This window comes from Agrobacterium sp. ST15.16.024 (assembly GCF_027956545.1).
In the GTDB taxonomy this organism is placed as follows: domain Bacteria; phylum Pseudomonadota; class Alphaproteobacteria; order Rhizobiales; family Rhizobiaceae; genus Agrobacterium; species Agrobacterium cucumeris.
Window position 1 is genome coordinate 454,879 of the sequence record NZ_JAQKGO010000003.1, and the last position, 113,159, is coordinate 568,037.

The 113,159-nt window shown below is 60.0% G+C and carries 111 protein-coding genes and 1 tRNA gene (2 of these 112 only partly in view); 56 read left to right on the forward strand and 56 right to left on the reverse strand.

Features of this window, described 5'->3' with window-relative positions; translation table 11 throughout:
* From cysQ to PL640_RS14125, 4 genes are all read left to right on the forward strand, one after another.
* Nucleotides 1-30, forward strand: the 3' portion of a protein-coding gene (gene cysQ / locus PL640_RS14110) for a 3'(2'),5'-bisphosphate nucleotidase CysQ (RefSeq protein WP_271362339.1). Its footprint begins 759 nt before the window's first position; only the last 30 of its 789 coding nucleotides appear in the window; its start codon lies off the left edge, out of view; its stop codon occupies nucleotides 28-30.
* A gap of 334 nt (nucleotides 31-364) precedes the next feature.
* Nucleotides 365-1,405, forward strand: a complete 1,041-nt coding sequence (locus PL640_RS14115; RefSeq protein ID WP_271362340.1) for a DUF2793 domain-containing protein — start codon at nucleotides 365-367, stop codon at nucleotides 1,403-1,405.
* Between the two features lie 191 nt (nucleotides 1,406-1,596).
* Nucleotides 1,597-1,872: a CtrA inhibitor SciP gene (sciP, locus tag PL640_RS14120; protein ID WP_004430042.1), complete on the forward strand. Its 276-nt coding sequence runs from the start codon at nucleotides 1,597-1,599 to the stop codon at nucleotides 1,870-1,872.
* A 222-nt stretch (nucleotides 1,873-2,094) separates the two neighbouring features.
* On the forward strand, nucleotides 2,095-2,376 hold the full coding sequence (locus tag PL640_RS14125) for a GNAT family N-acetyltransferase (RefSeq protein WP_271362341.1): 282 nt from the start codon (nucleotides 2,095-2,097) through the stop codon (nucleotides 2,374-2,376).
* Nucleotides 2,377-2,497: 121 nt separating this feature from the next.
* Here PL640_RS14125 and PL640_RS14130 read toward each other — a convergent pair whose 3' ends face one another.
* Both PL640_RS14130 and PL640_RS14135 read right to left on the reverse strand, forming a co-directional pair.
* Complete coding sequence (locus PL640_RS14130; protein WP_142840532.1) at nucleotides 2,498-2,701, reverse strand: DUF1059 domain-containing protein; 204 nt, start codon at nucleotides 2,699-2,701, stop codon at nucleotides 2,498-2,500.
* A gap of 285 nt (nucleotides 2,702-2,986) precedes the next feature.
* Nucleotides 2,987-3,337, reverse strand: a complete 351-nt coding sequence (locus PL640_RS14135; RefSeq protein ID WP_003491821.1) for a flagellar export protein FliJ — start codon at nucleotides 3,335-3,337, stop codon at nucleotides 2,987-2,989.
* A 479-nt stretch (nucleotides 3,338-3,816) separates the two neighbouring features.
* Here PL640_RS14135 and ctrA point away from each other — a divergent pair, with 479 nt between their 5' ends.
* Both ctrA and PL640_RS14145 read left to right on the forward strand, forming a co-directional pair.
* The gene (ctrA, locus tag PL640_RS14140) at nucleotides 3,817-4,521 is read left to right on the forward strand and encodes a response regulator transcription factor CtrA (RefSeq protein WP_003491823.1); all 705 of its coding nucleotides are present in this window, start codon (nucleotides 3,817-3,819) and stop codon (nucleotides 4,519-4,521) included.
* Between the two features lie 139 nt (nucleotides 4,522-4,660).
* Complete coding sequence (locus tag PL640_RS14145; protein WP_271362342.1) at nucleotides 4,661-5,176, forward strand: GNAT family N-acetyltransferase; 516 nt, start codon at nucleotides 4,661-4,663, stop codon at nucleotides 5,174-5,176.
* Nucleotides 5,177-5,248: 72 nt separating this feature from the next.
* On the opposite strand, the gene PL640_RS14150 is transcribed toward PL640_RS14145, so the two are convergent.
* From PL640_RS14150 to chpT, 3 genes are all read right to left on the reverse strand, one after another.
* Nucleotides 5,249-6,295, reverse strand: coding sequence for an alpha/beta hydrolase family protein (locus tag PL640_RS14150; protein WP_271362343.1), 1,047 nt, complete (start codon nucleotides 6,293-6,295; stop codon nucleotides 5,249-5,251).
* A gap of 119 nt (nucleotides 6,296-6,414) precedes the next feature.
* Complete coding sequence (locus PL640_RS14155; protein WP_269703497.1) at nucleotides 6,415-6,942, reverse strand: GNAT family N-acetyltransferase; 528 nt, start codon at nucleotides 6,940-6,942, stop codon at nucleotides 6,415-6,417.
* An 84-nt stretch (nucleotides 6,943-7,026) separates the two neighbouring features.
* Nucleotides 7,027-7,674, reverse strand: a complete 648-nt coding sequence (chpT, locus tag PL640_RS14160; protein WP_142840536.1) for a histidine phosphotransferase ChpT — start codon at nucleotides 7,672-7,674, stop codon at nucleotides 7,027-7,029.
* A gap of 251 nt (nucleotides 7,675-7,925) precedes the next feature.
* On the opposite strand from chpT, the gene PL640_RS14165 reads away from it, so the two are divergent.
* Nucleotides 7,926-8,522 (forward strand): DUF1134 domain-containing protein, encoded by a 597-nt coding sequence (locus PL640_RS14165; protein WP_052818233.1) that lies wholly within the window; start codon nucleotides 7,926-7,928, stop codon nucleotides 8,520-8,522.
* A gap of 288 nt (nucleotides 8,523-8,810) precedes the next feature.
* Nucleotides 8,811-10,034 (forward strand): hypothetical protein, encoded by a 1,224-nt coding sequence (locus PL640_RS14170; RefSeq protein ID WP_271362344.1) that lies wholly within the window; start codon nucleotides 8,811-8,813, stop codon nucleotides 10,032-10,034.
* Nucleotides 10,035-10,294: 260 nt separating this feature from the next.
* Here the strand turns inward: PL640_RS14170 and PL640_RS14175 are convergent, their stop codons facing one another.
* Nucleotides 10,295-11,155: a TrmH family RNA methyltransferase gene (locus tag PL640_RS14175; RefSeq protein ID WP_271362345.1), complete on the reverse strand. Its 861-nt coding sequence runs from the start codon at nucleotides 11,153-11,155 to the stop codon at nucleotides 10,295-10,297.
* On the reverse strand, nucleotides 11,145-11,537 hold the full coding sequence (locus PL640_RS14180; RefSeq protein WP_046801500.1) for a hypothetical protein: 393 nt from the start codon (nucleotides 11,535-11,537) through the stop codon (nucleotides 11,145-11,147). The genes PL640_RS14175 and PL640_RS14180 overlap by 11 nt, the downstream gene beginning before the upstream one ends.
* A gap of 38 nt (nucleotides 11,538-11,575) precedes the next feature.
* On the opposite strand from PL640_RS14180, the gene PL640_RS14185 reads away from it, so the two are divergent.
* The 3 genes from PL640_RS14185 (at nucleotide 11,576) to rpoH (ending at nucleotide 14,782) form a co-directional block, all read left to right on the forward strand.
* A complete protein-coding gene (locus PL640_RS14185; RefSeq protein ID WP_271362346.1) occupies nucleotides 11,576-12,598 on the forward strand; it encodes an RluA family pseudouridine synthase in 1,023 nt (340 codons plus the stop codon).
* Nucleotides 12,599-12,886: 288 nt separating this feature from the next.
* Nucleotides 12,887-13,711, forward strand: a complete 825-nt coding sequence (locus tag PL640_RS14190) for a class I SAM-dependent methyltransferase (RefSeq protein ID WP_271362347.1) — start codon at nucleotides 12,887-12,889, stop codon at nucleotides 13,709-13,711.
* Nucleotides 13,712-13,879: 168 nt separating this feature from the next.
* Nucleotides 13,880-14,782, forward strand: a complete 903-nt coding sequence (gene rpoH / locus PL640_RS14195) for an RNA polymerase sigma factor RpoH (protein WP_142840541.1) — start codon at nucleotides 13,880-13,882, stop codon at nucleotides 14,780-14,782.
* A 437-nt stretch (nucleotides 14,783-15,219) separates the two neighbouring features.
* On the opposite strand, the gene PL640_RS14200 is transcribed toward rpoH, so the two are convergent.
* Both PL640_RS14200 and PL640_RS14205 read right to left on the reverse strand, forming a co-directional pair.
* On the reverse strand, nucleotides 15,220-17,490 hold the full coding sequence (locus PL640_RS14200) for a hypothetical protein (protein WP_271362348.1): 2,271 nt from the start codon (nucleotides 17,488-17,490) through the stop codon (nucleotides 15,220-15,222).
* Nucleotides 17,491-17,560: 70 nt separating this feature from the next.
* Nucleotides 17,561-18,859, reverse strand: coding sequence for an adenylosuccinate synthase (locus tag PL640_RS14205; protein ID WP_065114076.1), 1,299 nt, complete (start codon nucleotides 18,857-18,859; stop codon nucleotides 17,561-17,563).
* Nucleotides 18,860-19,099: 240 nt separating this feature from the next.
* Between PL640_RS14205 and PL640_RS14210 the strand changes: the two genes are divergently transcribed.
* Nucleotides 19,100-19,987 (forward strand): DMT family transporter, encoded by an 888-nt coding sequence (locus tag PL640_RS14210; RefSeq protein WP_193559510.1) that lies wholly within the window; start codon nucleotides 19,100-19,102, stop codon nucleotides 19,985-19,987.
* Nucleotides 19,988-20,038: 51 nt separating this feature from the next.
* Here the strand turns inward: PL640_RS14210 and PL640_RS14215 are convergent, their stop codons facing one another.
* The 4 genes from PL640_RS14215 to PL640_RS14230 form a co-directional block, all read right to left on the reverse strand.
* Nucleotides 20,039-20,572 carry a transglutaminase-like cysteine peptidase gene (locus PL640_RS14215; RefSeq protein ID WP_271362349.1) on the reverse strand — a complete coding sequence of 178 codons (534 nt, stop codon included), beginning with the start codon at nucleotides 20,570-20,572 and terminating at the stop codon, nucleotides 20,039-20,041.
* A gap of 256 nt (nucleotides 20,573-20,828) precedes the next feature.
* Nucleotides 20,829-21,848 carry a hypothetical protein gene (locus PL640_RS14220; RefSeq protein WP_271362350.1) on the reverse strand — a complete coding sequence of 340 codons (1,020 nt, stop codon included), beginning with the start codon at nucleotides 21,846-21,848 and terminating at the stop codon, nucleotides 20,829-20,831.
* Nucleotides 21,849-21,873: 25 nt separating this feature from the next.
* Nucleotides 21,874-23,652, reverse strand: coding sequence for a peptidoglycan-binding protein (locus PL640_RS14225; protein WP_271362351.1), 1,779 nt, complete (start codon nucleotides 23,650-23,652; stop codon nucleotides 21,874-21,876).
* A gap of 15 nt (nucleotides 23,653-23,667) precedes the next feature.
* Nucleotides 23,668-24,522 (reverse strand): hypothetical protein, encoded by an 855-nt coding sequence (locus PL640_RS14230; RefSeq protein WP_271362352.1) that lies wholly within the window; start codon nucleotides 24,520-24,522, stop codon nucleotides 23,668-23,670.
* A 607-nt stretch (nucleotides 24,523-25,129) separates the two neighbouring features.
* Here PL640_RS14230 and PL640_RS14235 point away from each other — a divergent pair.
* Nucleotides 25,130-25,714, forward strand: a complete 585-nt coding sequence (locus tag PL640_RS14235; RefSeq protein ID WP_046801507.1) for a transglycosylase SLT domain-containing protein — start codon at nucleotides 25,130-25,132, stop codon at nucleotides 25,712-25,714.
* Between the two features lie 244 nt (nucleotides 25,715-25,958).
* Here PL640_RS14235 and PL640_RS14240 read toward each other — a convergent pair whose 3' ends face one another.
* The 5 genes from PL640_RS14240 to PL640_RS14260 form a co-directional block, all read right to left on the reverse strand.
* Nucleotides 25,959-26,573 carry an alpha/beta hydrolase gene (locus PL640_RS14240; RefSeq protein ID WP_271362353.1) on the reverse strand — a complete coding sequence of 205 codons (615 nt, stop codon included), beginning with the start codon at nucleotides 26,571-26,573 and terminating at the stop codon, nucleotides 25,959-25,961.
* A 274-nt stretch (nucleotides 26,574-26,847) separates the two neighbouring features.
* Entirely contained in the window at nucleotides 26,848-27,792 is a 945-nt protein-coding gene (locus tag PL640_RS14245; RefSeq protein WP_142840546.1) for a VOC family protein, read from the reverse strand.
* A gap of 168 nt (nucleotides 27,793-27,960) precedes the next feature.
* Nucleotides 27,961-29,037: a siderophore-interacting protein gene (locus PL640_RS14250; protein WP_271362354.1), complete on the reverse strand. Its 1,077-nt coding sequence runs from the start codon at nucleotides 29,035-29,037 to the stop codon at nucleotides 27,961-27,963.
* 208 nt (nucleotides 29,038-29,245) lie between these two features.
* A complete protein-coding gene (ung, locus tag PL640_RS14255) occupies nucleotides 29,246-29,938 on the reverse strand; it encodes a uracil-DNA glycosylase (protein ID WP_142840548.1) in 693 nt (230 codons plus the stop codon).
* Between the two features lie 23 nt (nucleotides 29,939-29,961).
* A complete protein-coding gene (locus tag PL640_RS14260) occupies nucleotides 29,962-30,357 on the reverse strand; it encodes a VOC family protein (RefSeq protein WP_046801511.1) in 396 nt (131 codons plus the stop codon).
* 252 nt (nucleotides 30,358-30,609) lie between these two features.
* Between PL640_RS14260 and PL640_RS14265 the strand changes: the two genes are divergently transcribed.
* Nucleotides 30,610-30,966 carry a YbaN family protein gene (locus PL640_RS14265; protein WP_271362355.1) on the forward strand — a complete coding sequence of 119 codons (357 nt, stop codon included), beginning with the start codon at nucleotides 30,610-30,612 and terminating at the stop codon, nucleotides 30,964-30,966.
* 11 nt (nucleotides 30,967-30,977) lie between these two features.
* Here PL640_RS14265 and PL640_RS14270 read toward each other — a convergent pair whose 3' ends face one another.
* From PL640_RS14270 to PL640_RS14280, 3 genes are read right to left on the reverse strand one after another with little or no spacing between them, the layout of a single operon-like run.
* Nucleotides 30,978-31,760, reverse strand: coding sequence for a heme ABC transporter ATP-binding protein (locus tag PL640_RS14270; protein WP_271362356.1), 783 nt, complete (start codon nucleotides 31,758-31,760; stop codon nucleotides 30,978-30,980).
* On the reverse strand, nucleotides 31,757-32,845 hold the full coding sequence (locus PL640_RS14275) for a FecCD family ABC transporter permease (RefSeq protein ID WP_271362357.1): 1,089 nt from the start codon (nucleotides 32,843-32,845) through the stop codon (nucleotides 31,757-31,759). Before PL640_RS14275 ends, PL640_RS14270 begins: the two co-directional genes overlap by 4 nt.
* Entirely contained in the window at nucleotides 32,842-33,735 is an 894-nt protein-coding gene (locus PL640_RS14280; protein WP_271362358.1) for a heme/hemin ABC transporter substrate-binding protein, read from the reverse strand. The genes PL640_RS14275 and PL640_RS14280 overlap by 4 nt, the downstream gene beginning before the upstream one ends.
* A gap of 197 nt (nucleotides 33,736-33,932) precedes the next feature.
* Here PL640_RS14280 and PL640_RS14285 point away from each other — a divergent pair, with 197 nt between their 5' ends.
* The 6 genes from PL640_RS14285 (at nucleotide 33,933) to PL640_RS14310 (ending at nucleotide 37,577) form a co-directional block, all read left to right on the forward strand.
* On the forward strand, nucleotides 33,933-34,280 hold the full coding sequence (locus tag PL640_RS14285) for an antibiotic biosynthesis monooxygenase family protein (RefSeq protein WP_269703467.1): 348 nt from the start codon (nucleotides 33,933-33,935) through the stop codon (nucleotides 34,278-34,280).
* A gap of 8 nt (nucleotides 34,281-34,288) precedes the next feature.
* The gene (gene hutX, locus PL640_RS14290; protein WP_271362359.1) at nucleotides 34,289-34,810 is read left to right on the forward strand and encodes a heme utilization cystosolic carrier protein HutX; all 522 of its coding nucleotides are present in this window, start codon (nucleotides 34,289-34,291) and stop codon (nucleotides 34,808-34,810) included.
* Nucleotides 34,811-35,057: 247 nt separating this feature from the next.
* Nucleotides 35,058-35,834: a YbaY family lipoprotein gene (locus tag PL640_RS14295; RefSeq protein ID WP_142840556.1), complete on the forward strand. Its 777-nt coding sequence runs from the start codon at nucleotides 35,058-35,060 to the stop codon at nucleotides 35,832-35,834.
* Nucleotides 35,835-36,040: 206 nt separating this feature from the next.
* On the forward strand, nucleotides 36,041-36,925 hold the full coding sequence (gene purU / locus PL640_RS14300; RefSeq protein WP_174034207.1) for a formyltetrahydrofolate deformylase: 885 nt from the start codon (nucleotides 36,041-36,043) through the stop codon (nucleotides 36,923-36,925).
* A 45-nt stretch (nucleotides 36,926-36,970) separates the two neighbouring features.
* Nucleotides 36,971-37,267 (forward strand): type II toxin-antitoxin system RelE/ParE family toxin, encoded by a 297-nt coding sequence (locus PL640_RS14305; RefSeq protein ID WP_271362360.1) that lies wholly within the window; start codon nucleotides 36,971-36,973, stop codon nucleotides 37,265-37,267.
* A gap of 4 nt (nucleotides 37,268-37,271) precedes the next feature.
* Nucleotides 37,272-37,577, forward strand: a complete 306-nt coding sequence (locus PL640_RS14310) for an addiction module antidote protein (protein ID WP_271362361.1) — start codon at nucleotides 37,272-37,274, stop codon at nucleotides 37,575-37,577.
* A 12-nt stretch (nucleotides 37,578-37,589) separates the two neighbouring features.
* On the opposite strand, the gene PL640_RS14315 is transcribed toward PL640_RS14310, so the two are convergent.
* Complete coding sequence (locus PL640_RS14315) at nucleotides 37,590-38,984, reverse strand: sensor histidine kinase (RefSeq protein WP_271362362.1); 1,395 nt, start codon at nucleotides 38,982-38,984, stop codon at nucleotides 37,590-37,592.
* On the reverse strand, nucleotides 38,981-39,661 hold the full coding sequence (locus PL640_RS14320) for a response regulator (protein WP_010972345.1): 681 nt from the start codon (nucleotides 39,659-39,661) through the stop codon (nucleotides 38,981-38,983). The genes PL640_RS14315 and PL640_RS14320 overlap by 4 nt, the downstream gene beginning before the upstream one ends.
* A gap of 81 nt (nucleotides 39,662-39,742) precedes the next feature.
* Here PL640_RS14320 and PL640_RS14325 point away from each other — a divergent pair, with 81 nt between their 5' ends.
* The 10 genes from PL640_RS14325 (at nucleotide 39,743) to dps (ending at nucleotide 49,343) form a co-directional block, all read left to right on the forward strand.
* The gene (locus PL640_RS14325; protein WP_271362363.1) at nucleotides 39,743-40,810 is read left to right on the forward strand and encodes an ABC transporter substrate-binding protein; all 1,068 of its coding nucleotides are present in this window, start codon (nucleotides 39,743-39,745) and stop codon (nucleotides 40,808-40,810) included.
* Nucleotides 40,811-41,259: 449 nt separating this feature from the next.
* Complete coding sequence (locus PL640_RS14330) at nucleotides 41,260-42,204, forward strand: Bug family tripartite tricarboxylate transporter substrate binding protein (RefSeq protein ID WP_271362364.1); 945 nt, start codon at nucleotides 41,260-41,262, stop codon at nucleotides 42,202-42,204.
* A complete protein-coding gene (locus PL640_RS14335; RefSeq protein WP_142840562.1) occupies nucleotides 42,201-42,695 on the forward strand; it encodes a tripartite tricarboxylate transporter TctB family protein in 495 nt (164 codons plus the stop codon). The genes PL640_RS14330 and PL640_RS14335 overlap by 4 nt, the downstream gene beginning before the upstream one ends.
* 105 nt (nucleotides 42,696-42,800) lie before the next feature.
* Entirely contained in the window at nucleotides 42,801-44,318 is a 1,518-nt protein-coding gene (locus PL640_RS14340; RefSeq protein WP_020809148.1) for a tripartite tricarboxylate transporter permease, read from the forward strand.
* Between the two features lie 129 nt (nucleotides 44,319-44,447).
* The gene (locus PL640_RS14345; protein ID WP_271362365.1) at nucleotides 44,448-44,708 is read left to right on the forward strand and encodes a hypothetical protein; all 261 of its coding nucleotides are present in this window, start codon (nucleotides 44,448-44,450) and stop codon (nucleotides 44,706-44,708) included.
* Between the two features lie 330 nt (nucleotides 44,709-45,038).
* Complete coding sequence (locus PL640_RS14350) at nucleotides 45,039-45,974, forward strand: siderophore ABC transporter substrate-binding protein (RefSeq protein WP_269703449.1); 936 nt, start codon at nucleotides 45,039-45,041, stop codon at nucleotides 45,972-45,974.
* A 76-nt stretch (nucleotides 45,975-46,050) separates the two neighbouring features.
* Nucleotides 46,051-47,016 carry an ABC transporter permease gene (locus PL640_RS14355; RefSeq protein ID WP_271362366.1) on the forward strand — a complete coding sequence of 322 codons (966 nt, stop codon included), beginning with the start codon at nucleotides 46,051-46,053 and terminating at the stop codon, nucleotides 47,014-47,016.
* A complete protein-coding gene (locus PL640_RS14360; RefSeq protein ID WP_271362367.1) occupies nucleotides 47,009-47,977 on the forward strand; it encodes an iron chelate uptake ABC transporter family permease subunit in 969 nt (322 codons plus the stop codon). The genes PL640_RS14355 and PL640_RS14360 overlap by 8 nt, the downstream gene beginning before the upstream one ends.
* A complete protein-coding gene (locus PL640_RS14365) occupies nucleotides 47,974-48,732 on the forward strand; it encodes an iron ABC transporter ATP-binding protein (protein ID WP_271362368.1) in 759 nt (252 codons plus the stop codon). The genes PL640_RS14360 and PL640_RS14365 overlap by 4 nt, the downstream gene beginning before the upstream one ends.
* Nucleotides 48,733-48,854: 122 nt before the next feature.
* Complete coding sequence (gene dps, locus PL640_RS14370) at nucleotides 48,855-49,343, forward strand: DNA starvation/stationary phase protection protein Dps (RefSeq protein ID WP_271362369.1); 489 nt, start codon at nucleotides 48,855-48,857, stop codon at nucleotides 49,341-49,343.
* 78 nt (nucleotides 49,344-49,421) lie between these two features.
* Here dps and PL640_RS14375 read toward each other — a convergent pair whose 3' ends face one another.
* On the reverse strand, nucleotides 49,422-49,643 hold the full coding sequence (locus PL640_RS14375) for a hypothetical protein (protein WP_161991265.1): 222 nt from the start codon (nucleotides 49,641-49,643) through the stop codon (nucleotides 49,422-49,424).
* A 374-nt stretch (nucleotides 49,644-50,017) separates the two neighbouring features.
* On the opposite strand from PL640_RS14375, the gene PL640_RS14380 reads away from it, so the two are divergent.
* Nucleotides 50,018-50,092, forward strand: a tRNA-Gly gene (locus tag PL640_RS14380).
* A gap of 153 nt (nucleotides 50,093-50,245) precedes the next feature.
* On the opposite strand, the gene PL640_RS14385 is transcribed toward PL640_RS14380, so the two are convergent.
* Both PL640_RS14385 and PL640_RS14390 read right to left on the reverse strand, forming a co-directional pair.
* Nucleotides 50,246-51,079, reverse strand: coding sequence for an aldo/keto reductase (locus PL640_RS14385; RefSeq protein WP_271362370.1), 834 nt, complete (start codon nucleotides 51,077-51,079; stop codon nucleotides 50,246-50,248).
* 66 nt (nucleotides 51,080-51,145) lie between these two features.
* Nucleotides 51,146-52,327, reverse strand: a complete 1,182-nt coding sequence (locus PL640_RS14390; protein WP_046801533.1) for an MFS transporter — start codon at nucleotides 52,325-52,327, stop codon at nucleotides 51,146-51,148.
* Between the two features lie 159 nt (nucleotides 52,328-52,486).
* Here PL640_RS14390 and PL640_RS14395 point away from each other — a divergent pair, with 159 nt between their 5' ends.
* Entirely contained in the window at nucleotides 52,487-53,386 is a 900-nt protein-coding gene (locus PL640_RS14395; protein WP_271362371.1) for a LysR family transcriptional regulator, read from the forward strand.
* Between the two features lie 9 nt (nucleotides 53,387-53,395).
* Here PL640_RS14395 and PL640_RS14400 read toward each other — a convergent pair whose 3' ends face one another.
* Nucleotides 53,396-54,295, reverse strand: a complete 900-nt coding sequence (locus PL640_RS14400) for a LysR family transcriptional regulator (protein WP_046801534.1) — start codon at nucleotides 54,293-54,295, stop codon at nucleotides 53,396-53,398.
* A gap of 135 nt (nucleotides 54,296-54,430) precedes the next feature.
* On the opposite strand from PL640_RS14400, the gene PL640_RS14405 reads away from it, so the two are divergent.
* The 4 genes from PL640_RS14405 (at nucleotide 54,431) to PL640_RS14420 (ending at nucleotide 60,290) form a co-directional block, all read left to right on the forward strand.
* On the forward strand, nucleotides 54,431-55,228 hold the full coding sequence (locus PL640_RS14405) for an alpha/beta hydrolase fold domain-containing protein (protein ID WP_271362372.1): 798 nt from the start codon (nucleotides 54,431-54,433) through the stop codon (nucleotides 55,226-55,228).
* Nucleotides 55,229-55,281: 53 nt separating this feature from the next.
* The gene (locus PL640_RS14410) at nucleotides 55,282-56,469 is read left to right on the forward strand and encodes an efflux RND transporter periplasmic adaptor subunit (protein ID WP_269703437.1); all 1,188 of its coding nucleotides are present in this window, start codon (nucleotides 55,282-55,284) and stop codon (nucleotides 56,467-56,469) included.
* Nucleotides 56,470-56,599: 130 nt separating this feature from the next.
* Complete coding sequence (locus PL640_RS14415; RefSeq protein WP_127757677.1) at nucleotides 56,600-59,794, forward strand: efflux RND transporter permease subunit; 3,195 nt, start codon at nucleotides 56,600-56,602, stop codon at nucleotides 59,792-59,794.
* A 292-nt stretch (nucleotides 59,795-60,086) separates the two neighbouring features.
* Nucleotides 60,087-60,290, forward strand: a complete 204-nt coding sequence (locus tag PL640_RS14420; RefSeq protein ID WP_271362373.1) for a hypothetical protein — start codon at nucleotides 60,087-60,089, stop codon at nucleotides 60,288-60,290.
* A gap of 49 nt (nucleotides 60,291-60,339) precedes the next feature.
* Here PL640_RS14420 and PL640_RS14425 read toward each other — a convergent pair whose 3' ends face one another.
* Both PL640_RS14425 and PL640_RS14430 read right to left on the reverse strand, forming a co-directional pair.
* Nucleotides 60,340-61,185 (reverse strand): endonuclease/exonuclease/phosphatase family protein, encoded by an 846-nt coding sequence (locus PL640_RS14425; RefSeq protein ID WP_046801539.1) that lies wholly within the window; start codon nucleotides 61,183-61,185, stop codon nucleotides 60,340-60,342.
* A gap of 28 nt (nucleotides 61,186-61,213) precedes the next feature.
* A complete protein-coding gene (locus tag PL640_RS14430; RefSeq protein ID WP_269703431.1) occupies nucleotides 61,214-62,674 on the reverse strand; it encodes a phospholipase D-like domain-containing protein in 1,461 nt (486 codons plus the stop codon).
* Nucleotides 62,675-62,942: 268 nt separating this feature from the next.
* On the opposite strand from PL640_RS14430, the gene pdxY reads away from it, so the two are divergent.
* Together pdxY and PL640_RS14440 are read left to right on the forward strand one after the other, a co-directional pair.
* Nucleotides 62,943-63,818: a pyridoxal kinase PdxY gene (pdxY, locus tag PL640_RS14435; protein ID WP_142840577.1), complete on the forward strand. Its 876-nt coding sequence runs from the start codon at nucleotides 62,943-62,945 to the stop codon at nucleotides 63,816-63,818.
* 180 nt (nucleotides 63,819-63,998) lie between these two features.
* A complete protein-coding gene (locus PL640_RS14440; protein ID WP_035224474.1) occupies nucleotides 63,999-64,640 on the forward strand; it encodes a carbonic anhydrase in 642 nt (213 codons plus the stop codon).
* A 179-nt stretch (nucleotides 64,641-64,819) separates the two neighbouring features.
* Here PL640_RS14440 and PL640_RS14445 read toward each other — a convergent pair whose 3' ends face one another.
* Together PL640_RS14445 and PL640_RS14450 are read right to left on the reverse strand one after the other, a co-directional pair.
* Entirely contained in the window at nucleotides 64,820-65,635 is an 816-nt protein-coding gene (locus PL640_RS14445) for a lytic murein transglycosylase (protein WP_142840578.1), read from the reverse strand.
* A 214-nt stretch (nucleotides 65,636-65,849) separates the two neighbouring features.
* Nucleotides 65,850-66,884 carry an aspartate-semialdehyde dehydrogenase gene (locus PL640_RS14450; protein WP_142840579.1) on the reverse strand — a complete coding sequence of 345 codons (1,035 nt, stop codon included), beginning with the start codon at nucleotides 66,882-66,884 and terminating at the stop codon, nucleotides 65,850-65,852.
* Nucleotides 66,885-67,394: 510 nt separating this feature from the next.
* On the opposite strand from PL640_RS14450, the gene PL640_RS14455 reads away from it, so the two are divergent.
* The 3 genes from PL640_RS14455 to PL640_RS14465 all read left to right on the forward strand — a co-directional run bounded on the left by PL640_RS14455 (nucleotide 67,395) and on the right by PL640_RS14465 (nucleotide 72,504).
* Nucleotides 67,395-69,278 (forward strand): MFS transporter, encoded by a 1,884-nt coding sequence (locus PL640_RS14455; RefSeq protein WP_271362374.1) that lies wholly within the window; start codon nucleotides 67,395-67,397, stop codon nucleotides 69,276-69,278.
* Between the two features lie 197 nt (nucleotides 69,279-69,475).
* Nucleotides 69,476-71,050 (forward strand): Re/Si-specific NAD(P)(+) transhydrogenase subunit alpha, encoded by a 1,575-nt coding sequence (locus PL640_RS14460; protein WP_271362375.1) that lies wholly within the window; start codon nucleotides 69,476-69,478, stop codon nucleotides 71,048-71,050.
* Between the two features lie 20 nt (nucleotides 71,051-71,070).
* A complete protein-coding gene (locus PL640_RS14465; RefSeq protein ID WP_142840581.1) occupies nucleotides 71,071-72,504 on the forward strand; it encodes an NAD(P)(+) transhydrogenase (Re/Si-specific) subunit beta in 1,434 nt (477 codons plus the stop codon).
* A gap of 142 nt (nucleotides 72,505-72,646) precedes the next feature.
* On the opposite strand, the gene rutF is transcribed toward PL640_RS14465, so the two are convergent.
* The 7 genes from rutF to PL640_RS14500 form a co-directional block, all read right to left on the reverse strand.
* Complete coding sequence (rutF, locus tag PL640_RS14470; protein ID WP_271362376.1) at nucleotides 72,647-73,171, reverse strand: NADH-dependent FMN reductase RutF; 525 nt, start codon at nucleotides 73,169-73,171, stop codon at nucleotides 72,647-72,649.
* Between the two features lie 26 nt (nucleotides 73,172-73,197).
* Nucleotides 73,198-73,806 (reverse strand): malonic semialdehyde reductase, encoded by a 609-nt coding sequence (locus PL640_RS14475; protein ID WP_271362377.1) that lies wholly within the window; start codon nucleotides 73,804-73,806, stop codon nucleotides 73,198-73,200.
* Nucleotides 73,807-73,823: 17 nt separating this feature from the next.
* On the reverse strand, nucleotides 73,824-74,615 hold the full coding sequence (gene rutD / locus PL640_RS14480; protein WP_271362378.1) for a pyrimidine utilization protein D: 792 nt from the start codon (nucleotides 74,613-74,615) through the stop codon (nucleotides 73,824-73,826).
* Between the two features lie 14 nt (nucleotides 74,616-74,629).
* A complete protein-coding gene (rutC, locus tag PL640_RS14485; protein WP_003492069.1) occupies nucleotides 74,630-75,016 on the reverse strand; it encodes a pyrimidine utilization protein C in 387 nt (128 codons plus the stop codon).
* A 24-nt stretch (nucleotides 75,017-75,040) separates the two neighbouring features.
* Nucleotides 75,041-75,781, reverse strand: coding sequence for a pyrimidine utilization protein B (rutB, locus tag PL640_RS14490; protein WP_006312121.1), 741 nt, complete (start codon nucleotides 75,779-75,781; stop codon nucleotides 75,041-75,043).
* The gene (gene rutA / locus PL640_RS14495; RefSeq protein ID WP_046801552.1) at nucleotides 75,778-76,869 is read right to left on the reverse strand and encodes a pyrimidine utilization protein A; all 1,092 of its coding nucleotides are present in this window, start codon (nucleotides 76,867-76,869) and stop codon (nucleotides 75,778-75,780) included. The genes rutB and rutA overlap by 4 nt, the downstream gene beginning before the upstream one ends.
* Before the next feature lie 460 nt (nucleotides 76,870-77,329).
* Nucleotides 77,330-77,941: a biliverdin-producing heme oxygenase gene (locus tag PL640_RS14500; RefSeq protein ID WP_271362379.1), complete on the reverse strand. Its 612-nt coding sequence runs from the start codon at nucleotides 77,939-77,941 to the stop codon at nucleotides 77,330-77,332.
* Nucleotides 77,942-78,254: 313 nt separating this feature from the next.
* On the opposite strand from PL640_RS14500, the gene PL640_RS14505 reads away from it, so the two are divergent.
* The 9 genes from PL640_RS14505 (at nucleotide 78,255) to PL640_RS14545 (ending at nucleotide 87,257) form a co-directional block, all read left to right on the forward strand.
* Nucleotides 78,255-79,139: a dihydrodipicolinate synthase family protein gene (locus tag PL640_RS14505; protein ID WP_271362380.1), complete on the forward strand. Its 885-nt coding sequence runs from the start codon at nucleotides 78,255-78,257 to the stop codon at nucleotides 79,137-79,139.
* A gap of 21 nt (nucleotides 79,140-79,160) precedes the next feature.
* Nucleotides 79,161-79,817, forward strand: a complete 657-nt coding sequence (locus PL640_RS14510) for a GntR family transcriptional regulator (protein ID WP_110756346.1) — start codon at nucleotides 79,161-79,163, stop codon at nucleotides 79,815-79,817.
* A gap of 104 nt (nucleotides 79,818-79,921) precedes the next feature.
* Nucleotides 79,922-81,253 (forward strand): ABC transporter substrate-binding protein, encoded by a 1,332-nt coding sequence (locus tag PL640_RS14515; protein ID WP_065114123.1) that lies wholly within the window; start codon nucleotides 79,922-79,924, stop codon nucleotides 81,251-81,253.
* Entirely contained in the window at nucleotides 81,253-82,191 is a 939-nt protein-coding gene (locus PL640_RS14520) for a carbohydrate ABC transporter permease (RefSeq protein ID WP_065114124.1), read from the forward strand. Before PL640_RS14515 ends, PL640_RS14520 begins: the two co-directional genes overlap by 1 nt.
* A gap of 14 nt (nucleotides 82,192-82,205) precedes the next feature.
* Nucleotides 82,206-83,027 carry a carbohydrate ABC transporter permease gene (locus tag PL640_RS14525; protein WP_271362433.1) on the forward strand — a complete coding sequence of 274 codons (822 nt, stop codon included), beginning with the start codon at nucleotides 82,206-82,208 and terminating at the stop codon, nucleotides 83,025-83,027.
* Nucleotides 83,028-83,128: 101 nt separating this feature from the next.
* Nucleotides 83,129-84,187 (forward strand): ABC transporter ATP-binding protein, encoded by a 1,059-nt coding sequence (locus PL640_RS14530; RefSeq protein WP_065114126.1) that lies wholly within the window; start codon nucleotides 83,129-83,131, stop codon nucleotides 84,185-84,187.
* A gap of 20 nt (nucleotides 84,188-84,207) precedes the next feature.
* Nucleotides 84,208-85,167: a sugar kinase gene (locus PL640_RS14535; protein ID WP_271362381.1), complete on the forward strand. Its 960-nt coding sequence runs from the start codon at nucleotides 84,208-84,210 to the stop codon at nucleotides 85,165-85,167.
* A gap of 144 nt (nucleotides 85,168-85,311) precedes the next feature.
* Nucleotides 85,312-86,370: a P1 family peptidase gene (locus PL640_RS14540; protein ID WP_271362434.1), complete on the forward strand. Its 1,059-nt coding sequence runs from the start codon at nucleotides 85,312-85,314 to the stop codon at nucleotides 86,368-86,370.
* Between the two features lie 20 nt (nucleotides 86,371-86,390).
* Complete coding sequence (locus PL640_RS14545; protein WP_065114128.1) at nucleotides 86,391-87,257, forward strand: D-amino-acid transaminase; 867 nt, start codon at nucleotides 86,391-86,393, stop codon at nucleotides 87,255-87,257.
* A 65-nt stretch (nucleotides 87,258-87,322) separates the two neighbouring features.
* On the opposite strand, the gene PL640_RS14550 is transcribed toward PL640_RS14545, so the two are convergent.
* From PL640_RS14550 to PL640_RS14580, 7 genes are all read right to left on the reverse strand, one after another.
* On the reverse strand, nucleotides 87,323-88,219 hold the full coding sequence (locus PL640_RS14550) for a LysR substrate-binding domain-containing protein (RefSeq protein ID WP_271362382.1): 897 nt from the start codon (nucleotides 88,217-88,219) through the stop codon (nucleotides 87,323-87,325).
* A gap of 87 nt (nucleotides 88,220-88,306) precedes the next feature.
* Nucleotides 88,307-89,818 (reverse strand): serine hydrolase domain-containing protein, encoded by a 1,512-nt coding sequence (locus PL640_RS14555; RefSeq protein ID WP_271362383.1) that lies wholly within the window; start codon nucleotides 89,816-89,818, stop codon nucleotides 88,307-88,309.
* Nucleotides 89,819-90,036: 218 nt separating this feature from the next.
* The gene (locus PL640_RS14560) at nucleotides 90,037-90,777 is read right to left on the reverse strand and encodes an ABC transporter ATP-binding protein (protein WP_127757687.1); all 741 of its coding nucleotides are present in this window, start codon (nucleotides 90,775-90,777) and stop codon (nucleotides 90,037-90,039) included.
* Complete coding sequence (locus PL640_RS14565) at nucleotides 90,774-91,604, reverse strand: ABC transporter ATP-binding protein (protein ID WP_004433197.1); 831 nt, start codon at nucleotides 91,602-91,604, stop codon at nucleotides 90,774-90,776. Before PL640_RS14565 ends, PL640_RS14560 begins: the two co-directional genes overlap by 4 nt.
* Nucleotides 91,605-91,607: 3 nt before the next feature.
* Nucleotides 91,608-92,510 carry a nickel transporter permease gene (nikC, locus tag PL640_RS14570; protein WP_004433196.1) on the reverse strand — a complete coding sequence of 301 codons (903 nt, stop codon included), beginning with the start codon at nucleotides 92,508-92,510 and terminating at the stop codon, nucleotides 91,608-91,610.
* Nucleotides 92,507-93,520, reverse strand: coding sequence for an ABC transporter permease (locus PL640_RS14575; RefSeq protein WP_271362435.1), 1,014 nt, complete (start codon nucleotides 93,518-93,520; stop codon nucleotides 92,507-92,509). Before PL640_RS14575 ends, nikC begins: the two co-directional genes overlap by 4 nt.
* 2 nt (nucleotides 93,521-93,522) lie before the next feature.
* Nucleotides 93,523-95,118: an ABC transporter substrate-binding protein gene (locus PL640_RS14580; protein WP_262533898.1), complete on the reverse strand. Its 1,596-nt coding sequence runs from the start codon at nucleotides 95,116-95,118 to the stop codon at nucleotides 93,523-93,525.
* 235 nt (nucleotides 95,119-95,353) lie between these two features.
* Here PL640_RS14580 and PL640_RS14585 point away from each other — a divergent pair, with 235 nt between their 5' ends.
* Nucleotides 95,354-96,394, forward strand: a complete 1,041-nt coding sequence (locus PL640_RS14585; protein WP_271362384.1) for a dipeptidase — start codon at nucleotides 95,354-95,356, stop codon at nucleotides 96,392-96,394.
* Nucleotides 96,395-96,452: 58 nt separating this feature from the next.
* On the opposite strand, the gene PL640_RS14590 is transcribed toward PL640_RS14585, so the two are convergent.
* A complete protein-coding gene (locus PL640_RS14590; protein WP_142840594.1) occupies nucleotides 96,453-96,746 on the reverse strand; it encodes a hypothetical protein in 294 nt (97 codons plus the stop codon).
* A gap of 277 nt (nucleotides 96,747-97,023) precedes the next feature.
* Here PL640_RS14590 and mprF point away from each other — a divergent pair, with 277 nt between their 5' ends.
* The 3 genes from mprF (at nucleotide 97,024) to PL640_RS14605 (ending at nucleotide 102,605) form a co-directional block, all read left to right on the forward strand.
* A complete protein-coding gene (mprF, locus tag PL640_RS14595; protein WP_142840595.1) occupies nucleotides 97,024-99,624 on the forward strand; it encodes a bifunctional lysylphosphatidylglycerol flippase/synthetase MprF in 2,601 nt (866 codons plus the stop codon).
* Nucleotides 99,621-100,991, forward strand: coding sequence for a virulence factor (locus PL640_RS14600; RefSeq protein WP_271362385.1), 1,371 nt, complete (start codon nucleotides 99,621-99,623; stop codon nucleotides 100,989-100,991). The genes mprF and PL640_RS14600 overlap by 4 nt, the downstream gene beginning before the upstream one ends.
* A gap of 285 nt (nucleotides 100,992-101,276) precedes the next feature.
* Nucleotides 101,277-102,605 (forward strand): telomere resolvase, encoded by a 1,329-nt coding sequence (locus PL640_RS14605; protein ID WP_271362386.1) that lies wholly within the window; start codon nucleotides 101,277-101,279, stop codon nucleotides 102,603-102,605.
* Between the two features lie 45 nt (nucleotides 102,606-102,650).
* Here PL640_RS14605 and PL640_RS14610 read toward each other — a convergent pair whose 3' ends face one another.
* From PL640_RS14610 to graD, 7 genes are all read right to left on the reverse strand, one after another.
* Nucleotides 102,651-103,937: an MFS transporter gene (locus PL640_RS14610; RefSeq protein WP_269703377.1), complete on the reverse strand. Its 1,287-nt coding sequence runs from the start codon at nucleotides 103,935-103,937 to the stop codon at nucleotides 102,651-102,653.
* A gap of 221 nt (nucleotides 103,938-104,158) precedes the next feature.
* Nucleotides 104,159-104,494 carry a YciI family protein gene (locus PL640_RS14615; protein WP_271362387.1) on the reverse strand — a complete coding sequence of 112 codons (336 nt, stop codon included), beginning with the start codon at nucleotides 104,492-104,494 and terminating at the stop codon, nucleotides 104,159-104,161.
* A complete protein-coding gene (gene graB / locus PL640_RS14620) occupies nucleotides 104,491-105,381 on the reverse strand; it encodes a hydroxyquinol 1,2-dioxygenase (RefSeq protein WP_271362388.1) in 891 nt (296 codons plus the stop codon). Before graB ends, PL640_RS14615 begins: the two co-directional genes overlap by 4 nt.
* 12 nt (nucleotides 105,382-105,393) lie before the next feature.
* Nucleotides 105,394-106,449 (reverse strand): maleylacetate reductase, encoded by a 1,056-nt coding sequence (gene graC / locus PL640_RS14625; protein WP_271362389.1) that lies wholly within the window; start codon nucleotides 106,447-106,449, stop codon nucleotides 105,394-105,396.
* A 3-nt stretch (nucleotides 106,450-106,452) separates the two neighbouring features.
* Entirely contained in the window at nucleotides 106,453-107,436 is a 984-nt protein-coding gene (gene tsdA / locus PL640_RS14630) for a gamma-resorcylate decarboxylase (RefSeq protein WP_271362390.1), read from the reverse strand.
* 45 nt (nucleotides 107,437-107,481) lie between these two features.
* A complete protein-coding gene (graA, locus tag PL640_RS14635) occupies nucleotides 107,482-108,711 on the reverse strand; it encodes an FADH(2)-dependent resorcinol hydroxylase oxygenase component (protein ID WP_271362391.1) in 1,230 nt (409 codons plus the stop codon).
* A 52-nt stretch (nucleotides 108,712-108,763) separates the two neighbouring features.
* A complete protein-coding gene (gene graD / locus PL640_RS14640; RefSeq protein ID WP_142840603.1) occupies nucleotides 108,764-109,303 on the reverse strand; it encodes an FADH(2)-dependent resorcinol hydroxylase reductase component in 540 nt (179 codons plus the stop codon).
* Nucleotides 109,304-109,509: 206 nt separating this feature from the next.
* On the opposite strand from graD, the gene PL640_RS14645 reads away from it, so the two are divergent.
* Nucleotides 109,510-109,941, forward strand: coding sequence for a MarR family winged helix-turn-helix transcriptional regulator (locus tag PL640_RS14645; RefSeq protein WP_142840604.1), 432 nt, complete (start codon nucleotides 109,510-109,512; stop codon nucleotides 109,939-109,941).
* A gap of 99 nt (nucleotides 109,942-110,040) precedes the next feature.
* Nucleotides 110,041-110,430 carry a hypothetical protein gene (locus PL640_RS14650; RefSeq protein WP_142840605.1) on the forward strand — a complete coding sequence of 130 codons (390 nt, stop codon included), beginning with the start codon at nucleotides 110,041-110,043 and terminating at the stop codon, nucleotides 110,428-110,430.
* A gap of 130 nt (nucleotides 110,431-110,560) precedes the next feature.
* Here the strand turns inward: PL640_RS14650 and PL640_RS14655 are convergent, their stop codons facing one another.
* From PL640_RS14655 to PL640_RS14665, 3 genes are all read right to left on the reverse strand, one after another.
* Complete coding sequence (locus tag PL640_RS14655) at nucleotides 110,561-111,187, reverse strand: outer membrane protein (protein WP_271362392.1); 627 nt, start codon at nucleotides 111,185-111,187, stop codon at nucleotides 110,561-110,563.
* 265 nt (nucleotides 111,188-111,452) lie between these two features.
* Nucleotides 111,453-112,850 (reverse strand): sensor histidine kinase, encoded by a 1,398-nt coding sequence (locus PL640_RS14660; protein WP_271362393.1) that lies wholly within the window; start codon nucleotides 112,848-112,850, stop codon nucleotides 111,453-111,455.
* Nucleotides 112,851-112,885: 35 nt separating this feature from the next.
* A protein-coding gene (locus PL640_RS14665) for a response regulator transcription factor (protein ID WP_110756374.1) crosses the window boundary here: on the reverse strand, nucleotides 112,886-113,159 show its final stretch. 401 nt of this gene lie beyond the right edge of the window; the window shows 274 of its 675 coding nt (coding positions 402-675); the start codon falls outside the window, past its right edge; the stop codon is at nucleotides 112,886-112,888.

The window sequence follows — 113,159 nt, forward strand, 5'->3', positions numbered from 1 at the left end:
GGCGCGATGGCGGTGGAGATCGCGGGGTAGGGCGGCGAGGAGCAACGAGACTCCTCCTGGTGATTGGCAGGTGTGTTCGCTTTGGCGTATGCGGCTTACCCCCCTCTGCCCTGCCGGGCATCTCCCCCACAAGGAGTGAGATCAGCAAGAAGCGCTACTACCGCGTCATTCTCAAATGTGGAGATGGCCGAAACATCGCCGCGGGTCGATCTCCCTCCTTGTGGGGGAGATGCCCGGCAGGGCAGAGGGGGGTAAATTCCACCCACCAACGCCAACAAAAAATAATCTCATCCCCGCGCATCCCCACCCCGCCCAACCGGATCAAACTCTCTCGCAAACGACACCCGAGCGCGAAAGAGACACCATGACGGACCAGACGGCGAGACTTCACCTTCCCTATATCCTGCCCTCACAGGCACAGAAGCACGTCACCCACAACGAAGCCCTGCAAAGGCTGGATGCGGTTGTGCAGCTCACCATCAAGGCCACGGTCCCCACACCGCCCGAAAATGCGGAGGAAGGAGACTGTTTCCTCCTCTCCGCGGATGCCATAGGCGACTGGGTCGGCAAAGGCGGAAGGCTCGCCTTCCGGCAGGATGGCGCGTGGCTCTCGATCACACCGCAGCCTGGCTGGACGGCCTGGTTTGCCAGTGAGGACAAATACCGCATCCTGCGCGACGGCGTCTGGCGCGACATGCCGTTGCCCGCCGCCGGCCGGATGGAAAGGCTGGGCATCGGCACGGAGGCCGACACGGCCAACCGTCTGGCACTCGCCTCCCCCGCCAGCCTCTTCACCCATACGCCGGAAGACGGCAGCCATCGGCTGACGGTCAACAAGGCGGGAAAGGCCGATACCGCCTCGCTGCTGTTCCAGTCCGGCTGGAGCGGCCGGGCGGAGATGGGGCTTGCCGGTCATGACGGGTTTTCAATCAAGACCAGTGCGGACGGAACCTCCTGGCACACGGCACTCCTGTGCAGCGGCGACGGCCGGGTCTCCATGCCCAATCGTCCGCTCGTCGTCGCCGGCCTGCCGGCGGGCACAACCAAGCCCGCCAGCGGCTCTGCGGCGGGCTTCTCCCTGCTGTTCATCGCCGAGGGCGGCTTTGTGCTTGGCGATGCGGTCAATGGCGGCGGGCGTGAACTCGTCGTTCCAGCAAAAGGCATCTATCTCGCGGTATTGGCGCTTGCCGTCGCGTCTTCCTCCGGCCACCGGGTAACGCTGTTTGTGAACGGTGCGGCGACCAGCTTCAGCATCGCCGGCAACGCCTCCGTCACCGGCACCCAGCAGTCAGCCACATCCATCCTTCCGCTCAATGCCGGCGACCGATTGCGGCTGCAGCATGAGGGAACGGCGGAATTTGCCCAGGGCAGCGGGAAAACGTGCCTTTCGCTTGCGGCGCTTTGATCGAAACAACCGGCGAGTGAGAAAAATTGCGATTTTTAGAAAAATTTTTTCCCGGCAAAATAAGGCGACTCGAACAAATCAGGCGAAACCGTTCAAATTCTTAATAAATTGTCACGACCTGCTTAGGCAATTTTTAAAGGTACGGGGCTAAAGTTCCCGTCATATGGTCTTGAGTTTGTATAGAGTGTCCAATGACCGAAATGATACGCCCACGAGTTAAATATGTCATCGGCCCCGATGGCAGCCCTCTGACGATCGCGGATCTTCCGCCTGCCAATACCCGACGCTGGGTTATTCGCAGAAAGGCGGAGGTGGTTGCAGCGGTACGCGGAGGACTGTTGAGCCTCGAGGAAGCCTGCGAGCGTTATACGCTCACCGTTGAAGAATTCCTGTCCTGGCAGTCCTCGATCTCCGATCATGGCCTTGCCGGCCTGCGCACCACGCGCATCCAGCAATATCGCCACTGATATTGCGCTGGCGCGGCAACGCGCCCAGACCGAATTATCAAAATGCTCCGTCGGACTTTCGACGGAGCATTTGGTTTGATTTCGGATTTCCCCGCACAGCATGCCAGTCCCACGGTAAAATGATTGTCGCCGGTTTGTGTCCGCTGCGTTCGCTTTCCCGCTGTTTCAATTCAGGCGCAAGCCGTTACAGTGGCCAAAATGAACAGCAAGGAGGCGCACATCATGGATATCAAGACAACCGAAACCGGATCGCACGGCGAATATTCGGCAACCATCGATGGCCACAAGGCCGAGATGACCTATTCGCGCACCTCCCCCACCCTTATCATCATCGATCATACCGGCGTGCCCGATGCCCTGCGCGGCCAAGGCGTCGGCCAGGCGCTCGCAGCCCACGCGATTGACGAGGCCCGCAAGGGCGGCTGGAAAATCATTCCGCTCTGCCCGTTTTTCAAAGCCCAGACGCTGCGCCATAAAGAATGGGCGGATGTTATCCAGGGGTAAGCCTGCAGAATAATCACGAGCGTCGCCGTGCATTTCTTCTCCCCGGCGGGGAGAAGAAACACGCGGCATACGCCCGGTCTCTCGCAGCCGTTCCAAATATCGCGTCATTCATAAATGCGCGTCACGCCACCTTCAGCGGCGGCGTTCCCGCATGCATGCTGTGGCGGACTTCCTCGCGGAATTCAGGCGTATCCTTGGCCCCATGCACCGCCACGGCATGGTGCACCGCTGCCTCCATCAACTCCTCCGGAGAATCGGCGGAGATGGCGATCGTGCATTTGCTGTCACTGGGGAATTCGCGGCAATCAATATATTGGCGGGCCATTTTTCCCTCCCTGCCATAGCCGTCCGCGCCCGCTTGAGGCGCGCACGCAAAGCCTCCGGCTCACGGTCGGAACCCCCTTAAATTACGCCTTTCCCCATACCCGGACAATAAAAATCCGGCGACGCCGTCCCGCGGAAAGACACGGGGTACCCCGTCAAAACAAAAGGCCGCCCTCAAAGGGCGGCCTTTTAAAAAAATGCATGTCATCCCGTCATTGAAAGCCGCCTCCTGATCCACCGGCAGCCGTCAATGAGGACGATCATTCGTCCGATTATACGCCTGATGTCAGGCGCGGGCGCGGATTGCTCCGTCGCGGTTTTCGAGTGCAGCGGCCTTTTCATATTCGGCCTGCACTTCTTCCAGCGAAGCTTCGGCGGCTTCCTGCTGGGCCTTCAGTTCCCGGATCGAGACCTGAAGATTATCCGCCCGCTGGCGCGCGGCCTTGGCAAAGGTCGGATAGGCAAAATGTGTCGGATCGGTAATGCCCGACTTGCTCTCTTCCAGCGAGATTTGATGCACCAGTTCCTTTGCCATCCGCTCGAATTCGGACATCATCTGCTGCAGCTGGTTAAGCTGCCGGCGTTTTTCATTGACCTGAAATTCCTTCAGGCGAACCAGGCTGTCACGCGACTTCATACGCAATACTCCATGGATAGCGAGACCCGGATCAAAAAGGCACTATGCCACTCTGATCGGCCCGTTTAACCCGCCCGTCACTCCGCAAAGGTTAACTCCTGTGCCGGAATGATTCTTAAAAGTTACCCGACGTTAATAAAAAACCACCGTCGTTAACCTTTCGTTTACGGGCATCGTTAATGATAAACACGATCATTTAAGGGTCGGTAAATGCCAGGTCCAAAAAATGGGCCAGACGATGTGAGAGTCGATTGAATCACTTAGCGGGAAATCCTCACGTTAAGCTTCAATTTTGGCGATGGTGGATTCACGTGCAAAAACAGAGAAATGCCTTCTTTGCTTAATAAATTCGATACACCTTGCCAAAGGCAATTAGAATTTGTTAACCATTTGGTGGCAGCCTGCAAATCAGGCAACGTCTGGATCCGCATCGCGCGAGGCAATGTTTTACCGGTTCGCGGGCGGCAAAGGGGATAATTATGCGGGTTCTACTGATTGAAGACGACAGCGCGACAGCGCAGAGCATTGAACTGATGCTCAAGTCGGAAAGCTTTAACGTCTACACGACCGACCTCGGCGAGGAAGGCGTGGACCTTGGCAAGCTCTACGATTACGACATTATTCTTCTCGACCTCAACCTGCCTGACATGTCGGGTTATGAAGTGTTGAGAACCTTGCGCCTTTCCAAGGTCAAGACGCCGATCCTCATCCTCTCCGGCATGGCCGGCATCGAGGACAAGGTGCGCGGCCTCGGCTTCGGCGCCGACGATTACATGACAAAGCCGTTCCACAAGGACGAGCTTGTTGCCCGCATTCACGCCATCGTCCGCCGTTCCAAGGGCCATGCGCAGTCGGTCATTTCCACCGGCGAGCTGATCGTCAATCTCGATGCCAAGACGGTTGAAGTGGGTGGCCAGCGCGTTCACCTGACCGGCAAGGAATATCAGATGCTCGAGCTGCTTTCGCTGCGCAAGGGCACGACGCTGACCAAGGAAATGTTCCTGAACCACCTTTATGGCGGCATGGACGAGCCGGAACTCAAGATCATCGACGTCTTCATCTGCAAGCTGCGCAAAAAGCTGGCAAATGCCGCAGGCGGCGCAAACTACATCGAAACCGTCTGGGGCCGCGGCTATGTTCTGCGCGAGCCTGACGGCGCCACGGAATTCCTCGAAACCGCCTGATCTCCTATAAGAACAGGACAGTTTTAAAAGACCCGCTGGCGACAGCGGGTTTTTTGTTGTGCGTCAAAGCCGAAACATGCCCGCTTCATTCAGACGCAACAGAAAGCGCATATTGGCACTCCCAAAAAGGACCAATGCCATGAACCACCCTATCCCGACCCTTAAAACCCAACGCCTGACATTGCGCCCGCAGACCATGGCGGATTTTCCCGCTTATCTGGCCTTCATGGCGTCACCACGCTCCCTCGGCGTCGGCGGCCCCTACGACCTGCCGTCGACATGGGGCGTTTTTTGTCACGATCTGGCCAACTGGCACTTCTTCGGCCACGGCGCGCTGATGATCGAGCTTGATGAAACGGGGGAATGCATCGGCCAGGTCGGCATCAATCACGGCCCGCTATTTCCCGAAAAGGAACTGGGCTGGCTGCTTTATGACGGGCACGAGGGCAAAGGTTATGCCGCCGAAGCCGCCATAAAGCTGCGCGGCTGGGCCTTCGAAACCCTGAGGTTGCCGACACTGGTGAGCTACGTATCGCCGCAAAACAGCAAATCCGCAGCCGTCGCCAAACGAATCGGTGGTTCTCCCGACCCATCCGCGCCGCGCAGCGACCCGGAAGATCTCGTTTTTCGATATTACCCGCTCAACGCCGCTTGAAGGATCGGGACGCTGCGCAGAGCCGAAAGGTTTCCGCGAGGCATCCCCCCAACTATCGGGCGGACAGTCCTCCTAATGCAGTTTCTCTTTGAGAAAGCCGCCGATTGTCTCCGCGATTTGTGCGTGGATTTCAGCCCGGCCCCTGCCGCCGCCATCCCGGCAGACGAAACCTTCGCCCGGCGACATCTCTTCGACGATTTTTTCGCCATTGGGTTTGCACAGCTGCATGAAGCTGAAGTGGCTGGCATCCGGTATCTCCCGATAGACCGTCGTGGTTTCTGGCAGATGCCGGGCGATATAATCGGAATCGGCCCTGATCGCGGCGATCTCAGGCGTTTCCACACCGGCAGCCAGAACCAGAACCGGCACGTCCACTCCCTCAAGCGTTTCCGGCAGAAACCCGGCGGCCGGGCCGAGATCGAGCGCAACGGCGGCGCGGATGCGGATATCCCGCAAATCCATCGAAAGGCGCGGATCGGCCTTGCCACCGCCGACGATGCCGACCTTGGCCAGCAGCCGCGGCGCCTTGCATTGCGGTGGCGCTTTCCCCGCATTGCAGTCCTTCAAGGCGAGGTCGGCGCTATAGCGGCCTCCCACCAGCTCCATCGCGGTCCAGCCGCCAAGCGAATGGCCGATGACGGCGATTCGCGTCCTGTCGATCTCGCCGGCCAGCCGATCATCATCAAGAACTGCCGTCAGCGTTCTGCCGATATCGCGCGGTCGCTCCCATAGAGGGATGACCTCGGCTGCATTTTCTTCAGTAAATGATTCGCCCTGATGATCCGGCGCGGCCACGACATAACCGTCCTGCGCAAGTTCTCCGGCAAGCCAGTTCAGATTGCGCCAGCTTCCGCCAAATCCGTGCGAGAGCAGAACGAGAGGGCGGGAACCGCGCGGAATGGAAGCGCCCGGTTGAACCTGAAGGCCGTAAAAGGCAGCGTTTTCACCCACCATCTCTGTTTTTTCCGATGGAATGGCCGGATACCATAATGAGACAGTGAGCGCTCTTGCACCGGCATCATCAGGCAATTTGATCTGCCTGAAACCGATAGTGCTTTCCGCCATCGCGGCGGGAGCAAGGGAGAAGATGACAATTGTCGCCAGAAGGAAATTGCGCATGAGATGCTCCAGGAGTTGATATGCACCAACCCCTTGGCTCAAACCGCCGCCGCCCGAGACCTCAAACGGGTTTCAGGACGGACTGAAACACGATCAAGGCAGCGCCTTCACGCGATCGTCTAAACCTCAGTCACACGTTCGAAAAGCCGGATCGGGGATTTGCGGAACGTCGTTTCGCGGAATGGCCGAAAGCCGAATCGGGCAGCGATGGCCAGTGAAGGGCTGTTCAGCGGATCGATCATGCAGACGGTCCGTTGCGAAATTCCACTGCCGTCGAACCAGCCGGTCACGGCTTCCACGGCCTCGGTCGCGACACCCTTGCCGTTCAGTGCGGCATCGATCTTCCACATTGCCTCGGGAACCGTGTCGAAATCAGCGCCATGTCCGCGGCGCATATGGGCAAAGCCCACTTCGCCGACGATGCGTCCCGTGGCGCGCTCTTCCACCACAAAGGGACCAAACCCATAAACGGACCAATGGCCGATGAAGCGCAAAAGGCGGGCAAAGGCGAGTTCCGCATCCAGCGGCGCAATCGAGGTAAGCCCCTCGATCGGTGGAACATCCGCCTGCCAGAAAGCGCGATAAAGCGCTTCATCCCCGATGGCCTGTGGCCGAAGGATGAGACGGGCTGTTGTCAGACGAACCATGAACGTGCTCCCCAAAACGAAAAAAGGCCGGCGCGTCGGCAGACGCAGTTCCGGCCTTTTCGCAAAATCACGTCCGCAAAGCGGTCACTCGGCGATCGTCTTTGCGGTAAAGACGATGCGGTCTTCATGCACCTTGTATTCCACCGCCATATTGGCCTCTTCCGCCAGAAGCAGCGTGTAATAGGGCTGCACGGAATGGGCGTCGACCGCCTCTTCCAGCCGTCCTTCGTAAATCTCCACGAACTTGGCGGGAACGCGCATCATCCGACCCTTGACGGTGATTTCGAACTTGGCGTCGCCGTCGGGGCTTTCTAGCAGCACATCCACATTGCCGCCGCGCGGGATTGCGCCATAAGCGACAAGGAAGAGGTTGAGCAGAAGTTTGACACGATTTTTCGGAACGATGGCGCGCGGACCATTCCAGCTGACTTCAGCCTTCTTTTCAGCCGCAGCGAAATCCTGCGCTGCCTTTTCGGCCTCGCCGGTATCGATGGAAGCACCGGCGGAACCGGAGGCGCCGAAAGCGAGCCGGGCGAACTTCAGCCGCACGGATGCGTTAAGGGCGGACGTGCGGATGAGATCGAGCGCATCGTCATCCGTGCCGCCCTCGTCCAGCAATTCGAGGCCGTTATTGATGGCACCGACAGGAGAAATCACATCATGGCACACGCGACTGCACAGAAGAGCCGCCAGATCGGGACCGGACAGCGTGATATTGAGTTTGCTCGTCATAAAATTCTCTCCTGCGCAAGGGATGCGCGGACGGTGTGGAAATTGTTAAGCCATAATGACACCATATTTGGTAAACCGATTGTTAATAGGATGGTTTCAAAATGCCAAATGCCTTAACAGGCCACATTGGAGCCCCGTGTATCCGTTAGGACGCACGACAGATGCTGTAGAACTTTGACTCTACGCATCGGCCCTTGCGAAAATCGATTCGGTTTTTCGGGCTGATGCGTTAACGAAACAGACGGACGGACATGACGATGCGCCTTACGAAAACCCGCACCATTGCACGCCTCGGACTGGGAAAGATTTTCGCGCTCCTTGCGAGCCTCTTGATGTGGGTCGCACCGGCCTTTGCCCAGACCAGCGATCAATATTCCATCCAGGAAGTCGTGGATGCAGGCCACGGATTCTTCGGTGAAACCACCGGCGGCCTTGCCAAGGTGGTGGAGCGCGCCTTCCAGCAATACGGACTTCCGAACGGTTACATTCTTGGCCAGGAAGGCTCCGGCGCCTTCGTTGCCGGCCTCACCTATGGCGAGGGCACGCTTTATACCAAGAATGCCGGCCAGCACCCGGTTTTCTGGCAGGGCCCGTCGCTCGGGCTGGATTATGGCGGTCAGGGCACCCGCGCAATGATGCTGGTCTATAATCTTCCCTCCGTCGATGCACTTTACCGCCGTTATGGCGGCGTCAGCGGTTCCGCCTTCATCGTCGCCGGCGTCGGCATGACCTATCTGAAGAGCAGCGACGTGACGCTCGCCCCAATCCGCACCGGCATCGGTGCTCGCCTCGGCATCAATGTCGGTTACCTGAAGCTCACCCAGCAGCCGACCTGGAACCCCTTTTGATAAGACGGGTTGATAGGACGAGACGGTGCGGCGGATTTCTTCTCCCCGCCGGGGAGAAGGTGGCCCGAAGGGTCGGATGAGGGGGCAACGTCGCCGAATCCCTCCACCCTCACCCCCTCATCCCGCTGCCGCGGACTTCTCCCCCCTCGGGGAGAAGAAACAAGTGGCGCCGACACCGCCTGTGCAATTGCCGGGAGACCCCTCCCCACGGTTGCAATAATAGCGTAACGTGCTTTCGCGCTCCTCTTTCCGAATGCGCGCGTATCTGAGTTTCGGAGACTGTCCCGCGTGATCGAATATGCCATTCTTTTCGGATTGGGTTTTCTCACCGCAACCCTGCTGGCCCTGTTGATTGCACCCGCGATCCACCGCCGCATTGTCGCCTATACGGAAAACCGCCTGCGCGCGACGATGCCCATCAGCCCGCAGGAAGTCCGCGCCCAGAAGGATATGGCGCGTGCGCTTTACGCCGCCGAAAATGCCAAGGTCCGCCAGGAACTGGATACCGAGCGGGAGAAAAACACCTCGCTGCGCCTCGCCAACGAGGCCGCTTCCAGCGATGCCTATCGGCTGGGCGAACAGAACCGCAGCTTTTCGCTGAAAATCGAGGAGCTGACACTGGAGATCGGCGAATTGCGCGCCGCCCTTGATACCAGCGAGGAACGCGCCGGTGCGATTGCCGCAAGCCTCACGCAACAGGAACAGGCCGCCAACGAGCGCGCCGCCCAGATGTCTGATCTCACCGCCCGTCTCACCAATCTGACGCGCGAACTGGATGATTCGAAAATCACCGCCGCCACCCGCGATCTGGAGGCCGAGCAGGCAAAACAGAGCGCCACGCGCTTCCGCAAGGAAGGCGAGACCGCCACCCGCGAATTGCAGGATGTGGCGGCCCGCAACAAGGAAGCCATGACGGCGGTTGCGCGCGAAAGCCGCAAGGTCACCCGACTGGAAGACCAGGTCGCTACCGTGATGGCGAAAAATGCCGATCTCGATACGATGCTGACGCTGCGCAATCAGGAAGTCGCCCGCCTCAAGGAACAGCTTGCGGCAACCGGCGGCCGCAGCAACGACATGATCATTCGCCTGCCGAACCCCGCCGTGCCGGCCGAGACACCGGCGAGCCAGCTGCAACCGGCAACCCCTGCCCCAGCCGCCGCGCCCGTCGTTACGGAGGCGGCGGCACAGGCGGTGGCCACAGAGGAGGCCGCAATCCCCCCCGTGGCTGAGCCGACGATACCCTCGCCGGAAGGTCTGGAGCAGGAAATAGAAGATATCCGCAATCAGGGCACGGCGCTCACCGAACGCCTGCTGAATGTGCGCGGCACCGGCAATGACGAACCGATCCGCCGCGAAATCGCAAGGATCGCCGCTAGGATGATTGCGCTGACGGCGGCGCAGGAGGGTGAGAAATCGCCTATTCCGGGGTTGCTGGTCAAGGCTTCCGCTGCGTCTGCGCGGGAGAGCCTTGCGACGCGGGCGGGGGCGTTGATGGGGAAGCGGGAAGGGTAAAGCTGGTGAGTGCGGGATAGTCCGCCTCAGTGGGTGCGGCTACCCCCCTCTGTCCTGCCGGACATCTCCCCCACAAGGAGGGAGATCGATATGCGGCAAGGTCTCGACCATCTCAACGTTTGTGAATTCGGCTATCTCGATGCTTAAGAATGAAGCGGCGGTAGTGCGTCTTGCCGATCTCCCTCCTTGTGGGGGAGATGTCCGGCAGGACAGAGGGGGGTGAAGCGGCATACACCGAAGGGGCAGCTTCACCATATACCTCACACCCGCCCCATAACCCCCGCCATCTGATAAAGCGCCAGCCCCGAAGCCGTGCCCGCATTCAAGCTATCCAGCTGCGGCGACTGTGCAATCCGCGCGGTATGAAACCGCGACAGCACCGATTGCGGCAACCCCTCGCCCTCCGTGCCGATCACCAGCGCCATGCGCCCGGAGCGGGGAATGTCGCGGATTTCGGTCTCGCCGTTTGGCGAAAGGCTCCAGATCGCAAAACCGGCCTCGGACAGCCGCTCCAGCATCGCCACCGCGCCGCCGCCGCGATGATAGGGCACCGACAGCACCGAACCGACGGAGACCCTGAGCGCCTTGCGATAAAGCGGATCGCAGCACGTCTCGTCCAGCAGCACCGCATCGGCATAAAACGCCGCCGCGTTGCGGAACATCGCGCCGAGATTATCGTGATTGGAAATGCCACAGCCCACCAGCACCAGCGAGACGGCGGGAAGTGCGGCCGTCATGTCCTCCAGCCCATCACGCTCCACCCGGCGGCCGAGCGCCAGAATGCCGCGATGCAGGTGGAAACCGACGATACCGTCAAGCACCGGCGCTTCGGCCACATAGACGGGAACATCATCAGGGAAATCGGCAAGAATATCAGCAACGCCGGCAAGCCGGTTTTTGAGGATGAGAATGCTCTCCGCCGCAAAGGCGCCACCCGCTTTGTGGGCGGCGGCCAGCATGCGCAGCACCACCGTGCCTTCGGCGATGAAGCGCCCCTGACGTCCGGTCAGGTCGCGCTCGCGAATATCGCGAAAGGCGGCGATGCGTGGATCGGCCGGATCTTCGACCGGGATCAGCACCCGCCCATCCAGCAGCCCACCCTCGTTGCCCTCACTGGGCATCAACAGTCACATCGGCCAGAAAACGACCGGCCGCGACGTTGAAGACCAGCGCCTTGCGGGTGCCATTGGCAAGCCGGCCATAAAACAGCATGTCGCCGCCGGAATAGCTGACATTGTCGATCACAAAGCCCTGCGGCAGGCTGGCGGTGACGGCCAGCGGGCCGTTACCGGTGGGAACGGCAAGATTTGGCGCAGCACTCTGCGTCTGAACGGTTTTCGACGGCCCCATCGCCTTGTAGACAACCGCACCGAAGACGGCCATAAGGCTGATAAACATCACGGAGCCCGACACGATCTGCAAACGGATCATCTTGCGGCGAACTTTTTCCACGGCCGGATCAAGCGGCTTGTCTTCCTGTTCGTCTGGCTCGATCTGCGTCATCGGGTTCCCTGAAATGCTGATGGATCGGAAAAATAACAATGAACGACCCCTTTAAACAAGGCGGAGACGCAAGGAAAGTCCTGATTGCCGGGGAAGATGCCGAAGGTCGCCTCGATGTGTGGCTGGTGGGCGAAGTTGGCGGCGATCTGTCACGCAGCCGCCTGAAGGCGCTGATCGAACAGGGCGCGGTTCTTCTCAACGGAAAGCCCGTGACCGAGCCGAAAAAGAAGGTGCATCCGGGCGATCGCATCGAAATCGTCATGCCGGAGCCGGAAGACCCCGTGCCGCAGGGCGAGGATATTCCGCTCGACGTGGAATATGAGGACGAAGACCTTATCGTGCTCGTCAAGCCCGCCGGTCTCGTCGTGCATCCGGGCGCCGGAAACTGGACGGGGACGCTGGTCAACGCACTCATTCACCATTGCGGCGACAGCCTTTCCGGCATTGGTGGCGTCAAGCGCCCCGGCATCGTGCACCGGCTGGACAAGGAAACCTCCGGCGTCATGGTCGTGGCGAAAAACGATAATGCCCACCGTCATCTTGCCGCGCAATTTGCCGATCACGGCCGCACCGGGCCGCTGGAGCGGGCCTATAAGGCCGTCGTCTGGGGCCGCCCGCGCACCCTGCGCGGCACCATCGACGCTGCCCTTGGCCGCGGCGCCGACCGCACCAAACGTACCGTCAAACGTGAAGATACCGATGACGCCCGCGAAGCGATCACCCATTACGAGGTAATGGAACGCTTCCACGAACGGCCTGATGCCTCCTGCCTCGCCTCCATGGTGGAGTGCCGTCTGGAAACCGGGCGCACCCACCAGATCCGCGTGCACATGGCCCATATCGGTCATCCGCTGATCGGCGACCCCGAATATGGCGCGTCCTTCCGCACCAAGGCGAACCTTTTGGAAGAACCGGCCAGAAGCACCGTCAACCGCTTTCCGCGGCAGGCGCTGCATGCCTATCTGCTGACCTTCGAACACCCCCGCACCGGCGAGGTGATGGAGTTCGAAACCGACATGCCTGACGATATGCAAGAGCTGCTTGAAGCCCTGCGCAGCTGAAAACTGGTATGGCGCGGTCAAAAAAACCGCGCCATATATCTCGCCGGAAGTCCCGGATAATAAAAAAAGATTAGCGGATAGCGATATTCCGCAGTCGGTCCTTTTTGTAGACCGCCCCAATTTCGCTTCAATCGTCGCACCTCCTCGGCCCCCGCAAAGCTTGCAATCGTCCCCGGTAAACATCGTGGCCGCACGCCGGGCTTGCCGAATAACCGACGCCGCAGGCAACGCCGTCCGTTCGATGCGAAAGCCTCAACGGAACCGGCATGATGACGGGATCTATCGCGCATGAATATCGAAGACCGCCGGTTCATATTTCAGGATCTACGCAGCATAGAAGGTTATATCGACCCACCCGATGCGCTTGTCTTCAAGGCTTTGCTGCAGGCGCAGACGCGGGATGATCTCAAGGGCGGCATGGCGGAAATCGGTGTCTATTACGGCCGTTCCTATTTCCTGCTGCGCAAATTCGCCCAGACACAGGAAAAGGTGCTGGGCGTCGATCTGTTCGATCTTGATCCGCCCGAAGATGGCAGCCTCGATCAATATGAGCGGCTGATGGAAAATGGCCGCCGGCTGGGTTTTGCCATGGACGAGGACTTGATCATCAGGGGCGACAGCACCCGGCTGGCACCCACCGAGATCACCTCACGCATCGGCCCGGCGCGCTTCTTCAGCATCGATGGCGGCCACCACCTGCATCACGTGCTGGCGGACGCGAAACTGGCGATGGAGGTGATCGCCCCGCACGGCATCATCGTTTTCGACGATACCTTCAACCCGGCCTGGCCGGAAGTAACGGTGGGTGTCGCCGATTTTCTGCGCACCCATGGCCATAGCCTCGTCTGCTTCGGCATGACCAAATATAAAACCTATGTCTGCCGCCGGGAATTTCACGCGATTTATGCGGGCGCAATTGCCGCCGACCCCGATCTGCAGGCGCTTGGCCATGTGGAGACGCAGTTCCTCGGCTCCAAAGTCATGCGCCTGCACAATCCCATGCGGCGGCGGGTAATGTATGAGCTGATGGTACGCTCCGGCCTTGGCGGTTTTTCGGAACGAATCTACCGTTCGAAAGTTAAACAGGTCAGAGACAGTCCCGCCGGAACATAACGCATGTGTGAACACAGCGTTCGCTTGAAACACGGCGGGCGCATACATATCTGTCACATGGGTTCGTGCGGGGTCGGTAACGACCCGCAGCTTACGGCATGCCTCGGGCGGGTGATTTTGCCACGCCAGAGAGGGTGCCGTTCCAGACCATAGATAAGGGGGTGCTTTATGGCCCGCAATAGTTTGCCTACGATTACGGCCGGTGAAGCCGGTCTCAATAGATATCTCGACGACATCCGTAAATTTCCGATGCTGGAGCCGCAGGAAGAGTACATGCTTGGCAAGCGTTATGCCGAGCATGGCGACCGCGACGCCGCCCATAAGCTCGTCACCAGCCATCTGCGTCTCGTTGCCAAGATTGCCATGGGTTATCGCGGCTACGGCCTGCCGATCGGCGAAGTCGTGTCCGAAGGCAATGTCGGCCTGATGCAGGCGGTGAAGAAGTTCGATCCGGAACGCGGTTTCCGTCTGGCCACATATGCCATGTGGTGGATCAAGGCTTCGATCCAGGAATATATCCTGCGTTCGTGGTCGCTGGTGAAGATGGGCACGACCGCCAACCAGAAGCGCCTGTTCTTCAACCTGCGCCGGCTGAAGGGCCGTATCCAGGCGATTGACGATGGCGATCTGAAGCCGGAACACGTCAAGGAAATCGCCACCAAGCTGCAGGTGTCGGAAGAAGAAGTCATCTCGATGAACCGCCGCCTGCATGGCGACGCATCGCTGAATGCGCCGATCAAGGCCTCCGAAGGCGAGTCCGGCCAATGGCAGGACTGGCTGGTGGATGACCATGAAAGCCAGGAAGCCGTGCTGATCGAGCAGGACGAACTGGAAACCCGCCGCCGCATGCTGGCCAAGGCCATGGGCGTGCTGAACGATCGTGAGCGCCGCATCTTCGAGGCCCGCCGGCTTGCCGAAGACCCGGTAACGCTGGAGGAACTCTCCTCCGAGTTCGACATCAGCCGCGAACGCGTCCGCCAGATCGAGGTGCGCGCTTTCGAGAAGGTACAAGAAGCGGTGCAGAAGGAAGCGCTGGAAGCTGCGCGCGCATTGCGCGTGGTGGATGCTTAAAGCATATCCAGCAAAAGTGCGGAGCGGTTTTGCGTCCGTGCCATGGATCATCCTCGGCCCTCGGCCGGGGATTTTTTGTTGGTAATGACGACTGAAAATGGCCTGCCATCAGAGACCGGCGATTGCGCTGGAGAAAAACCGGCAGGAAAAATATCCATGCTTCGGGAGATGCCGCTTACCCCCCTCTGCCCTGCCGGGCATCTCCCCCACAAGGAGGGAGATCGGCAAGACGCGCTACCGCCGCTTCTTCCTCGACCGTTGAGTTGGTCGAGACCTCGCGGCATATCGATCTCCCCCCTTGTGGGGGAGATGCCCGGCAGGGCAGAGGGGGGTGAGCCACACCCACCAGCACCAACTAACCCACCCATCACCCGACAAACGCAAAGACCGCCGTAGCCATATAACGAAAAGGGCGACCCGAGCCGCCCTTTCAATCCTTATTGACCGCCGGCCGCAGGTGCCGCCGCCGCCCATTCGCTGAGCGCCTTGTCGAAGGCGGCGATGCCGTCATTGCCCTTTTGCAGGGTCAGCAGCGCGCGGCGACCGTTGCGATAGGAGACCGGAATATCGATCCAGTTGCGGCTTTTCAGCAGCTCCAGATTGGTCTTCATCGCATCCGGAAAGTCGTTGAGCGCGATCATGTGGAAATCGTCGGTGATCTTGGCCGGAACCGCGATCAGGGCATTGCCGCGATCCTGCTCGGTGCTCTTCATCGCGATACGCTGGACGCTGTCAATCGCTCCGCCTTCAAAGCCTGGCGAAACCGAGAAGACGATTTCGATCAGGTGGCTGGCCGGCAGCGACGGATCGGTGTTGCGCTTGAAGGTAATAAGCGCACTCAAGCCACGGCCGGGAACCGTAATCTGGCCCTGAACGGTCGGAGACGGCTTGCCTTCCGCGTCATTTTCCTGCTGCAGCGACCAGGAAACGCTGCCCTGAATGGCTGTCGGAACCGTCTGGCCCAGCACTTCCTCGTAAAGGAACATGCGATCGCCGGTGGCGGCAGCAGCAGGCTGCTGTGCCGGCGGCGTGCCAGCGGGGGTTCCCGCAGGCGCGCCCGCAGGATTGGCAGGAGCCTCACCCGCAGGCGGCGGCGCAACGTTCTGTTCGTAAACCGACTGGCCTTCTGCCGTAACCGGCTGGCCGTTTGCACCCGGCGCCGGTCCCTCGTCACGCTCGGTCCCGTCAGCCAGAAGCCGCTGGGTGAACTTCGTGCCGGTCACGGAACCATCGTCGCCATGCGTCGGCGTCTGGTGGTTTGCCGGCTGCTGCCCGGCGGCGGGCGGCTGCTGGGTTGCGGGCGGCGTCGATGTCTGCGCCTCACCTGTCGGAGTAGTGGCCGGAGGCGTCTGGGTCTGGCCACCATTCTGTGCCGATTGCACCAGCCCGCCGACCATGTCGTTCAGGGCATCGCGGTTCATCCACAGCGCATAACCGCCACCTGCCAGAAGCCCGGCACCAACAAGGGCAAGCACCAGCGACGCATAGTTGCGGCGCGGCTTCTTCTTGACCATGTAAGCGGGCGTCGCGGCACCTGCGCCCACGGCGGGCGTATCGTCCGCAGTTGCCCGGCTGGAAGACGACGCGCCGTCGTAACCGATCAGCTCGTCCAGATCGTCCCAGGGGGTGCGTTCCTTGTTGTCCTTGGCCGGTGCCTGATCACCGAAGGGATCATTGTCGGCGCGCGGCAGAGCCGGCGCGTCCTTGGCCGGAATGGCAATCTCGGTGTCCTGGAAGTAGGACGAGAAATCTTCAACAACGGCAGACTTTTTCGGGGTCGTATCGTCCGTCGGGCGCGGTTCGGAAAATTCATCCTGCTGGCCGAAGACCGGATCGTGATCAACCGCCGCATGGCCGAAGCGGTCATCCTCATCGCGCTTTTCCGGCTCGAAATTCACCGCCGGGTCCTGATAATGCTGCGCGGCATAACCGGCGACCAGCGGGCGCTCGTCCGTCTCGGCACGCACGTCGGCATAGTCGTCAGCGGGGCGCACATCGTCGGCCTGCGCCTCTTCCAGCTTGCGCCAGTCGTCCTCATCCACAGGCTTTGCCCAATGGGCGGGAACGGACGTGTCTTCTTCGCGCGGCGCGGTCTCGAATTCACGGTCGTGCTCGTCAGCCGAACGATAGGCCGGCTCTTCCTCCGCACGGGTGAAATAGGTTCCGTGCGTGTCATCGGCAACGGCGGGCGTTACCGGAGCGGGCGCTTCATAGAGCTCTTCCGGCTCGCGCTCTTCTTCGCGCTGTTCCTCATAAACCTGCTCATCCTGCTCGGCGGCGGCGGAAACCGGCGTCTCGTGGCGCGGCTCTTCCTCGACGGCGGGTTCTTCATAAGCCGGCTCAGGCTGTGCTACCTCGGTCGAGGCGGGTTCTTCCGCCTCGACAGGCTCGGCGGCATGGGCCGCGCGATCCTCGTCGATATCGTGCTGATGGTAAGGTGCTACGGCCTCTTCGGCAGTGGAAGAGAATGCATCATCCTCCTCCAGCGCCGGAAGCGCCTCGGCATATTCACTGTCCACCTCGGCAATGGCGGCGTCCAGCTTGGCGATCTGCCGGCGCAACAATTCTTCCGGCGGACGTGGCTTCATATTCTCGAGTTGGCGCACAACCGCACTGCGCGCCTTGTCGTAAACCTTCGCCCGGTTTTCGGGAGTATTGTTCGCCAAGCCATCCACGGCCTTGCGAATGACTGCTACAAAATCCGCCATAAGCACTTTCTCGTCGTGACCGGCGACGTACCGGCCCGATATGGTTTATGAATCTAGATCGCCGAGGACATTAATCCTCAAACGGATCAGTCACAAGTATGGTGTCGTCACGCTCCGGACTTGTCGACAGAAGTGCGACAGGCGCCCCGATCAATTCCTCGACCTGACGGACATATTTGATTGCCTGAGCAGGCAAATCCGCCCATTTTCGGGCACCGACGGTAGATTCCTTCCAGCCTTCCAGCGTGATGTAGATCGGCTCGACACGCGCTTGCGCGCCCTGGCTGGCCGGAAGATGGTCGATTTCCTGCCCGTCAAGCTTGTAGCCGACGCAGATTTTCAGCTCGTCGAGACCATCAAGCACGTCAAGCTTGGTGAGTGCGATGCCGGTAATGCCGTTGGTGGCGACCGACTGGCGCACCAGTGCGGCGTCAAACCAGCCGCAGCGGCGCTTGCGGCCGGTGACGGTGCCGAATTCATGACCCTTTTCGCCCAGGAACTGGCCGATCTCGTCATTCAGCTCGGTCGGGAACGGACCTTCGCCAACGCGGGTGGTGTAAGCCTTGGTGATGCCGAGAATGTAACCCAGCGAACCCGGACCCATGCCAGAACCGGCAGCGGCCTGGCCGGCAACCGTGTTGGAAGAGGTCACGTAAGGGTAGGTGCCGTGGTCGATATCGAGCAGCGAGCCCTGAGCGCCCTCAAACAGGATGCGCGCACCGGCGCGACGCTTCTTGTCGAGCAGCAGCCAGACGGTTTCGCTGAACGGCAGGATGCGCTCGGCAATCGAGCCCAGCTCCTCCATGATCGTCTCATGCGAGACTTCGGCCGCGCCGAAACCACGGCGAAGGGCATTATGATGCGTGAGGATACGGTCGACCTTGGCGGAAAGCGCCTCCATGTCGGCCAGATCCATGACGCGGATGGCGCGGCGGCCAACCTTGTCTTCGTAAGCCGGGCCGATGCCGCGACGGGTGGTGCCTATCTTGGTGCCGCTGTTGGAGGCGGCGTCTTCGCGCATGCCGTCCAGCTCGCGGTGCAGCGAAAGAATAAGCGTGGCATTGTCGGCGATACGCAGGTTTTCCGGCGTAACCTTGACGCCCTGCGCTTCCAGACGGCCGATTTCGGCGATCAGCGCATGCGGATCGACCACGACGCCATTACCGATGACGGCAAGCTTGCCGGGACGCACGACGCCGGACGGCAGAAGCGAAAGCTTGTAGCTGATGCCATCGATGACAAGCGTATGGCCGGCATTATGGCCGCCCTGATACCGCACGACGACATCTGCCCGCTCGGACAGCCAGTCGACAATCTTGCCTTTGCCTTCGTCGCCCCATTGCGAGCCGACCACCACAACATTCGTCATTTCTTGCTTTCCTGCTCATGGCGCTTGCGCGCCCGATAACCCGATGGGAAACCCAAACCCGCGAATGTATACTGTGTTGTTTTACGGAAAGCGACCCTGTTTCTTATGGAGAATTTTGCTTTTTCCGTGACAAGGCGTGGATTTCCCGCATTATCTCGCCCCGTGGGGGCCAGGCGCGGGCGCAAGACCGCCATTCACCCTCAGCCGTTTTCCCGCCCCGTGAAGAAGCGAAACATCAGCGTGCCCTCCAAAGCCTATATCGCCCTCATCATCGCCACGCTCTGCTGGGGCGGCAACACCGTTGCCGGCAAGCTGGCCGTCGGCCACATCAGCCCCATGGCCTTCACCTCCCTGCGCTGGGTCTTCGCCGTCGCCATCATCTTCGCCATTTCCGTGCCGCAGCTGATCAAGGACTGGCCGGTGGTGAAAAAGCGCCTGCCCTATTTCTTCGTGCTCGGCAGCGTCGGTTATACCGCCTTCAACGTGTTTCTCTACACGGCCCTGCAGCATACCTCTGCCATCAATGCCGCCGTCATTCAGGCCGGCATTCCCATGGTCATCTTCGTCCTGAACTTCATCCTGTTCCGCACCCGCGTGCTGTTCGGCCAGATCGTCGGCTTCTGTCTCACCATATCAGGCGTGGCGCTGCTAGCCTCGCATGGCGACCCGGTCTCGCTGCTGCAGCTGGAAATGAATGTCGGCGACGCCGTCATGCTGCTCGCCGTGCTGGTCTATGCCATCTACACCGTCATCCTGCGCTGGAAACCGGCCGTCGACTGGCGCACGCTGATGGCCATCCCCGCCTTCTTCGCCCTCATCACCTCGGTGCCGCTGGTCTTCTGGGAAATGTCGCGCGACAGTGTCATCTGGCCGGATCAGAAGGGCTGGGTGCTGGTGGTCTATGCCGCCATTTTTGCGTCGCTCATCGCGCAGATCCTGTACATCAAGGGCGTGGAGCAGATCGGCGCCAACCGCGCCGGCCTCTTCATCAACCTCGTGCCCGTCTTCGGAACATTGCTGTCTGTTGTCGTCCTCAGCGAAACCCTGCACACCTACCAGATCATGGCACTCGTCATGGCGCTGGCCGGCATTGCCGTCGCAGAACGAAAAAAATCGCCGGCTTCCTGAACCAATGGGGTCAGGAAAACCGGCGCAGTCTGGCAGGCATGAAAGATGGGCTTAAAGCGCGGTTTCGCGCTCGGCCGGAGAAAAGACGGCATTGCCGAGGACGATATCGCCCTTGTCGGTGGTGACGATCAGCACTTTTTCGAGCGATCCATCATTGTTCAGCGAGAAGGCAAGGCGCAGGGCGCTCGAAGACCAGCCGGCACCGGCCAGCGCCGTGCGCTTGATGGCGGCGCAATCACCGCAATCGCCAAGGCTTGACGAAGGGGTCGCCGGGACATCGGTTGCGAAGCCGGAAAAATAATCATCGAGCGCGCCCATGGTGGCGTTCACATCGCGGTTGATGCGCAACAGTTCCTCACGACGCTCGCCGTTGAGCGGCGCGGCAATCGTCGAAACACATTGGCCGGCGGAAAGAACACAGCCATCAAAACCGCCCGGCACCGAGATACCGATCTCGGTCACTGCGCTCTTTTCGACAGCGGCAAAACCACGGGCAAACCCGGCAGCACCTGCCGCATCGGCATGGGTGGACATGGAAGCAACGACAATTCCGCAGATGGCAGCAGCAATAATCTTCTTCAACATTTCATACCCCGTTTGGCGATCCGCCGGCTTGTGCCGGTCTCGATTTCTGTTTCCAGGAGCGCCTGTCTTCGCAGGATGTCCGCTCCTTGTCCGTGATCCCAAAATGGCACATCATTGTTTTCAGCGGCTTTAAGCCGATTGCTACAATTTTATCAGTTTTCATTTTTGCACGGCGACAGCGGTTTTTTCCGTTTGATCGTCCTTGAACGCGGAAAAAAGCGACGGGGCAAAAACCTGCCGCCTGCGATAGTCTGCCTCAGGTCTCCGCAACCCTTTGCGGGGGCGCACCTGAGCCTCGAATATTCATAACCTTGTTTAATATGTCGAACCAGAAGGGTGCGCCCAGCGACAGGGCCAGTGCCGTTATCAGCCATCCGACAAGCTTCGAAGCCATATCCAGCGAAGACGATGCGCGTGCTTCAGTCGCGCCCGCCGCTATATCTTGTCGCGATGCGGTCACGGCATCCTGCCCCCAGCCGATTGGCAATGGCCGCAATCCGTCCACCTGTTTGGAAATAAGTCGCATCTGGCAACTGATTTGTTCACCCGCTTCGTCTCCTCCGCCAGACGAATTGGAAGGTACGGCGCAGGCGTTCTGCAAAAGCCCCGAAGCACGCTCGCTCACCTGCCGGACGATCTCGTGGCCGCTATCGTTCCACACCGCTTTACCGACGGCGATGCTGTCGGCGTTCAGCCCCACGGCAACGACAAGACCGACCCCCAGGGAAATCAGGCGCAACTGCCGTTTATAATCACCACCCAGCCGGTCCATCGCCGTATCAAACCACACGGCGATATGATCACGCACCCTGGCGATATCCTGCTCACCCGTCGCGAGCGCCGCAGCCAGCACATCCTTGATGCCGGCGGGAAGGACGATACCGTCATCGACCTTTTCAACGAGGGCCTTCAATTCGGCCACGCCAGGAATTGGCGTCTTCGGATCAAGACTTGTCAGCAGCGCCATCGCGAAATTGCGGCTGTCGAGATAGGACGAATGGTTGCCCGGCGCGGGAACGCCAGACGGCTCGGCGCGACTGGCGTGCGACGAGGCCATCGTTCCGCGGATCAGACCATTTTGATAAAATCGCCCAATCAGCTCTCCACCCTCGGGCTGATCAAGCAGCTTTCTTACCGCTGCGCTCAAAGATTTAGCCCGGAGTTTCAACAGCGTCGCTACGATCTCGTTAAGCGTCGTGCAGATCAGGCTGAGCGAAAGATACATGAATGCAAGGCTGATAGAGACGTCCGCGACGCCGCCAAACGATATGCCCATGGCTGAAAAACCTGAAAAGGAAAGATCAAATAAGCCTTATGAAATCACGCGAAGGATAACTTCTGTTGTTCTGCCGGGCCTCATCGCCATCCACCCCACCTTCCCCGCCTGTATTACCTTCGATAGTGTCGAAACTGGTGGCCCCGACGGACAGGACGAAACCGACATGGGTCCAGTCCTTTGCATCTTTACGGATGACGAAAAGATAACCCGGGCGCAGTCTGGATGCACGAAGGAGCGGCGTGCCTACCTCGCTTTCGGCAATGAAGCGTCCACTCGCCTTCGCATCGGCAACAAGCGCGTCGACACCGACCTGGCGCTTCAGCGGCACTTTGATACCCATGTCCCGCGCGGCCTGTTCGAAGATGAGCGAGGCAAAACCCGCACACCAGAGCTGATCCGCCCCTTCCGCCCCGCGCATATACGCACGCACCCATGGACCGCAATTGTTGCCGCCAGCCTCCTTTGGCCGCTCGGCAATATGCTGTCGTGCAACCTTCAGCACGGTCTCCTCAAAAGACGCGCCGGGAACCATCTTCGCCACCGCGCGGTGAAGCGGAGCGGTCAAGACCACCCATAACTCCTCGTCCAGCACCTTAGCACCGGTCCGGCCCTGCGCCTTTGCGAAACGGTCCAGCATCGTCTCGGTAGAGGCGCCGAAATCACCGTCGATACTGGTGTAATAACCGTTCAGATGCAGCCATTCCTGCAGCCGTTTAACACCCGACGAGGACGAGCCAACCTTCAGCGCGCCAGGAAAGGCAAGTTCCTGCTCGATGGATTTGAACGCGGCTCCCGGCAAATCGTGAGACAGAAGAGATAAATTCTCCGTCGCCGCCAGGGGATTAGCCTTGAGCACATTTGTAGCGCCGAGCGACACAGCTCCCATCTCGATCAGCGTCTTCAATATGATGGCGGCACCGACCTGCTTGGAAGGCACCTCGGGATCGAAATAACGGTCGCGTGTGTATTTGCCTTTTTCGTAATGGTAACAACCGCTCCACAAGTAGGGCGTGGGAATTTTCCGCCGCTGATATTCGTTTTTGACACCATTATAGCGGTGCCACCGGTTCAAGACGTTGGGCAGGGACCAGTCGGTAATCTTGTCCAGCTCTTCATAGGTCATCGCATATCGTGCTGCCGTCTCCCAGTCATAGGGAGGCGACCCGAAAGGTGGCTGGTTTGCAGGCACCCGCACAGTGCGCCCGCTCAAGGGGTCGCCGTTCAGCAGATGACGATCGAATTTGAAGCTACATTCCATGCAATGGACAATCGCCACGAACCACCAGGGCACCGTGGTGCCTGAAACGACAGCGGCATAACGCTTCTGACTTTCCACCACTTTACGCGCTGCAAACTCCGCATCGTCGCGCCAATCAGCGCGGATTTCCATCGTATCCCAAAGCGTCTGATAGTCCTCGGACCAGCCCGCCGGCTTGCCAGCCGCGACCTTAGCCGGCTCGGCAGACGGTTGTTTCGCTGCTGCGGCATCCAGCTGGGCATCTGAAAACTCTGCCTTTTCCGGCGGCTCGAAGGGATCGTTGGTGGATGAGGGAAAGGGCCATTTCTCCGCAGCCGCAGCATGCTCGCGAATTTTCGCCTCAATCACCTGAAGCGCCACAACCGCCTCATTAAACTCATCGCGCGCCAATAGCGCCTTGGCCAGCTTCAATTCCTCACGCCGGGCCTTGGCAGCTTCCAGGGCAGCTGCATCGCCTTTCGCTTGCGCGATGTCCCGGGCAAGGGTCGCCTCATACAGCAGGTCCTCGATACGTTCCCGTATTGCCATACGCTCTTGCGTCATTCTCTTGCCCTCTCTTTATCGGGTGCGCTCGGCCCTGACTTTTTCCGCAAGAATTCGCAGCTCAAGAGCAGCAGCGGAGAGATCGTCGATCGACGTATCAAGCGCGCGGGGAGCCGCAGCCGCCTGCACAGCTTTTTTCAGTGTCGCAATCGATTGGTCGATCAAAAGCACCCAGCCGCCGACCTGCGCCCGCCGCCGATCCTTCGCCGCCGATCTCTCGACGGCAGGCCGCGAATCGAAGAGATATTCGTCACCTGCATCGAGCATTATGTAGATAGAGGGTGCAGCGTTCCGCAGGCCAACGAGCAAAACCTCTACGTCCTTCGAAGTGGAAACGACACGCTCACTAAATTGATGGCGTGCAGCAATCTTCAGCGATTGATTGATCCCTACAGCGGCAATTTCAAGCCCGGGCGCGAGCACCTTCGCAACCTGTGCCGCCTGGTTTCCGGCCCTTACCGCCACTTTCACCGAGGCATACGCGCTGTTGATATCGAGACCTAGACTGCGTAGGCGTCCTGTCAACCGATCGGCATTTTCACCGCCACCGAGAGCGACGAGCGCAGCATTATATTCCCTGACGGCAAGAAGAGAGCCGCGCAGCGAATGCGTTAGCGGCGGCTCCGTGCCCTCCACATAAAAAGCTGCGTCGTCCGCAACAAACCACTTATTTTTCTTGCTGGAATCGACGGCTTTCCACAAAGCCCGCTCGGCTTTGGCAATATCCACAAGAAGTGCATCCGCCTCGGCAAATTGCGCCTCATAAGCCTGCCTGTAGAGCTCGAATTCGCGCAGGCCCGTGGCCGTACAACCCGGGAGGAAAAACAATACAACGACAAAAAGATACAAAAAATTACTTGAAAGTCGCACTATAGCCCCCGCCAGCGACGTATAATTCCCAAAAATCACGCTACACTCTTGGAAACAATTGTAAAGAGAAAACGCGGAGCAATACATCTTAATATTGAAAAACAGCGACGTCTTTTTCTAACCATAACCAATCGCCGCCGCCCCGAATTCGGAAGCAGCGTTGAGAGGCGATAAATGGGCCGCATCGCTGCGGGGATATAAATGGTATGGAAGGCTTTGCAGGCGATGCGGCCCGGTTTCAACATATGATCCGCCCGCCAAACCGGTTCCTGTTTGGAGGACGAACATATGCCGGCCGCTTTAACCGTGACATCGGGAAACTCCCCGGTTTTGGCCGCCTGCCCCGCCCATCTTGCGCCGCGCGCACGCTCGATGATCGGGATGAGGCGATTATAGCCTGATCGGCCGAGACGGGGACGCGCGGGGATAAATGCATCCCAAAAAAGGCGCGCGGCAGAAGCGCAACGCACGTTTTCGCCCCATACCGGACACAGGAATTTTCAGCGGGTTAACAGGCCCCTGATCGGCAGCATTTGAATTAACCTTGTCTTAAAACCCGACGTTAATGGTTAGCAATTTAAGAATAGCGGAACGAAAGGGTTCCGTTATGCGTGGCGTATTTGCCGTAGTTTTTCTGATGCTCGTTCTGGCCGGCTGTGCCACCGCACCGTCGCAGGTCACCAATGCCTGTGCGATTTTCGAACAGCGGAACGGCATCTTCAATAACTGGCGACGTGATGCGAAAGCGGCCGAACGGGAGTTCGGCGTGCCCGTGCCTGTGATGATGGCGACGATCTATACCGAATCCGCCTTCCGTCCCTATGCACGCCCACCGCGCACCAAGCTCCTGGGCTTCATTCCCTGGACGCGCCAGTCCAGCGCTTATGGTTATGCCCAGGCACTGGATGGCACATGGAGTGTCTACCAGCGAGAAACCGGCCGCCGGGGCGCCAGCCGCACCGATTTCACCGATGCCATCCACTTCGTCGGCTGGTATCACGCCAAGAGCCGCCGCGAAAACGGCATTTCGCTGAACGACCCCTATAATCTCTATCTCGCCTATTATTCCGGCCATGCCGGTTATGCCAAGGGCAGCTGGCGCAACAATTCCGCCGTCCAGAAGGCCGCGCGCCGCTCCGCCAACATGGCGCTGCGTTATGAGGCGCAGCTGCAGCAATGCGGATATCGCTGAGGCGGGTAGGAAGAGGCTGGTCTAGAGGACTACTTGACGGAACAGTAAATCCCTCCTCCGTCATCCTCGGGCTTGACCCGAAGGTGACGTTGAGTTTGGGCGAATGCACCTCATCCGCACCCGTCACCCCGAACTAAATCCGGGATCCAGTGCGATCAAGTCCTTGATCACGAAAGACTCTTCCCACGGCGCAGACGCGCCGTGGCTCGATGCCGGCTCAAGGCCGGCATGACGGAAGACAGCATCACTCCCCGTAAACCGAGAGAAATTCCCGCACGGCATCGATCTCGCTGGAGCGAATTTCATGCCCGCCCGGATGCCATATCGTCTCCACGGTTCCACCCTGCGCCTGAAGGTTCTTTTCCAGCGCCTGCGTCAGCGGCACCGGGCAGATCGGATCCCGCTCTCCCGCCGTGATCAATACCCGGCGTGCGGGTTTTGCCGGGGAAATCTTCGGCTCGAACGGGATCAGCGGATGCATCAGCACCGCGGCATCGAAAAGCTCGGGCTGTTCGATCAGCACATTGGCGAGAATATTCGCGCCGTTTGAAAAGCCGAGACCGATGATTGGTCCGGACTGGTAATGTTCGCGGTTTGCCTTGACGAAATCCGCCAGCTTCTCGGTTGCCCGGGCAAGATCGGCCATGTCGTAAACGCCCTCGCCCGTGCGCCGGAAGAAACGCGCCGCGCCATGTTCGGAAACATCGCCGACGGGTGAGAGGACGGTGGCCTGCGGCAAAAGACGGGAGCCAAAGTCGAAGAACTGGTTCTCATCGCCACCCGTGCCATGCAGCACCAGGAAAAGCGGCGCACCGGCGGCACCGGCGCGGGATTTGTGGAAATAGGTGTCCTTGTTCATCGGATAATCCTTTCTGGAAGGAGAAGGTTCAGCGATACCCGTGGCTTTTTCAGTTTCCGGGCAGCGCGATCGCATGTGGAGCAAGAGGCTTGCCGCCGGCTTCTCCTCCCCGCCAGGGAGAAGGTCGCGGTAGCGGGTTGAGGGAGCGCGGCGGGAGATAAACCGCGGGGGGTTCCCCCTCATCCGACCCTTCGGGCCACCTTCTCCCCGAACGGGGAGAAGAAAGTCGCGGCAACGTCCTGCCAAACGCAATGGAGGGTTAAGTTAGAGCGGATTAAACCGCCTTCTCATCACCCAGCGGCTCCAGGTGCTTTTCCAGCACGGAGCGCAGATGCGCATGCTGGGTCGGCAGCTTCAGCGCCTCGCCAAGATGAGCGGTGTCCTCGTCACGGTCGAAACCGGGTTCGTTGGTCGCCACTTCGAACAACACACCGCCCGGCGTGCGGAAATAGATCGCCCAGAAATAATCCCGGTCGATGACGGGCGTCACCTGATAACCGGTATCCATCAGTGCCTTGCGTACCTCCAGCTGCTTTTCGCGGTTTTCGACCGCAAAGGCGATGTGGTGCACGGAGCCTGCACCCAGCCGGGCGCCGGAGATATTCGGCATGGTTTCGATGTCGATGACGTCGGCACCGTTGCCGCCGGGCATGCCAAGACGCAAAACGCCGTCCTGACGATCCACTTCCTGATATCCCATGAACTTCAAAAGCTCGGCGGTTGCGCCCTCGTCGCGAAGACGCAGGGATGCGCCCTGAAAACCATGGATCGCCTGATCTTCGCCAACGCCGTTGCCGGTCCATTGTGCGCGGGCATCGTCTCTGACCTCGACCAGCGCGAAACCGTCTCCGTCAGGTCCGGCAAAATGCAGGCGCTTGTTGCCGAAGGCCTCATCGGCCTTCAGGCCGTCAACACCGGCCTTTGAAAGGCGCTCCTGCCAGTAGCCAAGCGATCCCTCGGGAACGGAAAACAGCGTCGTGCCCACTTCACCGGTGCCGGGACGGCCCTGGGCGATATGCGGGAACGGAAAATAGGTCATGACGGAGCCGGGCGTGCCGAGCTCATCGCCATAATAGAGGTGATAGACGTCAGGTGCGTCGAAATTGACGGTCTTCTTCACCCGGCGCAGGCCGAGCGTATCGGTGAAAAAGCCGTTGTTCTGGCGCGCACTGGCCGCCATGGACGTGACGTGGTGCAGGCCCTTGATCTGGTTGAGCATGATAAACCCCTTTTCGCCTGGCGGGCCTCGCAATCGGGCCCGCTCTGTTCATGGCGTAAAGATGGGGTAATAGGCGCGTCAGGCATAGAGTGGACGACGGGAACGGATTGTTCCCGATTGGTGAACGATAAAATCTACTGTTCAGCCAAAGCTGCCATGCCGCAGACCTCAATGGTCGTCGGCAGCGCCCATGGTCCAGTAACCGACAGCGCGCAGCGACGCCTTGGGGAAGGCGATTTCATCGGTCAGGAAGGATTTCGCCACCCTTGCCTCGGATTTTTCGCAGGCAACGAAGACATGCAGGCCCTCATGGTCGGTACTCCAGGCATGCTCGCGCAGCGCCTTTTCGATGAGGCCGGAGGTGCCGGCAGGCTTGCCGCGACGATAAAGCCATGTCCATTCGACATCGGCGGCGCAGACGATCGCCTGCCGCTCGGCCTCGTCGTCAATTTCAGCGTAGACGCTGAGCTTCTTGCCAACAGGCATTTCGGCCGCCATGCGCAGCATCACCGGCAGCGCGGTCTCGTCACCGGCAAAGACGTAACGCTCCGCCTCCGGGCAGGTGCCGCTCGGGCCGATGATGCCGAGAACATCACCCGGCTTTGCTGTGGCGCCGAAGGTCGCGCCCGGCATGTCATCACCCTCATGCATGACGAAATCGATATCCACTTCGCCGCGACCGACATCGCCGGAACGGATGGTGTAAACGCGCCGCATCAACAGGTCGTCACCGGCCGGCCAGACGATGGCGCCGGTGGGAGCCAGATAGGGCCAGACCGGCGCACGGGCCTGATCCGGCACCAGCAGCAGCCGCACATGCATGCCGCCGGTGACCAGTCTCTCGATGCCGCTTTCGACGGAGACGACCAGCCGGCGCATATGCGGCGTGAGGTTATAGGCACGGGCAACCTTGCCGATGAAGAGATTGGGCAATTCACGCTGATGGGCCCCATGGCCGCTCCAGCGGAAATCCAGCCCCGTCTCGCCGGAAAACTCGACGATATGCTCGGCCACCATGGCCTTTACCGACATCAGTATATGTTCGGAAATGCAGTTGACCCGTGCGGCGAACCGGCCACCTTCGGCGCTGAAGCTGCCATGGCCATATTCGGTCTTGAAGCGCACCGTCGCGCCTTCGCGTTCCATCTCCATATGCTCGGAAAAATGATCCTCGAAAGCATCGACGATCGACAGCGGATCGGGCAGCGAGACGGAGGTTTCTGCAGACAGGAGAGACACGGGCATAATCCTTCACTTTGTAGTCTAGTATTCTTTAGACCGGAGGCTGCCGCGCTGTAAAGACATTTTGGTTTTGAATCCCGGCATGCCGGACCTGATCCGGCATCCAGCCAGCCCAAGTCTTTGGGCTGAAAGGACTCTTCTCGCCGCACAGACGCGCGTCGGCTGGATTCCGGCTCAAGGCCGGAATGACGGAAGTATATGCAGGGATGGCTTACACCGTTTCCGGCAATTGCCAGTCGATCGGCTGGCGGCCGTGGGAGGCGAGAAAGGCGTTGGCCTTGGAAAAATGGCCATTGCCGAAAAAGCCGTTATGGGCCGAAAGCGGCGAAGGATGCGGCGAGCGCAGCACCAGATGCTTGCGCTGATCCACGAAGGCCGCCTTTTTCTGGGCGTAGGACCCCCAGAGCAGGAAGACCACGTGATCGCATTCGTCATTGACGGCGCGGATGACAGCGTCGGTGAATTTCTCCCAGCCCTGCCCCTGATGTGAGGCGGCGCGGGATTCTTCCACCGTCAGCACGCTGTTGAGCAAAAGCACGCCCTGTTTTGCCCAGCTTTCCAGAAAACCGTGACCGACCGGGCGGATGCCGAGATCGGCCTGCAATTCCTTGTAGATATTGACGAGCGAAGGCGGAATGCGCACGCCGGGCTGCACTGAAAAACACAGACCGTGTGCCTGGCCAAGCCCGTGATAGGGGTCCTGTCCCAGAATGACGACCTTGACCTCATCCAGCGGCGTCAGATCCAGCGCCCGGAAATATTCGGCACCCTTGGGAAAGATGCGCTTGCCGGCTGTTTTTTCGGCAAGCAGGAAGTCTTTCAGCTTCAGCATGTAGGGGCTGGCGAATTCGCTGGAAAGAACGTGTTTCCAGCTGTCTTCGAGTTTGACGCCTGCCTCTGCCATGCCCGTCTCTCCCATGATGGTGCTTATTTGAACCGGTTGCCGCGCTGCAGCACTTCAATCTTGTAACCATCCGGATCGCAGATGAAAAAGTATTTCGCGAAAGGCTGGCCCTTATAATCAGCTTCGATGATCTTGCCGGGCGAAAGCCCGATCTCGGTGAAGCGCTGGTGTTCGGCATCCACATCGGCAACGCTGACGGCAAGGTGACCATAGCCATCACCCAGCGCATAGGGCACTTCGCGACCCCGGTTGACGGTCAGCTCCAGCTCGAAATCGCCCTCGGCATTGCTGAGATAGATCAGCGTAAAATTCTCGAACTCGGCGCGTTCCGCAACCTCAAGCCCAAAAGCCTGCGTGTAAAATTCCACCGAACGCTTTTCGTCCAGCACCCGGACCATCGAGTGGATCAGCTTGGCCATGGTGTTTTCCTTCTTCTTCCTGTTAACGGTCCGGTTATGCTCCGGACATCGCGGCCCAAGGGGATAAAGACAGTGCACCCCGCTTTCAACCCTAAAGGCGTCCTGCGACAGGAGGTAACAGTCCGATCACGGCAAATGTGATGGTAAAAACCGCCGGTTTTTAAGGTGCGGCGAGGGCCTGCGGCAACAAGGCTCGCGGTTTTCTCGCACCCGCTCTATCATGAGTAGATAAGTCATGATACCGGCATAGCCATGCGCCTTCTGTACCTCTGTCTTGGCTGGCTTATGGTCGCGACCGGCATTGTCGGCGCGTTTCTTCCCATTTTGCCCACCACGCCGTTTCTGCTTCTGGCGCTGTGGTGCTTCTCCCGCTCTTCGCCCAAGCTCGAGGCATGGCTTCTCAGCCATCCCAGATTCGGCCCATCGCTTCGGCGTTGGCGCGAACGTGGCGCAATCGCCCGCAAGGCCAAGATCGCAGCCTTGTCGGCCATGACGGTGAGTTACGCCGCCTTCTGGTTCCTGAGCGACCCGCCGCTCATGCGTGCCGCCATCGTTGCCGCCGTCATGCTCGGTTCGGCGTTGTTCATCGCCACGCGCCCGGAAAGCTGAGCGGGTTTCCCCTAGCGATGCCGCGACTGCGGCAACACATAAGGAATGTGCCGCGCCGGCAACCGGCCGACCACGCCGCCAATGCCATAGACCCGCGCAATCGTCTCGTCGCTGATGGTTTCCAGCGATGGTCCACTGGCCGTCACCCGTCCGCCATGCATGACGATAAGTTGATCGGCAAACTCCGCCGCAAGGTTGAGATCGTGCAGGATGGCAAGCACCAGACCGCCACCAGCCGCGAAATCCCGCGCGGTTTCCAGGACTGCGATCTGGTGGCCGATATCGAGACTTGCCGTCGGCTCGTCGAGAAACAGCGCCCGCACCTCGCCATTTTCCACCGGAAAGGGCACCTGCGCCAGGGCGCGGGCAAATTGCACCCGCTGCTGCTCGCCGCCCGACAGCATGTTGTAGGAGCGCTGCTCGAAGCCCCTCAAGCCCGCCTTGGCAAGCGCCCGGCGGGCCTGTTCTTCCGGCGCGCGTGATCCCTGCGCCACCGCTCCCATGCGCACGATTTCAAGTGCGGTAAAGGGAAAGGCAAGCTGGGTATTCTGCGGCAGCACGGCCCGCAGGCGGGCAAGCTGGACCGGCTTGAACAGCGGCAGGGCGATGTCGTTATAGGTCACCGAACCATATTCCGGATGCAGCTCACCGCACAGAACCTTCATCAGCGTGGATTTACCCGCACCGTTCGGGCCGATGATGACATTGACCTTGCCCGGTTTCAGATCGACGCTGACGTCTTCCAGCAGACGGCGACCGGAGCGGATGAGAGTGATGTTTTCGGCCCGGATCATGACGCATTCCGCATGGAAAAACCGCCGCGGCCCAGCAGCAGGAACAGGAAGACCGGCGCGCCGATCAGCGCGGTCACCACACCGATGGGCAGTTCCGCCGGAGCCGCCACCGTGCGGGCGAAGCTGTCCGCCAAGAGCAGAAGTGCGGCGCCGCCCAGCGCCGAGGCCGGCAGCAGGAAGCGATGTGACGGACCGATGGCGAGACGCAGAAGATGCGGCACGACGATGCCGACGAAACCGATGGAACCGGCCGCCGCCACACTTGCCCCGCAGGCGGCGGCAACGGCCAGGATGACGATCCGCTTCAGCCGCTGCACCGGAATGCCCATGTGGAAGGCGGCGGCATCGCCCAGAATCAGCGCATCCAGCCCACGTGCGACGAAGGGAATGATGGCCAGCACGACGATGATGAAGGGCAAGGTGGCAAGCACCTTGGCGGGGGTTGCCCCACCAAGTGAGCCGAGCGACCAGAAGGTGATGTCACGCAGCGCCCGGTCATCGGCGACGAAAATCATCAGGCCGGTCAGTGCGCCGCTGATTGCCGCAACCGCAATACCGGCCAGAATGAGCGTGGTGGTGGAGGTGGCGCCATCCTTTGTAGCGATCAGATAAAGCACCCAGGTGTTCAGGAGCCCGCCGAAAAACGCCATCAGGGGCAGGAAATGCGGGCCGAAAAACACCGCAACCGTGGCAAGCGCGCCTTCCCCGAGAGAAATCGCGGCAACCGCAAACAGCGCTGCCCCCGAGGTGACACCGACAATGCCGGGATCTGCCAGCGGATTGCGGAACAGCCCCTGCATCATCGCGCCGGAGACACCGAGCCCCGCGCCGATCAACATGCCGAGCGCCGTGCGTGGCAGGCGCACCGCTTCGAGAATGATTTTGTCACGGGCGTCGAGCTCAGCCGCGCCGCCGGTAAGATAGGTGAAGAGCTCAGAAATGCCGACGCCCGTCGGTCCACTGACAAGCGACACGCCACAGGCAAACAGCAGGATGCCGACAAGCACGGCAAGCGTGAGGACCCCCTGCCGGGATCTGTCGCCGGCAACCCTGCCCTCAGCGGAGCTCAAGGCAGCAAGGCTCACGGCTTTACCGCCTCCGGGTAAAGCTTCGCTGCCAGTTCACGACCGGCGGCCGGCGTGCGCGGGCCAAACCCGATGAGATAAAGCCCGTCCATGCTGATCAGCGCCTTTGAAGCCGCGGCCGGCGTGGACTGGAAGGCGGGCAGCGCAAAAATCTCGGCCGCCTTGGCGGCATGGTCGCCGCGCGCCATCGTCAGCACCACATCGGGTGCGGCGGCAATGACCGCCTCATCCGTCAGCGGCTTGTAACCATTGATGTCCTGAGCGGCATTGATACCGCCGGCCATTTCGATGATCGCCGCGGCTTCCGTATCCTTGCCCGCCGCCATGACGCGGCCGCCGGCGCTGGAGAGCACGAAAAGAACACGCTTCCTGCTCTTTTCCGGCACCGCCGAAACATCCTTGGCAAGCGCATCCAGTCCGGCCCTGGTCTCCGCCGCCAGCGCCTTCGCCTTGTCGGAAAGCCCCACGGCCGCGCCGATATCCTCGATCTTCTTCGGTATCGCATCGCCGCTTGGCGGCGTATCGACGGTGACGAAAGGCACTGCACTGGCCTTGAGAATAGCAACGACATCCGCCGGGCCGGAGCCGTCTTCGGAGAGGATAAGATCCGGTTTCTGCGACAGAATGCCTTCCGAAGACAGCGCCCGCATATAGCCGATGTCAGGCTTGGAGAGCGCGTCCGCCGGATAGCTGCTGGTGCTGTCGCGCGCCACGATGCGGTCCTGCGCACCCAGCGCATAGAGGATTTCCGTCACCGTACCGCCCACCGCGACGATGCGTTTCGCCTCCGGATTACCCTTGTCCGAAGCCATGGCAGCCGGCGCGGCAAAGGCGATTGCGGCGGGCACGAGTGCGGCGAAAACAAGCGGACGAAGGCGAAAATTCAACATGGCGTTATCCTGAAACACGACACAAACACGGGCGGGCGCGGCTTTGCCCGCACCATTTAACTTGAGTTATTTGCACATGTTTATGAGCCGCGCAATCAATAAGTGGAGTAAACTTGTTCGCTTTGTCGTGAGCCTCTTCCCAACGTCGCCGCGGCTGGATATCCTGACTGAAACAGGAAACTTAAAGGGAGAATTCCATGTTTATCGCAATGAACCGTTTTCGCGTCGTGCCGGGTTACGAGGAAACCTTCGAATCCATCTGGCGCGAGCGCAAATCGCACCTCAGCGAATTGCAGGGTTATATCGAATTCCACATGCTGAAAGGCCCCAAGGCCGACGACCACACGCTTTATGCCTCGCACACCGTGTGGGCCACCAAGGACGACTTCCTCGCCTGGACGAAGTCCGAACAGTTCCGTGCCGCCCACGCCAGGGCCGGTGATAATCGCGGCAAGGTGGAATATCTCTCCGGCCCGCATTTCGAAGGCTTCGACGTCATCATCCATGAAGACAAGAATGGCGAACGCCGTTCGATTGCTGCCTGAGGCAACCGATGAGCATTGCAGCCCAAAAGACCGATGACCGGCAGGCCCGCGCCGCCGCAGCCCTTGCCGAAAAGCCCGACGGCATCGTCGAAGCCATCGCCGCCAAGGCCGAGGTGACGCCGGCCGAAATTCTGGCGATCCTGCCGCAAGGCGCCGCCGTTTCCGCTGCAGCCGACCGCTTCGACGCGATCTGGAACGAGATGCGCGGCTGGGGCGAAGTCCTCATGATCGTGCAGACCGGCGATATCGTGCTGGAAGTGCCCGGCCACCTGCCGGAAGGCAGTGAAAGCCACGGCTGGTTCAACATCCACGGCGACAGCCCGATCGGCGGTCACATCAAGAAGGACAATTGCGCCGGCATAACCTTCGTCGACCGCGGTTTTCACGGCCGCCGCTCCTGTTCCGTCTGGTTCATGAATGCCGCCGGCGGCGCCATGTTCAAGATTTTCGTCCGCCGCGACGAAAACAAGGAACTGCGCGCCGAGCAACTGGCGAAGTTCGAAGCATTGCGGGACGGTTTCCGCGGCTGAGGTGAGCCGGAGGCTGCACTCCGAGGAATTGCTTTCCACGGCTGCGGCGACCTCTCCTAGCCCTCATTCCTGTGACAAGCACAGGAATGAGGGTGGAGATGCCTCGGCTCTCGCAACCGCACACGCCATCACCCACCCCAAACCTCTCCTCGAGCATTCAGGGGAACATCCATCGGTTCATCGCCCGTTCAGTGCCGTTTTCTATCATCCGTTGAAATTCGAACGGAAACCGCACGGAGCAAGCCCCATGAATGATCGCCAGCCTCTTCTTTCCCGCCGCAGTTTTGCCGGGCTTGTTGCGCTCGCCCCGCTTTTTGCGGCAGGCGGCGCGGCTGCCGCACCGGCAAGCCTGCGCGGCACCGTCTCCTATCGTGAGCGCATCGCCCTGCCGCCGGGCGCAACCGTGACCGTGCGCCTGATCGATGTCTCGCTGGCGGATGCGCCGTCGCAGACCATTGCCGAAACCACCATCCGCCCACGCGGCCAGGTGCCTGTGCCCTTCGTACTGCGTTATGACGACCGCGACATCAGGGGCCGCCGCTCCTATGCGCTGAGTGCCGAAATCCGTGACCGCGACCGGCTGCTCTTCACCACCACGCAGCGCTATTCGGTATTGACCGGCGGCCGAGATAATACCGACCTCGTGCTGGAGCGTGTGGGTGCCGGCCCGGGCAGGCCGGAACCGGAAGCCGGCATTGACGGGCGCTGGCTGGTGCAGGACATCAGAGGCGAGCGGGTTCGTGGCCGCCGCCAGGCGACGCTTGAAATTTCCCGCGATGGCCGCGTGTCAGCCAATGCCGGCTGCAACGGCATTGGCGGCGAAGTGAAAATCAGCCGCAACCGCGTCGATTTCGGCCGGATGATTTCCACCCAGATGGCCTGCGCTCCTGATATCATGCGCCAGGAACGGCAGTTCATCGATGCGCTGGAGGGTGCGCGCTCCTTCAGGCTGGAGCCGCGCCGCGGCACGCTGGAACTGATCGACGGCCGCGGCCGCACGGCCATGCGCCTGCGCCGCGCCTGAGGCCGTAACGGCCCCGCTGCAATGCCTGCCGCCGCCGTGCTGGCCGTGGAACATTCCATGTCGCTTCCGGCACGACGCGGGTGCCTTTCCCGTTTTATGACTTTGGCTGCGTTCGTCTTGGCGCTTTGCTCTGCCGCAAAGCTGCGCTATGGAACGCGCCAAACCGCGTCGGCTCAAGCCGGCGCGACGTCTTTGAGGGAAAGCGCATGACATCCTATGTTCTGACAGTGGCCTGCAAATCGACCCGCGGCATCGTCGCCGCGATTTCCGGTTATCTGGCGGAAAAAGGCTGCAACATCGTCGACAGTTCGCAGTTCGACGATCTGGAAACCGGCAAGTTCTTCATGCGCGTCTCCTTCATTTCGGAAGAAGGCGCGTCCCTGCAGGCCATCACCGAGGGCTTTCAGCCGGTCGCGGAGAAATTCGGCATGCAGGCGGACATCTATCCGGATGGCCAGCGCATGAAGACATTGCTGATGGTGTCGCGTTTCGGCCATTGCCTCAACGACCTGCTCTACCGCTGGAAGATCGGCGCGCTGCCGATCGATATCGTCGGCGTCGTTTCCAACCATTTCGATTATCAGAAAGTGGTGGTCAACCACGACATCCCCTTCCACCACATCAAGGTGACGAAGGAGAACAAGCCGAAGGCCGAAGCCCAGCTTATGGACCTGGTCGAGACCAGCGGCACGGAACTCGTCGTGCTGGCCCGTTACATGCAGGTTCTCTCCGATGACCTGTGCCGCAAGATGTCGGGCAAAATCATCAATATCCACCACTCCTTCCTCCCCTCCTTCAAGGGTGCCAACCCCTACAAGCAGGCCTATGAGCGCGGCGTGAAGCTGATCGGTGCGACAGCGCACTACGTCACCGCCGATCTCGACGAAGGCCCGATCATCGAACAGGACACGGTGCGCGTGACCCACGCGCAATCGGCCGAAGACTATGTCTCGCTTGGCCGCGACGTGGAAAGCCAGGTACTGGCCCGCGCTATCCACGCCCACATCCACCACCGCACCTTCATCAACGGTAACCGCACCGTGGTCTTCCCGCCAAGCCCGGGAAGTTATGCTTCGGAACGGATGGGGTGAGGTGTCCGTCATTGACGGAGTGACAACCATAGTTTACATTTGGCCATGCTCACGATCCGGGAAACAAGCGAGTTTGCCGATTGGCTGGCGGGTCTGCGTGATCTGCAGGCGCGTGCCCGCATCGCACGGCGCATTTACAGGCTGGCAGACGGCAATCCCAGAGACGTAAAGCCGGTCGGCGAAGGCGTCAGTGAGCTCAGGATCGATCTTGGACCCGGATATCGGGTCTATTTCATCCGGAACGGCGATGTCGTGATCATATTGCTGTGCGGTGGCGACAAGGCATCCCAGTCCCGCGACATTGCCAAAGCCAAGAAACTGGCCCGAGCGCTCAAGGAATGAGACCATGCCACTTGTGACACGCGATTACGATGCCGCACGCTATCTTGATAGTGACGAAGCACTTGCCGCTTACATAGCGGACGCCACTGAGAGCGGCGACGCACAGGAGCTTGCCCACGCTCTCGGCGTCGTGGCGCGGGCCAAGGGCATGACTGATCTTTCGAGACAGACCGGCCTTCCCCGTCAGACTTTGTACAAGGCGCTCAGCGGTGAAGGAAATCCGGAACTCGCAACGATTGCCAAGGTGGCCGATGCATTAGGCTACAGACTTTCCCTGGTAGCGAAACCATCCGCAGATACAGCCGCCTGACAAGCCCGCACCCTACGATGCCTTCTCCGCTCCACCAAACACCACTCGCGCCCTCAACCCGCGCCCGTCCGCGCCATCCTCCAGCATCAGCCGCCCGCCGAACAGGCCAGCGATCTCCTCGATGATCGCAAGGCCGAGGCCCGCGCCGGGGGCGGCGTTTTCTTCGCCACGGGCGAAGCGCTGCCGCACCATGGCCCGTTTTTCAGGCGGAATACCGGGGCCGTTATCTTCCACTTCCAGCCAGACGGCGCCCATCTCCTTGCCGACACGCACGGTGACTTCCGCCCCACGCCCGGCATAGTTGATGGCATTGGAAACGAGGTTGCCGATCAGCTCGCCGATCAAGAGCGGTTCGGCAAGAATGGTCGCTTCGCCCTCGCCTTCGAAACCGAGATCAATGCCGGCGTCGGCCGCGCGCGGCACGAAATCGGCAGTCACGTTCTGCGCAACGGCCACGAGGTCTATCGCGGAGAAATCGTGTTTTTCGCTGGAGCCAGCGGCGTCGATATTGGCCATGCGCAGAAGCTGGGCGAGGATATGTTCGGCATGCGCCACCGACGCGCCGCCCTTCCGCGCCGCCGCCTGCGCTTCCTCTAAACTTCCGGCACGGGCGGAAAGCGCTAGCTGGGTGCTGATGATGGCAAGCGGTGTGCGCAGCTGGTGGCTGGCATTGCCGGTGAAATGCCGGAGCGCATCGAGCGCCGATTGCAGCCGCACCATGAAGGAATTGACGGTCTCCACCAGATTTTCCACCTCCACCGGCACGGATTGACGGATGGGGTGCAGGTCGTTCGGGCTGCGCTCGGCAATGGCTTCGCTGAGCCGGTAAAGCGGCCTCAGCGAAATCGTCACCGCAATCCAGACGATGATCGCCGCCCCCACGATCATCAAAAGCAGCCGCAGCGCGGAACGCAGAATGATGGCCTGCGCCAGCTGGCTGCGGGCAATGGTGGTTTCGGCAACCGTCACGGAAAACGGCACGGAATTGATGCCGGTGGAAGCAAAACGCCTGATAGCGGCAACACGGATCGGCTCGTCGCGAAACACCGCATCGCGATAGGCGGGCGTATCGCCATTCGTGTTCTCCACCGTCGGCAGGTTCTGGTAACCGGTGAGGAATTGCCCGTTCGGCCCGTCGACACGGTAAAACACCCGGTCCTGCGCCGCAGATGTCAGCATTTCCAGCGCGACATAGGGAATATCCACTTCCAGCGAGCCGTCTTCGGCCACCACCACCCGCTCGGCAATGGCAAGCGCAGAACCGGAAAGCACCCGGTCGGAGACGACATTGGCGGTGTTGACCGCCTCGCGCCAGGTATCGGTCAGCGCAACACAGCCGATGATGGCGGTGGAAATGAGAAGCCAGCCTAGAAGTCGCCGCCTGAGCGAATAGGCGGCCTGTCTCATTCAGCCATCTCCGGCAGCTTTTCCAGATAATATCCGATGCCGCGCGCCGTCTTCACCGTCAGCCCGTGGGGAGCGAGCCGCTTGCGCAGGCGGCTGACATATTGCTCGATGGCATTGGCGGAAATATCGTCATCGAAGCCGGTCAGCGACTGCACGATCGCCTCCTTGGCAACCACCTTGCCTGCCCGCATGAACAGCACTTCCAGTAGCGCCACCTCGCGTGCCGGAATATCGAGCGGACGCCCATCGGCCGAAAAGGTGCGCGATGTGAGATCAAACAGCACCTTGCCGAAACTGAGCGCCGAGGAGCGCAGGCCGGCATTGCGGCGCAGCAGCACCCGCACCCTTGCCTCGAATTCGGTAATGTCGAAAGGCTTGATCATGTAATCATCGGCACCGAGATCGAGCCCCTTGACCTTTTCCTCCGGCGTGCCGCGCGCCGTCAGGATCAGCACCGCCGCCTTGTCCTGGCGCGAACGCATGGAGCGCAGCACTTCGATGCCGTCCATTTCCGGCAGGTTGAGATCGAGAATGACCAGATCGAAACTTTCAGCCGCAATCGCCGCATCGGCGGACGCACCGTCGGAAACCACGTCCACCGCATAACCACTGCCACGCAGCAGCGCCGAAAGACCTTCCGACAGCACCTGATTGTCCTCGACCAGCAAAATACGCAAATCTTCCTCCTGCAGCATTCCCGAGTTTAACCAAGCCCTTACCGCTTGTGAATGGCAAGCGCCTGCGGCATGATCTTTTCCATGCGTATCTGTCTTCTTCTTTGCCTCTGTCTCTGCATGGTCTCACCCGCGCTTGCGCAGGTTGCCGTTTTTCCGGCCCCATCAGGCAAGGCGGATGCGCAAACGCTGGTGGTTTATTCCTCTCTGGATGAACCTCTGGCAACGCCGATGATCGAGGGTTTCCAGAAGGCCAATCCTGATATCGCCGTCCATTACGAGGATATGCTGACCGGCGAAATCTATGACCGCATCGTCAAGGAAACCGATGCCGGCAAACAGACCGCTGATTTCGCTTTCTCTTCCGCCATGGATCTGCAGGTAAAACTGAGCAATGACGGTTACGCCCAGCGCTCGGATCTCGCCATGAGCGCCCGCTGGCCCACCTGGGCCAACTGGCGCAACACCGCCTATGCGCTGACCTTCGAGCCGGCGGTCTTCGTGTATCACAAGCCGAGCTTCACCACCGAAAAGCCACCCGCCACCCGCGCTGAATTCGTCAATTACCTCGAACACCACGCCAAGGAGGTACATGGCCGCATCGCCACCTACGATATTGAGCGCTCCGGTGTCGGCTTCCTGTTCATGTCGCGGGACCAGGAGCAGTTCGGCGACATCTGGAGCGTCATCAAGGCCATGGGGGCCGCAGGCGTGAAGGTCTATTCCACCTCCTCGGCCATTCTGGAGCGCGTTTCCGACGGCCGTTTCGTACTGGGCTACAATATTCTCGGCTCCTATGCGGCGGACTGGGCCTCACGCCATCCGGATGTCGGCATCGTCTTGCCCAAGGATTATACCGTGGTCATGTCGCGCATCGGGCTGGTGCCGGAAGCCGCCGCCAATCCCGAACTCGGCCGCCGTTATCTCGAATTCTTCATGTCCAAGGAAGGCCAGACGATCATGGCCCGGCAATTGCAGATCCCCGCTGTCAGCCCGGAAGTGGCGGGCGAAAACACCGCCAACACCATGCAGGCCATCCACGGCGCGCAATTGCGCCCCGTGCCCGTCAGCCCCGGCCTGATGGTCTATCTGGACCAGGTCAAGCGCAGCCGGCTGATCGAGCGCTGGAACGAGGCGTTGCGCTCGCAATAAAGGGTTGAGAATGCCGAGTGCTGGAGTTCTCCTCATCCCTGTGCTTGTCACAGGGATCCAGCCAGCCCAAGTCCTTGGGCTGAGAGGAGTCCTTACGTCACGCAGACGCGCGCCGGCTGGATTCCTGTGACAAGCACAGGAATGAGGGTGGAGTGAGCGTCCAAAGCACAAAGCAAAGTCGCAGCACACACCGTTGTAGACGCCCGACAGAAATTAATAGAGAGTAAATGCGCAAGGACTTGCGTAGCGTCAGTTAGATGACAGCTTTTTGTGATGCTCTGCAATCCTTCTTCATTCCGTGGAGGCGGAAGAAGATGCGGGAGGAAATCTTGAGGATTGCCAAGGCCCTGCGCTGAGTTCTCAGCGCCGGAACAGATGCGCCCTGAAGCCCCCCTTCCGCATAAACGAAAAACGACGCCCAAAAGGGCATCCTGAGGAGGGTTTTCTAAGTGAAACATTTTCTTATCGGCACATTTCTGGCGGGCGTGATCGCTCTTCCGGCGGTTGCAGCGGATTACACCATCATTGCCCCGGCCAACCCCGGCGGCGGCTGGGACCAGACCGCACGTTCGCTGCAGACCGTGCTGCAGGAAGAAGGCATTTCCAAGAGCGTTCAGGTGCAGAACGTACCGGGCGCCGGCGGCACCATCGGTCTTGCGCAGTTCGCCAGCCAGCAGAAAGGCAACCCGAACGCCCTCATCGTCGGTGGTTACGTGATGGTCGGCGCGATCCTCACCAACAAGTCGCCCGTCACCCTCAATGAAGTGACGCCAATCGCCCGCCTGACCGGCGAATATGAAGCCATCGTCGTTCCGGCATCTTCGCCGCTGAAGACCATCGGCGACCTCGTCGACCAGCTCAAGAAAGACCCGGGCAGCGTTTCCTGGGGCGGCGGCTCTGCCGGCGGCACCGACCATATCGCCGTTGGCCTGATCGCCAAGGCGGCTGGCGTTGATCCGACCAAGATCAACTACATCGCTTATTCCGGTGGCGGCGAAGCGCTTGCCTCGATCCTCGGCTCGCAGGTCACGGCCGGTATTTCGAGCTACGGCGAATTCGAAAGCCAGGTCAAGGCCGGCACGCTGCGCCTGCTCGCCGTTTCCAGCGAAGAGAAGCTGGAAGGCGTTGACGCACCGACGCTGAAGGAAAGCGGCCTTGATGTCGTCGTCCAGAACTGGCGCATGGTCGCCGCTGCTCCCGGCCTGACACCGGAACAGGAAAAGGCCGTTAGTGAAGACGTCGAAAAGCTGGCGAAATCCGCCAAGTGGCAGGAAACCCTGAAGACCAAGAGCTGGATGGACACCTACCTTTCCGGCGACGAGTTCAAGGCACAGCTTGCCAAGGACACTGCCGCTACCGAAACGATCCTCAAAGACATCGGACTGGTAAAATGAGCCAGGGTTCCAACCCTTCTGAGCATCAAAAGCGCCGCCCTGATTGGGCGGCGCTGGCGATCGCCGTCTTCCTCGTCCTCATTGCCTGCGTGATCTTCTGGGACAGCGCGCGTCTCGCCAGCGTCACCGGTTATTCGCCGGTCGGCCCGGCAACCGTGCCTTATGCCATCGGCTTCTGTCTTGTCGGCCTGGCGCTCTGGACAGCCGTTGAGGCCTGGCGCGGTGATTTTCCCGAACGCGACAGGCAGGAAATCGCTCCGGTCGTCTGGGTCATTGCCGGTCTCGCCGCGCAGATGCTGCTGCTGAATGTGGCGGGTTTCTCCATTGCCACGGGTCTGCTTTTCGCCTTCACGGCGCGCGCCTTCGGCAAACGCAAACTCTGGTATTCGATCCCCATCGGCATCGTTCTGAGCTTTGCGATCTGGTTCATTTTTGCGCGCCTGCTGCAGCTTTCGCTGCCCGCCGGACCTCTGGAACGGCTGTTCTTCTAACAGCCATTCCGACCAAATTCGAGATCACAGGAAACCGCAGGCGCGCGATGACGCACGCCAGCCGTTCCGCCCGCCCATCGGGTCCACTTTGGGGGACATCTGTCCATGAGTACGTTTGAATTCCTGCTGCACGGTCTTGAGGTTGCTGCCCAACCCATGAACCTGCTCTATGCGCTGATCGGCGTCACGCTCGGCACCGCCGTCGGCGTTCTGCCCGGTATCGGCCCGGCGCTGACGGTGGCGCTGCTTCTGCCCGTCACCTACAGGCTCGACCCCGCCGGTTCGCTCATCATGTTCGCCGGTATCTATTATGGCGGCATGTATGGCGGATCGACCACCTCGATCCTGCTCAACACGCCGGGCGAAAGCGCCTCGATCGTGACCGCGCTCGAAGGCAACAAGATGGCCCGCAAGGGCAGAGGCGGCCCGGCGCTCGCCACCGCCGCCATCGGCTCCTTCGTCGCCGGCCTTATCGCCACCATCGCGCTCGCCTTCATCGCGCCCTATATCGTCAAGCTGGCGCTGGTCTTCGGCCCGCGTGAATATTTCGCGCTGATGGTGCTCGCCTTCGTCACCGTTTCCTCCGCTTTCGGGGATTCGGCACTGCGCGGCCTCACCTCGCTGTTCATCGGCTTTGCACTTGCCATCGTCGGCATCGACCAGCTGACCGGCCAGACCCGCATGAGCTTCGGCATTCCCGATCTGCTCGACGGTGTGGAAGTGACGACGCTTGCGGTTGCCATGTTCGCCATCGGCGAAACGCTGTTCATCGTCGCCCAGGGCAGTACCGGCCCCGACAAGGTCGAAGCCGTCAAGGGCTCGGTCTGGATGAGCGCGCAGGACTGGGCACGCTCCTGGAAAGCCTGGCTGCGCGGCACGCTGATCGGCTTCCCCATCGGCGCCATGCCGGCAGGCGGTGCTGAAATCGGCACCTTCCTGTCCTACGCCACCGAAAAGAAGCTGACCAAATATCCGGAAGAATTCGGCCATGGCGCCATCGAAGGCGTCGCCGGTCCGGAAGCCGCCAACAATGCGTCCGCCGCCGGCACGCTGGTGCCACTGCTGACGCTTGGCCTGCCGACCACGGCAACCGCCGCCATCATGCTCGCCGGCTTCCAGCAATATGGCCTGCAGCCCGGCCCGCTGCTGTTCGCCACCAATCCGCAGCTCGTCTGGGGCCTGATTGCCAGCCTGTTCATCGCCAACCTGATGCTGCTCGTGCTCAACCTGCCGCTCGTCGGCCTGTGGGTGAAGCTGCTGACCATTCCGAAGCCCTGGCTCTACGCGGGTATTCTGCTGTTTGCGACACTCGGCACCATCGGCGCCAACCCGTCGGTCTTCGAACTCGGCATGCTGCTCGCCTTCGGTATCCTCGGCTATATCATGCGCATCTTCGGTTATCCGATTGCGCCTGCGGTCGTTGGTCTCATCCTCGGCCCACTTGCCGAACAGCAGCTGCGCCGTGCACTTGCCATCGGCCAGGGCGACCCGACGGTGCTGTTCACTTCGCCGATTGCTGTTGGCCTGTTCATCGTTGCGGCAGCCGCCTTCATCATCCCGCTGATCATGCGTATCCGCGGCCGTGGCGAGGTGCTGACGCAGCTTGCCGCCAACGAAGACTGAGAAACCACGAACCTCCCAAGGCAACTGGCCCCGTATCTTCGGATGCGGGGCCTTTTTTATTCACGCCAACGGGATATGTGGCACATGCGCAGCCGTGATAGGATCACTCTCCAAACCTGGGAGAAAAACATGCGCACGATCGCGATCATGATGGTTCTGGCCCTTGCCGGCTGCTCCACCGCCGCCCCCAATGTGGAACCCATTCCCGGCAGTATCACCTATGGCGGGCAACCCCGTACCAAACTCACCAAATCCCCCATCGGCAGCACGCTCAGCAATGAATTTGTCATGGAGGATGGGCGGTTTGCCGTTGAAACCTATCGCGTGCAGCCGGACCGGTCGCTGAAACTGGAGAGACGCGAAATTGTTGGTGACTGGCCGCCGGATTGACAGCGGCTGTCACGTTGGTCGTGATGGGTAAAAGGCACCGACGAAATTGACGCCGGCCTTTCCTTCCCCTCAACGTCATCCTCGGACTTGATCCGAGGATCCATCACCACCACCGCATTGGATCCTCGGATCAAGTCCGAGGATGACGGGGAAGAGGTTCGAGCAGATGTTTCATCTGCCCCCACATTTCCCGCTCACCGCAATTCAGAACCGTTCTAAAACATATTTTTGATTTCCGCCGACCTTGTCAATAAAGCTGATAACGAACATCAAGTTAACCCGACGGAAAGCTTTCCGCCGGACCGGAACCATATTGCAAGGGACATATTCGTGGCCATCAACTTCACCTTCCCCGTTCGGCTGCTGGCGGCAGCGGCCTTCAGCCTTGGCGCGATGACCGCGGGCGCGCAGGAAATGACGATCAAGCACGCGCAGGGCGAAACCGTGCTGAAAGCGGCACCGAAGAAGGTTCTGGTTCTGGATATTCCCTCGCTCGACAATCTCGATGCGCTGGGCGTCGAGCCGACAGGCGTCGTCGGCTCCAACCTGCCGGCCTATCTGCAGAAATATGCCGACGGCAAATATCTGAAGGTCGGCACGCTGTTCGAGCCCGATTACGAGGCGATCAATGCGGCTGAAGCCGATCTCGTCATCGTCGGCGGCCGTTCGCGGGCGAAATATCCTGACGTTTCGAAGATCACGCCCGCCATCGACATGTCGATCGATTCCAAGGAATTCATCAACAGCGTCAAAGGCAACATCACCAAGCTCGGCGATATCTTCGGCAAGCAGGAAGAAGCAAAGAAGCTCGACGCCGCCCTCGACGAAAAAGTCGCCAGGCTGAAAGAGATCGCCCCGAATTCCGGCACGGCGATGATCCTGCTGACCAATGCCGGCAAGGTCGGCGTGTATGGCCCGAGCTCGCGCACCGGCTGGCTGCACACAGAAATCGGCTTCAAGCCGGTCGCCGCCGACATTGATGACCGCTTCGACCGCGGCGATGTCGTCTCCTTCGAATATCTGGCCGAGGTCAATCCCGAGTGGCTGTTCGTGATCGACCGTGACGCCGGCATCGGCCGCGCCACGGACCCCGGCAAGGCCGCCGCGCAGGTGCTGGACAACGAACTGATCCACCAGACCAATGCCTGGAAGAAAAAGCAGATCGTCTATCTCGATCCGCAGGCGGCCTATATCGTCAGCAGCGGTTATACGGCGCTCAACACCCTGCTCGATCAGGTCTACAAGGCCGTCTCCGAGAAGAAGTAACCCCTGCCGAACATCATCAGGGCTCCCGATGGCTTGCGGCCGCCGGGAGCTTTCGCCTTTTCCGGAAACTGCCAACGTGAAGTCCCTTTCACTGATATCAGCCCTTCTTCTGGCCTTGACGCTCGCCATCGTCAGCCTGTTCGTCGGCGTGAGCGACGTTTCGCTCGCCACGCTCTTTTCGCCTGATACGAGCGCGGATGCGCTGCGCGTGCTGCTCGTCAGCCGCATTCCGCGCACGCTGGCGTTGATCTTGGCCGGCAGCTCGATGGCGATTGCCGGTCTCATCATGCAGATGCTGGTGCGCAACCGCTTCGTGGAACCTTCGACGGCCGGCACGACCGAATCCGCCGGTCTCGGCCTTCTCGTCGTCACCCTGTTTGCACCCGAAACGCCGATCTTCGGCAAGATGCTGGTGGCAGCCGTTTTCGCGCTCGCCGGCACGGCGCTTTTCCTGCGTATCCTGAGACAGGTGCCGCTGCGCGATGTGCTGCTGGTGCCGCTGATCGGCATCATGCTCGGCGGCGTCATTTCCGCCGTCACCACGTTCTTCGCCTATCGTTTCGACCTGCTGCAATCGCTCGGCGCATGGATGACCGGCGATTTTTCCGGCGTGCTGCGCGGCCGGTATGAATTGCTGTGGGTCGGTTTCCTCTTCGCCATTGCCGCCTATCTCGCCGCCGACCGCTTCACCGTGGCCGGCATGGGGCGCGACTTCACCACCAATCTCGGCCTCAACTACCGCCGGGTGATGGCGCTCGGCCTCACAATCGTTTCTCTGGTCAGCGCCGTCGTCGTCGTCACCGTCGGCATGATCCCGTTTCTCGGCCTGATCGTGCCAAATGTCGTCAGCCTGATGATCGGCGACAATATGCGCCGCTCCGTGCCCTGGGTGGCAACGCTTGGCGCGGTCTTCGTGCTTTCCTGCGACATCATCGGTCGGACCGTGCGCGCGCCATACGAGATACCGATCGGCACCGTGGTCGGCGTCATCGGCAGCGCGCTGTTCCTCTATCTCCTGCTGCGGAAACGCCACCATGCGTGAGAGACATCCCGACCGGCGTGCAAAAACCGTTCTGCTCGTGCTCGCGGCATTCGCACTCATCTCCATGGCCGCCTTCATGACACTCGGCGCAAAAGGGAGCTGGAGCTTCGTACTGCCGTTTCGCGGCATCAAGCTTCTGTCGCTCTTGCTGGTGGCCTATGCCATCGCCGTCTCCACGGTGCTGTTCCAGACCGTCACAAACAATCGCATCCTCACCCCTTCGGTGATGGGTTTCGATTCGCTTTACGTGCTGATGCAGACCGGGCTGATCTTCGTCTTCGGCTCGGCAACCGTTGTCATGATCGATCCGCAGCTGAAGTTCATCGTTGAAACCGCGCTGCTCGTCACCTTTTCCGCCCTGCTCTATCGCTGGCTTTTCGTTGGCGCGGAACGCAGCCTGCATCTTCTCGTACTGGTCGGCATCGTCTTCGGCGTCTTTTTCCGCAGCCTCTCGGGCTTCATGCAGCGCGTGCTCGACCCGAACGAATATACGGTGCTGCAGGACGTGCTCTTCGCCAGCTTCAACTCCATCGATCCCACGCTTCTGACGATCTCGGCGATCATCATCGGTGTCGTGACCATCATCGGGCTGCGCCTCCTGCACACGCTCGACGTCCTCTCGTTTGGCCGGGCAACGGCCATCAGCCTTGGCGTCGACTATAAACGCACGGTCACGATCATCCTCGTGCTGGTCTCCGTGCTCGTCGCCGTCTCAACCGCGCTCGTCGGCCCGGTCATGTTCTTCGGCCTGCTGGTCGCCGCCCTTGCCCATTATCTCACCGGCAACAGCAAACACGCCTATGTGCTGCCGGCGGCGATCCTCATCGCCATAATCTGCCTCGTTGGTGGCCAGGTGGTGCTGGAGCGGGTCTTCGCCTTCGATACGGCACTTTCCATCATCATCGAATTCCTGGGCGGCATCGTCTTTATCGGTCTTATTTTAAAGCGGGGTGCGCGATGATCATCGCCAGTCAGATCAGCAAATCCTATGGCGACACGCTCGTCGTCGACGGCGTCTCCGTCTCCATTCCGGCAGGCGGCGTCACCTCGATCATCGGCCCGAACGGGGCGGGAAAATCGACGCTGCTTTCCATCGTCGCGCGGCTGATGTCCATGGATGCAGGAACCGTGACGGTCGATGGTCTGGATGTGAGCAAGACCGCTTCCGACACGCTGGCAAAACGCCTTTCGATCCTGCGGCAAGACAACCACATCTCCTCGCGCCTGACGGTGCGCGATCTTGTCGGTTTCGGCCGTTACCCCTATTCCAAGGGCCGCCCGACCATCGAGGACAAGGTCCATATCGATCGGGCGCTGGAATATCTCAATCTCGAACCGCTGGCCGGCCGCTTTCTGGACGAGCTTTCCGGCGGCCAGCGCCAGCGCGCCTTCGTGGCCATGGTTCTGTGTCAGGACACGGATTATGTGCTGCTCGACGAGCCGCTCAACAATCTCGACATGAAACACGCCTCCAGCATGATGAAGATCATGCGCAAGGCAGCCGACGAATTGAAAAAGACCGTGGTTCTGGTGTTGCACGACATCAACTTCGCCTCCTGGTATTCCGACACCATCATCGCCATGCGCGAGGGCCGCATCTGCCATCAGGGACCGGCGGAAGAAATCATCCGCCCGGAGATTCTCAAGGACATCTACGACATGCCGATCCGCGTCGAGGACATAGACGGCCGGCGCATCTGCCTGTTTTACGAATGACATGATGATTGCGCAGGATTTTTGCCGCTGCGGTGCTTAACATGGAACAGGGCCACAGGCCCGGACGTTAATCGACAGACTTTTCCAAAGCGGCATTCCGTCCGCAACTTCAGGAGACATCGATGAAGACGCACAAGACGAAAAACGATCTGCCTTCCAACGCGAAATCGACCGTGATCGGCATTCTGAACGAATCGCTGGCCTCGGTGATCGACCTTGCGCTTATCACCAAGCAGGCACACTGGAACCTGAAAGGCCCGCAATTCATCGCCGTCCACGAACTTCTCGACACCTTCCGTACCCAGCTCGACAATCACGGCGACACGATTGCCGAACGCGTCGTGCAGCTTGGCGGCACGGCGCTCGGCAGCCTGCAAGCCGTCTCTTCAACGACGAAGCTCAAGGCCTATCCGACCGATATCTATAAAATTCACGACCATCTCGACGCTCTGATCGAGCGTTATGGCGAGGTGGCGAACATGATCCGCAAGGCGATCGACGATTCCGACGAGGCCGGCGATCCGACGACGGCCGACATCTTCACCGCCGCCTCGCGCGATCTCGACAAATCCCTGTGGTTCCTCGAAGCACACGTACAGGAAAAGAGCTGAGCCAAAGGCATTAGCAGCCGGCTCATCACAGCAAAGCGCCCGAGAGACTCGGGCGCTTTTTTCGTAAAGATGATGCCATCAATGGCGGCGCAGAACCGCAAGCCCTATGTCGCGCAACATCTCATGATCCAGAATGCCGCGCTGAGCGCTGCGGATCAAAATTGCTGCACATTCATTGGCAACATGGCTGCTGCGATCTTGAAGGCACTCGAAACAAACACCATCGAAAATATTCTGCAGATCGGTGATTTGTTCTGGCGACAATTGTGCGCCGACTCTTTCAAAAGCTGCGTACGACAAGGCTCATCCTCCCGATGATGATATGCCAAGTATCGTTTCTTTTTTTCGTGGGCATCAATTTTGTACACCCGAACGAATCACTTGTCGAATCAGATTTTAACCAAATGTAAACAGGTTATTTTCTGCACTACCGGTCGTCCGGGCGCCTTCTGCCGTGGCAATAAAGACCATCAGAAACAACGCTTTCGCCCGCCCCTGACTGCATATGGCGCTGCCTCCGGCGCGTCCCTTCGAATAAAGCAGCAGCCGGGAGGATTTCCACCGAAACCGCAAAAGAAACTATTGCATTCCAAAATCGATTGAGCGATATAGCACCCGTCGTCGAACTTTGGCGGTCCGCAGTCCAGCGAACTACCCCGGACCAGCGGTTTTGAGCGGGTGTAGCTCAGGGGTAGAGCACAACCTTGCCAAGGTTGGGGTCGAGGGTTCAAATCCCTTCGCCCGCTCCAGTTTTCCCGGATCGATAAGTAAAGATTTGTGCGGGTTGTTGTGCCGGTTGATCATTCTGGCAAGCCCGGATGCGTGACCAATTTCGGCATTCGTGGCGGTTTCCCGCACACGCATGAAACCGGGAGGAGTTGCCCCCTCCCGGCCGTCACATTTCAGGCAGCTTCATCCCACACGGGCGCCAGCCCATCCGGTGAGACGATACGGCCATCCGGTTTGGCGAGAGCGTGGATCGCCGCCATTTCATCTGCCGACAGCGTAAAATCAAAAATCGCGAGGTTTTCATCAACGCGGGCTTCACTGACGGTTTTGGAGAGAGCAACAATGCCCTTCTGCTGTACCAACCAGCGCAACACCACCTGCGCCACGGATTTACCCCGGCTTGCGGCAATCTCCTTCAGCACCGGATCGGCAAAAACCTTGCCGTCAGCCATGCCGTAATAACCGGTGACCGACATGCCCGCTTCTCTGGCAGCCGCCATCACCACGTCCTGATCGATATAGGGATGGTATTCGATCTGATTGGTGACGATCGGCGCATTGGAGAGCTTCACAGCTTCGGCCATCAGCGTCGTATTGAAGTTGGAAACGCCGATATGACGGACCTTGCCGGCCTGCCGGACCTCGTTCAGCGCGCCGATCTGCTCGGAGAGCGTCACCGCCTCGTTCGGCCAGTGCAGAAGCAGCAGATCGACATAATCGGTCTTCAGCTTTTTCAGGCTCTCGTCGACCGAGGCGAGGAAGGCATCGTGCCGGTAATTCTCGACCCAGACCTTGGTGGTGAGGAAGATATCACCCCGCACCACGCCAGAGCCGGCGATGGCCTCACCCACTTCGGCCTCGTTGCCGTAAATCTGGGCCGTGTCGATATGGCGAAAACCGGCTTTCAGCGCGTGCGGAACGATGCGCAGGACATCCGGGCCGGGAATGCGGAAGGTGCCGAAGCCGAGCGCCGGAATGGAAGCGCCATTGGCGGTAACGTCAAACATATATTTTCTCCTGTGATATTGCCCGGCCAGCCCAAGGGGAATGGCCGGGAATTGAGTGTAAAAAGCTCAAGCGGTTTTCAGCGTCAGTGCGGCGCGGCGATCAAGAGCGCTGCTCCAGAGGGTCAGCAGCAGGGCGACGGCGACGAGGATGGCGCCGACCCATGGGGTTGCGGCAAGGCCCATCGGCGATTCCACCACCAGACCACCGAGCCATGCGCCGATGGCGATGCCGAGATTGAAGGCGGCGATGTTGAGCGCCGAGGCAACATCGACCGCGCCGGGGCGGTGCTCCTTCGCCAGTTGCACCACGTAAAGCTGCAGGCCGGGAACATTGGCGAAGGACAGGAAACCGAGCGCGGCAAGTGTGATGAGCGTCAGCACCGGCGAGACAGCCGTGAAGGAAAAGACGAGCAACACGATGGACTGCGCCAGGAAGAGGCCGATCAGCGCCTTGACAGGGTTATGGTTGGCGATCTTTCCGCCTCCGATATTGCCGGCGGCAATGGCGATGCCGTAAAGCACGAGGATCAGGCTGACGCTCTTTTCCGAAAAACCGGTTACGTCCTGCAGGATCGGCGCAAGGAAGGTGAAGGCGACAAAGGTGCCGCCGTAACCGAGCGCGGTCATGGCAAAAACGATGAGCAGACGACCGGAACCGAGAACGCGGACCTGATCGAGCAGGCTGGCAGGCGGCGCCTTCTTGAGCGTGTTCGGCAGAAGGGCGGCAATGCCGAAGAAGGCGATGACGCCAAGCCCGGCAACGGCCCAGAAGGTCGCGCGCCAACCAAACACCTGACCAATATAGGTGCCGAGCGGAACGCCGGTGACGATGGCGACCGTCAGACCCATGAACATCATGGCAATCGCCGAACCACGACGGTTTTCCGGCACGAGATCCGCGGCAATCGTTGCGCCGACCGAGAAAAAGACGCCATGGGCAAAGGCGGCGATGACGCGGGCAACGAGCAACATCTCGTAGCTGGGAGAAAGCGCCGCAGCGCTGTTGCCGATGATGAACAGCGCCATCAGTCCAAGCAGCAACGGTTTCCTTTCAATCTTTCCGGTCAGCGCCGTCAGGATCGGCGCACCGAAGGTGACGCCCAGCGCGTAAACGCTGACGATGAGGCCGGCAAGCGGCAGGGTAATGTTGAGATCATTTGCCACCGTCGGCAGAAGGCCGACGATGACGAACTCCGTAGTGCCGATCGCATAGGCCGCGATCGTCAGGGCAAATATGGCCAATGGCATGACGAATACCTCTTCGCCCAGCGGGATCGCGGGCGTTCTGGACAGCGGTGCTGTCCGGTTGGATCAAATCTATGGACACAATATGAGCGAAGGGGACTTGCATGATAATCGGCAAGGTTGGATAAATACCTTTGAATTGATTTCACAGGTGGTACGGCGATGGACAATCGGGCCGGAGAAATGGAAGTCTTTGTGGCGGCGGCTGAACTCGGCAGTTTTTCCGCCGCCGGACGTCGGCTGAAACTGTCGCCCTCGGCGGTGAGCAAGCTCGTCACCCGCATCGAAGACCGCCTCGGCACCCGTCTTCTGGCCCGTTCCACCCGTGTGGTAACGCTGACACCGGAGGGGGAGGTTTACCTTTCACGGGCACGGCGCATTCTGGCCGACATAGCCGAGACGGAGCAGATCGTGGCGAGCGGCGGCAAGGTGATGCCGCGCGGCCTGCTGCGCGTCAACGCCACGCTGGGTTTCGGCGAACGTTATCTGCTGCCGCTCGCGCCTGAGTTCCTGTCGCTATATCCTGACATCGAGCTGGATATCTCGCTGACGGACGGCGTCATCAGCCTGATCGAGGAGCGCACTGATATCGCCATCCGCTCGGGCGCGATGGGCGATTCATCCCTGAAGGCGAGAAAGCTGAAAGAGGTGCGCCGGATCATCGTCGCCTCCCCCGCTTACATCGAAAAACACGGCATGCCGAAGAGACCGCAGGATCTTGCGCAGCACAATTGCTTCAGCTTCAATTTCAGCCGCAACCTCAATGAATGGCCGTTTCGTGATCCCGGCTCGGCGGAAGTCTATCGCCTTCCCGTCACCGGCAATGTCGCGGTCAACAGCGGCATGGCGATGCGAAGGCTATGCCTGACGGGGTTAGGGCTCGGAAGGGTCGGCGAGTTTCATATCGAACCGGATATCGAGGCGGGCCTGCTGGTGCCGGTGCTGGAAGATTATAATGCCGAAGAGATGGAAGTGATCCACGCGGTTTATGCCGGCCATGAGCACCTGGCCGCCCGCGTGCGCGCCTTCATCGATTTTGTCGCAGCAAGGGTCGGGCGGTGATTGACCGCCTCAGACCATGCCGTGCACCAGCTTGGCGAGCCAGTCGACAAAAACCCGCACCTTGTTGGTAACGTGCCGGGTCTGCGGATAAACAACATAGATCGGCATGGCTTCGCGCTGCCATTCCGAAAGGACCGGCACCAGTTCGCCGCGCGCCAGGTGATCTTTCACCATGAAGATCGGCAATTGCACGATGCCCATGCCCGCCAGCGCGGCATTGAGATAGGTGCGGCTGTCATTGACGGACACCACATAATTCGGGGTCAGCTCGACGCTGCGCACACCATTGTCGAAGGAGGCCGGCATGATCTGGCCGGTGGTGGCATTGAGATAACCCACCGAATAATGATCCTTCTCCAGATCCTCGGGTTCGCGCGGCATGCCGAAATTTTCGATGTAGGATGGCGAAGCGAATGTCTCGAACCTGAGTTCGCCCACTTTACGCGCAATCAGCGACTGATCGCGCAGCACGCCAACCCGGAGCGCACAGTCGACATTTTCGGCAATATAGTCGACCAGCCGGTCACCGACGCCGAGATCGAGACGGATTTGCGGATAACGCTGGTAAAATTCGCAAAGATGTGGGATAACCACGAGGTCCGCAAAGACACCCGCCATTTCCACACGCAACCGGCCGGATGGCTGCACCTGCGCGCTGGACATGCTACCGTCCAGTTCTTCGATTTCCGATAAAATCTGTGAGGCTCGCTCATAATAGAGAGCGCCATCAGTCGTCAGCATCACCCGCCGCGTGGTGCGGTTGAGAAGCGTGGTCTGCAGATGCGCCTCCAGCGCCTGCACCATATTGGTAACCGTCGTTTTGGGCATGTTCAGCGCGGTGGCGGCGCGGCTGAAATTGCCGGTCTCGACGACGCGCGTGAAGACCCGCATGGCGGAAAGCTGATCCATCGAAGCTATTATCCGTTTTTTTGGAATAGTGTTTTCATTTTGACGTACTTGATCGTTTTCTCTCGAACAATAATATGAATTTCAGATTTTGCAAATATGGTGAACTGCCGATGGCGGTACACGGGACCGGATCAAATGAAGGCGCACTGGGAAAACATCGAATGCTGTGGGGCCCCCGCATCCCAGCTTTCCGTGCGCCGATATGAGAGCGCCGGCCTGTGCAGCCATCCACCTGTGATCCTTTATCTGCGGGGTGGTTCGTTTCTGGAAAAGGGCGGCAATTGCCCGGAACTTCCGGTAGCGCGCGCCCTGGCAGAAAGCGGTGCCATCGTTGTCGAGGCTGATTATAGCAAGCCGTCCGGCAACGAGTTTCCGATGGTGATCGATTGCGCTTTCGAAGCGCTCGACCATCTGAGCAGGGACCGCAAACATTATGGCAGCGCGAAATCGCTGCTGTTCGTGGCCGGCGAAGAGGCAGGTGGCAATGTGGCGGCGGGACTTGCGCTAAAGGCCCGTGACCGTATGCCGGGCAAGCTCGCCGGGCAAATTCTTCTGTCGCCCATGATCGATCCGATGATGACGACGGAATCCTTTCGCGACGCGGACAGGATCGGCATGCGTGAGCGCTGGGCGGATGGCTGGAGCCATTATCTTGCCAAGGCCTGTGGGTTCTTCCACCCCTATGCCGCGCCCTGCCAGTGTACGCGGCTGAACCGGGTGGCGCCGGCGCTGATCTTTACCGCCGAGGACGACCCTCTGCGCGACGAAACGGTCGGTTATGCCGACAGGCTCATCGCCTCCGGAGTCAGCGTCCGACAGCATGTTTTCCCCTCCGGCGTCGGCTGGACGGGGCTTTATCAAGGAGAGGGCGGCGGATGGGTCTCATCCGTCTGTTCGGAGTTCAAGACCTTCGTTGACCAGTTGAGACACTGATACCGCATATTTTAAGACACTGACGGCTCCTGAACCGAGCCAAGGAGAACCCCATGACGCTGAACACAAAGCGCCGGGCCCTGACGGGCGCCGGCATCGGGCTAGCTATGTCCGTTGCAGCCGCAGCGCTGTTTTTCGACCTGCCCACCAGCCGCGATGCGACGGCAGCTTCCACGCCCGCCGAGACGCCGGCTATCCCGGTCACCGTCGCCAAGGTGGAGAGCCGCGACGTCATGCGCTGGGAAGAATTTTCCGGCCGTCTCGAAGCCGTTGACCGGGTGCAGATCCGCTCCCGTGTCGCCGGCCAGATCAAGGCCGTGCATTTCCGCGAAGGCGCGCTGGTGAAGGAAGGCGACCCCCTCTTTACCATCGATCCCGCCCCCTATCAGGCCGCCGTTGCCGGCGCTGAGGGCCAGGTCGCTTCCGCTGAAGCCAAGGTCAGCCTTGCGAAAACGGAACTCGACCGTGGCCGCCGGCTTTCCGACAATCGCACCATCTCCCAGAGCGATCTCGACCAGCGTCAAAGCTCGTTTGCGGATGCCGAAGCCCAGCTTCGCGCCGCCCGCGCCGCACTGACCACGGCGCAGCTCGATCTTGGTTACACCGAAATCCTCGCCCCGGTTTCCGGTCGTGTGGGCCGCATTGAAATCACCGCCGGCAACCTCGTCGCCGCCGGTTCCACATCGCCGGCGCTGACGACACTGGTATCGGTCAACCCGATCTATGCCAGCTTCAATGCCAGCGAAGGCGTGGTGGCCAAGGCCCTTGCCGAACTGCCGCAGACGGATGGCGCCCTGCCGGCTCTCGAACAGATCCCGGTGGAAATCGGCACGCTTTCGGATGAAGGCACGCCGATCAAGGGCACGCTGCACCTGATCGACAACCAGGTGGATTCGGCAAGCGGCACCATCGGTGTCCGCGCCGTCTTCGAAAATCCGGATGGCAGGCTCATTCCCGGTCAGTTCGTGCGGGTGCGCATGGGCGAACCGAAGCCGGAAAACCGCATCGTCATCAGCGACCGCGCCATCGGCACGGATCAGGACAAGCGCTTCGTCTTCATCGTCGATGCCGAAAACAAGGTAAGCTACCGCCAGATCAAGCCCGGTGCACCGGCTGATGGCCAGCGCATCATCGAAAGCGGCCTTGCCGCCGGTGATACGATCGTCGTCAACGGCCTGCAGCGCATTCGCCCCGGTGCCACCATCGCACCGCAGGCGGAAGACAAGGTTGCCTCGCAGTAACCCGCCTCTTTGATCAGTAAGCGTCCCGCCTCCCGCGAGACGCCCCTTCAGACAGAACCGGCCTTCACCGGCGGCAGGATTGCCGCCGGAACGGCCTTCGCATTCCCAAAGACCCGGAGAGGGACTGGATATGAATATTTCCAGATTTTTTGTCGACCGGCCGGTATTCGCCGGCGTGTTGTCGATCCTGATTGTGGTGGCAGGCCTTCTTGGCATGCGCGCCCTGCCGATTTCGGAATATCCCGAAGTCGTTCCGCCATCCGTCGTCGTGCGCGCCACCTATCCCGGTGCGAACCCGACCGTTATCGCCGAAACCGTCGCGACACCGCTGGAAGAACAGATCAACGGCGTCGAGGACATGCTCTACATGGGCAGCCAGGCAACCTCTGACGGCGTGCTGACGCTGACCGTCACCTTCAAGCTCGGCACCGATCCCGATAAGGCGCAGCAGCTGGTACAGAACCGTGTGTCGCAGGCCGAACCGCGCCTGCCGGCGGAAGTCCGCGCACTCGGCATCACGACAGTCAAGAGCTCACCCGACTTCATCATGGTGGTCAACCTCGTCTCGAAGACCGACGCCTATGACATCACCTATCTGCGTAACTACGCGACGCTGAACGTCAAGGATCGCCTTGCTCGCATCGAAGGCGTTGGCCAGGTGCAGGTCTTCGGCGCCGGTGACTATTCCATGCGCGTCTGGCTCGACCCGCAGAAGGTGGCCGAGCATGATCTGGCGGCCAGCGACGTCTCCGACGCCATCCGCCAGCAGAACGTGCAGGCCGCAGCCGGCGTCATCGGTGCTTCGCCAAGCCCTAATGGTGTCGACCTGCAGCTCAACGTCAATGCGCAGGGCCGTCTGACGACACCGGAGGAATTCGGCAACATCATCGTCAAGAGCGGCGCCAATGGTGAAATCACCCGCCTGCGTGACGTCGCCCGCATTGAACTGGGTGCGGCCGATTACACGCTGCGCTCGCTGCTCGACGGCGAACCCGCCGTGGCTGTCGCCGTGCTTCAGGCCCCCGGCTCCAACGCCATCGAAATCGCCGACAATGTCCGCGCCACAATGGACAATCTGCAGCTGGCAATGCCTGATGGTGTGAAATACGAGATCGTCTACGATACGACGAAATTCGTGCGCTCCTCCATCGAGAAGGTCGTTGACACACTCCTCGAGGCCGTTGGCCTCGTGGTGCTTGTCGTCATCCTGTTCCTGCAGACCTGGCGCGCTTCGATCATTCCACTGATCGCCGTTCCGGTCTCGATCATCGGCACCTTCGCCGTCATGTATGCCTTCGGCTTCTCCATCAATGCCTTGACCCTGTTCGGCCTTGTGCTGGCCATCGGCATCGTGGTGGATGACGCGATCGTGGTCGTCGAAAACGTCGAGCGAAACATTGAAAACGGGCTCTCGCCGCGTGACGCCACCTACAAGGCCATGCGGGAAGTGTCCGGCCCGATCATCGCCATCGCGCTGGTTCTGGTCGCCGTTTTCGTGCCGCTCGCCTTCATCTCCGGCCTGTCCGGGCAGTTCTACCGGCAGTTCGCGCTGACGATCGCCATCTCCACCGTCATTTCGGCGATCAACTCGCTGACGCTGTCGCCCGCCCTTGCGGCCCTGTTGCTCAAGGAACACGGCGCGCCGAAAGACTGGCTGACCCGCTTCATGGACAAAATCCTCGGCTGGTTCTTCCGCGGCTTCAACCGTGCCTTCGGCGCCGCATCGAACGGCTACGGCAAGACCGTCGGCGGGCTGGTGACGCGCAAGAGCCTTGTCATGATCGTCTATATGGCGCTGGTGGCCGCCACCTACGGCATGTTCACGACGGTGCCGAGCGGCTTCGTGCCGGCGCAGGACAAGCAGTACCTGATCGGTTTTGCCCAGCTCCCGGATGGCGCAACGCTTGACCGCACGGAAAACGTCATCAAGCGCATGAGCGACATCGCCCTGGAAACACCCGGCGTCAGCCACGCCATCGCCTTCCCCGGCCTGTCGATCAACGGCTTCACCATTGGCTCCAATTCCGGCATCGTCTTTGCGGTTCTCGACGACTTCGAAAAGCGCAAGACGCCGGAACTGTCAGGCAATGCCATCGCCATGCAGCTGAACCAGAAATATGCGGGCATTCAGGATGCCTTCATCGCCATGTTCCCGCCGCCGCCGGTCAACGGTCTCGGCCAGACGGGCGGCTTCAAGCTGCAGATCGAAGACCGCGCCGGCTACGGCTACCAGACGCTCGATGAAGCAACCAAAGCGGTGATCGGCAAGGCCTATCAGACGCCGGAGCTGGCGGGCATCTTCTCCAGCTACCAGATCAACGTGCCGCAGCTCTTCGCTGATCTCGACCGTGCCAAGGCCGAGCAGCTGGGTGTCTCCGTCAGCGACGTGTTCCAGACGCTGCAGATTTATCTCGGTTCGCTTTATGTCAACGACTTCAATGCCTTCGGACGGACATACAGCGTTCGGGTGCAGGCAGATTCGCAGTTCCGCGCCCATGCGGAAGATATCGGCCGCCTGAAGGTTCGCTCCGCAACCGGCCAGATGATCCCGCTTTCGACGCTGCTGAAGGTGGATGCGACGACGGGACCAGAGCGTACCAACCGTTATAACGGCTTCCTTGCGGCCGATATCAACGGCGGTCCGGCACCGGGCTTCTCGTCTGGACAGGCACAGGCGGCCATGGAGAAAATCCTCGCTGAAACCCTGCCCGCGGGCGTGGACTATGAGTGGACGGACCTGACCTACCAGCAGATCCTCGCCGGCAATTCCAGCATCGTGGTCTTCCCGCTGGCGCTGCTGCTCGTCTATCTCGTGCTCGCTGCGCAATATGAAAGCCTCACTTTGCCGATCGCGATCATCCTGATCGTCCCGCTCGGTGTACTTGCGGCCCTCACAGGCGTCTGGCTGACAGGAGGGGACAACAACATCTTTACGCAGATCGGCCTTGTCGTCCTTGTGGGTCTTTCGGCGAAGAACGCGATCCTGATCGTGGAATTCGCCCGGGAGCTGGAATTTGAAGGACGAACGCCGCTTCAGGCGGCCATCGAGGCAAGCCGGCTTCGCCTTCGCCCGATCCTGATGACCTCGCTCGCCTTCATCATGGGCGTGGTGCCGCTGGTCATCTCCACCGGTGCGGGAGCTGAAATGCGCGCCGCCATGGGTGTCGCGGTGTTCTCCGGCATGATCGGCGTGACGTTCTTCGGCATCTTCATGACACCGGTTTTCTATGTGCTGGTGCGCAAGCTGGCGGGCAACCGCCCGCTCATCCAGCACAAGCAGGAAGAACCGGCCAATTCGGACTACAAGCTCGAAAAGGCCGGCTGAAACCTAACCTCCCATCCACCGCCACCTTCGACGCAAGCCCGCCGCGCATCCTCCGGATGCGCGGCGTTTTTTATGGACGAAAATGTCTATGCGGCTCCCCTGAAATTGAATCAGTTTCAAATGCTTAACTGGAATAACCACCTATATTGCGCCGCAATAGAACTGCCAAAAAGCAATATAGCTTCACAGGGTAACGAACCACCAAAGAAACAATTCTATTTTATGCTTTGAATTTTATGGTAACTTTCAAGAACTGGGTGATTCGGACTAAATGATTTAGTTCAGGGGCGACATGATGGAGCAGGACTACGAAAACTGGGCAACAACCGTTGCCTATTCGATAGTGATGCACGAGGGTCTTGATCTCGCGCTTGCCGCGCAAAATCTCGACCGGTGCAAGACCAGAAACAATCGAGAGCGACTGATGGAAGCCATTCGCAGGTCATTGCTGGAGGCGCGCTCGCGCAACCACATGGCGGCGGCGCAACGGCTTTAACCCGACCCGGCCTGAGCCTCGGCCAGCGACGTGCCATGTCGTGGTGGGATCAGGCCTGAAGCAGGTCGGTCCGGACCGCGGCTTTCAGCGGCAGATGATCGGAAGCGACGCGCGCCAGCGCGCTGTCATGCGCCTCCACCTGCTCGACCAGACCTTCCCGATTGGCGATGATCCTGTCGAGCGCCAGCACCGGCAGGTTGGAGGGAAAACTCGGAACCGCCGGCGGCAATGCGCCGAAAGCGTCCCGGAATGTGTTGAGCGACGAGCCGTTGCCGAGGCGCCATTCGTTGAGGTCTCCCATGAGGACGGTCGCGCATTCGTTGCGCGCTTCCAGCAGCCCGATCAGCGCCTTCGCCTGCTGGGCGCGGGAATGCCGCAGCAGGCCGAAATGGGCGGCGATGACCCGCAGCGTGCCGCCGCTTTTCAGATCCAGCTCCACGACAAGCGCGCCGCGCGGCTCCAGCCCCGGCAGTTTCAGCGTGTGCACGTCCCTGACGGCACCTTCCCTGAACAGCACGACATTGCCATGCCAGCCATGCGCCTTCACTCCTGCCTGCACCGGTACGGGAATGAGGCCGCTTTCCCGCTCCAGCCGGGCAAGATCGAGCAGGCCGGTGCGCTCGCCAAAACGGCTGTCCGCCTCCTGGAGCGCAATGATATCAGCGCCGATTTCCTGAATGACGCGGCTGGTGCGATCAGGGTCGAACTTGCGGTCGCGGCCGACACATTTATGCACATTGTAGGAAGCGATGACGGGGAAGGAATGGTCTTTCGCCGCCTGCACCGCTTTCTGCCGCTGACGATGGTCGCGCAGCGACTGCATGACGAAGGCGGGCAAACTGCTATTTGCCGCCAGGGCCGTTTTTTCGCTGTTCAGCAAACCGTTTTTCTTCACGCGTCAATGTCTCCGCACATCCAAGGCTCTAAAGATAGGGCGAAGCGAGCCAAAGGACACGCTCCACGAAACGAACAACGAATGGGCGCGCATTCAGTTCGCTGAGCCGCACCGGCAGCGCGGTCGCTCGCGCATCCCGGATGCGCTCCCCGATCACCCCGGCAAACGCCTCATCCATAACTTCGAGATCGATCTCGAAGTTCAGTCGCAGCGAGCGTGGATCGAGATTGGAGGAGCCGATATAGGTCCAGCGCTCGTCGATCACCAGAAGCTTGGAATGATTGAAAGCCCCAGTCGCCCGCCAGATGCGGCAATAATTCTTCAGCATCTGGTCGAACTGCGCCGTCATCGCCCTGTCCACAAGCACCAGATTGTTGCTTTTGGGCACGATGATATCGACCACCACTCCCCGCCTTGCTGCGGTTATGAGTGCCGAAATAAGCTCCCGATCAGGGAGAAAATAGGGCGACATGATAAGAATGGAGGAACGGGCGACGGAAAACGCACCCATCAGCATCTTGTGACTGGTCTCGATGCTTTTATCCGGCCCCGAGGAGGAAACCCGGGCGACGATCTGCGAACCCGGCACACCGTCGGGAATGGCAATATCCCAGACCGGGGTGTCCAGACGCTCTTTCGTGGTGAAACGCCAGTCCTCCGCCGCAATGGAGAAAAAATCCGAAACCACCGGCCCGGTAATCTTGAAATGGGTATCGTGCGACTGCTTCTCGCCACCGAATTCCAGCGTGAAACCCTCACGGATATTCATGCCGCCGCTAAAGGCGATGCGCCCGTCCACCACCAGTATCTTGCGGTGGGTGCGCAGATTGGCATAGGGCAACCGCAGCCCCATGATGACATTGCCATTGAAGACATCGGCGATGATGCCCCTGTCCCGGAGCGTCGGCAGGATGCTGGGTACGGAATATCGCGCCCCCACCGCATCGATGAGCACCCTCACTTCCACGCCGCGCAGTTTTGCCTGCTCGAGCGCCGAAACGAAGCGGGCGCCGATCCTGTCATTGTCGAAAATATATGTTTCGAGAATGATCGACCGCTTCGCCTCCCCGATCGCCTCCAGCATGGCGGCATAGGCGACGTCACCCGTCACCAGCGGTTCGATGGTGTTGCCGGTCGTCAGCGCGTGGCGTGTCACCCGGTCACCCAGCGTCTTCATCGCTTCAAAACGACGGCCAAACCGCGTGGCAACCAGTTCTGCGTCCGCATCGAAACGCGCCACGCGATCCATGATCTCGTCCTGCATGAAGGACCGCTGCTGCGTGATGTTCGACCGGCGAATACGGTTGATGCCGGCAATGGCATAGATGACCGCGCCGACGATGGGCGACAGCACGATGACGCCAACCCAGCCCAGTGCGGAACGGACTTCCTCCTTCGTCATCGTGGCATGCACGGCCGCCACGGTTCCCATCAAAATGGAAAGGACGGCAAGGATATGAGGCCAATAGGCAATGACGAGATCGAGCATATTACAACTATAGGGCATCAGACCCAAAAGTGTAGCGCGCTTTTCGGAGGACCCGATACGCCAATAAAAAGCACCTCGCCCATCCAGCAATGACGGGAAGGCAACCCGGCAGCGCAGGAACGCCCGGCCCCGCCCTTCCTTTTGCGGGACAGACCCTTGCGGGATTAACGGTGGAAACCGGCCTTGCGATATGTCATGAGAGCGCATCTTGATCTCTAGGCAGGGGCACTTGCGCGCTTCTGCGACATTTGAAAGCAAGAAGGCCGTGATGCAGGAAAATACACAGGGCGCCGTCATCGTCATTTCCAGCCACGTCATGCGTGGATCAGTCGGCAATCGCGCCGCGGTCTTCGCGCTGGAAACCCTTGGTTATCCGGTATGGGCAGTGCCCACCATCGTCATGCCCTGGCATCCCGGCCATGGCCCGTCCACGCGGATGCGCTTTCAGGACGACGACTTCGACAAGGCCATGACCGACCTTGAGAACGCCAAATGGGTCGGCGAGGTCAAGGCTGTTCTGACCGGTTATTTTGGAAGCGCGTCACAGGTGCGCTCCGTCGCAAGGCTGATCCGCAATCTGAAGGAAAAGAACCCGGGGCTTATTTATGCCTGCGACCCGGTGATGGGCGATCTGGGCGGGCTTTACATTCCCCTTGAGACCGCCGAAGCCATCCGCGACCACCTCATCCCGCTTGCGACCGTCGCGACACCGAACCGATACGAACTGGCGTGGATGAGCGGCGCCGAGCTTGAAACCAACAATGCCATCATGGATGCGGCGCTCGCACTCGGCCCGCCGAAAATGCTGGTCACCTCGGCCGTGCCGATGATGGCGGGCGGTACCGGCAATCTTTACCTCAGCGGCCGGCACGCCCTTCTGGCCGAACACCGCGCCATCGAGAATGCGCCGAACGGGCTTGGCGACCTGATGTCGGCGCTGTTCCTCGCCCGCCTGCTGGAAGGCCTGGATGATGAAAAGGCGCTGCAACTGGCCACCGCCAGCGTGTTCGAAATCCTGGCGCGCACGAAAAAACGCGAGATGAACGAGCTGACGCTGGAGACCGATTCTTCAAGTCTTTCCACACCCATGGCCATGGTGCAGATGCGTCATCTCTTGCATCCTTCACGCAGCAAGCGCAAATAGCGGCTAGAGCATTTCCAGGAAAAGCGGCCCTCGGTTTTCCATCCGGAAATGCGGCAACAGGAAGTTGGAGCGGTTTCGGTTTCGCGGTTCGAAGAAAAGCGAAAATGCTCTAAAGGATTGGTCTTCAACGCGCCAGGTTCGCCCCGTGATCTTGGTCCAAGCATAACGGTACTGCGATAGATGAAAGATTTTCCGGAAACTCTTCTGAACGGCTACAAGAACTTCATGAGCGGCCGCTACGTCGATGAGCGCGAAAGATATCGCGTTCTGGCCGATACCGGACAGAAACCGCAGACCCTGTTCATTGCCTGTTGTGACTCCCGTTCAGCGCCGGAAACCATTTTCGATTGCGGACCGGGAGAGCTTTTCGTCGTCCGCAACGTCGCCAACATGGTGCCGCCTTTCGAGCCGGATGGACAATACCACGCCACCTCGGCGGCCATCGAATATGCCGTGCAGGTTCTGAAGGTGAAAGACATCGTCGTCATGGGCCACGGCCGCTGTGGCGGCATTCAGGCGGCCCTCGACCCCAATCTCGAGCCGCTGTCACCCGGTGACTTCATCGGCAAATGGATGAACATGGTCAAATCTGCGGCCGAACAGATCCAGAGCAATGACGTCATGACAGCCTCCGAGCGACAGACCGCGCTGGAACGCGTCTCCATCCGCAACTCCATCGCCAATCTGCGCGGTTTCCCCTTCGTCAAGGCGCAGGAGACCGCCGGCAAGGTGAAGCTGCACGGCGCGTGGTTCGATATCTCGACCGGCGAATTGTGGGTGATGGACGGCAAAACGGGCGACTTTCGCCGCCCGGATCTGTGATTTAGACGCGTAGTCGCCGCCAATAATATTCAACTTCGTCACCCCGGACTTGGTCCGGGGTCCAGTGCGATCAAGTCTTTGATCGCGTAAGGATCTTTCGCGGCGCAGACGCGCCGTGGCTGGATGCCGGATCTAGTCCGGCATGACGAAAGTGGGCCTTTAGTCCTTGGAAAGCGACCTTATTGGCCGTCGATCGCCTTGCCGATGAAGGCGATGGCCTGCTGATAGACGCTTGCGGCGTTCCAGCCCTGGATGGCGGCATAATTCGCCTGCCCCTGCTGGTAACCGGCACCACGCTGCCAGCCATGGCCGACGAGGAAGTTGGCCGTAGAGGCCAGCGCATCGGCGCGCGAACCGACGAGATCGACCCGTCCGTCGCGGTCGAAATCCACACCGTAGCGCACGACATTCAATGGCAGGAACTGCGTCTGGCCGATTTCACCATGGGCGGCACCCTTGGCGTTGACGTTAAGCGAGCCGCTGCCGACGAGCTTCAGCGCCGCATAAAGCTGCTCGGTGAAATAATCCGAACGGCGGCAGTCGAAGGAAAGCGTTGCAACGGCGGAAAGCGTGTGCTGGTTGCCCATGAAGCCGCCAAAGCCGGTTTCCATGCCCCAGATAGCCAGAAGCGGGCCGGCCGGAACGCCGTAAGCTCTCTCGATCGAAGCAAAGAGAGAGGCGTTGTTCTTCTTCATGGTCTTGCCGCGCGAAATGATCGTCTGACCGCCGCGCTTTTGCATGAACTGTTCGAAGGACAGCTTGAAGCTGTGCTGGCCGCGATCGGCGCGGATGGTCGCCTGATTGTAGGAGACGCCGGAGAAGGCACGGTCGAGCACCGAAGCGCTGACGCCGCGGCCCGCCGCTTCCTGCTTGAAGGCGCCGACCCAGGCATCGAAGCCTGCCGAAGTGTTGCCGCATTGCGCAGCCATAACCGGCGTCGCTGCCAAAACCGAGACCATGGCCACACCAGCCAGAATTGCCTTCATTGCCCGCATCAAAATCTGCCTTCGATATCCTTTGGGGAATTCATCCCGAGAACCAACACGTCGCCGTTGCAGGGGTTCGGGTGCCAAATTGTCTTTTGGCGGCTTAAATTGCCTTTCGGCAGCAAGGCCTGCAAATAAACTGGCCGTGATCGTCACCAATGGAAAACCCGTCTGCCCCACACAGAACAGACGGGTTATACTTAACGAACCTTAAAAAATCGTATCACGCAGCCGCCTTGCGGGGCTTGATGAGACCACGATTGACCAGGAGTTCGGCGATCTGGATGGCGTTAAGGGCAGCACCCTTGCGCAGATTGTCCGAGACGACCCAGATGTTGAGGCCGTTTTCAACCGTTGCATCTTCACGGATACGCGAAATATAGGTCGCATCTTCACCGGCGGATTCAACCGGCGTGATGTAGCCGCCATTTTCATGCTTGTCGATGACGAGGCAACCCGGCGCTTCGCGCAGGATGTCACGCGCCTGATCGGCGGTGATCTCGTTTTCGAACTCGATATTGACCGATTCCGAATGACCGATGAAGACAGGAACGCGCACGGCCGTGCAGGTTACCTTGATCTTCGGGTCGAGCATCTTCTTGGTTTCGGCCAGAACCTTCCACTCTTCCTTGGTGTAACCGTCTTCCATGAAGACATCGATATGCGGAATGACGTTGAAGGCGATGCGCTTGGTGAACTTCTTGGTTTCAACCGGATCGGCGACGAAGACGGCGCGGGTCTGCTGGAACAGTTCGTCCATGCCTTCCTTGCCGGCACCGGAAACCGACTGGTAGGTGGAAACGACGACGCGCTTGATCTTTGCGAAGTCATGCAGCGGCTTCAGCGCGACGACGAGCTGGGCCGTGGAGCAATTCGGGTTGGCGATGATGTTCTTGCGGGAAAAACCCTCGACCGCGTCGGCATTGACTTCCGGAACGATCAACGGAACGTCCTGATCGTAGCGCCATGCGGAAGAGTTGTCGATGACGACGCAGCCCTGCTGGCCGATCTTCGGCGACCACTTCTTGGACACATCGCCGCCAGCCGACATCAGGCAAATATCCGTGTCGGAAAAATCGTAATTCTCGAGGTTGGAAACCTTCAGCGTACGATCGCCATAGGAGACTTCCGTGCCCTGCGAACGGGCGGAAGCGAGCGGCACGATCTCATCGGCCGGAAAACCGCGTTCGGCGAGGATATTGAGCATTTCGCGACCGACGTTGCCGGTGGCGCCTGCAATTGCAACTTTGAAACCCATGATCAAGCTCTCTTTCTGTCTCTCCTCTTTTGGGTGAGGTGGGGAAACCGCATCGCATCGCGGCTTCCTCGATCCCCAGCCAAACCGGGGAGAGAGCGGCGGGCCAGAGACGTCAGACGGTTTTAATCGTCGTTTTGGCCGTAATTCGGATGGAATAAGAAAGACGCGGATCATCGCCGGCGGATTGTGCCGGTCCTTCCATGACAATCATGTCTGCAACATGCCTGCGCAAGGTGATGCTCCTTCTTCGCGAGAAGCTATTAGAAGGTTTCTTGTTTGTGTCAAGAAAAAAGGCATGTTTCGGTCCGTCCGCTCCCGGCAGGCAAAAACCGCTCTGCGACATTTTTGCACGTTATACATTAGACTAAAGTCATAATCCGAAAGCATCGCTCTTATTGGGGTTAATTTTCTGTCACTCTGATGTCATGCGCATTGCAACCGAAAGGGGAGCCCGGAGGAGAGAGACGGGCTCCGCACTGCGCCGATTGGGACATCTGTGGAGGACAGACAATGGCAAATGTTGCAGCCGTGAGCAGCCCCGCCCGTCCAATGACGGGCGAGGAGAAGAAGGTGATTTTCGCCTCTTCTCTCGGAACGGTTTTCGAATGGTACGATTTCTATCTATACGGCTCGCTCGCGATCTATATCGGCGCGAACTTCTTCAGCCAATATCCGGAAACGACGCGCAACATCTTCGCGCTTCTGGCCTTTGCCGCCGGCTTCCTCGTGCGCCCGTTCGGCGCGCTGGTGTTTGGACGTCTCGGCGATATCGTCGGCCGTAAATACACCTTCCTCATCACCATTCTCATCATGGGTGTTTCCACCTTCCTCGTCGGTGTCCTGCCCAGTGCATCACAGATCGGTATCGCCGCTCCGATCATCCTGATCATCCTGCGCATGCTGCAGGGTCTGGCGCTCGGCGGTGAATATGGCGGTGCCGCAACTTATGTGGCCGAACACGCGCCGAACGGCCGCAGAGGCTATTACACCTCGTGGATTCAGACGACGGCGACGCTCGGCCTGTTCCTGTCGCTGGTGGTCATTCTCGGCGTGCAGTTCGCACTCGGCAAGGAAGCCTTCGCCGCCTGGGGCTGGCGCATTCCCTTCCTCGTTTCGGTTCTGCTGCTCGGCGTATCGGTCTGGATTCGTCTGAAGATGAATGAATCCCCCGCCTTCAAGAAGATGAAGGAAGAGGGCAAGACCTCCAAGGCACCGCTCAGCGAAGCCTTCGGCCAGTGGAAAAACGCCAAGATCGCCCTGCTTGCCCTCGTCGGCGCCGTCATCGGTCAGGCCGTCGTCTGGTACACCGGCCAGTTCTACGCACTGTTCTTCCTGCAGAGCATTCTGAAGGTGGACGGTCAGTCAGCCAATATCATGGTTGCGGCCGCCCTCATTCTCGGCACGGGTTTCTTCGTGCTCTTTGGCTGGCTTTCCGACAAGATCGGCCGCAAGCCGATCATCATGGCCGGCCTCGTTCTTGCGATGCTGACCTACTTCCCGCTGTTCAAAGCGCTCACCTGGGCGGGCAATCCGGCACTTGCGCAAGCACAGTCCACCGTTCGCGCCACCGTGACCGCCGCCCCCGGCGACTGCAAATTCCAGTTCAACCCGACAGGCACGGCGAAATTCACCACATCCTGCGATATCGCCACCTCGTTCCTGACCCGCAACTCCGTGCCTTATGACGTGGTTGCCGGAACGGCCGGCCAGCCGGCGAGCGTCAAGCTCGGCGACGCCACCATCGCCAGTTACGACGCGATCGCAGCCGGTGCGGATGCGGCGGCCAAGGACAAGACCTTCCAGAAGCAGGTCAACATCGCACTGCATGACAGCGGTTATCCGCTGGTGCGCGGCGCAGCGCAGGTTCCGGACGCAAAACTGGACGCCTTCATCGCCGCAAACCCGGAACTCAGCCTCAATGCTGAAGCCGTTCGCGCCACCGACAAGAAGATGGTGGCAACCGACAAGCTGGTGGCGGACAAGCTGCTGACACCGGCCGAGACCGGTGGTGCGGCGGAAATGGCCGTCTACACCATTGCCGGCGGCGGCGCTTTCACCATGGTGGCCGATCCGGCAGCCGTGAACTGGGTCGTCATCATTGCGGTCCTTACCGTCCTCGTCATCTATGTGACGATGGTCTATGGCCCGATCGCGGCGCTTCTGGTCGAACTGTTCCCGACCCGCATCCGCTACTCCGGCATGTCGCTGCCCTATCACATCGGCAACGGCTGGTTCGGTGGTCTTCTGCCCGCCACCGCCTTTGCGATGAGCGCGGCGAAGGGCGACATCTATTACGGTCTCTGGTACCCGATCGTCTTTGCAGGCATCACGCTGGTCATCGGCCTGCTGTTCCTGCCGGAAACCAAGGATCGCGACATCCACACAATGGATTGATCACCATCCTGATCGACACTTTCGGAACCCGGTGCGCAGGCACCGGGTTTTTTTATTACGTAGCAAGCCGGCATATCGAAAGAGACTGTCGCAGCGGGCTGTCATTCCGTCGCAGGCAAGACAAAATCAATATGAAGACAAAGCCCCCCTGAATAGGTTATGACCCCCCTATATTATCAGGCACAGGGAGAGCCATTTTGAAGATCGGGACGCCCAGGGAATTATATGAAGGCGAGGCGCGCGTCGGTATGACGCCCGACAGCGCCCAGGCATTGCAGAAACTCGGATATGATTGCATCGTTGAGGCCGGTGCGGGCAAGGCGGCGGGATTTTCCGACGACGCCTATCGCGCAGCCGGGGTTACCGTCGTTGATGGCGCCGATGCGCTTTACGCCGGATCCGACATCATCGCCAAGGTTCGTCCGCCGGAAACGTCGGAGATTGATCGCCTGTCTTCGGACAAGACGCTGATCTCGTTCTTCTACCCCGCCCAGAACAAGGACCTTCTGGAGCAGGCCAAGGAAAAGGGCGCAAACGTCATCGCCATGGACATGGTGCCGCGCATTTCCCGCGCACAGAAGATGGACGCGCTGTCCTCCATGGCCAATATCGCCGGTTATCGCGCGGTCATCGAGGCCGGCAATAATTTCGGCCGCTTCTTCACCGGTCAGGTCACCGCCGCCGGCAAGGTTCCGCCCGCCAAGGTGCTGGTGATCGGTGCCGGCGTTGCCGGCCTTGCGGCGATCGGCACGGCCACCTCGCTCGGCGCCATCACCTATGCCTTCGACGTTCGCCCTGAGGTGGCCGAGCAGATCGAATCCATGGGCGCGCAATTCGTCTATCTCGATTTCACCGATCAGCAGCAGGATGGTGCCGCCACCGGCGGTTATGCCGCCCCCTCCTCGCCGGAATTCCGCGAGAAGCAGCTGGAGAAGTTCCGCGAGCTCGCACCGCAGATCGATATCGTCATCACCACGGCGCTCATTCCGGGTCGCGATGCCCCGAAGCTGTGGCTGGCCGACATGGTGGCGATGATGAAGCCCGGTTCTGTCATCATCGACCTTGCGGCCGAGCGCGGCGGCAATTGCGATCTGACGGTTCCCGACCAGCGCGTGGTGTCGGACAATGGCGTCATCGTCATTGGATACACGGATTTCCCGAGCCGCATGGCGGCGCAGGCCTCGACGCTCTACGCCACCAACATCCGTCACATGATGACCGATCTGACGCCCGGAAAAGACGGCAAGCCGGTTCACAACATGGAAGACGATGTCATCCGTGGCGCCACCGTCACCTATCAGGGCGAGATAACATTCCCACCGCCGCCGCCGAAAATCCAGGCGATTGCCGCACAGAAACCGAAGGAAAGAGCCAAAGAACTCTCGCCCGAGGAAAAGCACGCAAAAGAACGGGCCGAGTTCAAGGCACAGACGAAAAACCAGGTCGGGCTGCTCGTTATCGGCACGGCACTGCTGCTTCTCGTCGGTCTGTTTGCACCGGCAAGCTTCATGAGCCACTTCATCGTCTTCGTGCTCGCCTGCTTCATCGGTTTCCAGGTCATCTGGAATGTCAGCCACTCGCTGCACACGCCGCTGATGGCGGTGACGAATGCCATTTCCGGCATCGTCATTCTGGGCGCGCTGCTGCAGATCGGCTCCGGCAACTGGCTGGTGGTGATCCTTGCCTCGCTTTCCGTCCTGATCGCGACGATCAACATCGTCGGCGGTTTCCTCGTGACACGGCGCATGCTCGCCATGTTCCAGAAGTCGTAAGCCAAGCGGGGATCTTATAAATGACCATTGGTATCGTTTCCGCGGCCTATGTTGCCGCAGCCGTTCTTTTCATCCTTTCGCTTGGCGGCCTTTCCGGCCAGGAAAGCGCCAAACGCGCCGTCTGGTACGGCATAACGGGCATGGGCCTTGCCGCCGCCGCCACGGTCTTCGGACCTGATGTCGGCATAGGCTTCATCGTCCTGTTGATGATCGCGGGTGGCTCCGTCCTCGGTTATTACGTCGCAAACCGCGTACAGATGACCGAAATGCCGCAGCTTGTGGCAGCCCTTCACTCCTTCGTTGGCCTCGCCGCCGTCTTCATCGGCTTCAACGCCCATATCGAAGAAGCGCATGTCGCCTCGCTCGATGAGACGGCACGCTCGCTGCTGACAGGCTTCTCCGCCATCCTCGCCCACAAGACGCCTGTCGAACTGGCGATCATGAAGGTTGAGGTCTTCCTCGGCGTCTTCATCGGCGCGGTCACCTTCACCGGCTCCGTCGTCGCCTTCGGCAAGCTTGCCGGCAAGGTGGACGGCAAGGCGAAGAAACTGCCGGGCGGACATGTCCTTAATGCCGGCGCCGCGATCCTGTCGCTCGTGCTGCTCATCATGTATTGCAACGGCGCGGGCGCATGGTCGCTGGTGCTGATGACGCTGCTGGCCTTCTTCATCGGTTATCACCTGATCATGGGCATCGGCGGCGCCGACATGCCGGTCGTCGTCTCGATGCTGAACAGCTATTCCGGCTGGGCGGCGGCTGCCATCGGCTTCACGCTCGGCAACGATCTGCTGATCGTCACCGGCGCGCTGGTCGGCTCTTCGGGTGCGATCCTGTCCTACATCATGTGCAAGGCCATGAACCGCTCCTTCGTCTCGGTCATCCTCGGCGGTTTCGGCGGCACGACGGGTCCGGCGATGGAAATCGAGGGCGAGCAGGTTGCTATCGACGCCGAAGGTGTCGCAGCGGCATTGAACGATGCCGACAGCGTCATCATCGTGCCCGGTTACGGCATGGCGGTAGCGCAGGCGCAAAGCGCGGTTTCGGAACTGACCCGCAAGCTGCGCGCCGACGGCAAGACCGTGCGCTTCGCCATCCACCCCGTCGCGGGCCGTCTTCCCGGCCACATGAACGTGCTCTTGGCCGAAGCCAAGGTGCCCTACGACATCGTGCTGGAAATGGACGAAATCAACGACGATTTCCCCAATACCGACGTCGTCATCGTCATCGGCTCCAACGACATCGTCAACCCGGCGGCGCAGGACGACCCGAACTCGCCAATCGCCGGCATGCCGGTGCTGGAAGTGTGGAAGTCGAAGCTCGTCATCGTCTCCAAGCGCGGCCAGGGCACAGGCTACTCCGGCATCGAGAACCCGCTGTTCTACAAGGACAATACGCGGATGTTCTACGGTGATGCGAAGAAGTCGATCAACGATCTTCTGCCGCTGATCAAGTAACGAAAAGGGCGTTTCCGGGAAACCGGAAACGCCCTTCGAATTTCTGAGAAACGACGATACGTTTCGTCCGGGGTGACGGTGTGCGGATGCTATGGCCGCGCCAAACAGAACCGTTCCGCGGGATGTTGTCGACAGACCGCCTTCAAAGCATCCGATAACGCCGGTTGAAATACATCAGCGCCTCATCGCCCCCATTGATCTTCATATCCACGACATTGCAGATCAGAATATCATGCGTGCCGCCGTCATGGGTCTCGCGGATGCGGCAGTCGAAGGAGACGAGCGCGTCTTCCAGAACCGGCGCGCCGGTTTCAAGCACCCCCCAGCTGCCGGCAGCAAAACGCTCGTCGGCCGGCGTCTTGCCACCGAAAAGCGTGCTCAGCACCTCGTGATGCGCGGCGAGCGTGTTGACGCAGATGACACCGTTTGCCTTCACCACCTTATAGGCTGAGGCATTGCGGTTGAGGCAGACAAGAAGCGTGGGCGGATTGTCGGAAACGCTGCAGACGGCGGTTGCTGCAAAGCCGGCACGACCAGCTGCACCACTGGTCGTGACGATGTTGACCGCCGCACCGAGCCGCGCCATGGCGTTTCTATAATCGAGGCTGCGTTGCTCTGCAGTCTTCGTCTCCATTTCCGCTTCCTTTTCAAGAGACATCATCTGCATCTAACCCATCCTTCCTTAACAGGCCATCAAACCAGCACGCAGGCGTCTTCAAAGCCAAGCCGCGGCAGGCGGCCGAAGAGCTTCGACGGATCACCATGGCCGAGATTGATCAGGAAATTGGATTTCCACGTCGTGCCAGCAAAAAATGCCGCATCCACCTTGCCCTTGTCGAAACCGGACATGGCCCCGGTATCCAGCCCCAAAGCACGGGCCGCGAGAATGAGATAACCCGCCTGCAGCGTGCCATTGCGGAAGGCCGTCTCCTCGGCCATGGCCGCGCTGGAGGTGAACCAAGAACGGGCATCGGCATGGGGAAACAGCACCGGCAGCTTCTCGTAAAATTCGCTGTCGATTGCGGCGATGACCGTGACCGGGGCCGCCATGGTCTTTTCGAGATTGCCGGAAGATAGTGCGGGCCGGAGCTTTTCCTTGGCTTCCGGGCTGCGCACGAACACGAAACGGCCGGGTGAGCAATTGGCCGAGGTCGGCCCCATCTTCGTCAGATCGTAAAGCGCCTTCAGCGTCTCGTCACTGACCGGCTTGTCCGTCCAGCCATTATGGGTGCGCGCCTCGGTAAAAAGCGTTGCCAGTGCCTTGCTGTCCAGAGGAGCGGCGTCATCAAGTGCTTTCGTCATGTTACTCTAAAATCCTGTCAGAATGTCTGGGTGCTCGGCAGCAGAAACTGCAGAAGCCTTGTGTTGAAAAGCTCGGGCTCGGTGATATTGACCGCATGCGCGCCGAAATCGAGAAGACAAAGCTCGCTTTGCTGCAAGCTATCGGCAAGCCGCTGCGAACGTGTATAGGGCACCAGAAGATCGTCCTTCGTCGCCAACACCAGCACCGGATTGCCGATCTCGCCCAGCCGGCTATCGATATCGAAAGCCCGAAGCGCCGCGATGCGCCGCAGCACATTCGCCTTGCCCTGAAAATGCGCGACGCCATGGGCATCGTCCCGCGCCAGACGCTCCTGATGTTCCGACATCCATGCGGCCGGATAAAGAAACAGCGGCTGGGCTTTCACGAACGCCTCGACGCCGGATTTTTCCAGAAGCTCGATCCGCACATCAAAGCAGCGCCCGGAATGCGGGTCGGCCTTGCTCCAGGCATTGATGAGCACCAGCCTGTCGATGAGGCCGGGCTTGCGCAGCGCGATATCGAGACCGATCAGGCCGCCGAGCGCATGGCCCATGAAGTGGAATTTTTCGAGGTCCAGTGCCGAGACGATCTCCAGCACGTCATCCGCCATCGCCGATATACCGCCCTCTGCCGGCACCTCGCCGCCGGTCCTGCCGGTTCCGCGATGGTCATAGGTGACGATGCGGAAATGATCGGAAAGGGCATCGATCTGCGGCGTCCAGTAAGTGCCCGATCCACCCAGCCCCGAAGACAGCAATATGGTTGCCGCCTCAGGATCAGTCCGGCCATGAACCTCGAAATGCATCATCTTGCCGTTTCGTCCTATTTGCCGATATGGGCGACGGTGGCGATTTCAACCAGCGCGTCGGGCTTTACCAGACCGCACTGGATGCAATAACGCGCCGGCTTGTCGCCGGGGAAATATTCTGCATAGACCGTGTTGACGGCCTGGTAGTTCGCCCAGTCGGTGATGAAGATGTGGTTCATCGTCACGTCCTCCATCGTGCCGCCGGCGGTTTCGATGACGGACTTGATGGTTTCCAGAACATGGCGGGTCTGCGCGCTGGCATCGCCCACATGCACGACGTTATTGTCCTTGTCGAAGGGCAGCGTGCCCGAAACATAAACCACGCCATCGGCAAGGGTTCCCGGCGAAAAGGGAGCGATGGGTTTGCTGGTCCCGGCAGGCACGACAATCTTTTTCGGCATTTCGTTCTCCTCTTGTGTTGAATATCAAGCGCTGACGGGTGCGGCCTGCGAGATGACACCGCAGAAATCATTGACGGTGGCGACCCAGCCGAAAAACTTCTCGACATTGTAGACCGTCGCCTGCTGGATAAAGTCCGGGCCCAGATGATGGGTGGCATCCTCCAGCATCACCCCGAAATATTCGAGATGGAAGGCATCACGCAGCGAGCTTTCGACGCAGACATTGGTGGCAATGCCGACGAATACCAGATTGCGGATACCGCGGGCGCGCAAAACGCTGTCCATATTGGTGTTGAAGAAACCGCTGTAACGCGTCTTCGGCACCAGAATATCGCCGGGCTGCGGCTGCAACTCGTCGACGATGGCATAATCCCACGTGCCTTTAGCCAACAGCTGACCCTGCAATTCCGGGCGTTTGCGCATGGTCTTCAAGGCATTGGATTTGTGCCAGTTGGGCGAACCCGGGCCACCCGCCTCGACATAATCCTTGTCCCAGCCATTCTGGAAATAGATGACCTGAACACCCGCCGCACGTGCTGCATCCAGCGTCTTCTTGATATTGGCGATGGTGCCCTTGGCCCCTGATATATCGAACCCGGCCAGATCGACATAACCGCCCTCGGTCGAATAGGCGTTCTGCATGTCGACCACGACAACGGCGGTCTCGCTGGGTTTCAGGGTGATCGGCTCCGGCCTTGCGGGAAGCGTGACGCTTTCCGAACGGCTTTCCGGCCCCTTGTAACCCGCCACGACAGCTTCGCTCATTCCGCAGCCTCCAGTCCGGCCTGAACATGCGCCCGGCTCTTCATCAGCGGCTGCACATATTTGCCGAATTTTTCGACGCCTTCGAGGAAGTCGTCGAAAGTCAGCATCACGCCGCCCGTTCCCGGCACTTCGCTCATCTCGTCCAGCATGGCCGCCACTTCCTCATAGGAACCGATCAGCGTTCCCATGTTGATGTTGACCGCCGAGACGGGATTGGACATGTGCCGGACATTGGTGTCGGAGCCAGATTTGGTGTCGACGGCGCTTTGCAGGCCGAGCCACTTGATCGCGTCCTCATCCGCACCCGCCTTGTAATGCTCCCACTTCGCCCAGGCGTCTTCGGATTTTTCCTCGGCAAGCACCATCGTCAGCACGACGGACTTGACCTCGCGGCCGGACTTCTCCGTTGCGGCCAAAAGCCGCTCATTGGTGGGCGCGAAGGCCTTCGGTGTATTGACGCCAACACCGAAGCAGAAGCTGTAATCGGCAAATTTGGCCGAAAACGCCATGCCGGAATTGGAGGAGCCAGCGCAGATGAGCTTCACATCACCCTGCGGCACCGGCTTCATGCGGCAATCCTCCATCTTGAAGAACTTGCCGTTGAAATCCGATTGCCCGTCCGTCAGCAACTCTTTCAGAACGGTGGTGTATTCGCCGAGATATTCGTAGCGATCACCGAAATAGTCATCGCCCGGCCACAGCCCCATCTGGCTGTATTCCGGACGCTGCCAGCCGGTAATCAGGTTGATGCCGAAACGGCCGCCGGAAATGGAATCGATCGTCGTTGCCATGCGCGCAACAATGGCCGGCGGCATGACCAGCGTGGCGGCCGTGCCGAAAAGCTTGATCTTGGAGGTGACGGCGGCAAGGCCTGCCATCAGCGTGAAGGATTCCAGATTATAATCCCAGAACTCTGTCTTGCCGCCAAAGCCGCGCAACTTGATCATCGACAGCGCAAAGTCGAAGCCATATTGCTCCGCCTTCAGCGTGATTGCCTTGTTCAAGTCGAAGCTCGGCTTGTATTGCGGCGCGTTTTCAGAAAGAAGCCACCCATTGTTCCCGATCGGGATAAAAACACCAACTTCCATTTTGCTGTTCCCTTTTTACGTCAGGTGTCTCCTGACTTGACAAAAGAGTAGCAGGTTCCGTGCCAGACCAAATAAAATAATTTTATCAAATGGATAAAATTTTGGGGCGGGCGAAGCTTTGACTAAAAGACAAAAAATTTATCATTTGGTCAAAATATTTGCCTGTTTATTTGGCAAATATTGAGAGCGATACGTAAAAGGCGAGCGGCCCTCACCACACTCACAGACCGATGTAAGAAATTCGAAGGCGCTCCTCCGTCGTGCCGAACGCGATCCGGCATCCAGCCACGACGCGTCTGCGCCGTGAATAGAGTCTTTCGCGATCAAGGACTTGATCGCGCTGGACCCCGGATCAAGTCCGGGGTGACGGCGCTGGGGTGTTACGACTCAATCAAACGCGCACACGCGACGGGGCACTTCTGCGCGATGAGGACAACAATCGCGCAGCTATGCCAAAACCTCAACCCAGCCGCTGCTGCGCATAGGCATGGACGGCACGGAACGCAGCCTCGGCACCCGCGACAACCCGCTCTTCCTCTTCAACCGTCAGCGCAATTTCATCCAGCGCTGCGGTGAATGTGCGCCAATGCAGGCCGCGTCCTTCCGGTGCGCCGGCCAGATGGCGCGCACCGAATTCTTCGGTCAGGCCGAGCTTGGCTGCATCTTTCAGCAGGAAAGCCGCACCGAGATTGGAACCTTCGACCACATAAAGCCAGCCCATCGCCTCCGGCAGGTCGAAGGGCGTTTCGCTGGTGAAACGCGCAGCCTTGGCTTCCGGAATAGCAAGCCCGAGATCGGCAAGGTCCTGCTCGATCATGGCAAGACGGCGGCGGCCTTTGAGATCGGGAAGCAGGCCATCAAGCGTGGCGTTGGAAAAGAAAACGTCGAGGTCGCGATGGAAAAGATATTGCGTCTCGACGAATTTGCCGAAGTTTTCCCGGCTCTCGAACGGCTTTGCGGCCATGATGAAAGTATCGAGGTCGCCATGGGCGCCACGCGTCGCCGCTTTCAGGCGCTTGACGCGGCTCTGTTCGATCTCTGCCACAGGCGCTGTCTGCTCCGCAATGGTCATGGTGATGGTCCCTTTATCCCTATATTCAGACTGCCTGATAAAAATCTTTACTCCAACAGTCAAATTTTATTTTCGCATTTTTTCGTGACCACCGGCAAAGCAAACAAGCGGGCAAAATGGGCGGCAAACGGCATCCGCACCAATCATCCATAATCGTCCATCCTCGACCACGTACAGACAAGGCACCCGCCGCGTCGAAAACCGAATTCCTGCCCCGTCCTGCAGGTGTCAAACAATCACACTGCAATTACTGCTTTACAACTAACATGTCAGTATGCCATCAATCCGCGGTCACCTTGGAGGAGCATCTTAATTGACCCAGAAATTCGGCCTTTCGGCAGCCCTGACGACACCGTTCAAAACGGATGGAACCGTCGATATCGATGCGATGATCGCGCATGCCCGCCGCTGCCTGTCAAACGGCTGTGATAGCGTGACGCTGTTCGGCACCACCGGTGAAGGATGCTCCGTCGGCAGCCGTGAACGACAGGTCATCCTGTCCCGCTTCATTGAGGCCGGCATTGCGCCATCGCGCATCGTCACCGGCGTTCTGGTGGACTCCATCGAGGATGCGGCGGACCAGTCAGCCGAGGCCCTGAAAGCGGGCGCCCGCAATATTCTTCTCGCTCCGCCGTCCTATTTCAAGAATGTCAGCGATGACGGGCTTTTTGCCTGGTTCTCGGCGGTTTTCGCAAAGATCGGCAAGGATGCACGCGACATCCTCGTCTACAATATCCCCTCCGTGACCATGGTGACATTGTCCGTCGAACTGGTAGGACGGCTGAAGGCGGCGTTTCCGGGCATCGTTACCGGCGTCAAGGATTCCTCAGGCAACTGGAGCCATACCGAGCGCCTGCTGAAAGAGCATGGCGATCTCGCCATCCTGATCGGCGATGAGCGTGATCTCGCCAGAGGCGTCCGCCTCGGCGGTCAGGGCGCCATCTCCGGTGTCGCCAATTTCCTGACGCAGGAAGTCCGCGCCATGGCCGTTGACGGCAAGGACGACAAGCGCATCGTCGATCTTGTTGTGGAACTTCTGAAATTTCCGGTTACGCCTGCCGTCAAGGTGCTGGTATCACACACGACAGGCGAAAATATCTGGGCGGATGTGCGCGCGCCGCTCGTCGCCATTTCACCTGAAGATCGGCGGCAGATCGAAGGCGCTTTCGACGCGCTGTTTCGCAAACAGGCCGCTTGAACAGACCTTGAAAGGTTGAGCATGGACGATACCGGCGAACAGACATTGCGGGAACGGGCGTATGAAAGCTTTACGCATCACCTTCTCTCGCGTGATGTTCGCCCGGGGCAATTCATCTCGCAACGCCGCCTCGTGGAATTGACGGGTCTGCCGCTGGGGGCGATCCGGGAGGCAATTCCGCGGCTGGAGGCGGAAGGGCTGATCAAGACCGTGCCGCAGCGGGGCTTGCAGGTCGCCCATATCGACATCAACCTTATCCGTGAAGCATTCCAGTTCCGCATCTTCCTTGAAAAGGAGGCCGTGGCGCTGTTCACCCGCTCGGCTTCCGATGAGGCCATCGCCAAGCTTTTGAAACAGCATCGCGATATTGCCGAAGCAGCTGAAAATAGCGGAGAATCGCCGGAGCTCGATCAGCATGCCCAGCAGGTGGACTGGGGCATGCACGATGCCTTCATCGATAGTCTCGGCAATTCGATCATATCAAATGCCTACCGCGTCAATTCCATCAAGATGCGCCTCATCAACCAGGAGCGCTTTCGCATCGCCGGCCATGTGAAGTCGGTGATGAAGGAACATCTCGCCATTCTCGAAGCCATCGAGAAACGATCCGTGGAAGACGCCGTGGAACGGTTGACCGCCCATATCCGCAACGCAAGGGACAGGGCGCTGGCGGTGTAAGGCAATTCCGGCAGGGTCGAAAGCGGTCCTGTGCCGGGATTGCAAGAAAATAAGCAACAAGCCGGGGTGAGGAGAATTTCCGGCTAATCTGGAGGAGAACTGACATGACGCATTCATTGCTCAACCCCACGCGTCGCGCCTTTCTGGCAGGCACGGCCGCGATTGGCGGCAGCGCGATGCTCGGCATTCGCCCGGCATCGGCGGCGGTGAACTGGAAAAAACACGCCGGCACCACGCTTGAGGTCAATCTCGTCAAAAGCCCGCGCAGCGAAACGCTGATCAAATATCTCGGCGAATTCGAAGAACTGACCGGCATCAAGGTCAATGCCGAGGCAACCCCGGAACAGCAGCAGCGCCAGAAAGTCGTCATCGAGCTTTCCTCCGGCAAGCCGAGCTTCGACGTCGTGCATCTGAGCTATCACGTCCAGAAGCGCCAGTTCGAAAAGGGCAAGTGGCTGGCCGATATCAGCGGCTTCCTGAAGGATCCGTCGCTTACCGATCCGTCGCTCGTCGAAAAGGATTTCGCCGAAGCCGGCATGTTGTTTGCCAAGGATAGCGACGGCGTGCTGCGCTCGCTGCCCTTCTCGGTGGATTACTGGATCGTTTACTGGAACAAGGAACTCTTCGAGGCCAAGGGCCTGAAATACCCTGAAACCTTCGAGGAACTGGTGACGGCGGCGGAAAAGATCACCGATCCCGCCACCAACACCTATGGTTTCGTCGCCCGTGGTCTGAAGAATGCCAATACCCCGGTCTGGACCTCGCTGATGCTGGGTTATGGCGCAAAGCCGATCGGTGCGGACGGAAAGATCGACACCGAATCCAAGGAAGCGGTGGAAGCGGCAGCGCTTTACCAACGCCTGATGACCAAGGCCGCCCCTCCCGGCGTCTCCGGCTTCAACTGGGCGGAAGCGCAATCGGCCTTCCTGCAGGGCAAGATCGGCATGTGGTTCGATGGCGTCGGTTTTGCGCCGCCGATCGAGAACCCGGAAAAATCCCGCGTCGTCGGCAAGGTCGGTTATGGCGTCATGCCGAAAGGCCCGGCAGTTCAGGCCGCCGGCACGTTTGGCGATGGTCTCGGCGTTGTCGAAGCCAGCAGCAAGAAGGAAGCCGCTTACCTCTTCTGCCAATGGGCGATCTCGCATGAAATGGGCGCGCGTCTGTTGCAGGCCGGCGCCGGCGTTCCATTCCGCCAGTCCATCCTCGAAGACCAGAAGGTCCGCGAAGGCGTGAAGATGCCGGCCGCCTGGCTGGACGCCGTTGTCGGTTCCGGCAAGGTCTCGCAGCTTGCGCTTCCCGTCATCATTCCGGTGACGGAATTCCGCGACATCTACGGCGTCGGCCTCACCAACATGATCGGCGGCGCGGACCCGGCGGCCGAGCTGAAAAAGGCGACGGAACAGTTCGCACCCGTTCTGGCACGTAGCGAGGGATAATGGCCTCCGTGAGCATCGAAAACACCAAGACAGGCGTCAGTCGTAGAGAAGGGAGCAGGCCGGCAAGGCTTGCTCCCAACTACTGGCCCTTCGTTATACCGGCACTTATCGTCATTCTGGCTGTCATCGTTTTTCCATGGGTCTTTACCCTGTGGATGAGCGTGCACCGCTGGACGCTCGGACAGGAGCAGAGCTTTATCGGTTTCGAGAACTATATCCGGCTCGCCGGCGATATCAGGTTCTGGGAATCGCTCTGGCACACGCTCATTTACACCGTGCTGTCGGTGGTCGCCCCGCTGTTCCTCGGAACATTGGCGGCACTGGTTTTCGATGCGCAGTTTCCGCTGCGCGGTTTTCTGCGCGGCGTTTTCGTCATGCCGATGATGGCTACCCCGGTCGCCATCGCGCTCGTCTGGACCATGATGTTCCACCCGCAGCTCGGCGTCCTGAACTATCTGCTGTCACTCATCGGCATCGGGCCGCTGGAATGGATCTACAACCAGTCGACCGTCATTCCCTCGCTGGTGCTGGTGGAAACCTGGCAGTGGACGCCTCTGGTCATGCTGATCGTGCTCGGCGGGCTGGCTGCAGTGCCGCGCGAACCCTATGAAAGTGCTGAAATCGACGGTGCCAACGCCTGGCAGAAATTCCGTTACCTGACCATGCCGATGATTGCGCCGTTTCTGATGATCGCCGTCATCATCCGCTCCATCGATGCCGTCAAAAGCTTCGACATCATCTATGCGATGACTCAAGGCGGGCCCGGCACGGCGTCTGAAACCATCAACATCTATCTCTATAATACGGCGTTTTCCTATTACGACATCGGTTACGGCTCGGCCATGGCCGTCGTCTTTTTCATCATCATCGTGGCGCTGTCCTTCGTGCTTTTGATGGTGCGCCAGCGCTCGCAATGGAACGAGATGGAGGATCGCTGATGTCTGGAAAAATCCTGAAACGCAAAAATCTCGACCGCATCGGCCTTTTCTTCGTGGCACTGGTGATGATCTCGCCGGTCATCCTGTTCTTCATCTGGACGATCTCGCTATCGCTGAAATATGAGATCGACAACGGCGCCTATCCGCCGATCCTCATTCCCGAACGTTTCGCCTGGTCGAACTATGTGAAGGTGTTCGAGGAGAATAATTTCTTCCTCTATTTCTGGAACTCGGTGCTCGTCACCGGTGCGGCGACCATTCTGGCGCTCGTCATCGGCGTACCCGCCGGTTACGGCATCGCCCGACTGAAGGCGGAAAAATCCGCCGTCGTCATCATGATCGCCCGCATGACGCCGGGCCTCTCATTCCTCATTCCGCTGTTCCTGCTGTTCCAATGGCTGAACCTCTTGGGCACGCTCTGGCCGCAGATCATCATCCATCTTGTGGTGACGGTTCCGATCGTCGTCTGGATCATGATCGGTTATTTCGAGACCACGCCGAAGGAACTGGAAGAGGCAGCAAGCATCGATGGCGCATCCTCCTGGCAGGTGTTCCGGCTGGTGGCGCTGCCGATTGCCAAGCCCGGCATCGTCGTCTCCTTCATCCTCGCGGTCATCTTCTCGTGGAACAACTTCGTCTTCGGTATCGTGCTGGCCAGCCGTGAAACGCGCACCCTGCCGGTCGCGGTCTACAACATGCTGTCCTTCGAACAGGTCAGCTGGGGGCCGCTTGCCGCAGCCGCGCTCATCGTCACGCTGCCGGTGCTGCTGCTCACCATGTTCGCACAAAAACAGATCGTGGCGGGTCTCACCGCCGGCGCCGTCAAGGGCGGCTGAACCAACAAAGGGCATTCCATGCCCTTGCTTTTTAAACGCAATTCCGGACGCAAAACCGCGACACACTTTTGCTGGAATTGCTCATAACGGGAACCAAAAACATGGCACCGGTCAATATTCAAAATGTCCAGAAGCGCTTCGGCTCGGTCAACGTCATCCACGGTATTGATATCGACATCAAGGACGGAGAATTCGTCGTCCTCGTCGGCCCTTCCGGCTGCGGCAAGTCCACCCTGCTACGCATGATCGCCGGGCTGGAGGAACTGAGCGACGGCGAGATCCACATCGGCGCGCGCGAGGTGAGCCACCTGCCCGCCCGTGACCGCGATATCGCCATGGTCTTCCAGAACTACGCGCTTTATCCGCATATGACGGTCAAGGACAATATGGGCTTCGCACTGAAGCTGAAGAAGGTCAGCGCCGAGGAAACCAGGGCCAAGGTCGACAGGGCCGCCGCCATTCTGGGGCTGGAAAAACTGCTCGACCGTTATCCGCGCCAGCTTTCCGGCGGCCAACGCCAGCGTGTCGCCATGGGCCGCGCGCTGGTGCGCGATCCGCAGGTCTTCCTGTTTGACGAGCCGCTTTCCAACCTCGACGCCAAGCTGCGCGTGCAGATGCGCGGCGAGATCAAGGCCATGCACCAGCGCATCGGCACGACCACCATCTATGTCACCCACGACCAGGTGGAAGCCATGACCATGGCCGACAAGATCGTGGTGCTGCATGATGGCGTCATCGAGCAGATCGGCGCGCCGCTCGAGCTTTACGACAATCCCGCCAATCTCTTCGTTGCCGGTTTCATCGGTTCGCCGGCCATGAATTTCATTCGCGGCCGGGTGGAGGAAGGCGTCTTCCGCACCGCAAAGGGCCTCAGCCTGCCTCTGCCCGCCAATGCCGATATCGGCAAACTGGGCGGTCGCGACCTCGTCTACGGCGTGCGTCCGGAACACATCCGCGCCGCCGAGACCGGCATTGAAGGCCGGGTCGAACTGGTCGAAGGTACCGGCTCGGAAATCTACGCCAAGCTCAATTGCAAGGGCGACGAGATCGCCTGCCTGTTCCGCGAACGCCTCAATGTCCGCTTCGGCGATACGATCCACATTGCCATCGATCCGGCAACCGTGCATCTGTTCGACAAGGACAGCGGCAAGCGCATCTGAACAGGGCAGGAGCGAAGAGAATGGTAGAGGAAGCGGGCGGCAAGCATGTGCTCTGCGTGGGTGCCGCCGTGCTCGACACCCTGTTTCGTGTGCATGACATGCCGAAGGGCGAAGGCAAGGTCCTGCCCTATGAGATGCTGCAGATCGCCGAAGGCATGGCCTCGAGCGCCGCCTATGCCGTGCATCGCATGGGCGGCCGCGCCAGCCTCTGGGGCGCGGTGGGCGATGACGAAACCGGCACCCGCATCCTGCGCGATCTCGCCGAAAGCGGCATCGATATTGCGGGCATGACCATCGCCGCCGGCGCGCGCTCGGCCCTGTCGACGATCATCATCGATGACCGGGGAGAACGGCTGATCGTGCCTTTTTACGACCATCGCCTGCACGAGAAAAAACGCTCCTGCAAACCGGAAGATATTGCCCCGTTCGATGCCGTTCTGGTTGATGTGCGCTGGCCGGAACTGGCACTCGATGTGCTCACCGTGGCGCGCGCGCTTGGCAAACCTGCCATTCTGGATGGCGATGTGGCGCCGGTGGAAACGCTGGAGAAGCTTGCGCCCGCCGCAACCCATATCGTCTTTTCCGAACCCGCCGCCGCCCGACTGACCGGACTTGAAACGGTGAAGGACATGCTGCCGGTGCTGCATTCGCGCTATCCGCAGACCTTCATCGCCGTCACCGCCGGTCCGCATGGCTGCTGGTGGACGGAGGCCGGTGATCCCACGGTGCATTTCCAGACGACCATGCAGGTCAAGGCGGTGGATACGCTGGCGGCGGGCGATATCTTCCACGGCACCTTTGCGCTGGCGATGGCTGAAGGCATGCAAAGCCGCGCGGCCATCCGCCTCTCCTCCGTTGCCGCCGCGCTGAAATGCACCGTATTCGGCGGCCGCATCGGCGCACCGACGCGCGAAGAGACGGAAGACGCGATGCGGCAATGGCTGGAGCGTGAAGGCGAAGCCGCGCTGCGCGCCTCCTGAGCGCATCCATTGCCCGCATAAAACTATTCCATTTTTGCGATGCCGTTTCCCGGCGAAGTAGTCTAACGTCAAGTCAGAGCAAAGCTTTTCATGAAGCCGCGCCTTTTTCACCTTGAGCCTGAATTCCGCAAAAGTGATCGCCCGATGCATCAGACGACCCGCCCGAGACTGCGCGATATCGGTTTCCGGCCCGGCCATTTCGAGACCGGCCCGCTCAACGCCATCACCGATGTCGAAGGCGTGACCATCGGCCATTCGACCGTCATCGAAGGCGACACGATCCGCACCGGCGCAACCGCGATCCTGCCGCATGGCGGCAATCTCTTTCAGGACAAGGTGCCCGCCGCCTTCGCCGTCTATAACGGCTTCGGCAAATTTGCCGGCTCCACCCAGATCGAGGAACTAGGCGAGCTCGAAACACCTGTTATCCTCACCAATACGCTGGCGACAGGCCGGGCCATCGAGGCGATTAACCACCATACGCTGGCACAGCCGGGCAATGAGAAAGTCGTCTCGATCAATGCCGTCGTCGGCGAAACCAACGATTCCCGCCTGAACGACATTCGCGCCGGCCGCCCGACGGTCGAGGAAATCTCGGCCGCGCTGCAAAACGCGGCCACAGGCTCCGTGGCCGAGGGCGGCGTGGGTGCCGGAACCGGCACGGTGGCCTTCGGCATGAAAGGCGGCATCGGCACCGCATCCCGCATCGTCACCATCGCCGGAACGGCCTATACGCTCGGCATTCTTGTCCAGTCCAACTACGGCGGCCATCTGCTGGTCTGCGGCAAACCCTATGTCAGCCCTGCCCATAAAGATAAGGACGGCTCGATCGTCATCATTGTCGCCACCGACGCGCCGCTCTCCTCCCGCAACCTGAAGCGTCTGGCGGCCAGAAGCTTCGGCGGGCTGGCGCGCACGGGTGCAGCACTCAGCAATGGCTCCGGCGATTACGCTCTGGCCTTTTCCACCGATGAGCGGCTGCGCCGCACGCCTGCGCGCCGCAAGGCCGTCGCAGACTATCCGGAACTTTCCAACGATGCGATCTCGCCGCTCTTCGAAGCAGCGATTGAGGCGACGGAGGAAGCGATCCTCAATTCGCTCTGCGCAGCAACCACGACCACGGGCTTCAATGCCGGCACCGGCAAGGCCTCCACGGTCGAGGCCATTTCCATCGACGCCCTTAAAACCCTTCTTTCAGCCTGATTTTTCCAGACGGAGTTTTCATGACTAGCCCATCCGGTCGCATCGTTTACGTCAACGGCGAATTCCTGCCCGAAGCGGACGCCCGCCTCTCCATCTTCGACCGCGGTTTCCTGTTTGGCGACGGCATTTATGAAGTTACCTCCGTTCTGGAAGGCAAGCTGATCGACAGCGATCTGCACATGGCCCGGCTGGAGCGCAGCGCCCGCGAAATCGACGTGCCGCTGCCGGTCACCACGAAAGAGATCGTCGAGGCAGAACGCCGGCTGATTGCCGACAACAACCTCGTCGAAGGCATGATCTACCTGCAGCTGACGCGTGGTGCCGAAGACCGCAATTTCCTGTTCTCCGCTGATCTGAAGCCGACGCTTGTCATGTTCACCCAGGCCAAGAAGCTGATCGGCACCCCGGTCGAAGAAGCCGGCATCGCCGTCAAATCCGTTCCCGACCAGCGCTGGGAGCGCCGCGATATCAAGACCGTCTGCCTTTTGCCGCAGGTCATGGCAAAACGCATTGCCAAGGCCGAAGGCTGCGACGAAGCCTGGATGATCGAGGATGGTTTCGTTACCGAAGGCGCGTCCTCGACTGCCTACATCGTCACCGCCGACAAGAAGATCATCACCCGCGGCAACAGCAACAAGACCCTGCCCGGCTGCACCCGTCTTGCCGCCCTGCAACTGGCCAAGGAAGCCGGCTTTACGCTGGAAGAACGCCCCTTCACGCTGGAAGAGGCGCTGAATGCCGACGAGGCCTGCCTGACCAGCGCCTCCAACTTCGTGGTTTCGGTGACGAAGATCGACGGCAAGCCGGTGGGTAACGGCAAGCCCGGCCCGATGGTGAGCCGCCTGCGCGCGCTCTACCTCGAAAACGCCCGCCGCACCGCCATCTGATCGAAAGCGTTTTGTTTGTCGCATTTCCGGATGGAAAACCGGGGGCCACTTTTCCCGGAAATGCTCTAACCTTCGAGAACCGCCCAGATGCGCTCAACCACGGGCCGGCGGTTCTCCTTGGAACGATAAAGCCTGATATCGACGGCAATATCGAAACTCGTATCGGCGGCGCGCACCAGAGCGCCGCTATCCAGCTCGTGGCGCATCAGGCTCTCCGGCACCCAGGCGACGCCCCAGCCGGCCATCGCCATGGCTTTCAGCCCCACCGACATGCTGCCCTCATGCACCCGCTCGAATTGCGGTAATCGCGCGCTCAGGAGATCGCGCAGCAGCGGCCCGAAGAACGAGGCCTTTTCATAATCCAGATAGGCAAAGGGTTTTCGCGCATTTTCCACCAGCGCATGCAGCGGTGAACCATCTTTCGCCGGCGCGGAAACGGGAATGATGTTTTCCGCACCAAGCACGCGGAATTCGAAGGTCTGCGCATCAAGCAGCATCGGCACTTCGGGATGGGCATAGGTCAGAAGGAAATCGCTCTGCCCGTCCACCAGCGAATTGAGGTTTTCCTCCATGCTGCCGGAATCCGGTCGCAGAACTGAAAACAGCGGCCCGGCCGTCTCGTTCACCCGTTTCAGCCAATCAGGAAAGAAGGTGAAGGACAGGGTATGCAGCGCCGTCAGCCGAACGGTTCTGGCATCGGCCCCTTCTTCCTGCAGCAGGGTGCGCCGCGCATGGTAAAGCTGTTTCAGTGTCTCCTGCGCCACCGGCACGAATTTCACCCCGGCCTCGGTGAGCCGCGACGGATAGGAAGCGCGGTCGACCAGCGTCGCCCCCACCCAGGCTTCCAGCTGCTTGATGCGCCGGCTGAAGGCGGATTGCGTCACATGCCGCTCATCCGCCGCCTTCGAGAAATTGAGCGTTCCGGCCAGCGCCAGGAAATCCTCAAGCCATTTGACTTCCAAGGGCCTGTTCTCCCACAAAGATGTTGTCCCGGCCTGCCGGGAACACGGGTCTTTATTAGGAGCATTCAGGCGTCTTTGAAATCCCCTTTACCGCGCGCGGGAATATTCGATCATCCGCGCCCGGCTGGACACCAGCTCGATCCGGTCGTCACCCAGCCGGTTGAGGCAGACGCGCTTCGTCCACGGCCCATCGATGAGCGTGAACAGAAAGCGGCCATTGCCGAGCGCCTTCAAGGGCATGCTGCGGCGTGTGGGGCCGATGCCAATCGTCAGTGACGAACCGCTGATGATAAATTCCGCGCCCTCATCCGAGCGCCACAAGCCCGAAAGATCATCCGGCACGACATGCTGGCCGACCGGCAGGAAGCGGCGGGCGGCGTGACCGGCCTCGCCGACAATGGCGGTACCATCCAGCCTGAGACGCATCGGAGAGGATGCGGAACGGGAAGACACCCAGCCATCGACATCTTCATAAAGCGTGTCGTCGCCATCGATGAAGGTGGATGTGCTGCCCTTGATCTCCAGCCACCACGGCCCGCTTTCGGTGACATAGAGGCCTTCCGGCAGGCTGGCGGCAGGCTTGGGCAAAGGCAGGCCGGTCAAAGCCGCCATGCCTTCCAGCGCGATCTTGAAACCATTGGTATCCTCGCGGTTCGACACCACGACGAAGCCAGTGCCGTTCTCCGGATCAAGCAGAAAGTAGGTCTTGTAACCCGGATGCGAACCGCCGTGACCGACAAAACGCCTGTCACCGAGATGCGACCAGCGCAGGCCGAGGCCATATTCGCTCATCCGTCCATCGGCGAGCGGCCGCTCAGCCGAAAGCGCGTCAAGAACACCCACGAAGCCTCCCTCGCCCCGCATCAGACCCTGCAACCAACGGGTAAGTGCTTCGGCGCTGCCCGCAAGGCTACCCGAAGCGGAAATATGCAGGCCGGCGGCCGAAAGCTGCCAGTTGTCTTCGGCCTTCCAGTAACCCGGCACCAGCCCGTCGACTGGATCGTTCCAGACATCCGGCGCCTTCAGAAACACACCGAACGGGCCGGCAATCTGTTCCTGCACGAAATCATCGAAACGGAAACCGCGACGCTCCAGCGCCGCTTCCACCAGCCGGTAACCGGTATTGGAATAGGACACCTCGCTGCCGGCAGGGAAATTCAGGCGGGTTAGCCGCGACAGATATTCGAGAAGCGGTCCGGCCTTAGTTTCGGTATAAACGGAAAGGCCAAGCAGCGAGAGGCATTCACGTGTATCCGGCAGGCCACCGCTCATATCCAGCGCCTGCCCCACCGTGACGTCGCGGAGCGGCGGCTGCAATTCCGGCAGGTGTTTACCGAGTGGATCGTCAAGGCCGATCAGATCGGAATGCGCAAGCACCATGGCACAGAAGGCATGTTTGGTGACGGAGGCATACCGCACCACGCTCTGCGGCGTGAAGGGTGCGAAGGTCGAGAGGCTCTCGACACCGCCGGCATGAGCGAAACGGATGCCATCGAGATCAAAACCGATGATCGCCCCGCCCGGCTCATTGCCCGCCCATTGTGAGACGAAGCTTTGCGAAAGGGTTGAAGCGGCGTTCCAGTCGAGTTGCTGTGACATTGTTCGATCTCGTCTTTCGGCTCAGTTATGGATGGACAAGCCTCGACGTTGCGGCTCGTTTCTTCTCCCCACCGGGGAGAAGGTGGCCCGAAGGGTCCGATGAGGAGGCAACGGTAGAGATTTACGGGAAGCTTGCCCCCTCATCCCGCTGCCGCGGACTTCTCCCCCTCGGGGAGAAGAAACTCGTGGCACCCGCTCGATTTGTCGGCAACGTAGACTCAGGCCGGTTCTTCCAGCCGGATACTCAGGCTACGCAACTCTTCCGTATGCGGATGTTTCGTGCGGCCCTCGCGCAGATCGCCGGCACTCAGCTGCTCCACCATGTCCCCGTTCAGCATCACGCCAACCTGCGGGCACAGATGCGCAATGACCGCGAGATTGTGGCTGACGAGAATATAGGTGAGGTTGCGCGCCGCGCGCAGGTCCTGCAACAGGTTCAGGATTTCCGCCTGCACCGACACATCGAGCGCTGAAGTCGGTTCATCGAGCAGTAGCACCTGCGGGTCGGCAATCAGCGCGCGGGCAATCGCCACGCGCTGGCGCTGGCCGCCCGAGAGCTGGTGCGGAAAACGGAACCGCACCGCCTGCGGCAGCGCCACATCGGACAGGGCCTGCTGGATGCGTTTTTCGATGTTGTCCATGCCGTGTACCAGCGGCAATTCGCTGAGAATACGGTCGATGGTCTGGCGCGGATGCAGCGAGCCATAGGGGTCCTGAAACACCATCTGCACCTGCCGGAAGAACTCCGGCGTGCGCTTCAGCGGTGCGTCCTTGCCGGCAAAGGCGATGCGGCCTTCCCAGCTTTCGTTGAGGCCCGCCATGGCGCGCAGGATGGTGGACTTGCCCGAGCCGCTTTCGCCGACGATGCCAAAGCTGCCGCCCTTTTCCACCGAAAAGGACACGCCCTTCACCACTTCGCGGTCACCGAACTTGATACGGAGATTATCGACGTCGATCATTGGCTGGACCACGCTGCATCACGGTTGAGAACGGGAAGACGCTCGCGCGGATGCGTCAGCGAGGGAATGCAGTTCAAAAGTCCCTTTGTATAGGGATGTTCGGCTTTCAGAAGCTCGGACGCCTTCAGCTCCTCCATCACCCGGCCGGAATACATCACGGCGACGCGGTCGCAGAAATGCGAAACGAGCGGCAGGTCGTGGCTGATGAGGATAAGGCCCATGCCGCGTTCCGACACCAGTTCCTCGATAAGCCGCAGGATTTCCGCCTGCACCGTGGCGTCGAGAGCGCTGGTCGGCTCGTCGGCGATCAGGAGTTCGGGATCGGGCGCCAGCATCATGGCGATCATCACACGCTGGCCCATGCCGCCGGAAACCTCATGCGCATAGGACGAGGCGACCTGACGCGGGTTGCGGATCTTCACCTGATCAAGCAGGCCGATGGCCGCTTCCATGGCGGCACGCTTGCTGCCGCCCTTATGGGCGCGCCAGGCTTCGGCGATCTGCGCACCCATGGTCTTCACCGGGTTCAGCGAATATTTCGGGTCCTGCAGAATGAAACCCGCCCGCTTGCCGCGGATCTGGCGCATCTGCCTCTCGCTTGCGGACAGCACGTCGATGCCGTCGAAGGCGAGCTTGTCGGCGCGGATATCCGCATTGGAGGGCAGAAGCTTCATCAGCGCCCGCGCCGTCAGGCTCTTGCCGGAACCGGATTCGCCGACAATGCCGAGCTTTTCAGTGCCGAGCTTCATGGAGACACCACGCACCGCCTCGAAACGGCTGGTGCGGGTCTGGAAGGCGATCTTCAGATTTTCGATTTCGACCAGCATGGCTCAATGTCCCTTCGGGTCGAGAACGTCGCGCAGGCCATCGCCAAGGAAGTTGAAGGCGAGCGAAACGAGGAAGATGGCGATGCCGGGAATGGTGGCGACCCACCATTGTTCGAAGATGAAGCGCTTGGCCGTTGCAATCATCGCACCCCATTCTGGCGAAGGCGGCTGTGCGCCCATGCCGAGGAAGCCGAGGCTTGCGGCGGTGATGATGATCGAGCTCATGTCGAGCGTGATACGCACGATAAGGCTCGGCACGCAGAGCGGCGCAATGTGACGCGCAATGATGCGCCAGGCGGAAGCGCCGGTCAGCCGGTAGGCCGCAACGAAGTCGCTGCCGCGCACCGTCATGGTCTCGGCGCGGGCCAGACGCGCATAGGGCGGCCATGCGGTGAGCGCGATGGCGAGAATGGCACTTTCAACGCCGGGCTTCAGTGCCGCGACGAAGGCTAGCGCGAGGATGAGGCGCGGAAAGGCCAGGAACACATCCGTCACCCGCATCAGCACCGTATCGACAATGCCGCCGAAATAACCGGCGATGCAGCCGATGGCGAGGCCGATGGGTGCCACGAGAACGACGACGGCAATGACCATGCCGAGCGTGACGCGGCCGCCGTAAAGAATGCGCGAGAGAATGTCGCGGCCCAGCTCATCCGTGCCGAACCAGTGTTCGGCGCTGGGGAATGCCAAGCGGTTGCCGAGATTTTGCGTCGCCGGATCATAGGGCGCAAGCAGCGGTGCCAGAAGCGACAGCGCGATGAACAGGACGATGATGGTCAGACCGATCACCGCCAGCGGATTGGACTTGAGGTTGAGCCAGATGCGATACCGGTTTCCCCAGGCAGCCTGTGTGCGGGAATGCGGCGTCTCATCCAGCGCCCAGTTTCTGAAATTAGCTAACATCATCGAACGCGAGGATCCATAACTCTGTAAAGCACGTCTGCGAGCAGGTTGAGGGCGACATAGATGAAGCCGATCAACAGGGTTGCTCCGACGACCGGGTTCATGTCCGCGTTCATGAGCGAGACGGTGAGGTATTGGCCAAGGCCCGGCCAGCTGAACACGGTCTCCGTCACCACGGCACCTTCGAGAAGGCCGGCATAGGTAAGCGCGATAACCGTGACGAGCTGCACGGCGACCGTCGGGAAGGCGTGGCCCCAGATCACGGTCATGGCCGAAAGCCCCTTGGCGCGGGCGGTGATGACATATTCACCCTTCAGCGCGTCGATCATGAAGGCGCGCGTCATGCGGGTGATATAGGCCATGCTGAAATAGGCGAGGATGCAGACGGGCTGCACCATATGGGCAATGGCGTCGTAAAAGGCGTCCCAGTCACCGGCAAGCAGCGTGTCGACCGTCATCAGGCCAGTGACCTGCGTGATCATGCCGTCATAGATGATGTCCTGCCGGCCCGGTCCCGGTGCGACGCCAAGCGTGGCGTAAAAGACGAGCAGCGAAATCAGCGCCAGCATGAAGACGGGCACGGAGTGACCGGCAAGGCAGACGACGCGGATCACCTGATCCGTCAGCTTGCCCTGCTTCACAGCGGCCCAGACGCCGAGCGGAATGCCAATCAGCGCGGCCAGAATAAGCGCTGCGGTGGCAAGTTCGAACGTGGCGGGGAAAACGCGCTTGATATCGATCCAGACCGGATTGCGGGTCAGGATCGAATTGCCGAAATCGCCATGCAGGACCTGCGTGACATAATGGAAGAACTGCACGACCAGCGGCTGGTCGAGGCCCATTTCGGCCCGCACCCGCACGATGACGTCTTCGGGCGCGTTGTCGCCGACCGCCGCGATGACGGGATCGACGGGCATGACGCGCCCGATCATGAAGGTGATGACCATCAAACCGAACAGCGTCAGGAGGACGCTGCTCAGTATCGACGATATGCTTTTAACGCGCTTGTTCAATGTCACGCTTTCTTCGCATCGTGGTAGGAATTGCCCTCGGAGAGAACGCCGAGTTCGAAGCCGGAAACGCCCTTGCGGAAGGCTGCCGTCTTTGTGGTCTGGAACATGAACACGAACGGGCTGTTTTCCATGTGCTCGCGCTGCAGGGCTTCATAGAGCTCCACGCGCTTTGCCGGGTCCTTCTCGTCACGGGCGGCTTCCGCCTTGGCGGCGAAGTCGTCGTTCTTGAAGCGCGAACGCCACAGGAAGGGCTTCGACTTGGCGTCGTCGCCATTGTCCTTGTTGATGTTGAAGACATCGGCGTTGGAATGCGGATCGAAATAATCCGTGCCCCATGCGGAAAGCGCCATCTGGTGTTCGCGGGCGCGCATCTTGGTCAGAACCTGACGGTTTTCAGCCGATTGCAGACGCACCTTGATGCCGATATCGGCAAGGTTGGCCTGAATGGCCTGCGCCAGATCCGGGTAAGGCTGGGCGGAATAGTGATCCATGCTGATCTCGAAACCGTCGGCAAGGCCGGCTTCGGCCATCAGCGCCTTGGCCTTTTCGACATCGCGCTGGTAGGGCGTGTCGTTGACCGCACCCGGGAAACCTTCCGGCTCGAAGCTCTGGTGAACCTTGTGGGTCAGCGACACCAGGTTTTCCTGCATGCCCTTATAGTCCAGCGCCCACTTGATCGCCTGCCAGACCTGCGGCTTGGCAAGGTTCTCATTGCCCTGGTTGAGAGAGATCAGCACCAGCGAGGCGATGGACTTGCGCTCCAGCTCGATATTGGCGTCATCCTTGACGGTACGCAGCTGCTCCGACGTCAGGTCGCGGGCGATGTCGATATCGCCCTTCTGCAGCATCAGCAGCTGCGAAGACGGATCGGTGACATGGCGCAGCACGATACGCTTGATATTGCCCTTGTAAGGACCGTTCGGGTTGACGGTGAGTGCGACGCTTTCGCTCGGCTTCCAGGCCTGCAGCATGAAATCGCCGGAACCGGCGCTGTTCTTCTGCAGCCAGCCATTGCCGAGGTCTTCGCCCGACGCATTGGCAAGAACCGCCTTCTTTTCGACGATCGCACCGATATTGGCGGAGAGGCAATAAAGCAGGAAGGAGATGGCGGTCGGCTTTGCCGTCGTCAGCTTCACCGTCTTGTCGTCGGCGGCAACGATGGTCGTCTCGGCATTCTCAGGCGTGAAGCCGAACTGGCTGATGATGAAGGCCGGGCTCTTGTTCATCTTGATGGCGCGCTGCAGCGAGAACGCAACATCTTCCGCGGTCACTTTCTCACCGCTCGCGAATGTCGCTTCGTCACCGATCACGAAGGTGAAGACCTTGCTGTCCGCATCGGCTTCCCAGGATTTCGCGATAACCGGATCAACCTTGGTGGAATCCTCGCGGTTGGCGCGCACCAGCTTCTGATACATGTTGGAGATGATTTCACCGCCGACGGCTTCGAAACCTTCATGCGGGTCAAGGCTCGTCATATTGTCCAGCTGCTGCGCGACGACAAGGATGTCCTTGGGTGTCGCGGCAAATGCCGGAATGCGCGCATAGGACAGGAACGGAACGGCAGCGCCGGCAATCAACAGGTTGCGTCTTGAAATCATCGAAAATCCCCTTTCGGACCTTATTTTTCGGAAAACGGTGGGTTTGCCCCAATCCAGTCATTTTTTTTATGTTTTCCCGCGATTAACACGAGCAAACGAGGCCCGACCAATTCCAAATTTGGCAGAGCCTATGCACGGATTGCATTTGCTCCCGCCTTGACCTTTCCTCTACCAATTCCCAAAAGTCTGAATAGGCGCGCATCCGCGCCCTCCCCCTATCCGAAGGTGAATGACCATGACCGATGAAAAAACCGTACCCGTCTTCGACGGCCACAACGATGTGCTTCTGCGGTTATGGCGGTCGGGCAATGCCTCTCCCGAGACCCTGCTCATCGAAGGTGACACGGTTGGCCACATCGACCTGCCACGCGCCAGGAAGGGTGGGCTGGCCGGCGGCCTCTGCGCCATCTACGTCCCGTCGCCAAGCATGGAGAAGGACGCCAACGGCGATTTTTCGACACCGGCAGAAGCAGACGCGCTGAAGGCGACGCTCGCCATGGCCGGCCTGCTGTTCCGCGCCGAGAAACAATCCGCCGGCGCACTGAAGGTTTGCCGCACCGCCGCCGATATCCGCAGCGCCATGGCAGAGGGCGCTTTTGCCTCCGTCTTCCATATCGAGGGCGCGGAAGCGATCGGCGCCGATCTTGATGCGCTGCACGTGCTCTACGAGGCAGGCCTTCGCACGCTCGGACCGGTCTGGAGCCGCCCGAACATTTTCGCCTATGGCGTTCCCTTCCGGTTCCCCTCGACGCCGGATATCGGCCCCGGCCTCACCGATACCGGCAAGCAGCTGGTGAAGACCTGCAACGAACTGAAGATCATGGTCGACCTGTCGCACATGAACGAGCAGGGTTTCTGGGACATCGCCAGGATTTCAGACGCACCGCTCGTCGCCTCGCATTCCAACGCCTATGCGCTGTGTAACCACAGCCGCAACCTGACGGACCGCCAGCTGGATGCCATCCGCGACACGGGTGGTCTTGCCGGCATCAATTTCGGCGTTTTGTTCCTGCGCCAGGACGGCGTGAAGAACCCGAATACCGATCTTGGCGAACTCGTCCGCCATGTCGACTATATCGTCAACCGCATCGGCATCGATCACGTGGCCCTCGGTTCGGATTTCGACGGCACCACCATTCCCGCCGCCATGAAGGATGCGGGCGATCTGCAATTGCTGGTCGAAGCCCTGCGCAAGGGTGGTTATGACGACGAGGCGCTTGCCAAGATCTGCCACGGCAACTGGGTCCGCGTGCTGGAAAAAACCTGGGGCGCATAAGGCTCAGCGAAAAATCCATCTCCGGCGCGGAACGCCGGAGATATGAAGCGGCAGGCCCTTAAGCCTTTGCCGCTTTTTTCTTGCCGCTCGCCCGGAAGGCCAGAAGCCCGGCAACCACACCGATCATCGCCCATTTCATCGGCAATACATCCGCCGTTTCACTGCGGATCGGCAACACGGTCACTGTGCCCGGGCGGGATTCATAACCCATCTGCCCTTTTGCCTTGGCCTCCGCAATCTGCTGCGGCGAAACGACCCATTCGGCACCGCGCATCTTGTCCACTGCCATGTATCCGCCGCCCGCCACGAGGGCGACGACGAGCGAAAGCGCTATTCTTGTGGGCGTGTTCATCTGCATCTCCTTCAATCAAAAGGAGCGTGTAATGGCATCAAACGCCACCACCAAGCAACCGCAGCGCTCAATTTGATATCTTTCGGAACAATCCGGCAAATCATGCATTTCATAGTTGCATTTCTGCCTTTAGGATTGGCGAAAATCCACCGACGAGCGGGCCAAACTCTACATCGACACTTCATGCTTTTCTGCTAATCACATTTCCTCAACCGAAACGAATTAGCGACACATTCCTGTGGTTCGCCAAGCTGGGAATGGGCGCTGGATAAAGCAAATGGCAGACAAGAGCGAAATCACACAAACCGATGTCGCGGAATCCGCGGTTGAAAGCTTCATTGCCCGAAACCGCCCCTATCTGACCGCGATCGCCATCACGCTCGTCTTCGTGATGATGACTTTCGCCATCTATCACCTGACCTCCGAGGTGCGTTATGACGACGTCATCGACGCGCTGACGCAGACCTCGGCTTCGGCGGTTCTGCTTGCCATTTTCTTCACGGCGCTCAGCTTTCTGGCGCTGATACTCTACGACGCCAATGCGATCGAATATATTGGCCGCAAATTGCCGCTGCCGCCCATGGCGGCGACAGCTTTTGCCGCTTATGCGATCGGCAATACCGCCGGTTTCGGCCCCTTGAGCGGTGGCGCCATCCGCTTTCGCGCCTATTCGCGGCTTGGGCTGTCGCCCGGTGAAATCGCCCGCGTCATCGCCTTTGTCACGCTGTCCTTCGGGCTTGGCCTGCTTTCGGTCAGTGCCATCTCCACCTTCATCGTCGCACCACGCATCGCCGCCATCATCGGCGTTGATGCGCTGATCCTCAGAGGGGCGGCGCTCGCCGTCATCGCCGTTCTCGTGGTGGCCGCCTATATCGGGCGCAACGGCCGCACGATCCGTCTCGGCGCATGGCGTCTTCGCCTTCCCGACAGCCGCACATCGTCGCGTCAGTTCCTCGTCTCGGCTTTCGATATCGCCGCCTCCGCTTCCGTGCTTTACGTGCTGCTGCCCGACACGCATCTCGGCTGGCCGACATTTTTCGCCATCTACGCCACTGCCGTCGGCCTTGGCGTCCTCAGCCATGTGCCGGCCGGTCTTGGCGTCTTTGAAACCGTGATGGTCGCAGGGCTTGGCAACGCCATCAGCGTCGACCAGCTGCTCGGCAGCCTTGTTCTATACCGCGTGATCTATCACGTCCTGCCCCTGGTGGTCGCCATTCTGGTGATGCTGGTCTCGGAGATGAAGCAGTTCGCCGCAAAGCCTGTCGTCTCCGATATCAGCCAGCTTGCCGTGCGGCTCGCACCGCCGCTGCTATCCACCTTCGCGATGATCCTCGGTACCATGCTGATCTTCTCGAGCGTGACGCCGACGCCCGACAGCAATCTGGATTTCCTTTCCAATTTCGTGCCGCTGCCGATCATCGAAGCCGCGCATTTTCTCACCAGCATTCTCGGCCTTGTGCTCGTCGTCGCCTCACGTGGCCTCGGCCAGCGGCTTGATGGAGCCTGGTGGATTGCGCTGGTCGCCGCCTCGCTGGCGCTGGTTCTCTCCATCCTCAAGGCCATCGCCGTCTTTGAAGCCGCTATCCTCGGCGTCTTCATCATCGCACTCGCCGCCAATATGCGCAGCTTCAACCGCCATGCCTCATTGGTGAAGCAGGCGCTGGGGCCAAGCTGGCTCGCCGCCATGGCCGTCATCGTCGCCGGCGCGGCAACCATCCTGCTCTTTGTCTATCGCGATACGGATTACAGTCAGACCCTGTGGTGGCAGTTCGAATTCTCCGAAGAAGCGCCGCGCGGTTTGCGCGCCCTTCTCGGTCTCGTGCTCGCCTCATCCACCATCGCCATCTTCAGCCTCATGCGGCCGGTGGCCTACAGGCCGGATGCGATCGAGCCCGAAGACGTGGTAAACGCAACCGGCATCGTCATGAAACAGGACGCCGCCGACGCAAACCTTGTGCGCATGGGCGACAAACACGTGATGTTCTCCGAGAGCGGCAACGCCTTCATCATGTACGGCATTCAGGGCCGTTCCTGGATCGCCTTTGCCGATCCGGTTGGCGACGAGGAGGATTTTCCCGATCTCGTCTGGCAATTTGTGGAGGCCGCCCGTTCGGCGGGCGCACGCGCCGCTTTTTATCAGATTTCGCCTTTCCTGCTCTCCCATTGCGCCGATGCCGGCTTGCGCGCCTTCAAGCTCGGCGAACTGGCGCTGGTTGATCTCACCGCATTCGAACTGAAGGGCGGCAAGCTCGCCACCCTTCGCCAGTCGCTGAGCCGCGGCGCACGCGACGGGCTGACCTTCGAGGTTGTCGAACAATCGCAGGTGCCGGATATTCTCGATGAATTGAAACAGGTCTCCGATGGCTGGCTTGCGCATCACAACACACGGGAAAAACGCTTCTCGCTCGGTGCTTTCGAACCGGACTACATCCTGTCCCAGCCCGTTGCCATTCTTCGCAAAGATGGAAAGATCACCGCCTTTGCCAATCTGATGGTGACGGAAACGAAAAAGGAAGCCACCGTCGATCTCATGCGCTTTTCGGCGGATGCGCCGCGCGGCGCGATGGATTTCCTCTTCGTCAGTATCATGCAATATCTGCGTGAGGCGGGTTATGAGAGCTTCAATCTCGGCATGGCGCCCATGTCCGGCATGTCGAAGCGCGATGCAGCGCCCGTCTGGGATCGCATTGGCAGCACGCTGTTCGAACACGGCGAACGTTTCTACAACTTCAAGGGCCTTCGTGCGTTCAAGACGAAGTTCCACCCGAAATGGGAACCGCGTTACCTTGCCGTTCAGAACGGCGCAGACGCCGCGCTGGCGCTGATGGACGCAACGGTTCTGATCAGCGGCGGCGTCAGAGGAGTGATCGGAAAATGAGAAAATCCACCATGATGAAGGCGGTCATCGCCGCTTCCGCCCTGTTCGCCTCTACCTCCGTTTTTGCGCAGGACAAGCCAGCCTATGAGACCGGCATGATCCCGGCCGAGCACATCATGGTACCAGACGGCGATATTCTCGCCAGCGTCTTCCTGATTTCCGACGCGGACGGCTGGACAGCCGCCGACGAGACCCGCGCCAAGGCGCTGGTCGCAAAGGGTGCCGCCGTGGTCGGTATCGACTTCAGGGAATATCTGAAGGCGCTCGAAGCCGATGACGACGAGTGTATCTACATGATCTCGGACATCGAGTCGCTGTCGCAGCAGATCCAGCGCACCGCCGGCACCAGCAGCTATCGCCAGCCCATTCTCACCGGCATCGGCAAGGGCGGAACGCTGGCGCTGGCAATGATCGCGCAAAGCCCGGTCTCCACCGTCCGCGACGCCATCGCCGTCGACCCCAAGGCGGGCCTGCCGCTCGAGAAGATACTCTGCACGCCCGCCACCAAGGACAAGGTGGATGGCGAAACGGTCTATGGCCTGACCGACGGTCCGCTGCCGGCGCCCGTCAGCGTGCTGTTTACGCCCGCTGCGGACCAGAAGGGCCGCGACCACGTCAACGCACTCGTCAAGCTGCATCCCGATATCGACGTGACTGACGTGGAGGACAAGGCGGACGAAATTCTGACACAGACCCTGTCCGACCAGATCGACGCCGCCGGCGACACCGACAGCCCGCTCGGCCTGCCGATCAAGGTTCTCGAAACGAGCCCTGTCATGGACACCATGGCGGTGATCTATTCCGGCGACGGCGGCTGGCGCGATCTCGACGAGGAAGTGGGCGGTGCGCTGCAGAAACAGGGCATTCCCGTGATCGGCGTCGATGCCCTGCGGTATTTCTGGAAAGAAAAGCAGCCACAGGAAGTGGCAAGCGACCTTGGCCGCATCATCGACACCTATCGCAAACAGTGGAAGGTTCGCAACGTCGTGCTGATCGGCTATTCCTTCGGTGCCGACATCATTCCTGCAACCTACAATCTTCTGCCGGAACGCGCGAAATCCCACGTCGTGCAGCTCTCGCTGCTGGGCCTGTCGACGGAAGTGGATTTCGAAATCTCCGTTCAGGGCTGGCTTGGCGTGGCTGGCGAAGGCAAGGGCGGCAAGACGGTGGATGACATCGCCAAGATCGATCCGAAGCTGGTGCAGTGCGTATATGGCACGGAGGAGGAGGATGAAGACCCCTGCCCCGGCCTGAAGGCGAAGGGTGTGGAAACCATCGCCATTGAAGGCGGCCACCATTTCGACGAAGACTATGAGGCACTCGCAAAGCGGATTGTGACATCGCTGAAGACCCGCCTGCCCAAATAGAGTATTTTGACCTGAGGGGCTTCGGGAGAATTTCCGAAGCTCCGAACATGAATTTGCAGGCTCCCTCCCCGGAAACATCATCTCCCGCAGCCTTCAGCCCCGGTTGAATGACCGGCGGCAGTTCGAAACCCGTCTTCGATCGCCACCCACGCTTGCGGAATCGATTAAATTATTATTCAAAAGAACCCGGCCGGCGGCGAATGTTCATGGCGTTTCCTCAACCATGCTTCTGTTGATTGCCAACCATGGATTTTATATTTTCGGACCGGTTCAGGGAGCCGCCGCATGCCCGCCTTAAAGCGCAAGACAAAAACACCCGTCCTCGTGGAACGCATCGACCAGTTCGTCGCCGGCGTCAGAGAAGCGATGAAAAGCAGCGACGCTGTGCGGAACAAGAAAATCCGCGATCTGTGGGATGCTGAAGTCCGCTACCATTTCGACAATGGCCGCACTGAAAAGACGCTCGAACTTTACATCATGAAATATCGGTATGCGCTGAAGGCCGAGTTCGGCCCAAAGAGCACACCGCTTGCCATCTGCAACATGAAAAAACTGCGCGAACGGCTGAATACCTATATCGAGCGGGCCGACTATCCGAAAACCGGCGTGGCGACATCCATCGTCGAAAAAATCGAACGGGCGGAATTCAACACCGCCGGCCGCAAGCCCACGGTTCTTCTGCGTATCGCGGACTTCATTGCAGCAATGAATGGCGTGGCCAAAAAAGAGGAAATGCAGGCCCTCTGGAATGCTGAACTCAGCATCATGAAGGACCGGGCGCAGACGACGATCATCTCCTACATCACCAAGTACCGCAATGCGATCCGCGAAGCCTTCGGTGATGATCACCCGATGCTGAAGATCGCGACCGGCGATGCCGCGATGTATGACGACGCCCGCAAGGTCAAGATGGAAAAGATCGCCAACAAGCATGGCGCGCTGATCACATTCGAAAACTACCGGCAGGTTCTGAAGATCTGCGCCGATTGCCTGCAGTCGGCCGATCCGCTGATGATCGGCATAGGCCTGATCGGCATGACGGGACGGCGTCCTTACGAGGTCTTTACCCAGGCCGAATTTTCCCCCGCCCCTTATGGCAAGGGCGTTTCCAAATGGAGCATCCTGTTCAACGGCCAGGCCAAGACGAAACAGGGCGAAGGAACGAAATTCGGCATCACCTACGAAATCCCGGTTCTTGCCCGCTCCGCCACCATTCTCTCCGCTTATGAACGCCTGCGCGCAAGCGGTCAGGGAAAACTGTGGCACGGCATGTCGATCGACGATTTTTCGTCAGAAACCCGTCTGCTGCTCCGGGACACGGTTTTTAACCTGTTCGAGGATTTCTGGCCGAAGGAAGAGCTTCCCAAGCCCTATGGGCTGCGGCACCTCTATGCCGAGGTCGCCTATCACAATTTCGCACCGCCCCACGTCACCAAGAACAGCTATTTCGCTGCCATTCTCGGACATAACAACAACGACCTCGAAACCTCGTTGTCCTATATGACCTACACGCTGCCCGAAGATCGCGACGATGCGCTGGCCCGCGCCAAGCGCACGAATGAGCGGGCATTGCAGCAAATGGAAAGCATTGCGCCGGTTTCCCGTAAGGCATAGTGCGCGAGCCGCGGATTTCGGTCCCGCGGCTCGCCGTTTCTACCATCAAACCCGCTCATCACCCGATGTGCGGTAAAGCAGAGTCAACACGGTCAGCAACAAGCCGGTCAACGCGACCGAGCCGAAAATGTAGAAATTCCATTCCGGCGCGAGACCGCGTTGCAGCACGAGGCCGCCGATCATCGGGCCGGCGATGCCGCCGAGCCGACCGACCGCCAGCGAAAAGCCGAGGCCGGTGCCGCGAATATGGACAGGGTAAAGCCGGCCGACCAGAACATTGGCAAGGATCTGGGTTCCGATCGTTCCGGCACCGGCAAGCGCGACGAAGACATAGAGCAGCGGCCCCTTGTTCACCGTCAAAGCCCAGATAGAGGCGGCACCGATGGCAAATAGCACCGCGACGACCACCTTGACGTTGCCCTTATCGGCAAACCGCCCGCCAATGAGGATGCCGATCGCGGCCCCGACATTGAGCATGATCGAGAAGCTGAGCGCCGAGCTGATATCATAACCCATCTTGTTCATGATGGTCGGCAGCCAGTTGACCATGCCGAAGGTGAGAAGCAGCGAGCAGAAGTGAATGCCCCAGGCATTCAGCGTCGAAAGCAACCGGCCTTCCGAAAACAGCGCGCCGACGCCACCCTTTTGAATTTTCGCATGGGGCACGATGCGTTGCAGACCGTAGCTGTCGCAAATGCCGTCTGCCTCCGCCTGCCGGCCTTTGCTTGCCAGCCATTCCGGCGATTCCGGCAGGAACCGCATGAATATCGGCAGAAGAATAAGTGGCAGACCACCGATCAGCATCAAAGGTCGCCAGCCATAGCTCTCCAGCAGGAGAATACCCATCAGACCGGAAATGATGCCGCCGATGAGATAGCCGAGGAAAGACAGGGAATTGGCCTGCGCCCTGCGGTGCGGCGGCGAGAATTCCAGCACCAGCGCGGTCACTGTCGGCAAAAGCGCGCCCAGGCCGAGACCGGCAAGGAAGCGCGTGATTTCAAAAGCCAGAAAGTTCGGCGTCATCGCCGAAGCAATCATCATCGATGAAAACCCGGCAAGGCTGATGAGCACGACCTTGCGGCGGCCGATACGGTCCGCCATGGTGCCGGCAAACAGCGCGCCGAGCAGCATTCCCACCAGCGTCAGCGCCGCAGCGCGACCGACCATGGCAGGGTTGAGCGCCCAAGCGCCCTCTTTCAGCAGCGCCGGCGCAACCGCGCCGTAAACGACCAGATCGTATCCGTCGAACATGATCATCAGACCACATGTCGCGATGACGCCAGCCGGGTTTTTCGTCCGCACCGAGGCGGCGCTCATATAATTCGTGGACATCTTCCTCCCTTTCACGCCTGAACGCGCTATCCGGAATGGATTGCGTCTCCCGTTCCCGGCGATAGCTCCGCGAGTGCCCGGCCCTGCTCCACCCTGATATGTGTCCCGCTCCTGTCAAGACACATATCGCCGATATCACCCGTCTCCGATTAAATATTGCATTTGCAAAAATTGCAAATGCAATATTGATGATTGTCAGGCCCCAGGACCCGACGGAAATGTCAGTCAGGCTTCAGCCCGGAAATCCTCGATAGTGTTGGCGTCCAGTGCAGAATACGAACGCTCTTATAGACGCCGTGAACGACAAACGGATCGGCAGCGCTGAAGGCAATCATATCTTCAATGCAACGGGCTTCGGCAATGATGAGTGCGGCAGATGACCCGCCGCTTTCCGCCTGCATGGGGCCGGATGCCAGAATTTTGAACCCCAGGGGCGCGGTCTCCTCACTGCGCAAATAGGCCTTGTGCGCGTCCATCTGCGCCGTCCGCTGCTCCGCGGCGGCGGGGTCGCTTTCGGCAAAGCGAACATAGAAACCTGTCTGGTTGCCCGTGCTCATCGGGCAAGCACGAAATCATGGTTCACCGACCAGAACCACTCGCCGATGAAATCCAGTTGCCGGGCCTTTTCCGCATCCTCCACCCGTTGGAAATCGGCCAGCAGGCTCTCCTTCACGCCGAACACTGCATCCGAACGGATATAGGGATCATCCGGATCGAAAATATGCGTGACGAGCGTAGTAAAGCCTTCTGCCGAAACGATATAATGCAGATGCGCCGGCCGGTAGGGATGACGCCCCATGGCCCGCAGCAATCGCCCGACCGGGCCGTCATCCGGGATCGGATAATATTTCGGCTTCGTCGCCCGGAACCAGTAGCGCCCGTCCTCGCCGGTAACGAAAACACCGCGCAGATTGAAGTCGGGCTGAATACCCTTCTGCTGCACGTCATAGAAACCTTCATCATTGGCCTGCCAGACATCGATGCGCGCGCCGGCAACCGGTGCGCCGTCGGTATCGAGAATGCGGCCGGTCACCACCATATCCTCGCCCTTGCCATCGAGGCAGATATTGGCGCCCATCGGCATTTCCGGCGCATCAGCCACATGGAAAGGGCCGAGAACGGTGGATTCCGACGCGCCGCTCGGCTTGCGGTGATTGATGGCATCGACCAGCATGGAAACACCGAGAATATCGGAAAACAGGATCCACTCCTGCCGCCATTCATTGCAGATCTGGCCGACCTCGGTGAGAAAATGGATCGCCTTCATCCATTCCTCCTCGGTCGGTTCGATTTCTTTCACCGCCTCGTGCAGCTTGCGGGTAACGACCGCCATGATCTCCTTCAAGCGCGGATCGTCACAGTCGTGCATGCGGGCAATAACCGTCTCCGCCGAACGCTCCTCAACGAAATAGCCATCATCGCTGGTCATCTTCGTATCCGTCATGTCTTCCTCCCATCACTCCGGCCGCGCGCCGTCAAAGGCGCGCTGCAACAGGTCGCGGATCGCGGTTTTTTCGATTGGCCGCGGGCACCAATAGGGATTGGCCGTCGCAAGCTCGGCCATGGGGTCGAGATCACCCTGCTGCACACCAAGCGCTGCAAGGCTCACTGGCGCACCGAGCCGGGCGGCAAAGTCGTAAAGCCCAGCCCCGGCCCTGCCGCCGACCAGTGCGGCGAGCGGCGCGAGCAGATCGGGCACCGCCTGCTCCACATAGGCAACGGTGTGCGGCAAAAGCACCGCATGGGTTTCCGCATGTGGCAGATCAAGACTGCCGCCCAACGTGTGGCAAAGCTTGTGATGCAGCGACATGCCGACGGCGCCGAGCACCGTGCCGCACAGCCACGCACCATAAAGTGCCGTCTCGCGCGCCGTAATATCCTGCGGCTCGGCCTTCAGGCCGGGAAGCGCCTCGACCATTGCCCGCAATCCCTCCACCGCCATCAGGCTGGCGATGGGATTGCGATCCCGAGCATAGAGCGCCTCGGCCGCATGGGCCATGGCGTTCAGTCCGCTCGTCATGCTGATGGCCACAGGCAAACCGAGTGTCAGCTCCGCATCGTAGATCACGACCTCAGGCAGAATTTCCGGCCCGCGCATGGTGGTCTTCACCCCGTTTTCCGTCTGGCCAAGAATGGGCGTCACCTCGGAACCGGCATAGGTGGTTGGAATGACGATCTGCGCCGCATCGGTGCGCAGCGCAATCGCCTTGCCGAGACCAGTGGTCGAGCCGCCGCCGAGCGCCACAACACAATCCGCATTGGCGGCGCGGTAGTCTTCGACCGCCCTCTTCGTCACCTCAACCGGCGTGTGCATGGCAGCCTCGGAAAAGACACCGACCGCGAGACGACCGAGCCGGGCGGCGAGCGCTTCCGCATCGCCCTTCTGCTGTGGCGTGGAAAGCACCAGCGCCCGCGACAGGCCAAGGCGGCGGATTTCCTCCGCCACCCCCGTCGAGCTGCCCGCTCCGAAGACGATGCGGGCAGGAGCTGCCATGTAGACGAAGGGCTGCATGGCTCAGGCCTCGTCGAGCTTGAACAGCCGGCGCGCATTGGTGCGGCCGATCTTCACCCGATCGGCTTCCGCAATACTCGTCGCGTTGAACCAGTCGGAGGCATGGTCGATATTCTCGAACGGCCAGTCGGTGGAAAACAGGATGCGGTCGGCACCGATTTCCAGAATGGCGTCGATCAGTGTCTGGGTGCGGAAATTGCCTGACGTCGTGATGTGGAAATTCTCGTTGAAATAATCCACGAAACGGCGCTTGGCCGGATAACGCGGCGGCAGCTTCACCCAGGCATTGCGGTGGTCGATGCGCCACATCATGTAGGGCAGCCCCTCACCCATATGGCCGAGAATGATGTTGAGGCGCGGATGTTCGTCAAACAGGCCCGACGCCATGAGACGCAGCGCGTGGACAGCCGTTTCCTGCGCAAAGGCCCAGGTGGGACCAAGCAGCCAGGGATGGCCGTCATAGATGCGCGAATCCTGCGGCAGCGGATTGCGCGGATGCAGGTAAAACGGCACGTCGAGCTTCTCGACCGCTCCCCAGAAGGGGCGATATTGCGGCAGGTCGTAATAAAGCGGCGTCTGGCCGTCGCCCTCCTGGCTGAAACCGTTGACGAGCGCACCGACGAAACCGAGATCGTTGACACAGCGCTGAAGTTCCTCCGTCGCCGCATCCGGGTCCTGCAAAGGCAGGGCGGCGAAAGCCAGGAAACGATCCGGCCGCTTGGCGCATTCTTCGGCAAGCACGTCATTGGCGCGCCGCGCAATCTCTATCGCCTTCTTCTTGTCCGGAATAGCCTGCACCGCCGGCGCATTCAGCGACAGGATCATGGTTTCGATGCCGTGCGCATCCATCAGCTTCAGGCGCGTATCCTGAATGTCGAGCAGGCGGTGCTGCAGCTCCTTCCAGTAGTCACCGGGTACGAAACCGGCCGAATCCTGAAGGGTTTCCGGGATTGCGAAATGCTCCTCGAGAGCGACCTTGCCTTGCATGTTGTTTCCTCCGAAATTGCTGTTCATGTGCCGCCAGATGCGCGGTCAATACTGGCCCTTGGGTTCCAGCCCGAGCATGCTCTGGCCGATCATCGTGCCCACGGCATCCCAGTTCATGCTGATGTGGCGGCCAACCGCGTTGGCATCGCGCCAGGCCCGCTGCACGGGGTTGGCAAGATCGAGCCCGACGCCGCCGGTGGAATCGTTCAGCGCCTGCACGGCGCGCAGCGCCAGCGACACCGCAAAAGCCTGGCCACGACGGCTCAAAAGACGGTCATCCACGGTGAATTCCGCCCGGCCTTCGATCCGGGCCTGCGCCAGCACCTGTGCGCGCGCCACGTCGCGCAGCAGGATTTCGCAGGCGGCATCCACGCTTGCCGCCGCTTCGGCAACACGCAGCTGAATGGTCGGAAATTCGGCCATGCGGTTGTTGCCACCGGCCACCGCACCGCGCGTCACCCGGCCACCGACATGGTCGACATAAGCGACAAGCGCCCCCTTGGCCGCACCAACACCGGCGGCCGCGAGACAGGAAGGAATGCCGGTCAGAAGCGGCATGTTGAACAGGCCTTCCCCGGCATAATATTGCCCGCCGGGCGTCTTGCCGCTGATGGCGTCCGGGAAGGTCAGAACCCGATGTTTGGGAACGAAGACATCATCGAGAACCAGCGTCTTGGAGCCCGTGCCGGCCAGCCCCACCACATGCCAGGTATCTTCAATGGCATATTGGCTGGCGGGAACGAGCAGGAAGGCGGGAACCGGCCTGCCCTCACCCACCGGCGGCAGAATGGCGGCGCAGAGCGACCATTGCGCATTTTCGCAACCCGAAGCGAAGGCCCATTTGCCGCTGAGGCGATAACCGCCCTCGGCGACGTCAGCCATTTTCACCGGTGCGTAGGAACCACACAGCAGCGCGTCAGGGTTTTCACCCCAGACGTCGGCCTGCGCCTCTTCCGGAAACATCGCCAGCAGCCATTGATGGGCGGAAAGCAGGCCGGCCACCCAGCCAGTCGACGCACAGGCAGCCGAAAGCTCGATATTGGCCTCGACCAGTTCAGCGAATTCACCGCCCTTTCCGCCAAAGGCGCGGGGCTTGACGATATCGAAATACCCGATGCCGCGCAGTGCCTCGATATGGCTGGCGGGCACGCGTCGCGCCTCTTCCGTCTGGCGGGCGCTCCCCCGGAAAAGATCGGCTATGTCTGCAACACGGCCGGTGAGGCGGACATACGGGGTCGTTTGCGCCGGCTGCGGCGCATGGCTCATATCGTTCATGATTGTCTCCTTCGGAAAGGTACTTGGCCGGTGGCTGACAGGCCGGGAAATATCAGGCTGGCAGACTTGCCGGACTTGCGGCGCAATATTGGGCGTTTTCGTAAAGCAGCGGTCGTGTCGTCTCGCTGACATCGGCCGAAACCACCTGCCCTATGAACACGGTATGCGTTCCATAGGGCATAGCAGCCACCCGACGGCAGGCGATGGCCGCATGGGCGGTTGGCAAATAGAGGACGCCGTTTTCGTGGCGCTGCCAGTCACCATTGCCGAAGCGCTCCTCCGGCGAGACCTTGCCGCTGAACGCATCCGAAAGCGCGATCTGATCCTGGGTCAGCACGTTGACGATGAAATCCGGCCGGCACAGCAGCAATTCATGCAGCAAGGTGCGATTGTTCAGACAAACAAGAAGAGAGGGCGGCTCCATCGAGACTGATGTGACGGCCGTCACGGTCATGCCATGATCACGCTGATCGCCGGAAGCACAGGCAGTGATAACCGTCACGGTTGCCGGAAAACGGCGCATCGTCGTGCGAAAAGTCTGGCCGACGCCTTCCGGTGCAAGGTTGCTCAGGCCGAACAGTGCTGATGTCATGAGATCCTCCCAAATCCTGCATTCTTATTTATTTGCGTTTGCAACATTTGTCAATGCAAATGTTGTTTGTCATTTCAGGCAGCGATGCAGTCGCGCATTCCCCGGTCTTCTGGAGCGAAGCTATTGAAACGGATGGATTGTACCGGTACAGCCGATAGGCGCACATCAGCATCTGCGCAGATGGTTCTCAAACGGGGATTTGCTTCGTGTCTTATCAGTTCACCGACTCGGTACCCTACCTGCTCAACTGGGTGGGCGTTCGGCTTGGCGAGCGTTTTTCGCTGAGACTGGCCTCCTATGACATCACTCTGCCGATGTATCGCGTGCTGGCGACACTGAGACAGCAGGAGAGCAAGACACTGACCGAGCTTTCGGACATGGTGTCGGTGGAGATTTCCACACTGTCCCGGCTGGTGGGGCTGATGGTCCGGCGCAACCTCGTCAGCCGCGAACGACCGGCCGACAATGCCCGCATCGTGCGCATCACGCTGACGACAAAAGGCAAGGAATTGGCCGACGAACTGATGCCCATCGCGGCGATGTTCGAAAAAACCGCGATCGAAGGTCTCGATCCCAATGAGGTAAAGCTTTTCAAAAGCATCCTGCGGCATATCGGCCGCAATATTGCCGGCCTCTGACACCGGCACCCCGCCCGCCTTGCGATCTTTACGTGCAATGTACTTGCAATGACCGGTTCCTATCCCTGCGGAAATCCACCGCAGCTGAAAGGAATTCCCATGTCCGACAGATCGTCACTTGCAGTCCCGGCAGCGATCATTCTCATCGCCGCCGTATCGGCCGTGCTCACCGCCTGCGCCTCGACGGTCATGAAAAGCTATATTGGCGCGCCTATTACCAGCGTGATGCTGGACTACGGACCGCCGGACAATATTTACAGCATGGGTCCCGGCCAGCAGGCTTACCAGTGGCGCAAGAACAAGACACAGGTGGTTGCCGGATCATCCAGCGGTGAAGTGCGGTCGACCCGGCATGGCGAACGTTACGAAGTGTCGGAGACGCCGGGTTATGTCGAACGCATCGATTGTTTCTATACATTCTACACCCGCAATTCGGGGAGCGAGTGGTATGTGACGAGCTTCCGGCAGCCTTCGCTTGAATGCGAATGATAGTTTGGGGATTTCAGATCTCCCCCGGCCCCGCCCGTTTCGTGCCATGCGCTGTTTTACCGCCGCTTCCATGTTGAAAGCGGCGATATTCTTTTGAACTCTCCCTGGAATCTGTCATCGGATCGGCCGCTCAGAAACGATAGTTCAGGCCGGCCTTGATGACATGATCGGTCACATCGGTTTTTGACCGCCCGCTCGAGGTCGTCGTGGTGACATTTCCGGTGCTCACATAATTATATTCAAACTTGGCCGACAGACCGCCACCAAAGCTCTGTTCCAGACCTGCTCCCAGCAGATAGCCCTGTTTCCAGCCATCAGGACCGTTAACGCCATTCGTATCCTTGAATTTCGTCGTGGTCAGGCCGGCGGTGCCGTAAACGAGCGTGTGGTCAAGCGCAACACCGGCCTTCAGCTTGGCCGCACCCCGGAAGCGCTCTCTCAACCGACCGTTCGGCACGCGTGCTTCGTTTCCAAGATAGGATCCTTCCAGTTCCGCGCCGACAACGCCGGAGCCGAACTGGAAGTTATAGCCGGCCTGTACGCCACCCGTCAGACCCCGGCCGCTGGCTAGCGGATTAAATTTTGGGGAGGCGATACCGCCATGGGCACCGACATAAGCCCCGCCCCAGGAAAAGGCCGGCGGATTTGCATAGTCGAATTGCTGCGCATTATAGTTGGTAAGATCAGCCGAATAGGCACTGGTTGCGACCATGACGGCAGCCGTTACGGTGACAAGCGATTTTGCGATGAACGACATTAAATGACTCCAGACGAAACCGATGCGCCATGCTCTGACGGCTGCAGGGTTTCCGTTCGCGTTGAAGAACCGGAAACCGGCTCCCGTTGATCTCCTGTGCAGATGGCTCAGCAGATACGGTCATTTTCCCCACGAGAATTACGTCTGGATTGCATGAAACGAATTTATTGAAAAATAATCCAGTAATTTAATATAGTTAAATGAAATTCCTTAACTAAATTGTAAGAAATTTCCCCATGCCGGCGCAGCCTGATGCCTGATATTTTTAGACGACGGTAACAGCCTTATCTCGCAAAATTATCGATCGAATTTCCAGCCGAACGCCGAAGCCGGGATCAAGGTCGAGGAACTTAACCCGGCCGCGATGAAGCTCCGCCGCCTTCTGGACCAGGTTGAGACCCAGACCGGCACCGGAAGAGTTCGTATTGATGCGATGGAACGGTTCAAATACCTGCTCGCGTTCCGCAACGGGTATGCCCGGTCCCTCGTCAAAGACATCTATGGTTCCCGCTGCGCCAATCCGGATGACGATTGCGCCTTTGCCGCCACCATGATCGATGGCATTGCGAATGAGGTTGACGACCGCCATCTCGATGATCGAGGTCTGGACCGTGAAGAGAGCCTTTCCTTCGCTGGGTTCGAAATCGAACTCATAACCGGCATCCATCGCAATCGGCGCAAGATCGGTCGCGATGCGTTCGACGAGAACGTTCAGATCCTGCTCTTCGGCAGGCAGTTCCACCGCGCCCACCGCCTGCATTTCAAGAAGCTGGTGCGCGACGCGGGTGAGGCGGTCGATATCTGCCCGCAGCTGCCGGCTCAGCTCGTCATCGGGAAGAAGATCGGCCCGAACGCGCGCAATCGCAATCGGCGTCCTCAGTTCATGGGCAGCATCGGCCAAAAAGCGGTTGCGGCGATTATAGCCTTCGTCCAGTTTCGAGAGCGCAACATTGAAAGCATCCACCAGCGGAATGATTTCATTCGGCACCTTCGAGCGATCGATCCGGGCGGAGCGGTTTTCGAAATTGATCGATTGTGCCTCGGCTACCGTTTCCATGAGACCGCTCAGCGAACGGCCAACCGCACGGGGCGTCACCAGCAATGTCGCAATACCCGTCAAGAGCAGCATGGGCACGACGGCGACAAGGATGATGAAACCGACACCGGGCAGCACGGTCAGCCAGCGGATGGCACCATCGGCATCCTTTTCGAGATCCAGTTGCACATTGATCCACAGACTGATGCCGTCATTTGGGAAACCTTTTTCCGTCCCGGCAATGAACTGCAGCCGCCCGGCCGGCGTATCGCGGTTTTCCATGGTGGCCCGGACTGTTTCCCCGGCTTCCAGACGCGCCCTTTCGATGCTCCGGGGAAACACCGCTTCCAGAGCAGGCACCGGGACATCTCCATATTGCAGGACGATTTTGTCGGCGTCCCGCACGACAAACCAGAGATTGGGGTAGCGCTGCTTCAACGCCTCCAGATCGGGCGTAGCCGACACCTGTGGCCGGCCCTGCCCATCCTTTGTCACGCTTTCCGCAATGATGCGTGCGGCCTCTTCATTGGCGCCTTCCAGCCGCGGATCGATGATCCAGATCCAGCCGACGAGAAGAATGACGAAAAGAACGAGAAAAAATGCCTGCAAGGCGAAAAGGCGCTTCATCAGCCCCCATCGCAGGGATCGGTTGCGCTCCGGTCTCATGTCTTTGCCCGGATGAGATAACCGATATTGCGCACGGCTCTTATCTCCACCGTCGCTTCGGCCTGCGCCAGCTTCTTCCGGATGCGCGAGATATGCGCATCGAGCGCATTGGACTCGATCTCATCGTCGAGCGTATAAACCGCTTCGATCAGGCTCGACCGTGTCACGATGCGGTTCGGACGCCGCATCAGCGCTTCGAGCGCCAGATATTCCCGACGTCGCAACTCGAGGACGGAACCCGCAACGCTGACTTCATTGCTTTTCGGATCG

Excerpts from the sequence above, each read along its gene's own strand:
- PL640_RS14115 (WP_271362340.1), top strand. The coding sequence starts at position 365 with ATGACGGACCAGACGGCGAGACTTCACCTTCCCTATATCCTGCCCTCA.
- sciP (WP_004430042.1), top strand. The coding sequence starts at position 1,597 with ATGACCGAAATGATACGCCCACGAGTTAAATATGTCATCGGCCCCGAT.
- PL640_RS14125 (WP_271362341.1), top strand. The coding sequence starts at position 2,095 with ATGGATATCAAGACAACCGAAACCGGATCGCACGGCGAATATTCGGCA.
- PL640_RS14130 (WP_142840532.1), bottom strand. The coding sequence starts at position 2,701 with ATGGCCCGCCAATATATTGATTGCCGCGAATTCCCCAGTGACAGCAAA.
- PL640_RS14135 (WP_003491821.1), bottom strand. The coding sequence starts at position 3,337 with ATGAAGTCGCGTGACAGCCTGGTTCGCCTGAAGGAATTTCAGGTCAAT.
- ctrA (WP_003491823.1), top strand. The coding sequence starts at position 3,817 with ATGCGGGTTCTACTGATTGAAGACGACAGCGCGACAGCGCAGAGCATT.
- PL640_RS14145 (WP_271362342.1), top strand. The coding sequence starts at position 4,661 with ATGAACCACCCTATCCCGACCCTTAAAACCCAACGCCTGACATTGCGC.
- PL640_RS14150 (WP_271362343.1), bottom strand. The coding sequence starts at position 6,295 with ATGCGCAATTTCCTTCTGGCGACAATTGTCATCTTCTCCCTTGCTCCC.
- PL640_RS14155 (WP_269703497.1), bottom strand. The coding sequence starts at position 6,942 with ATGGTTCGTCTGACAACAGCCCGTCTCATCCTTCGGCCACAGGCCATC.
- chpT (WP_142840536.1), bottom strand. The coding sequence starts at position 7,674 with ATGACGAGCAAACTCAATATCACGCTGTCCGGTCCCGATCTGGCGGCT.
- PL640_RS14165 (WP_052818233.1), top strand. The coding sequence starts at position 7,926 with ATGACGATGCGCCTTACGAAAACCCGCACCATTGCACGCCTCGGACTG.
- PL640_RS14175 (WP_271362345.1), bottom strand. The coding sequence starts at position 11,155 with ATGCCCAGTGAGGGCAACGAGGGTGGGCTGCTGGATGGGCGGGTGCTG.
- PL640_RS14180 (WP_046801500.1), bottom strand. The coding sequence starts at position 11,537 with ATGACGCAGATCGAGCCAGACGAACAGGAAGACAAGCCGCTTGATCCG.
- PL640_RS14185 (WP_271362346.1), top strand. The coding sequence starts at position 11,576 with ATGAACGACCCCTTTAAACAAGGCGGAGACGCAAGGAAAGTCCTGATT.
- PL640_RS14190 (WP_271362347.1), top strand. The coding sequence starts at position 12,887 with ATGAATATCGAAGACCGCCGGTTCATATTTCAGGATCTACGCAGCATA.
- rpoH (WP_142840541.1), top strand. The coding sequence starts at position 13,880 with ATGGCCCGCAATAGTTTGCCTACGATTACGGCCGGTGAAGCCGGTCTC.
- PL640_RS14200 (WP_271362348.1), bottom strand. The coding sequence starts at position 17,490 with ATGGCGGATTTTGTAGCAGTCATTCGCAAGGCCGTGGATGGCTTGGCG.
- PL640_RS14205 (WP_065114076.1), bottom strand. The coding sequence starts at position 18,859 with ATGACGAATGTTGTGGTGGTCGGCTCGCAATGGGGCGACGAAGGCAAA.
- PL640_RS14215 (WP_271362349.1), bottom strand. The coding sequence starts at position 20,572 with ATGTTGAAGAAGATTATTGCTGCTGCCATCTGCGGAATTGTCGTTGCT.
- PL640_RS14220 (WP_271362350.1), bottom strand. The coding sequence starts at position 21,848 with ATGGGCATATCGTTTGGCGGCGTCGCGGACGTCTCTATCAGCCTTGCA.
- PL640_RS14225 (WP_271362351.1), bottom strand. The coding sequence starts at position 23,652 with ATGACGCAAGAGCGTATGGCAATACGGGAACGTATCGAGGACCTGCTG.
- PL640_RS14235 (WP_046801507.1), top strand. The coding sequence starts at position 25,130 with ATGCGTGGCGTATTTGCCGTAGTTTTTCTGATGCTCGTTCTGGCCGGC.
- PL640_RS14240 (WP_271362353.1), bottom strand. The coding sequence starts at position 26,573 with ATGAACAAGGACACCTATTTCCACAAATCCCGCGCCGGTGCCGCCGGT.
- PL640_RS14245 (WP_142840546.1), bottom strand. The coding sequence starts at position 27,792 with ATGCTCAACCAGATCAAGGGCCTGCACCACGTCACGTCCATGGCGGCC.
- PL640_RS14250 (WP_271362354.1), bottom strand. The coding sequence starts at position 29,037 with ATGCCCGTGTCTCTCCTGTCTGCAGAAACCTCCGTCTCGCTGCCCGAT.
- ung (WP_142840548.1), bottom strand. The coding sequence starts at position 29,938 with ATGGCAGAGGCAGGCGTCAAACTCGAAGACAGCTGGAAACACGTTCTT.
- PL640_RS14260 (WP_046801511.1), bottom strand. The coding sequence starts at position 30,357 with ATGGCCAAGCTGATCCACTCGATGGTCCGGGTGCTGGACGAAAAGCGT.
- PL640_RS14265 (WP_271362355.1), top strand. The coding sequence starts at position 30,610 with ATGCGCCTTCTGTACCTCTGTCTTGGCTGGCTTATGGTCGCGACCGGC.
- PL640_RS14270 (WP_271362356.1), bottom strand. The coding sequence starts at position 31,760 with ATGATCCGGGCCGAAAACATCACTCTCATCCGCTCCGGTCGCCGTCTG.
- PL640_RS14280 (WP_271362358.1), bottom strand. The coding sequence starts at position 33,735 with ATGTTGAATTTTCGCCTTCGTCCGCTTGTTTTCGCCGCACTCGTGCCC.
- PL640_RS14285 (WP_269703467.1), top strand. The coding sequence starts at position 33,933 with ATGTTTATCGCAATGAACCGTTTTCGCGTCGTGCCGGGTTACGAGGAA.
- hutX (WP_271362359.1), top strand. The coding sequence starts at position 34,289 with ATGAGCATTGCAGCCCAAAAGACCGATGACCGGCAGGCCCGCGCCGCC.
- PL640_RS14295 (WP_142840556.1), top strand. The coding sequence starts at position 35,058 with ATGAATGATCGCCAGCCTCTTCTTTCCCGCCGCAGTTTTGCCGGGCTT.
- purU (WP_174034207.1), top strand. The coding sequence starts at position 36,041 with ATGACATCCTATGTTCTGACAGTGGCCTGCAAATCGACCCGCGGCATC.
- PL640_RS14305 (WP_271362360.1), top strand. The coding sequence starts at position 36,971 with ATGCTCACGATCCGGGAAACAAGCGAGTTTGCCGATTGGCTGGCGGGT.
- PL640_RS14310 (WP_271362361.1), top strand. The coding sequence starts at position 37,272 with ATGCCACTTGTGACACGCGATTACGATGCCGCACGCTATCTTGATAGT.
- PL640_RS14315 (WP_271362362.1), bottom strand. The coding sequence starts at position 38,984 with ATGAGACAGGCCGCCTATTCGCTCAGGCGGCGACTTCTAGGCTGGCTT.
- PL640_RS14325 (WP_271362363.1), top strand. The coding sequence starts at position 39,743 with ATGCGTATCTGTCTTCTTCTTTGCCTCTGTCTCTGCATGGTCTCACCC.
- PL640_RS14335 (WP_142840562.1), top strand. The coding sequence starts at position 42,201 with ATGAGCCAGGGTTCCAACCCTTCTGAGCATCAAAAGCGCCGCCCTGAT.
- PL640_RS14340 (WP_020809148.1), top strand. The coding sequence starts at position 42,801 with ATGAGTACGTTTGAATTCCTGCTGCACGGTCTTGAGGTTGCTGCCCAA.
- PL640_RS14345 (WP_271362365.1), top strand. The coding sequence starts at position 44,448 with ATGCGCACGATCGCGATCATGATGGTTCTGGCCCTTGCCGGCTGCTCC.
- PL640_RS14360 (WP_271362367.1), top strand. The coding sequence starts at position 47,009 with ATGCGTGAGAGACATCCCGACCGGCGTGCAAAAACCGTTCTGCTCGTG.
- PL640_RS14365 (WP_271362368.1), top strand. The coding sequence starts at position 47,974 with ATGATCATCGCCAGTCAGATCAGCAAATCCTATGGCGACACGCTCGTC.
- dps (WP_271362369.1), top strand. The coding sequence starts at position 48,855 with ATGAAGACGCACAAGACGAAAAACGATCTGCCTTCCAACGCGAAATCG.
- PL640_RS14385 (WP_271362370.1), bottom strand. The coding sequence starts at position 51,079 with ATGTTTGACGTTACCGCCAATGGCGCTTCCATTCCGGCGCTCGGCTTC.
- PL640_RS14390 (WP_046801533.1), bottom strand. The coding sequence starts at position 52,327 with ATGCCATTGGCCATATTTGCCCTGACGATCGCGGCCTATGCGATCGGC.
- PL640_RS14395 (WP_271362371.1), top strand. The coding sequence starts at position 52,487 with ATGGACAATCGGGCCGGAGAAATGGAAGTCTTTGTGGCGGCGGCTGAA.
- PL640_RS14400 (WP_046801534.1), bottom strand. The coding sequence starts at position 54,295 with ATGGATCAGCTTTCCGCCATGCGGGTCTTCACGCGCGTCGTCGAGACC.
- PL640_RS14405 (WP_271362372.1), top strand. The coding sequence starts at position 54,431 with ATGAAGGCGCACTGGGAAAACATCGAATGCTGTGGGGCCCCCGCATCC.
- PL640_RS14410 (WP_269703437.1), top strand. The coding sequence starts at position 55,282 with ATGACGCTGAACACAAAGCGCCGGGCCCTGACGGGCGCCGGCATCGGG.
- PL640_RS14415 (WP_127757677.1), top strand. The coding sequence starts at position 56,600 with ATGAATATTTCCAGATTTTTTGTCGACCGGCCGGTATTCGCCGGCGTG.
- PL640_RS14420 (WP_271362373.1), top strand. The coding sequence starts at position 60,087 with ATGATGGAGCAGGACTACGAAAACTGGGCAACAACCGTTGCCTATTCG.
- PL640_RS14430 (WP_269703431.1), bottom strand. The coding sequence starts at position 62,674 with ATGCTCGATCTCGTCATTGCCTATTGGCCTCATATCCTTGCCGTCCTT.
- pdxY (WP_142840577.1), top strand. The coding sequence starts at position 62,943 with ATGCAGGAAAATACACAGGGCGCCGTCATCGTCATTTCCAGCCACGTC.
- PL640_RS14440 (WP_035224474.1), top strand. The coding sequence starts at position 63,999 with ATGAAAGATTTTCCGGAAACTCTTCTGAACGGCTACAAGAACTTCATG.
- PL640_RS14445 (WP_142840578.1), bottom strand. The coding sequence starts at position 65,635 with ATGCGGGCAATGAAGGCAATTCTGGCTGGTGTGGCCATGGTCTCGGTT.
- PL640_RS14450 (WP_142840579.1), bottom strand. The coding sequence starts at position 66,884 with ATGGGTTTCAAAGTTGCAATTGCAGGCGCCACCGGCAACGTCGGTCGC.
- PL640_RS14455 (WP_271362374.1), top strand. The coding sequence starts at position 67,395 with ATGGCAAATGTTGCAGCCGTGAGCAGCCCCGCCCGTCCAATGACGGGC.
- PL640_RS14465 (WP_142840581.1), top strand. The coding sequence starts at position 71,071 with ATGACCATTGGTATCGTTTCCGCGGCCTATGTTGCCGCAGCCGTTCTT.
- rutF (WP_271362376.1), bottom strand. The coding sequence starts at position 73,171 with ATGCAGATGATGTCTCTTGAAAAGGAAGCGGAAATGGAGACGAAGACT.
- PL640_RS14475 (WP_271362377.1), bottom strand. The coding sequence starts at position 73,806 with ATGACGAAAGCACTTGATGACGCCGCTCCTCTGGACAGCAAGGCACTG.
- rutD (WP_271362378.1), bottom strand. The coding sequence starts at position 74,615 with ATGATGCATTTCGAGGTTCATGGCCGGACTGATCCTGAGGCGGCAACC.
- rutC (WP_003492069.1), bottom strand. The coding sequence starts at position 75,016 with ATGCCGAAAAAGATTGTCGTGCCTGCCGGGACCAGCAAACCCATCGCT.
- rutB (WP_006312121.1), bottom strand. The coding sequence starts at position 75,781 with ATGAGCGAAGCTGTCGTGGCGGGTTACAAGGGGCCGGAAAGCCGTTCG.
- rutA (WP_046801552.1), bottom strand. The coding sequence starts at position 76,869 with ATGGAAGTTGGTGTTTTTATCCCGATCGGGAACAATGGGTGGCTTCTT.
- PL640_RS14500 (WP_271362379.1), bottom strand. The coding sequence starts at position 77,941 with ATGACCATTGCGGAGCAGACAGCGCCTGTGGCAGAGATCGAACAGAGC.
- PL640_RS14510 (WP_110756346.1), top strand. The coding sequence starts at position 79,161 with ATGGACGATACCGGCGAACAGACATTGCGGGAACGGGCGTATGAAAGC.
- PL640_RS14515 (WP_065114123.1), top strand. The coding sequence starts at position 79,922 with ATGACGCATTCATTGCTCAACCCCACGCGTCGCGCCTTTCTGGCAGGC.
- PL640_RS14520 (WP_065114124.1), top strand. The coding sequence starts at position 81,253 with ATGGCCTCCGTGAGCATCGAAAACACCAAGACAGGCGTCAGTCGTAGA.
- PL640_RS14530 (WP_065114126.1), top strand. The coding sequence starts at position 83,129 with ATGGCACCGGTCAATATTCAAAATGTCCAGAAGCGCTTCGGCTCGGTC.
- PL640_RS14535 (WP_271362381.1), top strand. The coding sequence starts at position 84,208 with ATGGTAGAGGAAGCGGGCGGCAAGCATGTGCTCTGCGTGGGTGCCGCC.
- PL640_RS14540 (WP_271362434.1), top strand. The coding sequence starts at position 85,312 with ATGCATCAGACGACCCGCCCGAGACTGCGCGATATCGGTTTCCGGCCC.
- PL640_RS14545 (WP_065114128.1), top strand. The coding sequence starts at position 86,391 with ATGACTAGCCCATCCGGTCGCATCGTTTACGTCAACGGCGAATTCCTG.
- PL640_RS14555 (WP_271362383.1), bottom strand. The coding sequence starts at position 89,818 with ATGTCACAGCAACTCGACTGGAACGCCGCTTCAACCCTTTCGCAAAGC.
- PL640_RS14560 (WP_127757687.1), bottom strand. The coding sequence starts at position 90,777 with ATGATCGACGTCGATAATCTCCGTATCAAGTTCGGTGACCGCGAAGTG.
- PL640_RS14565 (WP_004433197.1), bottom strand. The coding sequence starts at position 91,604 with ATGCTGGTCGAAATCGAAAATCTGAAGATCGCCTTCCAGACCCGCACC.
- nikC (WP_004433196.1), bottom strand. The coding sequence starts at position 92,510 with ATGATGTTAGCTAATTTCAGAAACTGGGCGCTGGATGAGACGCCGCAT.
- PL640_RS14580 (WP_262533898.1), bottom strand. The coding sequence starts at position 95,118 with ATGATTTCAAGACGCAACCTGTTGATTGCCGGCGCTGCCGTTCCGTTC.
- PL640_RS14585 (WP_271362384.1), top strand. The coding sequence starts at position 95,354 with ATGACCGATGAAAAAACCGTACCCGTCTTCGACGGCCACAACGATGTG.
- PL640_RS14590 (WP_142840594.1), bottom strand. The coding sequence starts at position 96,746 with ATGAACACGCCCACAAGAATAGCGCTTTCGCTCGTCGTCGCCCTCGTG.
- mprF (WP_142840595.1), top strand. The coding sequence starts at position 97,024 with ATGGCAGACAAGAGCGAAATCACACAAACCGATGTCGCGGAATCCGCG.
- PL640_RS14600 (WP_271362385.1), top strand. The coding sequence starts at position 99,621 with ATGAGAAAATCCACCATGATGAAGGCGGTCATCGCCGCTTCCGCCCTG.
- PL640_RS14605 (WP_271362386.1), top strand. The coding sequence starts at position 101,277 with ATGCCCGCCTTAAAGCGCAAGACAAAAACACCCGTCCTCGTGGAACGC.
- PL640_RS14610 (WP_269703377.1), bottom strand. The coding sequence starts at position 103,937 with ATGTCCACGAATTATATGAGCGCCGCCTCGGTGCGGACGAAAAACCCG.
- PL640_RS14615 (WP_271362387.1), bottom strand. The coding sequence starts at position 104,494 with ATGAGCACGGGCAACCAGACAGGTTTCTATGTTCGCTTTGCCGAAAGC.
- graB (WP_271362388.1), bottom strand. The coding sequence starts at position 105,381 with ATGACGGATACGAAGATGACCAGCGATGATGGCTATTTCGTTGAGGAG.
- graC (WP_271362389.1), bottom strand. The coding sequence starts at position 106,449 with ATGCAGCCCTTCGTCTACATGGCAGCTCCTGCCCGCATCGTCTTCGGA.
- tsdA (WP_271362390.1), bottom strand. The coding sequence starts at position 107,436 with ATGCAAGGCAAGGTCGCTCTCGAGGAGCATTTCGCAATCCCGGAAACC.
- graA (WP_271362391.1), bottom strand. The coding sequence starts at position 108,711 with ATGAACGATATGAGCCATGCGCCGCAGCCGGCGCAAACGACCCCGTAT.
- graD (WP_142840603.1), bottom strand. The coding sequence starts at position 109,303 with ATGACATCAGCACTGTTCGGCCTGAGCAACCTTGCACCGGAAGGCGTC.
- PL640_RS14650 (WP_142840605.1), top strand. The coding sequence starts at position 110,041 with ATGTCCGACAGATCGTCACTTGCAGTCCCGGCAGCGATCATTCTCATC.
- PL640_RS14655 (WP_271362392.1), bottom strand. The coding sequence starts at position 111,187 with ATGTCGTTCATCGCAAAATCGCTTGTCACCGTAACGGCTGCCGTCATG.
- PL640_RS14660 (WP_271362393.1), bottom strand. The coding sequence starts at position 112,850 with ATGAAGCGCCTTTTCGCCTTGCAGGCATTTTTTCTCGTTCTTTTCGTC.